We start from the raw sequence: 111,754 nt of genomic DNA, 5'->3' as shown, positions 1-111,754 counted from the left end.
GGCTGAAGTAGGTCCAAGGGTTGGGCTGTTCGCCCATTAAAGAGGTACGCGAGCTGGGTTCAGAACGTCGTGAGACAGTTCGGTCCCTATCCGCTGTGGGCGTCGGAAATTTGAGTGGAGCTGTCCTTAGTACGAGAGGACCGGGATGGACATACCTCTGGTGTACCAGTTGTTCTGCCAAGGGCACGGCTGGGTAGCTAAGTATGGACGGGATAAGCGCTGAAAGCATCTAAGTGCGAAGCCCCCCACAAGAATAGATTTCCTTCAGTTTACTGATAAGACCCGTGAGAGACTATCACGTTGATAGGTCGGAGGTGTAAGTATGGCAACATATTCAGCTGACCGATACTAATAGGTCGAACGCTTGACCAATGGTTTCAAGTAAGAAGTAAAAAGATTACATTGTTTGGTTTTGAGGGTACTAACCTTCAAAAAAATCTGGTGACTATAGCAAGGAGGTCACACCTGTTCCCATATCGAACACAGTAGTTAAGCTCCTTTGCGCTGATGGTACTTGGCGGGCAGCTGCCTGGGAGAGTAGGACGTCGCCAGTTTAAAAAAAGAAGTTATCTTTTGATAGCTTCTTTTTTTTATATATGAGAATTCTAATTTCATAGATAATTATCCGCCAAGTACCTACCATAATTTATTCGGCGGGAAGGTGCCCATTTTCCGCAGTCTTAAGCTGCAATGGAAAATGGGACAGCGAAGCGAAGCGGAGGAGTGAGCCATTGGCGAACGTTGCCTGGGAGAGTAGGACGTCGCCAGTTTAAAAAAAGAAGTTATCTTTTGATAGCTTCTTTTTTTTATATATGAGAATTCTAATTTCATAGATAATTATCCGCCAAGTACCTACCATAATTTATTCGGCGGGAAGGTGCCCATTTTCCGCAGTCTTAAGCTGCAATGGAAAATGGGACAGCGAAGCGAAGCGGAGGAGTGAGCCATTGGCGAACGTTGCCTGGGAGAGTAGGACGTCGCCAGTTTTAAGTAAGAGCAGTTCTTGAAAAAGAGCTGCTTTTTTCTTGTTTTTGAAAGAACGTGGCTCGAACTTATGCAACTGGTAATGGAGTTAGTGGAAAGTTATTAACCAGTTGTAAACCTTTGACATTTATCTTGCAACGCAAGATCTTACTATAATATAAGTGGGTTCGCTTTTTTCATATGGATATAAAGCAAAAGACGATGAAAATCTATGAATCAAGATTCATGATTTTCTAGCCTAAATTCTGTCAGCAGCATTAAAATGCTGGACAGAATGTTAAAATGGGACAGCGAAGCGAAGCGGAGGAGTGAGCCATTGGCGAACGTTGCCTGGGAGAGTAGGACGTTGCCAGTTTTAGCAGTAAAATTCTACAAAGTATAACTTTGTGAATTTCTTGCATAAGTCTGCTAGCAATTTGTTTTACAAATTAAGCAGGCTAGTAAGTAAGAGCAGTTCTTGAAAAAGAGCTACTTTTTTTTGTTTTTTTATAGTTTTTATTTATTGACTATTTGGTTTATTTAGAGTAAACTTGAATCATGGTCTATTATAGATAAACTAAAAAGGAGGCAAAGAATTTGACTGAATATAAATTAGCAGAGATAGAAAGTAAATTTGTTGAGATAATATGGGAAAATGAACCAATATATTCAGGTGATTTAGTAAAACTCTGTAATAAAGAGTTAAATTGGAAAAAGTCAACAACATATACGGTTTTAAGAAAATTATGTCAGCGAGGGATATTACAAAATAATGATGCGCTTGTGACATCTTTGATTAAAAGAGATGAATTTTACTCCTTACAAAGCAAACAGTTTGTAGATGAGACATTTAACGGGTCTTTACCTAAGTTTGTTGCAGCATTTACCAGAAGTACAAAATTAAATGAAAAGGAAATTAAGGATTTATTAAAGTTAATTAATGAACATAAAGAGGTATAAAAATGGAGCAATTATTTCTTCAAATTCTAAATATGAGTATTACATCTTCCTATGTTATATTGTTTGTATCATTGTACGTAGGCTGCTTAAAAAAGCGCCTAAAATCTTATCTTATGTGCTTTGGTCTGCAGTACTGTTTCGTCTTACCTGTCCATTTTCCTTTGAGAGCATTTTTAGTCTGACGTTTGTGAATACACAAACATTGTCCTCAGATATTATGTATTCACAAAAACCGCAAGTTCAAAGTGGCATTACAATGATTGATCAAGCAGTGAATCATTCCTTACCTGTACCTGTAGCAGATGCAAGTATAAATCCTATACAAATTTGGATCTTTGTTGGTGAGATGGTATGGATATTTGGCATAGTATGTTTATTGCTTTACAGTTTTTTTACTGTCTTTCGATTACATACTCAATTAGAGAAGGCAAGAATGATTTCAGATTCTATTTACGAAATAAATGGCATTCAAACACCATTTGTGTTTGGGTTAATAAATCCTAAAATATATTTGCCGATAGGTCTTACGGAAAATGAAAGAAAATATATTATAAAACATGAACAGACACATATCAAAAGATTTGATCCTATTATAAAGCTTATTGCGTTTTTATTACTTTGTATTCATTGGTTTAATCCATTTGTTTGGGTTGCATTTTTGCTTATGTCTGAAGATATGGAGCTTTCTTGTGATGAGAGTGTAATTCGACAGATGGGGAGTGAGATAAAAAAAGAATATTCCATTTCTCTTTTATCCCTGTCTGCAGGAAGACGGATGATTGGCGGTTTTCCTCTTTCCTTTGGAGGAAATAATATAAAAGGACGTGTTATGAATATTTTAAATTATAAAAAAACTGAATTTTGGGTTATGGTTGCTGCGTTAGTTGCAGTAGCAGGGGTTTGTATAGGACTTATGAGCGATCCACCGCAAAAAAAATTAACCATTGAGGATTATGCAGATCAATTTATACAAGAAGAAATTAAAGGTTACGAAAATGCGCAATGGACAGAATTTAAAATTATAGAAAGTAAGATTACAAAGCTTGAAAAAATAGCATCGTTGGATGAAATCTTTTCTGATCCTATTGAAATATGGAGTCTTGAATATCGTTTGAAACCGGATGATATAAATAAGGTAATGCTTGCTGGCGGTATGAATGAAATTGATGGATGGATTACTGAAGATAGCAGTGCAGGTAAACCGATGTTGGTATTTTCTTATAAAAATTCTCAACCGCAGTATTTGGGTTGTATTTGGAGTGGAGAAAATGATTTAACTAAACTTTCTGGTCAGGAAACAGCACTTCGAATTTTTCTTGAAGGTTTGGAACTTTTGCCTCATGAAACATATAGTGGAAATCATATTCTTGTTAAATTTCCGTTGTCTACCGGAGAGACTTGTCAATTATTTTTATCTCAGCCAATTGTTCAAGGAGATTTAGGAATATGGTGCGTTGAGAGATGGATGGACGGAAACGGAAACATATATTATGAGACCCCGATGACAGACGGTCTAATTGAAGATTATTATAAGACGCTGCAACAACAATGTGACGAGGGGCATAAGCCATATCTCTTAGATCCGTTGCAGGTTGCGCTGAATTATATAAATAAAGACCTTGGGCAATATGTTTTCCTTGATGAGCTTGTTCCTCAATATTCTGCAAAGGTAGAGGACTTTTTAGAAACTCCCGAAAGCCATTTTATAGGGTATATTTCAGACTTTGAAATTGAGAAATATAGCAAACCTTCTTTCCATTTAGATCAGATTGAATGGCTAACAGAGGATGACTCTAAAAGACTGAATGAGTTGAATATAAATCCGGATGCTCTGCCCAATGGATACTATATATATAATCCGAACAACTATCCAATGTTTTGTCAAGTAACAAATGAAACCCAATATTATATTATCAACTGGGGAGAAGAAATAACTCATAAATCTGTTTCTATGGAGGAGTTTTTCAAAAATTTGAAACATTATTCTGATTTTACACCTCCATTCCGAGTTGTTATGAGAGATGGTTATGTACAAAGTATTACGGAGCAATATATACCATAATTTTTTTTTAGCTCGTACTTTTATTTTATAACAATATGGTATTTAATCCATATGTTATGAATAAATTGTTGGTGGAGGTACGTGCAATGAGAAATGATGTGACAGTTAGAAAGAGTATTCAAAATGGATTAAAAAAACAACAGGAACCGAAAAGAGAAATTATTGTAAATGGATACGTCTATCCAAGTGTAGACCTGAACTTAATAAGAGAAATAAGTCCGGATCTTACAGCGATTAATTTATTCAGTTATGGAATTACTGAGGATGGGGATTTACTGCCACTGAATGACGATGAACTAGTCAGTGTCTTAAAAGAAAATCAAGTAGCACCTATTATGGTACTGACATCTTTAACCGAACAAGGGACGTTTCGTACTGATTTACTGCAGATAATCCTGGATGATGAAAATTTGCAAGAAAAATTGATCAATAGAATTTTAGAAGAGATCCGTAACAAAGGATTAAATGGAGTTGATTTTGACTTTGAATATGTGGAATCAGCCTATAAAGATAAATATGCGGCATTTATTGAGAAAACAAGGAATCGGTTAAATGCGGAAGGATATATGGTAACTGCTGCTGTAGCCCCAAAGATTTCTGCAGATCAAAAAGGACTTCTCTATGAAGGGCATGATTATGCAGCGATTGGAAAAGCTGCAAATTTAATATTAGCTATGACTTATGAATGGGGATATACCTTTGGACCTCCTATGGCAGTTGCACCCATTAATAAAGTTCGTGAGGTCTTAAACTATGCCGTTACGGAAATACCCCCTTCTAAACTCCTTATGGGCATTCCCAATTATGGATATGACTGGACATTGCCTTATGTAAAAGGGGAATCTAAGGCTAGAATCCTTTCGAATGTGGATGCACAAGAATTGGCAAGGCAAAAAGGTGCCGAAATAAAATTTGATCCGGTTGCTCAGTCTCCTTATTTTAACTATACAGATGAGCAGGGGCGTGAGCATGAAGTATGGTTTGAGGATGCAAGAAGCATTCAGGCAAAACTTAATTTAGTTAAGGAATATGACCTTGCAGGTGTTGCATATTGGAACCTTACGTGGCCGTTTCCTGCAAATTGGGATGTTTTAGAAAATACCTATACTGTTACAAAAGTGGTATAATTTGAAATTTAAATGATATTTTCTATGCAGTAAATATGATATAAAAAGATGGTATTATGAAAATACCACCTGAATTAAAAACATATATAAAATGGTTCCGCCTAAAATACTAATAAGATTATTATGTTTCCATAAATGAACAATTCCAACAAATGCGATGGATAGAAACTCAGGAAGTCCAAAAGGAAACGAAGTGAGCGAAACATTTTTTAAACAATAGATAATGAGCATTGCCATAACGGCTGGTGGGAGCGCTTGTCCAATATAATCAATGGCTTTCGGTGTGCCTTTTGTGAACAAGAAAAATGGTGTTGCACGTTGTCCCATTATGACTACAGACATGACTACGACCATAAGAAAAGCATATCCTGGTGAAATCGACATTAGGACACCTCCTGTTCCATTTGTATGGTTTCTTTTTCATCTTGCAATGGTTGGAATACCAATCTTTTTTGTATTGGTGTTCGACCGATAAAAAGTAATATTAAAATGAACAGCATTGCTGGTAAAGCTAAATTTTCTCCCCCAAAAATAAATAATGCGAGTAAAGTGGCTGCAATGCCTAAAAGTGCCGGAATGTGCGTTGGATAATCTCTCCATTGATCTAGAAAGATAACTAAGAATAGTGCGGTCATGGCAAAATCCATCCCTGCGGAATTAAAGGTAATCAAAGAACCAGCCAAAGCACCTATAATAGAACCGACAATCCAATAGCTATGGTTTAAGGCAGCGATGCATAGAATAAATTTATCTTCATCGACCCCTTTGGGTGCCTTTACAGAGCAAAGTAAGGAGTAGGTTTCATCCGTCAATGCAAAAATCATGTAATACTTTTTCCAACCCATTTTACTAAATCGTTCAATGAAGGATAGACCATAGAACATATAACGTACATTGACAAGAAATGACATCATAGCGACTTCAACGAGTCCAAGACCGGTTGCCATCATCCCGACAGCAAGATATTGCATGGATCCGGAGAAAATAACAAGGCTCATAAAAAATGCCCAAAGAGCATTGTAGCCTGCGTTTTCTAAAAGCAATCCAAAAGGAATGCCAATAGACAAATACCCTAATAAAATTGGAATGGTATGAGGGAATGCTGCTTTTATTGCTTTTTTCATTTTATTTAACCTTCTTTATAATTTTATGATTCCAGTGTCATTATAGCCTTAATAGATTTTAGAAACAAGTAGATAGAACATTTGCGTAATTTTCTGTAAATTTAAAAAAATTATATTTCGCATTTTTATACATAAAGAAAGAATAGATAGTTAATAAGCTATCTATTCTTTTGGTGAGCCCAAAGAGCCTTGAACTTCCAACCTTCACACTTCATTTCAGTTCGATAGTATTGTAACTTTGAATTTAAAATGATATGATTTGCTCATAAAAAGGTGTTTCAATAGGAGAGGTATTAAAATGACTGGTTTGGATACTAAATATCAACTTTGGTTATTTTCTTTTTTTGATTATAAAGGAGTAAAAGATCACTTAAATACAATGTATGCAAGGGGTTGGGAAATTCAAAGTATTGGTACATGGCTTTGGAAATATAAAAAGATAAAACCTGCAAATAAGAAATTTAGTGTGTGTTTTTACAACGATGGTTTAGAGTGGAGCAAACAAGGTTGGCAAAAGATCTTAGAATGGAAGAAAATGCAGATTTTTTCTACTGAAGAAGATAAAGCGATACCACTAGAAATTGACGAAATTGTTAGAATGGAAAGTATGTGTAGTGCTGTAGAAAAAACTTTTATTCCAGCTTGGAAAATGGCTCTTGTTGTCATGATAATACTTACTACAAATTATGGAATAAAGTATTTTACCAATTCTCCATACTCTGACGAAGGCACTATTTGGATTTTTATACTTTCTGTATGTGGAGTTATTTTAGCAGGATTTTCACTTTTCGGATATATGTTTTGGGTAAAAAAATCTAAAGAAAGAATAGATAATGAAGGGTGTTGTATGAGTTCCAGATGGTATCGCAATTTACAGAACATATTATTAGTTGGATTCTTTGCTTTAGCGATTGGATATTTAGTAAGTAGTTGATATTGTAAGTATTCTTGTAGTAATATTACTATCTGATATAAAAGAATTGTTCAACCTAGTACATAAAAAATGAAACGTTGAATTTTCAAGGGAAAATAAAAAGAGTGCCACAATAGTGACACTCTTTTGGTGCGCCCAAAGAGACTCGAACTCCCAACCTTCGCATTCGTAGTGCGCTACTCTATCCAATTGAGCTATGAGCGCATGCTTTAGCACTGCAAGAATTATTATACAACAAAAACATACAGTTTGTAAAGAGAAAAAGTAGTATAATGTAAAAAAGAATGAAAAAAATTTTAAAGTATGTTGAAAGTGCAATTAAACTAAAAGATATTATGTTTATTAATAGAGAGATAAAGAGAGAGGGGAAAAGCATGAATAAGATAAAGAAAGCGGGAATCATTACAGGGGCGACTGTTGGCGGTGTGATTGGCGGCACAATATCATTGATTGGAAAAATGAGCGGGAAAAAAATTGTGGATGAAATTGGGGAGAGTATTGTTGATTCAACCATTCTTACAGGAAAGATTGCAGGGGATGCGGCAAGTGGAACAACAAAAATCATTTCCGGTACCGTTCGAAAAAAACCTCAAAGGATTCAGTCAGGAAAAAAAGACTTAAAAGAAGCTGGAAAGACTGTCATAGGAAATATTGAAAATAATGTACGTAATGTTGTTGAACAAGGAAGTGAAATTGTAGATGGAGCATTAAAGCACGATAAACAACGGGTTAAAAAAGGTGTAAAAAAACTGGTAAAAATGGTGGCAGTTGGTGCAGTAACAGTTGGGGCAATTCAGATTAAGGAGGAAGAGGAAAAGGATAAAGAAGAGTATTAATTTGCTTAAAAAATTAAATAATATATAATAAAACGTAAAACAACGATGGACGATATGATTGGAATTTCAATGGATTATAATAAATAAATTTGTAGTTTGTTTTAATTGATTGAAAAAAATACCATAATAAATATACAATTTGTTATTGACATATGTCGCAAACGGGGTATAATAAAACTATAAATGACATATGTCAATAATTATAAAGGAGGTATATGACATGCCAAGAAGAGATGGAACTGGACCTTTGGGATATGGATTTAAAACTGGTTTGGGACGTGGTATTGGATTCGGCATTGGAAGAGGATTAGGATGTGGTATCGGACGTGGTTATGGAAGAGGATTTAGAGTCAATCAAAATTTTTTTAAACCAGAAAAACAATTGCTTCAAAATGAAAAAAATATTCTTCAAAATCGATTGAAATGCATTGAGAAGCAGTTAGAAAATTATTAACAGATTAAATTAGTGGATAGCAGAGAGGACATAAAATATGCCAAGACCAAGAAAATGGAGAAAGGTTTGTTGCTTACCCGAAAGTAACCGATTTGGACCGCTTGATTCACCAGCGAATGCGGAAAATTTTGTTCATATGACAGTGGATGAGTATGAGACGATCCGGTTGATTGATTTAGAAGGGATGAACCAAGAGGAGTGTGCGAAGCAAATGAACATTGCACGTACAACTGTTCAAGGGATTTATAATGAAGCAAGAAAGAAGCTTGCCGAATCCTTGGTAAATGGTAAAGTGCTTCGAATTGAGGGTGGTGAATACCAGCTCTGTGACCGCTATCAAACATCTTGTGGAAGAGGCGGTTGCCACAGACGCGGATGTGAAAAGATAATGGAGGAATGTAATGAAATTAGCAGTACCAGTAAATGAAAATAATATGAATACAACAGTATGTCCATCCTTTGGACGTACCCCATACTTTCTTATTTTTGAAACAGATACAAAGGAAAGCATCTTCTTAGATAATAGTGCCGCAGCAAGCCAAGGCGGTGCAGGAATCAAAGCAGCGCAGGCCTTAGTGGACAATCATGTAGGAGCAGTATTGACTCCAAGATGCGGAGAGAATGCAGCTACCGTTTTACAAGCTGCACAGATAAAATTGTATCGGACTATGAGTGATTCTATTGAAGATAATCTTTCTGCCTTCCAGGCAGGAACACTTTCTTTGTTAGAAGAAATTCATCCTGGATTTCATAATCATGGAGGCAAATAATATGAAGATAGCTGTGCTAAGCGGAAAGGGAGGAACTGGAAAAACCTTGGTATCGGTAAATCTAGCTTCCGTAGCAGGCGAATGCTTTTATATGGATTGCGATGTGGAAGAGCCAAATGGTCATCTGTTTTTTAAACCGAAAGAGGTTAAGGAACAAGAAATATCTGTTTCCGTTCCTGTTTTTAATCATACTAAATGTAATGGATGCCGTAAATGTGTAGATTTCTGTAAATTTAATGCTTTGGCATATATTAAGGATCGAGTTTTTGTTTTTGAGGAGATTTGTCATTCATGTGGAGGATGTACGTTACTTTGCCCGCAAAATGCAATTTCCGAAAAACAAAAAATAATTGGAAAGGTGCAAATTGGCCAATCTGAAAATGTAACTGTTCATACAGGAATGATGAATACCGGTGAAGTTTCTGGTGTTCCTATCATTAATAAAATGATTAAAGATAATATAGAGCAAAAAGAAGCAATGACTTTTATTGATTGCCCACCCGGCAGTGCGTGCGTTGTTATGGAAAGTATTAAGGATGCAGATTTCTGTATTCTAGTGGCAGAACCGACGGTATTTGGTGTTCATAACTTAAGTATGGTTTATGAATTGGTTAAATTGTTTGATAAGCCGTATGGAGTTGTTCTTAATAAATGTATGGATACCGAAAATCCGGCAGAGGTATTTTGTCTAGAAAAGAATATTCCAATTCTAGGACGCATTCCATTTGATAAAGAACTTGGCACATTGAATTCCAATGCAAAAATTGCGGCTAGAGAAAAGGACGATTATCGCAGCTTGTTTTCTTCGCTGCTTCAAAAAGTGATGGAGGAGGTAGCACATGAAACAACTGTTAATTCTAAGCGGTAAAGGTGGTACCGGAAAAACAACAATTGCAAGTGCATTTATCAAATTAACTAAGGCGAATGCTTATGCTGACTGTGATGTAGATGCACCGAATCTTCATCTAATTATGAATCAATCCGTCGTTCCGAAAACAACAGACTACTATGGAATGCCAAAAGCAGATATCAATACAATGCTTTGCATTAAATGTGATAAATGCAGACAAAATTGTAGATTTGATGCAATAAAAGTGGATAAGGATTATAAGGTTGATCCTTTTGCTTGCGAGGGCTGCGGTGTCTGTGAAGCAATCTGTCCGGTTAACGCAGTATCACTAAAGCCGCATGTTGCGGGTGAACTGAAATTGTATGAAGACGAGAAATCCGTTTTTTCAACAGCTCAGCTTAAAATGGGAAGTGGAACATCAGGAAAACTGGTTACTGAAGTAAAAAACCAGATGAAATCAGCAGCAGAGAATTCGGAGTTTGCCATTGTTGATGGTTCTCCCGGAATTGGTTGTCCTGTAATTGCATCCTTAAGCGGTGTGGATATGGTACTGATTGTAGCCGAACCATCCATTTCAGGCATCAGTGATATGGAACGTATATTAAAAACGACAGCAATCTTCCAGATAAAAGCGGCTGTATGTGTCAATAAATATGATACGAATTTAAGTAACTCAGAAAAGATTGAACAATACTGTAAAAAACAAGGGATACCGTTTATCGGGAAAGTACCTTTTGATATGGAAGCAGTGAAGGCGATAAACAATGGAAAAACAATTGTAGATTCAGAATGTGCATCAGGCCAAGCTGCTAAAGAAATTTATCAACGTGCTATCGATTTGCTTTTTGATAAAAACAGCAATGAGAATGCATAGGTATATATAAATAAAAAAGGATACTATATTTAAAAGTTAAAAGAAATAGTGAAAAAGAGAAAAATGGAGGAATGAAAAAATGAGAATTGCAGTTGCAAGTGAAAACGGTATGGTTACAGGTCACTTTGGACATTGTGAAGGGTTTCTTATCTTTGATGAAAAAAACAATGAAATCATTGCAGAGGAGATGGTTCCAAATCCTGGTCATAAACCTGGATTTTTACCGAACTTTTTAGCTGACCGAGGAGTTAATGTAATCATTTCAGGTGGAATGGGCGGCGGAGCTGTTGAGATATTCAATGAAAGAAATGTAGAAGTGATTGTTGGAGCAAGCGGAAATGCGAAAAAAGCTGCAGAAGCATACTTAGCTGGTGAATTAAAATCGACTGGATCTGTTTGCCATGAGCATGCTCACCATGATGAATGTGGTAATTAATAGAAAGATGAAATGAAATTACTAATCAAAAAAGAAATCCAAAGTTATAAATTTTGGATTTCTTTTTATATATGTAGTTAAAACTTCTTAGTATTTATTTTTTTAATTATAAATTAGTTCAATACTCTTCTTTTTAAGTTAATTGTAATTTGATTAAAAATATAATTTAGATGTTTTTAAAATGGAAGGCTTTCTTTCCTTGCGCATAATCATCTACGATTTGTCCATTACCAAATAGCTTATATTTGTAAGTAACAAGTCCATCCAATCCTACAGGGCCTCTGGCATGCAGCTTTCCTGTACTGATGCCTACCTCTGCGCCAAAACCATAACGGAATCCATCGGCAAAACGAGTGGAACAATTTTGATATACTCCTGCAGAATCCACAAGCAGCATAAAGTGATTTGCAGCATCTTGATCTTCTGTAAGAATGCAATCTGTATGATGGGAACCGAAGTGGTTGATATGTGCAATGGCTTCATCTAAGTCATGGATAATCTTGATTGAAACAATATAATCAGAGTATTCTCTTCTAAAATTTGGATTTTCTTGATTGTTTAGTGAAAGAATTTTTTTTGTATTCTCACAACCAATTAGAGTAACCTTATTTTTTCCAAAATTTCCTGAAGACGAGGCAGAAAATCTGCGGCAATGGCTTCATGTATCAATACGGTTTCAACGGTGTTGCAGGCAACAACATATTGTGTTTTTGCATCTAGAATAATTGGCAGTGCTTTTTCAAAATCTGCTGATTTATCAACAAAAATATGGCAAACACCATCTGCATGACCCATGACCGGAATTTTAGTATGATCCATAATATACTGCACAAATGAGTTCGAACCTCTTGGAATCAATAAATCAATGGATTCATTGCACTTTAATAAATCATTGATTTCAGCACGATTTTCAATGAGTGTTAAAAAGCCGTCTGGTACACCGGATTCCAAACCCGCTTCATGAATGAGTTCAAAAAGAATTCGGTTTGTATGAGCAGCTTCGCTTCCCCCTTTTAAAATAGCGCAATTTCCGCTTTTTAAACATAGTGTAGCAATTTGAACCAAGGCATCTGGACGAGATTCGAAAATAACTCCAATGACTCCGATTGGACAAGTTACTTTATGCAATGTCAAATTTTCATCCAGCTCTCTTTTTAATAGGGCCTGAAAGAGAGGATCTGGAAGTGAAATGAGACTATCTATCCCATTTAAAACATCTTGAAGTTTCTTTTCATCAAATTTTAATCGCTTAAGAATTGGATCAGGTGTACTATTTTTTTCAGCCTCTTCTAAGTCGAGTGCATTGGCAACTTGAATCTTCACCCGATTTTCTTGCAGCTTTTGTGAAATGGATTTTAATGCTTTGTTTCTTGCTTCATTCGTTAAAGCGGCCATTTTAAAACTATCTTTTTTTATCTGAGAAGTAATCTCTTCAATTGATTGTATTTTTATTGTCATCTTATTTCACCTGTCAGTCCTTCCTTATTTGGTTCAGTTTTATAAAAACAAGAGAGTGGCTTTGGTCCTTGGATGGTCGTTTTTCGGATGTACATTGTACCATCAGGCTTACTGTGTACACGCCATGAAACGTAACTGATTACACCATCAGTTAGTTCTAAGCAAGTTATACCGCGAGGATGCATACAGCAACCTGTATTAAAGTATGCCGGTTCACCCGGTTTTGGAAATTTAGGACGGTGTGTATGACCGCAAATCAGCATAATACCATGTCGTTCGTTCCATTTATTGTAGTTAATTTCTACCTTATGACGCTTGTACCTATTTTTTGCAGGACTGGCAGCATAATTGACACCAACTAAGTGAAGAAACCGCCAGATATATTGAACCATGAAACGTGATATCCACCAGAATTGGTCGTTGAGCATATCGCCTTGATTTCCATGGACTACAAATATTTCTTGGTTTGTAACCCTATGCTTAAGAATTAAAGCTTCATGTATACTGATTCCGGGAAATAAAGGTATCATTTCATCGGACTGCTCATCATAAGTATAATATAAATTTTTCTTAACATAGTTTGGATCTTTCAGTTGAATGTTATGGTTTCCGTAAAGTATGAGAAGACGGCCGTCGTCAAAATATTTTTTTAAAAGGTCAAAGGTACTTCGATGGGCTGTTAATATATGTTCATAATTAGGATGTTCCCATAATTCATCTCCATCACCTACTTCAATATAAGTGTAGCCGTGTCGGTAGTAATGATCTAAGGCATGTTCATAAATATGTCGATTGCGTCCAAATTCATCTGAAAGGCTGTCATCACCACGGTGAACGTCACTGAAAAATACAAAGCGTGAGGTGTCGTCAAATGGCACCGGAAAAGCGGATTTGAATATTTGATCCAGCCGTTTATTTGTTTGCAACGTTTTTCACCTCTCCTTCGATCTTTTTGTTTTTAGTATACCACAAAATTATTTCTAAGGTTAGTATGATTCAATTAGAACTGTTTTAATATTTCTTTTAATATAATTTTTAGAGCATGGTTTATTTCTAAATAGTTAGGAATGCTTCCGTCATGAAGTATTAAATAACCACTTTGATAACCATTGTACTTTTGAAGTGGTGAAAAATCCATATTAAAAGATTCCAGATCAATATATGTAAAATTATTTTCTGATATATAAGGAACTTTTAATTCAAACGTTTGCATTTTGGAATCTAATTTCATTTGATGTGTCATTTCGTAGCTTTGATAAGGAAGCAAAATATTATTGCTCTTACCGTTAATAAAAAGAAAGTTTTTATCAAAGTAAATGTGCTCAATTTTAACTTTTCTTTCTTTGTGAGTGCATAAGAAACCTCGCTGGAACATAATTTGGTGTAGATTTAGTTTATCTAAAATTTTAAGCAAAGCAGATAATTGTATTACGTCATCCTGATTGTGAAGTAAAATAGTATGTTTGATTTCTTCTAATGGCTCTTTTTGATAACGTTCGTATAATAGAGTGCTTTCCTTTCCTGAGATTTGATCCGTACGATTATTTTCAATGCCCAAAAATGATTCCACTGTTTTTTGTTTTAAATTAGGAAGTAATTCACCAATGGAAGAAAACTGCCGCAAAATACGATAAAGATCAAAGGAATAATGAAAAGGGAGTATTTCGCTAAGACCCAGTTGCTTCATTCTTTTTGCAAGAAAAGAAAGATCAAAGGAGTCACCATTATAGGAAATCCAAATATCTTGCTTTGAGAGATCTGCAAGGTATTGCTCCAGCTGGTTTGCTTCTTCAAATGGTGTTTCTGCAAAATATTGTGTGATTTTAAAAGGCATTGAATCATTATTTTGACTAAGTAATCCTCCTAAAATAAAAGAATCTTGTTTTGGTGAAAGTCCTGTTGTTTCAATATCAAAAAAGCCTAATGACAAATCCTGAGTGTATAGAGCCCAGGGTTTTGATATATATTTATTATTTTGATTTGTATTCGTTTTACAAGACATAGTATCACCGCCTATTTCTCAGTATAGCATTTAATCTTTTATAAAATAATAATTATTCAATCATTATTTTTCATATTAATTCGTATTAAAAAGTCACAAAAAACAAAACAAACTGCAGGGGAGCAGTTTGTTTTGTTCAAAAGGGGTATTGGGATTAGAGATTAATGAGGTTATCAGGGGGATAACCACGTCCATATTATAAACAATTACGATTAAAAATGCAAGTGTTCGACAAAAAATTATAAAAAAAATATTTTTTTGGAAGTTTTCTGTCGAAGAGTTTTTATTAAAATTTAAAGGAATCCAAGGATTGGAAGCGAATATATACAATGAAAGTATTAAATGAAATCCAATCAAAAGGGAATTCAAAAGAAGCATTTTAGGGAGGAAACAATAATGGAAGTATTAAAAGTATCAGCGAAGTCAAATCCTAACTCGGTAGCAGGGGCTCTGGCAGGGGTTTTGAGAGAAAAAGGAGGGGCTGAGATTCAAGCAATCGGAGCAGGTGCATTGAATCAAGCGGTAAAAGCAGTTGCCATTGCAAGAGGATTTGTAGCGCCAAGTGGAATTGATCTTGTATGCATTCCGGCGTTTACAGATATTCTTATTGATGGTGAAGAGCGAACCGCAATCAAATTGATTATTGAGCCTAGATAAAAAATTCAACGTAACCCATGGACAAGAATAGGGGTCTTGTCCATGGGTTTTTCATTATTTAGGAAACCATTCCCAATATCGACCAAATAAAAAAGTCTACTGTTAAAAAAATTAGCGGAATAGGCTTTTTGTTTTTTATAACGTTATTTTAATGAGGGTTGTTTTTGGATGATATTAAAAAATTTTGATAATAAAAAATATTTAAAAATAAAGCAAAGATATGGTATAATTATCCGCAATTGGTCTTACCACGGAAGTTGTTGTCTAAATGAATCTCAATTTTACTGGAGGTGAAAACACTTAATGGCTACATTGTCACTGAAATATGGTAAAGGATACAAAGAATTATCTTTGGATGTTTTTGAGGAATATAGAATATTAGAAAATAAAAAGACATCTAAAAGAAGTGCAAAGGAAATCATTCAAGATGCATTAGATCATCCGATTGGAAGTTCTCGGCTCTCTCAAATTGTAAAAAAAGGAGAACGCATTTGCATTATTATTTCGGATATTTCCAGATATTATCAACGTATGGATTTATTTTTGCCTGAAATTATAAAGGAACTAAATTCAGCCGGGATTTTGGATGAAGATATCACATTTTTATGTGCTACAGGCGCACATGCTGCTCAAACAGAAGAAGAGCATGCGTTGCTATTAGGTGAGGAATTAAAAAAACGATTTTGTGTGGTTGATCATGATTGCCATAATAAAGAGGATTTAATGACATTGGGAATCACTCGAAATGGAACGGAGGTTGCAGTCAATCGAAGAGCTGTAGAATGTGATCGTTTGATTTTAACCGGAGGGATTACCTATCATGATATGGCTGGCTATGGTGGAGGCAGAAAATCCATTTTACCCGGAATTGCAGGGTATGAGTCTGTAGCTGCAAATCATAGCCGTGTATTTGGAAAAAATGTGGGAAGCGGATTGAATCCGGAATGTCGTATGGGAAATTTAGAAAGAAATCCAATGCATGAAGATATGATAGATGCTTGTGCCATGATAAAACCGGATTTTCTTTTTAATGTAATTTTAGATAGTAATGGAAATTATTATAAGGCTGTCGCCGGAGATGCTCAAGAGGCGTTCTTAATGGGGACTAAATATTTGGACGAGGTTGGTGCAGTACTCATTGAGGAGAAATCAGATGTAGTAATCGCCGGTTGCGGTGGATTTCCAAAGGACCTAGATCTTTATCAGGCGTCGAAAGCGTTTTCTGCGTCCGTTGAAGCCGTAAAAGAAAACGGAACTGTCTTGGTGATTGCGCGGTGTGCAAATAACATGGGAACAGAGGAGTCTGTGTCTATTATTACAGATTTTCAAGAAAATTTACAACGAGAAACATTTCTAAGAAAGGATTTTTTACCTGAAGCATTTTCAGGATATTTGCTTTGTGAACTGGCAGAAAAATATAATCTTATTATGGTATCGGATTACGAGCCAAAATCCGAATTGAATCAATGTGGCATTCAGTTGTTTCGTGAAATTTCTGAAGCGATTTCTTATATAGAAAAAACGGTAAATAAGAAGGACAAGCGGATTTATATCCTACCGAGTGCCATGTCTGTTTTACCAAAGTTAAAATAATTTAACAATTCTGATAAAAGCTATTGTAAAAAAATAAAAAATGTGGTTAACTGTATGTGAGGTCTTACCACCTATCAGTTTAAGGAAGGACGGAGGTGAATGTTTTGAAACACAGATTTATTTCAAAACGGTACTGGAAAGACAAATCAACACCTATGGGAAAGGTGGATGAGCTCGCAAAGGGCTTTAATGATGTCATTAATCTTAGCTTAGGTGATCCGGATTTAATTACGGAAGAAATCATTATCAATAATGCATTTCAAGATGCTCTGAATGGGCATACGAAGTATACTGATTTCCGAGGGGATCCAGAGCTGCGTCAAGAAATCATTAAGTATTATAAAGAAGAATATAATATGGAGATTCTGGATGAAGAGGTCTTTGTTGCAACCAGCGGGTGTCTTGCAATGTATTTGGCATTGGAAGCAATTCTGGATGATGGGGATGAAGTTATTTTACAGGCACCATTTTTCACACCATACCCACAGCAAGTAGAGCTTGCACGAGGTATTCCAGTAGAGCTTGCAACTTATGAGGATGAAGATTTTCAAATTAATATCGATCGTTTGGAAGGATTAATTAATGAACGAACCAAGGCTTTAGTAATAAATACACCAAGTAATCCGACTGGAAGTTGTCTAACGTTAGAAACCATGAAGAAAATCGCTGAGATTGCAAAGAAGCATGATTTAATTGTGATAGCAGATGATATTTATACTTCATTTAGTTATCAACATCCGTTTATACCAATTGCTGCTTTAGAAGGCATGAAAGAGAGAACGATTATTATTAATAGTTTCTCAAAAAACTTCACAATGACAGGTTGGAGAATCGGAAACATTATTGCTCCGGAATACATCATTCAAACAATTCAAATGATTAATGAGAATGTAGTATTCACAGCACCATCAATTTCTCAAAGAGCTGCAATTCATGCACTGCAAAATCGGAAAAATATACAGCCGCCTATGATTGAAGAATATAGAAAACGCATGTTTTACGCAGCGGAACGAATCAATGCCATTCCTCATATGTCAGTGATTTATCCACCTAGAGGTACTTTCTACTTATTTGTAAATATTAAAGAAACAGGCTTAAATTCTATTGATGCAAGTGATTGTATTCTTCGGGAAGCACATGTTTTAACCATTCCGGGAATTGCATTTGGGGAGTGTGGAGAAGGTTATATTAGACTGGCTTGTACAGTTGGTATAGACACTCTCAAAGAAGCTTTTGACCGTTTGGAAAAAGTATCAATTTTTAAAAAGTAAAGGAGGACAATAATATGGAAGAGCAGACAAAAGTAGTCGGCGTTGAAACAGAACAAGATCAAACATTGAGTGGATTAATTCAAAATCCTACCGGAAAACAAAAAGCAAAATTTATTATTCCTTCTGTTATTGGTGTATTCTTATTTCTTTGCCCAATTTGGGTAAACGGAAATATGAACATCCCACTTGGCGTTATTTCCGAATGGGTAGCGGCTTTTATTAAACCATGGGCACCACAAGCGATTCTTGGAATCGTTGTTATTTCAGCAATTATGTCTTTAATTACTACTTTATTTAAACCAAAGGCAATCATAGATGGGAAAATGCTATCAAAACTATTTGTGACTTCGCCAATTTATCTTGTAATTCGTATCATTGGTGCTATCATTGCTACCTTAGTATTTTTCCAAGTAGGTCCGGAATGGATTTATTCCGGAGACACAGGTGGCACAATGATGAGTTTAATGTCAACCTTGATTGCTTGGTTCTTTGCAGCATCTTTCTTAATTCCGCTGCTTATGGATTACGGAATCATGGATTATACAGGTACTTTAATTCGTAATTTACTTTGGCCTTTGTTCCGTTTGCCTGGAAGAGCCGCTGTTGACCTTTGTGCATCTTGGGTTGGTAACTGTAATGTAGGTGTTGTTTTAACAAGTACACAATATGAACAAGGTTATTATACTGCAAGAGAATCCGTATTAATTGCAACTTGTTTTTCTGCTGTATCCTTACCATTCTGTTTAGTTATCGCAGCGATGATGGGAGTTGAACAATATTTTATTCCATTCTATCTAATTTTAACGTTTACAGGTATTATCAGTGTTGTCATTATGGCACGTATTTGGCCTTTGTCGAAAAAATATCCGGATGAGTATTATGCCCTAACCGGCAAGCAAATTAATGAAGTTGAGCCTAAGGGCATCAGTAAAACTCGTTGGGCTTATTTACAAGCGGTAACCAAAGCTGAAAAAGGTCCTAACTTCGGACAATTAATCTATAAGGGCATTGATATGTTCTTAGGGATTATATTCACTCTTGTACCGGTTACTATGTGTGTAGGTACATTGGCATTGGTACTTTCTACTTATACACCGGTATTTGACTGGATTTCTATGCCGTTTGGTTATTACTTACAATTACTAGGTGTAGAGGATGCTTTCGCAGCTGCACCGGGAACGGTTGTTGGATTTGCGGATATGTTTATTCCTGCCGTAATCTGCTCGAATATACCGTCTATTGAAACAAGGTTTATCATCGGTATTTTGTCATTAGTACAGATCATTTATATGAGTGAGGTTGGATCGATTATGCTCGCATCCAAAATGCCGGTTAAAATTACTGATTTAATTATTATTTTCTTAGAGAAGACAATCATTGCAATTCCGATTATCGTCTTACTCACAAAGGTTTTTTTACCATTTTAATGAAATAGAAGTTGGGAAAAAGATTTTACTAATATTTAGTTTCTCATAGAATAAACTGCTGCAAGTTACCTAAGACAGACCACCCTTTGTCTTTGGATTTGTAGCAGTTTGTTTTTTAAAGAAATGGAAATAGCGATATGTTATAAAAAAAAATCCCCTAAATGATGTAGGGGATAATAAAGAATTTTTAGTAATCTAAATTCCATGAAGGAGATCTGGGCGAATATTGTTTAGATGTATATTGATGAAAGAAGCTGCCAAATCTGCATCCTTCTTTTCAATGGCATCAATAATATCTTTGTGTTCTTCGTAAATGCGCTCGACAGAGTCTTCTTCTGCAAAATAGGATAAATGTACTGCTTGATCTATAAAATTTTCTAAAAGGTAAGATGCATTTTCAAAGGTTGCTAAAATCAGGCTATTATTGCAGATATGTGCAATTTTAAAATGTATATCCTTATCACATTGTGATTTTTCATCTGGTGTTTTTGCTTTCATCATTTCCTTTTGTTTTTTATTTAAATAAGCAATGTCATCGAAAGTAGCTAATTTTGCAGCTTCTCGAACAGTAAATGTTTCTATAAGATAACGCAACTGAAGAATTTCCTGTACATTTCCATTATTTAATTTAAAGGAAAGCGAAAGGGGTTTAAAGAAGTTCGACTCAACATTATTAACAATGTAGTTTCCTAAACCATGTCGGCGTTCAACAAGTCCCAACACTTCTAAGGCTTTTAGAGCTTCTCGCAATGCGGGACGGCCAATTTGAAATTGCTCCGTCATAATACGTTCCGGTGGAAGTTGATCTCCGTCTTTTAATTCGCCACGCATAATCATTTCTTGGATCTGCTCAATGACGATTTGAGAAATTTTTTTATTTTCAATTGCCATAAACATGGAATTCACTCCTTAAATACATAAAAATGCACATAGTATATTTGTATATTTTTATTTTGTCATTTGCTCTTTCTTTATTTTATAGGAAAAAAAGGAAAACTGCAAATTAAAAAAATATCAGAAAATTAAAATAGTAATTGCACCTTTTAGATAAATGGTGTATGATTTAAGTGGTAAGACCAGAGAATAAGTTGAAATCTAAGTATGCAAGAAAAACGAGGGGAGTATCATGAACATACTTGTTTTAGTAAAAGAAGTCCCTGATATGGAAAAGGTAAAGTTTGACCAGGAAAAGGGAGTTGTAGATCGTTCTTCTGCAGAAGCTGAAATCAATCCATTTGATGAAAATGCTTTACAAGCTGCGGTTGATCAAAAAGAAAAAGAACAAAAGAATGTGACCGTAACAGTAATGACAATGGGACCACAGAGAGCAGAAAAAACCCTGCGTGATGCTTATGCAAGAGGTGCCGACAAGGGCGTATTGTTGACAGATCGAAAATTTGGTGGTTCGGATACCTGTGCAACAGCAAAAACGTTAGCAGCTGCAATAAGAAAAATTGGAAATTTCGATTTGATTCTATGTGGAGAGAAATCCGTTGATGGTGATACGGCTCAGGTTGGTGCAGAAGTTGCAGAGTTTTTAGATATTCCACATGCTTACTATGTAGAGGAAATTCGTAATTTGGATCATGATTCGGTTCAAGTCACAATTGAAAATATTGGCGGTGATCGACAAGTTAGAACAATGAAGCTTCCTGCGCTGATTGGGGTAACCAAAAATATCAGTCGTCCAAAGCTTCCGACAGTGAATCGAAAATTAGAATCACTTACAATACAAGTGGAGACAATTACCCTGCAAGATTTGAATGGATTTATGTCCGAAGAGGAATGTGGTTTTAAAGGATCACCAACTAAAGTTTCGAAGATAGAAATTCCGAAAGAAGTAAAAAAGAATAATCAAGTCTTTCGTGAAGATTTTACTGCCTTCTTACAGTCGGTAACCGATGTTTTAACGGAGAAAGGGATTGTGTAAGGGTATGGATAATAAGAAACAGAGAGGCATTCTTGTCATTGCAGAGCAAAGTAACGGCGAGATTCATAAAGTCAGTTATGAGTTGTTAAACAAAGGCAGAGAGTTGGCGGAACAAAGAAACATGCCATTAGACTGTCTTCTTTTAGGAGGAGACGGAATCCCTGCAGAAGAGTTGAACTATAGAGGTGCACAGACCGTTTATTATATGAAGGATTCCATATTTTCTACTTTAGAAGAGTATACGTATAAAAAAAATATTGTCGCTTTCATTGAAGAAAAGGAGCCGGAAATTGTATTGATTGGGGCAACGAATTTTGGCCGTTCTTTGGCTCCCCGAATTGCAGCCGCATTATGTACCGGATTGACGGCAGATTGTACCGATTTGCAAATTAACGATGAAGGGCGTTTAATCCAAATTCGTCCTGCTTTCAGTGACCATTTGTTTGCACATATTAAAACGGTGAAAAATCCGCAGATGGCAACGGTTCGTTATAAAGAATTTGCAGAAGCAAAGAGAGACTTAAAAAATCTAGAAAATATTATCTTCGTGAAACCTTATTTCAAACAGACTTCAAAAAGTACAGTGGATGAAATGATTGCATTGGATGATTTTGATATTACCGAAGCAGAAGTCATTGTTGCCGGAGGTCGTGGCATTCGTAGAAAAGAAGATTTAGCAATGTTGGAGGAACTTGCAAAAGTTTTAGGCGGAAAAGTTGGAGTGTCAAGAGCGTTAGTCGATGCTGGAATGGCTGAAAGTTCTGCACAAGTGGGTTACAGTGGAAACCGAGTAAAACCGAAGGTATATATTGCTTGCGGTATTTCAGGAGCACCACAGCATTTAGCTGGTATGAAAGATTCACAAGTAATTATTGCAGTGAATAGCGACCCGTCGGCACCAATCTTCCAGATTGCAGATTATGGATATGTAGGAGATTTGTATGAAGTGATTCCGCAGTTCACTCGTCAATTAAGAAAGGAGGATGCGGTAAAATGAAAGAAAATATTATAAAAGCTTTAAAAACGATTGTCGGAAGTGATTATGTTTTAACAAATAAAGATCAAACCGCATCTTATCTTTATGATGAAGTTGAAGAAGCGTATCGACCAAAAGCAAATATAGATTCCATTGTAATTAAGCCAAAAAACACACAAGATGTATCCCAAATTATGAAACTGGCAAATGAAAACAAGATACCTGTGGTTATACGTGGTGGTGCAACCGGACTTTGCGGAGGATGCACACCAGTAGAAGAAAGCTTTGTTTTATCTATGGAACGAATGAATGGTATTTTGGAAATTGATCGAAAAAATATGGTTGCCGTGCTGGAGGCGGGCGTAACGTTGATGGATTTACTGGAAGAATTGGAAAAGTCAAATGATTTAAGTTTTCCGGTACATCCCGGAGATGAAGGTGCCCAAATGGGAGGTATGGCTGTAACAAACGCAGGTGGAGCCAGAGCCGTTCGTCATGGCGTGATGAGAAAACACATTATGGGTGTAGAAGCAGTACTTCCAAACGGTGAGATTTTAGAGCTTGGCGGAAAGCTTGTGAAAAACAATGCCGGATATAATTTAATGCAGCTTTTATTAGGAAGTGAAGGAACACTCGCTGTTATCACAAAGATTGTATTGAAAATCTATCCGAAAGATTTCTATTCCGCTACCATAGTGGCACCATTTGAAAACTTTGAAGATGCATGTCAGGCAGTTATGGATATTTTAAAGAATGGCAATCTTCCGCTTGCAGTGGAATATATGGATAAACATTTATTTGTTGGGACTGCGGAAATGCTTGGGCTTGAATGGCAGGCAAAAAAAGGAAATGCAGATTTATTAATCATTCTTTCTGAGAAGAATGAAAGACAACTATATGAAGCTTGTAAGGAAATCAATGAAATTTGTGAGAAGAATCATTCGTATGAGACTTTATATGCAGGAAAGGCAAAAGAGCAGCAGGAATTACTGCTGATTCGCAGCCAGCATTATGAATATATCAAAGAAACGATTTGTGATTCCTTTGATATGGCAGTACCGGTATCAGAAGTTCCGGCATTTATTAAAGATTTAAAAATGCTGGTTAGAGAATATGATACCAATACTAATGTCATAGCTCATATTGCAGATGGAAATGTGCACAATGATATTTTATATTTGGAAGACGGAACGGTTCCTTCGTATGCATCTGAGTTAAAGCAAAAGATGTATGACATTTGTTTTTCTTATGGGGGAACGATTACTGGTGAACACGGGATTGGAAAAATCAGAACAAAGGATCTTACCTTACAAAAATCTCCGGTAGAGTTGGAGTTGATGCAGGGCATAAAAAAGGTATTTGACCCTAATAATATTATGAATCCGAAAACTGTGCTCATGTAGATAATTTAAATTAGCGTACAAGTTTTAAGAGATAAGTAAAAATAAGTAAAAAAGAACCCATTTTATTTTGGTAATATCAAAATAATTAGGTTCTTTTTTACTTGTAGTAACAGATCGAATATTTAGAAATTTTTCTTGCAATCTAAATTTAAAACTGTTAAGATTGATTCAAAATATGAAATATGATGAAATTAAATATTATTCATGTCTGCCATCAATCGTTGGCAGCTAAGAGGGAAGCTGGTGAAAATCCAGCACGGACCCGCCGCTGTAAGTCAGGAGTTCTTGTTCGATAATTTGTTAAGTGCAAATTACCACTGAATGCAAAACAAGCATTTGGGAAGGCCGGAAAGGATGATGAGAGACAAGTCAGAAGACCTGCATGAATAAAGTAACAACCAGTCACGAGGTAAATGACGTAGGTAGTTTTAATTTAAAACGATTGGTTTTATTAAATTTATAATTTTGTAAAAACAGTAAAAACGGACTGTGGTTTTCGCCATAGTCTTTTTTGTTTTGTAGAAAGGGAGAAAAAATGAGTTTAGAAAGAAAGAGTAATTTTTTAAAAGCGCTAAATGAACTGCAGAAAAATACGAATGCAATGAATGAAGAAAATTTTTTTAAAATATTAAAACAATCTATGTTCTGGGTACCAGTTCATAAAGCAAATAATGAAAAAGATATAAAAGAAAAATATAATATACTTACATCGCCCAACGGCGATTATTATCTTCCCGCTTTTTTCGAAAAAAAGGATGTGTGCGAATTTTTTTCGACCTATGAAATTAAATATCTTTCTTATGATTATCTAAAACATATGATAATTGATGACGCAGAAATACTCAAAGGAATTGTGATAAATCCTTTTAAAGAAAATATTATTATTACCCAAGCGTTGATTTATGCAGTGGATGAGCAAATTGAAGGTATGACGGTCAATAAGGAGCATCATGAAGGAAATGTACAGCTGTGGCAGCCAACTGAGATACCAAAAGGATTATTGAGAGAATTAAAAAAATTTTTTGAAATGCATCTGGAGGTACATGCTGCTTGGTTGTTGAAGGCTCAAGGGCAATCACAATCTGAAAAACATTGGTTATTATTGATAGATTTTTATGGCGATAAGAAAGTATTGTTTCCGAAAATTGCTGAAACAATGCGTCCTTTTATGAAGCCGACAGAATGCTTTGAATTAATGCAGGCAGGAGGTTCTTTCAAAGAAAAGGTTCAAGAAGTATCAAATCCGATTTATGTAAGAAAAACTATGTATGTATCGTAAAATAATTTTATATAAGAAAAAAAGTACTTGAAAAGTAAAATGGAAATTGTTAATATAAAAACACAATATAATGAATGTTATGACAATATAATATTTTCGACAAATTATGACAAATTTTGACTTACAATTCAATAAGTATCTATGTCTACCGATGAAAATCGGTAGCTAAGAGGGAAGCCGGTGAGAATCCGGCACGGACCCGCCGCTGTAAGCGAGGAGTTCTTAACCAATATTTTTGCGAAAAGCAATTGCCACTGAAGTGATAAAAACCTTTGGGAAGGCGGTTAGGAATGTAGATTCGTAAGTCAGAAGACCTACATGGATATAAAGTACAAACGGTCACGAGGTAAATGACCTGTAAGATTCTTTTCTTGAAGGGATACATGAAAGAAGAGAGATATGTATAAGAACAGTGAAAACGGACTGTGGCTTTTAGCCACAGTTTTTTTTATCTAAATTTTGCAATTGATTTTTTTATATAGATCAATTGGAAAGGGGGTTAGTCCTGCGTAAGCAGGAAGTGATGAAGCATACTTGTAATTTTGCAAGTATATTTTAGCGCTATTGTCTGTTCATACAGACAAACAAAGGAGGAAAAATTATGAACAAGCAACTTATTGGGAGAAAAATTACAGTCGTTGTATTAGCAATGATTATGGTCTTTGCCATGACCAGTATGGCATTTGCAACACAAACAACGGTAACGTTGAACTTGGAGGCTATGGAACAAGATGAATTTGGTGATTGGAGTAGAACGAATCTTACCTCATCACCAATTACTATTTCAGGCGTTTCCAGTACAGCTACGCTTTATGACGCTTTGGTGCAGGAAGATACGAATAATACTAATCTTGCCATTACGTGGAAGGATGTTCAAATTTTAGATCCAAATACTTGGCAGCCGACGGGCGAAATTGGAAAAGCCATCACCTCCATTACTTACAATGGAGTAACTTACACAAACCGTGACAGCTATCCGACACCAAACTCTTATGATGGGGAATCTTGGATGTATTATCTTGGTGCACAATCTGGCAGACCATTGTCCACAAACAATTATCCAAGCGAATATCTCAGTCAGAAAATTGTGAGTGAAACTACCGTACAGAATGGAGCTACTGTAAATAATAATTTATTGAACTTGAGTTTTGAACATTTGGAATTTACCTGGTAAATAAAATCGAATTTTATAGTCTTGCAGGGGGATTTTCCCCCTGCTTAAAATTTTTTACATATTTTAAAAAGCAGAAAATCAAAAACAGTTAATAAATAAACAATTACTGCAAAAACCTGTAAAAATATGGGCAGGTGTGAGATGAGGATAAGCTATGAAAATAAGAAAACAATGTCTGGGACTGTTTATGGCAGTGATGATGACATGTACACTGCTTCCGTTCAATTCCTTCGGTGAAAGCATCGAAGACTTGAGCGAGCCGAAAATAGAGAATATAACAGAGGATGTAAAGGAGGTTGAAGCACCGGTTCCTTCGGAGGATGGGGTAGAGCCCGAAGAGATTACCACACAAGCAGCTTCTGGGGAGATAGAGAAAGAATTGAAAGAGGAGCTTTTGCCTGCTGCTTTAAATGAGCAATCGCAGGATTTACCTTTTGAAATCACTACATATGGGGCAATCAATACGAACGGTCAATTTGTTGACGCTACGAATGCACAAGGCTCCTATCCGAAAAAACTGGAAGGTTATGATAATATTATCGTAGCACAAAGACCAATCATACAAAAAAGGGGCAAAAAAAAAGAAAAAGAAGTGATGGAGGGATATTTGCTATCTCCTTCTGCAGAGATTGCAATTGAATCCAACGTATCGGATGTTAAGTATGATGTGACTCGCGGAGATCCCACAGAGAAGGGAAGATCGTTCAAAATTATAAGAGAATACGATGACGAGTTGGATCATACCTATGGAAATTGCTATGCGACGATAAAAATAAACGATAACGGAGCCATAAAAGACTATTATTTGATTTATGGAACTTTAAATCAAGGGCAAATGTTATCTGGATCTGAGATTGGATTTTACGATGGAAGCACAGAGGAACAGATGCTTCAGTTCAAAGCAAAAGAACTGGAGATATCGAAAGGTCATTCTCAAATCCGTGAAATCACGGTACCGTCTTCGGCAAAAACAATGGGGATACAGGTATACTCAACTACGCCATTTAAAGACAATCCGCTTGAACAATATGCGAGCTATGAAGATGCTCTAAGTGATAATCGTGTGTCTTTAAATGGCGAACTGATTGGTTATTTTGATACCAGCAGCAGCAAACGAAGCAGCAATCGAATGAGTCCTGAATTTTCTTTGAAAAAAGGCTTAAATGTGTTAGAAGTGCGGTGTAATGCTTCTTTGATGTCTGTATCTGCTAATAAAAATTTTCAAATAGGAGAAACGATTAATTCCGGAGTCTATGTAAACTGGAGAGATGGTCTTCAATTTAAATCTTATGTATTTTTATTCCATTGGGAGGGAGAAGAGGTACCACCTTTGCATGGAACGGATACCTCTTTGGATTATTTGGATGCAACTTTAGTGTCCATGGTGAAGGAGGCAACATTATACAAAACAAAGCTGAATATTGGGGAAAACACCCATCAGATTACTTTGCCGAAAGTGATGCCATCTTCAGAAACTTCGGCTAACAACTATAAAGAAGCTAAGGATGCACTGCTTTATGTGGGAATTCGTACAAAGGATCCTGGAGCAACGTATACCATTAAGATACCGGAAGGCTCTTACCTTATGGGAAATTTAGATTCCCAATATGATATAATTTTTAAAAAAAGAATCGGAATTTTTAATCCGATTTATATACTAGAGTTGGATGGGACGCCGATTGAATCCTTTCAGGTAGAGATTACCGCAGCAGACGGTAAAACAAAGACGATACATACCATAAAGCTGGTACATGCTGATGACAGCACTGCGATTTCTGATTTTATTATAGCCGGTGCCGATCTCGAACCTGGAGTAGCTTTTTCGGGCAAAAAAAATAATTATAAATTCATTCCTAAGAATGATGCAGAAGAAATCGCATTTTCTGGAAAGCTGCCAATCGGAAGTAGTATGGCAATTGGTGAAAAGAACGTAGAAGTAGCGGCGAATGGTAGTTTTCATGTGAGTATGGTGATGCCAAAATATTCAGTGCGACTTGAGGTAACTGCTCCGGACGGTGTGACAAAACAAGATTATTTCTTTCTTCGAATGGAAGAAGATAAAACGATACCGTATTTTGGAATCGAGCCATCAACAAAGGAGCTAGCAGAGCAGCTCTTACATGGCTATCGTAGAGTGAAAGAGGAAGAAAGAAAAGAAGGAATTAGTAATTTTGCTGCCTCTTATTGGGCGGTATTTATGGCATCAAGCACGGGTGAATCCATGGATGGCGGGCGTGTATTCGATGTCACAAAGCATACTTACAATCAGACGACCGATTATGCCGCAGTCATTTTACAGCTTGTTCTTCAAGGAGAAAATCCTTACAACTTCAAAGGACATAATTATGTACAGGAAATGATTGATAATGGGGGAGGACCATTCGCCTGCAACATTTGGTATGTGATGGCGGCTAAGGCGGTCGGTATTGACTGCAGCCAATTTGTTGAAGAATTGAAGACAAATGCGGTAAGTCCTACTTATGATCCAGATATGCGTTCTTGGTGCATTGCTGCACTCCATGGCATCGTGGAAGATGAGGATATGGCGTATTATGCGGATAAATTGCAAGAACGTCTAATTCGAAAGGGGCAGTTTGCAGGACAGTTCTATTATCAGAAAGGTGGAACGCCGAATGTGAATACTATGGGCTGTATTATTTCTGCACTTGCCACAGCCGGAGTGGATCCGGAAAAGCACTTTGCCGTAACGGATGCGGAGACTTTATATACACCGTTAACAACAACCCGCGATCGCCATATGAATGCGGATGGGTTATTCTCATATAGCGCTAATGAGGATAGAAGCGTGGGTCTATGGAAAGACATTATCATTGCTATGGGTGACCTCATCAATGGCGGAAGCGTATGGGATCGTTGTGCGCTAACCCGAGATAAATTTGATCAATTGGTAGTAAAAGCGGAAGGTATGAAAAACGGAACCGAACAGCAGATGCAAACGTTGCAAACCGCAATATCAAATGCGAAAGAAGAAGCAAAGACGGTTGAAACAGGAAAAATCATTGGTCTTGGAAAAGTCTATTACGATTTATACGAAGCGATGGCTGCTATTGATACTTCAATGACTGCTAAAGTGAAATATGGAATGCCATATGTAGAATTTCAAGAAATGATCAAAGCATTTCCAAATGATGAAACACTTACATTAGAAGACAAAATAAAAGTCAAAGAATGCATTGATTTTTATGAAAAATGGAAAAAACCATTTGGTGATTATTGGGAATCATTTGTTGGAGAACAAACACTAGAAAAATATGGAAATGTACGAAGGGTAATCCTTAGGTTAGAGGGTACGGAGAAGACTGCTGAAGTATTTTCTAAGATGCTTTCTTTGCCGGACGCAGATGTCATTACTTTACAGGATAAAGATAAGGTAGAAGCAGTTACAAAAGCGTACAATTTATTAAATGCGGAACAAAAAGCTTTACTTGATTGGGCAGGAAGCTCAGTTATGGACCGTTACAATGACGCAAAGGATATGATTGACAAACTATCATCAGGCGGAGGATCGAATCCGGGAGAGAAGCAGATTAAAGTATACTTTACCCTACTGGGTGTGCCAAAGCATGGAGAAAGCGGTAAAAAATATGTATATGAAAAAAATCCAAATGATTTTGAAGAGTGGATACCGAAAACAAAATATATATATAATGGGGATTCGGTAACCGTATATAAGGTCTTTATGCGAGGATTGCAGGAATATGGATTAGATCAAGAGGGAGCAAAAGGTGGTTACGTTAAAAAAATAAAAGGACCGGACGGTTGGCTGGGAGAATTTGATAACGGTAAAAACAGTGGTTGGATGTATACGATTAATGAAAAGCATCCTTCCGGCGGACTTCTCGAGGATAAGTTGACCAACGGAGATCGACTGGTATGGCATTATACGGATGACTATAAACAGGAAGAGGGTTCAGAGAAATGGCCAAACAAACCAGAGGAAACAAACAGTGAAGTTGAAGTTAGGATTGATGCCAAAGCAAAAACAGACAGCACCGGAAAAGCTACCGTAACGATTACTTCAAAAGATTTAAAAGCAGCATTAGATAAGGCTTTGGAAGCTGTTAAGAAAGCTGAAAAAGATGGAAAGAAAAACGTGAAGCCACAAATCCTGCTTAATGTTAAGAGTGACAGCAATGCATCGATCGTGGAAACGACCGTGCCGGTATCCTCGATGGAAGAATTGGCAAAGGAAGAGGTTGAAGTGCTTGTGATTACTTCGATTGGAACGATTCATGTAGAAAATAAGACATTAAAGGAAGTTCAGAAAGCGGCAGAAGGAAAAGAGATAAGCTTCCAAATCGCAAGAATCGATAAAAATAGTGCAAGTGCAAAAACCTTAACCGAGGCTCAGAAAAAAGCAGTTGGAGAGAATCTGGTTTATGATGTATCCATTCTTTCCGGTGAGAAAAAAATTAAAACCTTTGGCAGCCAAAAGTTAAGTATTTTGCTTCCATATACTTTAAAAAGCGGGGAAAACGCAAATCAAATAGCTGCATGGTATTTGGATGATCAAGGAAAATTGACAAAGCTGACAAGTAAATACGATGAAAAAACTAAGCTTGTGACGTTTGAGATCAATCACTTATCCTGCTTTGTGGTAGGAAAGGATATCGCAACGGATGGGGACAATGGATTCAATGATGTGAAAAAAGGTCAGTGGTATTATGATTCGATTACCTACTTAGTTGAAAAGGGAATTGTGAGCGGAACCACAAAGGATACCTTTAGTCCAAATGCAAACATTACAAGAGCAGAATTTACTCAGATTCTTTACGGGATGGCAAAGAGCCAGGCAGGAGCAAGCGGCAGCGCAATTACGGAAAAATCTGTAAAGGTAGATGCAAACGAAGCCTCAAAGATCTTCTCTGATGTAAAAAATACTGACTGGTATGCAAAGGCAGTTGCATGGGCTTATGCAAATGACATAGTAAAAGGAACAAAGATGGCAGACAACAGCATAAGCTTTATGCCGAATGCAAAAATTACTCGTCAAGATATGGCAGTGATGATTCAAAACTACATTCAAAAGGCAGAAAAGAAGACGATTGCAGAAAAGAATCAGAGCATAAGTTTTGCAGACGATGCAAAGATTGCTACTTATGCAAAAGATGCAGTTTCTATGATGCAGAAGGGCGGAATCATCAGTGGAATTAAGCAAGAGGACGGCAGTTACGAATTTGCACCAAAAGCAAATGCAACAAGAGCCGAAGCGGCAACGATGATATTCAAATATTTAAAGAAATAATTTCTTAACTGTATAATGAAAGAAGCCATGCAAATGATTGTTTGCATGGCTTTTACTTTATAAGTAATTATATTTTCATTGAATAAGCAAATCATGAATTAATATTTTGAATTTATTTCATTGCTTTCAGATCGATCATCCATATCAATGTTAGTGTTTTGTTCTGTTTGTTCAAGTTGATCAAAATCAGAAGAAGTACTAATATAATCCGTATCATGAGCAAGGTGGAACTGTGCTACAAGCTCTTTTAATAACTGTGATTGACCGGACAGTTCTTCACTTGCTGCAGCACTTTCTTCAGCGGTTGCAGAGTTCGTTTGAACGACGGAAGAAATTTGATCCATACCTAAGGTTACTTGATTCATAGAGGAAGATTGTTCGTTGGTAGCTTCAGAAATTTCGTTTATGAGTTGAGAGGTTTGTTGACCACCTTCAACAATCTTTTCAAGAGCATCTGCTGTTTGATCTACAATTTGTGTTCCTTTTTCTACGGAATGTATCGCACTTTCAATGAGTGTTGTTGTATTTTTGGCAGCTTCGGCGCTTTTTCCTGCAAGGTTACGAACTTCATCGGCTACGACAGCAAAGCCTTTCCCTGCGGCACCGGCTCTTGCAGCTTCAACGGCGGCATTTAAAGCAAGAATATTAGTCTGGAATGCAATGTCATCAATTGTTTTAATAATTTTTCCAATTTCATTTGAAGCACTGCGAATTTCATTCATAGCAGAGACCATATTTTTCATTTGGAGATTGGCATCTAGAACTTGTTCCGTATTTTCATTTGAGACAGTTCTTACATGATTTGCATTCTCTGCATTGTTTTTAATATGTTGAGAAATTTCATTGATAGTTGCAGACAGTTCTTCAATGGAGCTGGCTTGTTCAGTAGCACCTTGTGACAATGCTTGAGCACCGCTTGCAACCTGGTCAGAGCCGCTTGCAACCTGATCCGCCGATATGGAGATGTTTGTAAGTGTCTGCGTAAAGGTTTTTTGAATATTTAACAATGAAGTCTTAATTTTAGCGAACTCACCTACATAATCATGCTTTAAATCAAATACCATATTTCCCATAGCTATTTGATTTAAAACCTCAGAAACTTCATCAATGTATTTTACATAGTCCTTTAGTCTTACTACGGTTCGTTCAATTGATGAAGCAACTTGTCCAGTTTCATCATTTGAGGTGAATTTCATCTGAATGTCCAAATCACCGTCTGCAATTTGATTTGCAACGTTAGAGAGCTGTTTTAATGGCTTTACGATACTTCTGGAGATTAAAACAATGATTCCAATTAAAACAAGCATGATAATAGTACAAATCAAGATTAAAAGTTTCATTAAATTATTGTACGTGTGATAGTATTCTGCTTTTGAAATCGAAGAAAGTACACTCCATCCGGTATTTCCAATTTGACTGTAGTATCCGTAAACCTCTGCACCACTGCGAGAATAAGGAGTGTAGCCTTCTTCCTGATTGTTATAATAATTAATAATTTCTTTTGATAAGCCGATTCCCATTATATTTTTCATAATGTACTCTTCATTACGGTCAAAAATGACGGTTCCATCAGCAGATACGAATGTGAAAAAACCATCTTCTCCGAGTTTATAGTTTTCCATAATATGAATTAAGTTTTCTAATGTTAAATCCAAACCAACGGCACCAATCATTTGGTTTGTTGCATGATCATATACAGGAGCAATTGCACTGACAATAAGTTGCTGGGTAGCAGTGTCTACATATGGGCTCGTTAGAATTGCTTGCTTTTCATTTATTATTCTTATGTACCAATCTCTAGTCGTAATGATCCAGTCATCACCACTTGTATAACCATCCGAAACAATTAACTGACTAGAATCAAAATCAGCAATCCAGCTGGCAATGACATTTTCACTATCTAGTGCAGCAATTTGACTCAAGCTTTTCTCAACATTTTTTGCTCCATTAGCATCGTCAAAGTGCATGCCTGCTTTTACCTCTTTAAAATACATTTCCATATCGGGATCGGCTGCTAATGATTCAGTTATCTTTATATATTGTGTAAAGAATTCACTGACTTGATAAGCGGCTTGTTTTGAATTTGCTGTTATGGAATTAGTTGTAAGCACGGTTACTTCATTTTTTACTAAGGTTAGTACTAGAACAAGTAAAATGGAAAGTGATAAAACAACTGGGATAACGGTACTGACTAAGATTTTTATGAGGATACTCTTTTTTATTGTTTTCATAGGGAACCTTCCTTTCAACGTATTTTATTTTATCGGATGTTGCTTTTATTAGAATATTTTTTATATTCTAACACATTATTAGACATTTTTTTATAATTTTTGCCAAAATAATATTTTTTCTACTCAATAGTATATTTCTTTATTGATTCTTAAAATTCTTTTATCCATGGAAAGCAATTGAAAAACGAAGGAAAATGTAGTATATTATTTAGGTTATATAAATAAGTAATCACAAGTGTTTTATAGATAAGGAGTGTAAGTATGAGTACAGATCGTTATGAAAATCCGTTAATCGTTCGATATACGAGCAAAGAAATGTCCCATATTTTTTCTTCCGATGTGAAATTTTCTACATGGAGAAGCCTATGGATTGCTTTGGCAGAGGCTGAAATGGAATTAGGACTGCCAATCAATCAAGAACAAATTGATGAAATGAAAGCCTTTGAGCATGATATCAATTATGAAGATGCTATTAAGAGAGAAAAAGAGACACGTCATGACGTTATGTCTCATGTTTATGCGTTTGGTCTCCAATGTCCAAAAGCACGTCCAATCATCCATTTGGGCGCAACCAGTGCTTATGTTGGGGATAATACCGATATCATTGTAATGAAGGAAGGTTTAAAATTAATTCGCAAAAAGTTGATCAATTTGCTTTATAGACTGAGCCAGTTCGCATTGGAATATAAAGATATGCCTACTCTTGGCTTTACACATTTTCAGGCTGCCCAATTAACTACAGTTGGAAAGCGTGCAACTTTATGGATGCAGGATTTTTATTATGACTACCTAGAGGTAACTCGTTTAATTGATGAAATTCCATTGTTAGGTGTAAAGGGAACGACCGGAACCCAAGCTAGCTTTGTTGATTTGTTTGATGCTGATATGGACAAGGTAAAGAAGCTGGATTGTATGGTAGTAGAAAAAATGGGATTTTCAAAAGTGGTAGCCGTATCTGGTCAAACTTACACAAGAAAAATTGATTATCGTGTTCTTTCTGTCCTTTCCGGTGTTGCACAGAGTGTGCATAAGATGACAAATGATATTCGTCTACTTCAGCATTTAAAAGAAGTGGAGGAGCCGTTTGAAAAAAATCAAATCGGATCTTCTGCAATGGCATATAAACGAAACCCAATGCGAAGTGAACGTGCCGCTTCCTTAGCTCGTTATGTAATGAATATGGCACAGAATCCGGCAGATACAGCTAGTACTCAATGGTTTGAAAGAACCTTGGATGATTCTGCAAATCGCCGTATGGCTATTCCAGAAAGTTTTATGGCATGCGATGCTATTTTAGATATTTGCACAAACATCTCAACCGGACTGGTTGTACATGATAAGGTGATTCGTCAACGTATACTCAGCGAAATTCCATTTATGGCAACGGAAAATATTCTAATGGAAGCTGTAAAAAAGGGCGGAGATCGTCAGGAACTGCATGAAAGAATTCGAGAACATTCTATGGCAGCCGGGAGTCGTGTAAAAGATGAAGGTCTTGATAATGATTTGTTAAGACGAATTGCAGAGGACCCAGCATTTGGATTAACCTTAGAGGATGTAGAAACACTTTTAACACCGGAGGATTATATCGGAAGATCGCCACAGCAAACCGAAGAGTTTGTAAAGGAATATTTAGATCCTATTTTTAAAGAAGAAAAAGAGTGTTTGGGTGAAGCGGTAGAGCTTCGTGTATAAATAGTAAAAGCGATTGAAAATCAATAGAAAGGTAGCAGTAAGAAGCAATGAGTACCATAGGGGAGTTAATTGAAGACAGCCGAAAAATTGTAATAAAATTAGGTAGCAATACTCTATCGGATGAAAACGGTGAGGTCAATCGTAAGACTTTGCATAACATTGTAGAGCAAATTAATGAATTGATTCAAAAAGGGAAACAAGTAATTTTAGTATCATCGGGTGCTGGAATCTGTGGTGTCGGAGCCATCAATAAATGGAGCCGAAAGGGTGACATTAATTATAAACAAGCATTATGTGCAATTGGACAAGTAGAACTGATGATGGCATATAAGGAGTTTTTCAAAGAGTATGGGATTCATGTAGGGCAGCTTTTGCTTACTAGAGATGATTTTGCAGATCCAAAAAGAAATTTACACATTCGTAACACGCTCTTTACCTTAGTTGATGAGGGCGTTGTTCCGATTGTGAATGAAAATGACAGTGTGAGTGTAGATGAAATTAAGATTGGAGATAATGATACACTCAGCGCTTTAACAGCTAATTTATGGAATGCAGATCTTTTGATTTTATTTAGTGATATTGATGGTGTTTATGAAAAAAATCCAAAGGATCATCCAAAGGCAGAATTAATAGAAGAAATCTATGATATAGATGGGTTACTGCAAGAAATTGACACCAGAGGAACCAATCAATTTGGAACAGGCGGTATCTTAACTAAGATAGAGGCAGCAAGAAGAGTAAATGCCTATGGCATTCCAATGATTCTTGCAAATGGTAAGAAAATGGATATTTTAAGAAAAATTGCAGATGATGCTGAAAAAGGAACGGTTTTCTTTGGAAAAGCATAGAAGGCCAATAAGATAACGGAAAAATCTAGAGTGATATAGAGTTGATGGAGGTGGAATTATGAAAATCGGTTTTATTGGAACGGGAAATATGGGATGTGCAATTATAAAAGGGTATCTAACAGCGAATCCAAAAAAAGCAGATTTTATTTATGTCTACAATCATCATGTGGAAAAAGCACAAACGCTGCAAGAGGAATTAGGTATTCATAATACCAAAAGCATTAAAGAGTTGGTAGATAACTCGGATATTGTGGTATTAGCAGTAAAACCAAATACATTTGAACAAGTAATGCCTCAGGTGGCAGCAGCTATAACAACGCAAAAAACTTTAGTTTCGATTGCGGCAGGTGTCTCAATCTCCTATCTGGAAGGTTTTATGCTGCGTGGTGTTGGCGTCATCCGTGTTATGCCGAATACTCCATCTCTAGTTGGTGAGGGGATGGCCTCTGTTAGCCGTAATAAAGCGGTTTGCGAAGAAGCGTTTACAAAAGTTTTGGAATTGTTTTCTAGTATAGGTATGGTGCAAGAAATAAGTGAAAGCTTAATTGATGCTGTCGTTGGTGTGAGTGGAAGCAGCCCTGCTTACGCTTACATGTTTATAGAAGCCTTGGCAGATGGAGCAGTTGCAGAGGGTATGCAAAGAAAACAAGCTTATCAATTTGCGGCACAAGCCGTTTTGGGTGCAGCTAAGATGGTTCTGGAAACAGGACTTCATCCGGGAGAATTAAAGGATCAAGTTTGTTCTCCGGCTGGAACAACGATTGAAGCGGTTCGTTCGCTTGAAAAAAGTAGATTTCGATCTTCTGTCATGGAAGCGGTGCATATCTGTGCGGAAAAATCTAAAAATATGAGTAAGTAAATAAAACGGAAAGGAGATTGCATTATGACATTTGAAGAAAAAACCATTTCTTCCGAAATGATTTATAAGGGAGCTATTTTAAATCTACGAAAGGATAAGGTTACCGTAAAAGGCGAGGCAACCTCCTATCGTGAAATTGTTGAGCATAACGGTGGTGTTGGAATTGCAGCGCTTACTCCTGAAGGGAAAATGCTGATGATAAAGCAATTTCGTAAGCCTGCAGAACAAGTTGTACTGGAAGTTCCGGCAGGAAAAAGGGAAACAGGTGAAGACCCTATGATTACTGCCATTCGTGAACTAAAAGAAGAAACAGGGTATACAGCCGATCAAGTTACGTTTTTATCTGCTTTTTATTCCTCAATTGGATATTCCACCGAAATCATTTATTTGTATCTTGCCACAGGCTTAAAACCGGGAGAAACAAATTTCGATGAACATGAAGCCATTGACTTATTTGAATATGATGTGGCTGAGTTGAAAGAAATGGTTATAAATGGGCAAATTATTGATGGAAAAACCATCAATGCTATCCTATTAGTTGCAGCAAGATTGGGCATATAAAGGATTCAATCAAGCATCCGATTAATAGCAGTAATGAAAATAGGATATAATATAGGACATAAGAGCCAGCATTGTTTGTCAGGCTCTTTTTTATTCCAGACCTACGATCAGAAATCGTATTAAATGCAAAATTCGTTGCACAAATTGCAGTTAAAAGCAATATAGGTACCAAAATAATATTTTGCGGCACCATTGTTAACAAAATTAAGGCACTTCCTTTTAGAGATAAAGTATCTAAAAGAAGAGCCGAAGAAAAACCGAGAGTGATTCCTTTATACGCAACTGATAGCAGAGCAACAGGAAATCCAATAACGGTAACTCCGGAAAGCGCAATCAGGATTAATAACCCTAAATTGTTTGCAACTGAATTTACAAATATCTGAGGAAATGAGTCGGATGAAAGTTTTACAGTAAAAAGATTTTGATTCAAATATTGAAGAAGATCATTTTTATCCTGTGCAGAGAGCATTAGTTCCATGAAGGTACCCACAGAAATACCCAAAAGAAAGAAAAAAAGAATCGCAAAAATGGTTATATTTCTTTCAAGGGCAAGGGGAATTATTTTATGGTGTATGTTTTTTCTCATGAGAATCACTCCTTTACCATTTATATTTATGAATAGCAAGTCCGGGATATACTTAAAAAGTTGTTATTGTAAACATCATTTCGGTAGGCTATACTTTTTTTGAGAGAATAAGGCAGAAAAGAAGGGGTTGCGTTTTATGGATAAGAATTTATTAGATTTTATGAGCTATCTTGAGGGGAAGAAAAAGCTGAGTCAAAACTCCTTAACTGCATACCGTCGAGATGTAGAAGAGTTTTTCACTTTTTTAAAAGAAAAAGGAACTGGAGATATTTGTGAAGTAAGTAATACCGATGTCATTTCTTATTTACTGAAATTGAAAAATGAAGGGAAATCAGGATCAACTGTAAATCGTAAAATTGCATCCTTACGTTCCTTTTTCCGCTTTTTATTGGAAAAAGGTATTATAGAGGAAAATCCGACTCTTCATATTCGTTCACCGAAAATTGAGCGAAGAGTGGTAGAATATTTGACGATTGAGGAAGTGGAGAGGTTACTTAAACAACCGGACACATCAATAAAAGGACTTAGGGATCAGGCAATTTTAGAGTTGCTCTATGCAGCTGGGATACGAGTGAGCGAAATTACCGGTACGAATGTGGAAGATATTAATTTACGCATTGGTTTCATTACTTGTACTGGAGAGCATGGAAAAGCGAGGATTATTCCACTTGGAAGACCGGCAAGGCAGGCTTTGGAAACGTATATCTATGAAGTACGTCCAAAGTTTCTCAGAAATAAGTCACAGGAAGAAACTGCTTTGTTTTTAAATTATTATGGGGAACGAATGACTCGACAAGGACTTTGGAAGCTTATGAAGGAATATGCGAAAAGTGCTGATCTTGAACATAAGCTGACTCCGCAGATTCTAAGAAATTCCTTTGCAGTACATATGATACAAAATGGAGCTGATTTGAAATCGTTACAAGACTTATTGGGTCATGAAGATATTACTGCAACACAAATATATCTTTCGGTAGCGAAAAATCATATAAAGGATGTGTATGATCGTACGCATCCCAGAGCTTAGTTTTTATAATAAAATTATATATAAATAATTCTTGCAAATAATATAAGGACATGGTATATTATTTATTGATGTATTACGGGCGGTCCTCTGGATATAGCGCAAAATGCGCGCGTTTGGATACCAAGAACGTCTATGGAGAGAGGAGGATACAACAATGGATATCATGAATGTGATTGCACAAGATTATGCAAAGACAGATGTACCTGAATTTGGAGTTGGTGATACGGTAAAAGTTCACATCAAAATCAAGGAAGGAAATCGTGAAAGAATCCAGGTTTTTGAAGGCTTTGTCCTAAAAGAACAGAATGGTGGATTAGCTAAGACCTTTACTGTAAGAAGAATTGCTTCTGGTGTTGGTGTGGAAAAGACTTTCCCAATTCATTCGCCTTTGATTGCTAAGATTGAAGTCGTTCGTAAGGGCGATGTAAGAAGAGCAAAGCTGAACTATATGCGTCAAAGAACTGGTAAGGCAGCTAAAATCAAGAGCAAGGAAGTTAAATAAGAACGAAAAACATTTTGGGGAGCCTCATAGGTTCCCTTTGTTTTTTGTTTCTTTAGATAGAAAAAACTTAATCGATAGGAATAAAAATTTTAAAATAGAAGTACAAAGGGGCAAAACCCATTTTTTATAAATATAATTAGTTTCTATAATACATAATAGGATTGAGTTAAAGGGGAAGGAGAAGTGAGATGGAACACATTAATTGGTACCCCGGACATATGAAAAAAACCAGGGAATTGATACAAGAAAATTTAAAAGCAGTAGATACAGTGATTGAGGTGATAGATGCACGGATTCCGATTTCCAGTCGTAATCCGATTATTGATGAGCTTGTTAAAAGTAAGCGCCGTATTATTATTTTAAATAAAAGCGATTTGGCAGATCAGGGGGCTACAGAACGCTGGATTTTACATTTTAAAAGTCAAGGTTCGTATGTTCTTACAATGAATTGTATGAGCGGAGGCGGTGTATCACAGCTATTAAAATTGCTTACTACCTTACGTGATGAAAAAAATAAAGATGCAGTAAGAAAGAAACCGCTTCGAATGATGATTGTAGGAGTACCAAATGTAGGAAAATCCTCTTTAATCAATCGTTTGACCGGAAAGAAAAGCGCAAAAACCGGAAATAAACCAGGTGTTACAAGGGGAAAGCAGTGGTTGAATTTAGGAAATGAAATGCAGCTTTTGGATACACCCGGAATTTTATGGCCAAAATTTGAAGATCCCAAGGCAGGACTTAATTTGGCATTCTGCGGTTCTATAAAAGATGAGATTTTAGATATCGCTACACTTGCACTTGAATTAATTACGATATTATGTAAAGATTATCCTGAGCTTCTGATCGAACGGTATAAGTTAGAAGGTATTGAGGAAACCCCACTTGCTACAATGGAAGCCATTGCTAAGAAACGAGGTTTTATACAATCGGGGAAGCGCATAGATTATGAGCGAACAGGCAGAACGGTAATGGATGAATTTCGTAGTGCACAAATTGGAAGAATTACTTTGGAGCAATGCATATGACAAAGGAAGAACGTTTAGAAAAACAGAAAGAAAGATTAATTGAAATGAAGCGCATCGAATCCGAACTTTACGAAAAAGGGATTCAATGGATTGCAGGAGTGGATGAGGTGGGAAGAGGACCTTTGGCCGGCCCTGTGGTAGCGGCAGCGGTGATTCTGCCAGAAGATTTTAGTGTGCTTGGGATAGATGATTCAAAAAAACTATCTGAGAAAAAAAGAGAGCAGCTATTTGAAGAAATCAAAGAAAAGGCAGTCTGTTACAGCATTGGGATTGTTGATAATCAAAGAATTGATGAAATTAATATTTTGGAAGCGACAAAGGAAGCGATGACACAAGCAATTCAACAGCTGAAAGAAAAACCGGAACACATCTTAATCGATGCTTTGACTTTAAAAAATATTGATATTCCTCAAACCGGAATCATTAAAGGTGACAGTAACAGCGTTTCGATTGCAGCTGCATCCATCTTAGCAAAGGTGACAAGAGACCGAATGATGGTCGAGTATGAAACGGACTATCCTTATTATGCATTTGCAAATAATAAAGGGTATGGGACTAAGGCGCACTATGAAGGACTTGATATTCATGGTGAATGCCCTTTACATAGACAGTCATTTTTAAGAAAGTATTATGAAGCAAAAAAATCTTATAAAGAAGAAGCTAGTATATAGTATTACGCAATTTCAAATGTAGTTTTTGGAATTGTATTATTGATGTATCTATCAAGTGTAATCTTTCTTAAATTGCTTGACAAAAAGTGTCGATACGATAAAATAAAAGATAAGCTGTTTTGCAATGAAAAACAGCAAAATTAAATACAAGCGTTATGATGAAGAGGAGTACTTAGAGATGCTTTATTAGAGAACGAAATCCGTGGCTGAAAGATTTCGAAAGCCCCTGTCTGAGGAAGGTTGCTTCGGAGCGTAATTTAAAATGAGGGTCAAAGCAAGAATTTGATGTAAGAAGTACTATAATAATGTACTGCAATATCGTAACATCGAATGTGAATGCTTTGGAATAAAGGTGGTACCGCGGAATGATCCGTCCTTTAGGTTTTATACCATAAAGGGCGGTTTTTTTATACAGAGTTTTAAGTGAAGTTTAAATTTCTCACGAAGTAACGAGAATATTTATAACAAGTTTAATAAAAAGACCGCCATATAAAACAAAAATATGAGTAAAAATAAAATTAAAGAGAGAGGACGACAGATGGAAAAGAATTTAGCAAAAACTTATAGTCCCAAGGAATTTGAAGATCGTATTTATCAATCTTGGGAAAACAGCGGTGCATTTCACGCTGAAAGAGATGAAAATAAAAAACCGTTTACCATTGTAATGCCGCCGCCAAATATCACTGGACAGTTGCACATGGGACATGCATTGGATCAGACATTGCAGGATGTATTGACTCGATTTAAGAGAATGCAAGGGTACTGTGCGCTTTGGCTTCCGGGAACTGACCATGCCAGCATTGCGACCGAAGTAAAGGTCGTAGAAAAGCTTCGTGCAGAAGAGGGCAAAACAAAAGAGGAAATCGGAAGAGAAGAATTTTTAAAACGAGCTTGGGCATGGAAAAAGGAGTACGGTGGAAGAATTGAGAATCAGATTCGAAAACTTGGAAGCTCCTGCGACTGGGAAAGAGAACGTTTTACAATGGATGAAGGCTGCAATCAGGCAGTTTTAGAGCAGTTTGTACGTTTATACAATAAAGGATTAATTTATAAAGGAAGCCGTATTATCAATTGGTGTCCGGAATGCGGCACCTCATTGTCTGATGCAGAGGTAGAGCACGAGGATAAAAGCGGAAAGTATTGGTATTTCCGTTATCCGGGAGAAGACGGTGGTGAAGGCATTGTCGTAGCGACTTCGCGTCCGGAAACCATGTTCGGAGATGTAGCGATTGCAGTTCATCCAAGTGATGAAAGATATAAAGACATGGTAGGAAAGAATGTGATTCTTCCGCTTATGGGAAGAGCCATTCCGGTTATCGCTGACCAATATCCGGATCCGGAAAAGGGAACGGGTGCAGTAAAAATTACTCCGGCTCATGACCCAAATGACTTTGAAGTTGGTGAACGTCATAATTTAGAGAAATTGTGCTGCATTAATGAAGATGCAACGATGAATAGCATGGCAGGAAAATACGAGGGAATGAGTCGTTATGAATGTCGAAAAGCTTGGGTCGCTGATCTGGAAGCCGCAGGATTTTTAGTAGAAATTGAAGAAAAGGTAATTCCATCCGGTGAATGCTACCGTTGCCATACGGTTGTAGAACCAATGGTTAGCGATCAGTGGTTTGTAGCGATGGAAGAACTTGCGAAACCTGCGATTGAGGCTGCAAAGACAAAAGCGCTTATGCATGTTCCGGATCGATTCGAAAAAATCTATTTGCATTGGCTTGAAGAAATCCGTGATTGGTGTATTTCAAGACAGCTTTGGTGGGGACATCGCATTCCGGCTTATTACTGTGATGATTGCGGGGAACTTATGGTTTCTAAGGAAGCACCTGAAAAGTGCACTAAGTGCGGAAGCACACATCTTCATCAGGATGAAGATGTATTGGATACTTGGTTCAGCTCTGCATTATGGCCGTTTTCTACTTTAGGCTGGCCAAATGAGACCGAAGATCTGAACTATTTCTATCCGACTGATGTTCTTGTAACCGGATATGATATTATTTTCTTTTGGGTTGTTCGTATGGTATTCTCTGGATTGGATGTTATGGATGAAGTACCGTTTAAATACGTATATGTGCATGGATTGGTAAGAGATGCCGAAGGAAGAAAGATGAGTAAATCCTTAGGAAACGGTATTGATCCTCTTGAAATTATAGATCAGTTTGGTGCAGATGCACTTCGATTCATGCTGATGACTGGTATCACACCGGGCAATGATATGCGTTTCAAGACTGATAAGCTTGAGTCAAGTCGTAACTTTGCAAATAAGCTTTGGAATGCATCTCGTTTTGTAATTATGAACTTACAGGATGAGGCTGGAAACTTTAAGGCAATGGCAGATGGAAGCAACGGGCTTTCAAAAATGGCACTCAAGGAAGAAGACAAATGGATTCTTTCAAAAGTGAACAGTGCGGCAAAAGAAATCACTGCAAATATGGATAAATTTGAACTCTCTTTGGGTGCACAAAAAATCTATGAACTAATTTGGAACGAATATTGTGACTGGTACATTGAGCTTGTAAAAGCAAGACTTTACGGTGATGATGAAGAGGATAAAAAGGTAGCAAGATATGTATTGGTAAGAGCATTAAAGGATATGTTAAAATTACTTCATCCATTTATGCCGTTCATCACCGAAGAGATTTGGAGCTTCCTTCCAAAAGAAGAAGCTGCAGAGAGATTTTTAATGGAAGAAAGCTGGCCATCTTATTGTGATGAACTGGTATTTGAAGAAGAAGTGGAAAAGATGGAATTAGCAATGGAAGCAATTCGCAGCATCCGAAACATTCGTGCAGAAGCAGAAGCTGCTCCTTCAAAGAAGCTGCATGCTGTGATTCTTTCTTCCGGAAAAGAAATGGATTATATTAAGAGTGCCGAACGTCATATTAAGGGCATTGCAAATATTGTGGAAATTCACTATATCAGCGATCGTAAGGATGTACCGGATGAGGTTATGTCTGCAGTTATGAACCATGTAGAAATCTTTATTCCTTTAGATGATCTTTTGGATTATAAAGCTGAGTTTGAACGTTTGCAAAAAGAACAGAAACGTTTAACCGGAGAAGTGGCTCGTGTTAAGGGTAAACTTTCCAATGAAGGGTTTGTAAGCAAAGCTCCGAAAGCGGTTATCGATGCGGAGAGAGAAAAAATGGACAAGTATGAAGGCATGCTGGAAAAGGTTATTGCTCGTTTGGCTTTGGTAGAAAAGAAGTTGAGCTAATTGATTATGACATATGAAGAAACATTAGAGAAGATACACGAATTTGGAAAATTTGGCAGTAAGTTGGGCTTAGAACGAATGATTACACTGATGGAGTATTTGGGAAATCCACAGGATAAGCTCAAGGCCATTCATGTGGCAGGAACGAATGGGAAAGGTTCCGTTTGTCGTTATCTTTATTCGGTATTACTACAAAATGGATATGGGGTAGGATTATACACCTCCCCATATCTTGAAAAGTTCACGGAGCGGATGGAATGCAATGGTGAATTGATTTCTGAGCAGGACTTAGCATCCTGTACGGAAGAAGTATTGATTCAAGTTGATCGGTTAATCTCAGATGGATTTGAATCACCAACAGAATTTGAAGTCATTACTGCAATTGCTTTTCTATATTTTTGGAAAAAAAGAGTGGATTATGTGGTTTTGGAGGTTGGTTTAGGAGGCAGAGGTGATTCGACCAATATTATTCAAAATCCGCTGATTACTGTAATTACATCTATTTCTTTTGATCATATGGAATATTTAGGAGATACTTTGGAGAAAATTGCTTTTGAGAAAGCGGGTATTATAAAAGAGGATGCTCCTATTGTTTGTAATGTTAAAGATGCTGCTGCTACTGAGGTTATTGCTTCCATAGCAAAGAAAAAGAATGCTTTGTTCTACAATGCAGACCGTTTTTCTTCTAATAAGCAATTTAACAATAAGAATGGTGATGATGGTTATACAAAAGCAGTGCATAATGTAATCATCAAAAACACTTCCATGGATGCCTATCATTTTTCCGCGGAAATAATGGGAGAAAACTATGAAGATGTAATGCTTTCTATGATCGGGGAACATCAAGTTGAAAATGCGTTATGTGCATTGACAGTACTTGAAATTCTTAAAAAAGAAGATATAATGAGCTTATCCCAAAAAATGATTTTAAAGGGAATGTTACAAGCAAAACAAATCGGGCGGCTGGAGGTTTTACAAAAAAATCCATTTGTGATTATTGATGGTGCACATAATGATGCAGGAGCAAAAGCACTTTCCGATTCCTTGCAAAAGCATTTTAAAGGCAAAAAAATATTGCTTTTTATCGGTATGCTTGCTGATAAAGAAGTAGATAAAATGATAAATGATTTTGCCAAAACCGGAGCCGTTTTGGTTGCGACTGAGCCGGATAATCCAAGAAAATTACGAGCAGAAGATTTGTGTTTAAAGGTAAATAAGGCAGGATTTGATTGTAAAGTTGGTGGTTTACCAAAAAATGCAGTACAGTATGCAAAAGAAAAGCAAACTGATTTTGATGTAATTGTTTTCGCCGGTTCGTTATATTTAATTGGTAAGATTAGGGAGATTTGGAAACATGAAGAGTACGAAGGCAAATAAAGTATTATTGATATACAATCCAAAAGCTGGAAGCGGATTGTTTAAAAATAGTTTAGACCTCATTATTGAGCAATTTCAGAAAAAACATATGCAAATCATTCCAATTCGTGCGGATAAGCCAGCTTTTTTGAATGAAGTATTTCGTGATCTTGACAAAAAAAAATATCGAAAAGTCATTGCAGCCGGTGGTGATGGTACCATCAATGTAGTGGTTAATGCTATGCTGAATAACAAAGTTGACTTACCATTAGCAATTTTTCCGGCAGGAACAGCAAATGATTTCGCATATTATTTTGACATTCCTCATGAAATTGAACAAATGATTAATGTGGCACTGGAAGAAAGATATACCTTTACAGATGTCGGACGTGTTAATGATAAATATTTTATCAATGTTGCTGCAATGGGTTTTTTAGTTGACGTTAGTCAAAAAACCGACCCGAATATTAAAAATACTTTGGGCGTAATTTCGTATTATTTAAAAGGCGTTTCAGAGATTCCCAATCTTCGTCCAATTCAAGTGAAAATCAGCAGTGAGGAATACACTGCTCAGGAAAAAATTTATTTTATGCTTGTAATGAACGGGCGATCTGCAGGAGGTTTTAAGAGAATTGCACCAACTGCAGAAATTAATGATGGTTTACTGGATGTCATGTTATTTCGAGAAATGCCAATCATTGATCTTCCACCACTTTTAATTAATGTTTTAACAGGACAACATACTGAAAATAAAAATGTCGTTGCTTTTAAAACAAAAAAATTATATGTAGAATCCGAGCAACAGGTAGGGACAGACGTCGATGGTGAAAAGGGAGCGGAATTTCCTTTGGATATTGAAGTAATTCCTCAATGCCTTCGAATCAACACCATTCATGATAATATGGAGGGCGCAAAATGGTAAAAATTGAAGAAACAAAAGATTACCTTCCTGTTATGGAGCTATTTCTAAGAAATGACTTGGAAATGGATGAAGAAGAATTGGTTTCTCCCAATATTCTTCATTGCTGGAAAGCAGAAACAGAAGAAGGCCTTCTAATCGGCGGGTGCGTTTTAGCACTGTTTGAGGAAGAATACATTATTGATGGTATCGCTGTTGAAGAACCATTTCGTAAAAGCGGAGTCGCAAGCTTATTGTTAAATGAGGCCTTAAAAAAAGCCAAACAATTGAATGCAAAAACAATCTATTTGGTAGCGCGTGCGCCTGAATTTTTCAAAAAACATAGCTTTGAAGAGATTGATTGGGAGACATCACCACAATTTTTTGGTTGTTATTCTTGTCCGCAGCGTGGAAAAAAATGTTTCCCTGAGGTAATGAAGTTAGAACTTTAAAATTCTTTTAATACCTTTCTCCATTTACCTTTAAAGTAATATATAGTAAAACAGAGGGCGCATCCTATCCAGGAAAGAATGTAGGCATAAAAAATGACGGAAACCTCATTGTTTATGGAAGAGAGAAGCCATATAAGAAAAATACGAAGAATGCACATGTTGCCGGTCATAATGATCATAGAAGAAAGAGAATAGCCTGCTCCGCTGATGGTACCGCTAAAAACGTGAATTACAGCCAGAAGAAAGTAAAAAGGAACCATACTGTGTAAAATCGCTGCACAGAAATCCAATACTTCAGGTTCTCTTGTGAAAATTTTAAATACCATATTTCCAGTAACGTAAAAAAGTAAAGATAGAAAAATACATAGACCGCAATTCATCAGCATACAGACTCGTACGCCTTGATGGATGCGGTCTGCTTTTTTTGCACCAATATTTTGCCCTGTATATGTTGTCATAGCAAGTCCAAAACTTAATACGGGAAGAATTAAAAAACCATCCAGTTTGCCGTAGACACTCCAACCTGCCATTGCATCAGCACCGAATTTATTGATGTAAGCTTGGATAATCACATTGGAAAGACTAATAACCATTTGCTGAATTCCTGTAGGAATTCCTAGAAGAAGAATGTGTTTCAGTCTTACAGGATATATTTTTAAAATCTTAAGATTTAATTGATAGCTTTCGTTTGAGTGAACTAATTTTCTTATAACAAGTACCGCAGAAATTCCTTGCGCAATCAAAGTAGCAATTGCGACTCCTAACACTCCAAGATGAAAGACAACAACAAACAAAACATCTAAAATAATATTTACAATGCTAGCTGCTCCTAAGTAATATAGTGGAGTTTTTGAATCCCCTACGGCTCTGAGTATTGCGGCACCCATATTGTAGATCATTAAAAATAAAATACCGGAAAAAAAGATTTTCAAATAGATTGAGGATTGAGCAAACACAGAATTTGGAGTATGAATCCATTTTAAAATAGGATCAGCCATAATAACTCCTATTAAAGACATAAAAAATCCAAATAGTATCGTAAACACGGCCGCCGTTTGTACAGTTTCGCTCAATTTATCCGCTTTGTCTGCACCAAAAAATTGAGAGATCACCACTCCTGCACCGATGGTTAATCCCATAAAAAGAGCAATGAGAACATTGATGATGGAAGTACCTGCACCAACTGCAGCAAGGGCATGGCTTCCGATAAAGTTTCCCACGACTATGGAGTCTACCATATTATATAGCTGCTGAAATAGATTTCCTAAAATAAGAGGAAACGAAAAAAGAAGGAGCTGTTTCCAGATCACTCCTTTTGTCATAAGTGCGGTATTTGATTCTCGTTCAGGTTTCATATATGGTCAACTCCTACTTTACAGTATTTTTTAAAATTCCTATCTTCTCAATTTCACATTCTACGGTATCACCAGATTTTAACCATTTTGGAGGTTGGAATCCCATTCCTACCCCGGCAGGTGTTCCCATAGCAATCAAAGTACCGGCCTTTAAGGTCATACCCTGAGATAGTTCGTGAATGACATGTGCAATATCAAATATTAATAAGCTGGTAGAGCTGTTTTGACGTAATTCACCATTCACACGAGAACAAATTTTTAAATTTGGAGGTGAAGAAATTTCATCGGAAGTGGTGATACAAGGACCCATTGGCAGAAATCCATCAAGGCTTTTGCCAAAGTACCATTGCTTATGCTGTGTTTGAAGATTTCTAGCACTGACATCATTAATAATCGTATAGCCGAAGACGTAATCATAAGCGTCTTCTTTTTTTATTTGAAAGGCATCTTTTCCAATCACAACCGTCAATTCTGCTTCATAATCTAGACTATCAACGATGTCGCTGTGAGATGTAATTACTCCGCCCGTTCCAACGGCTTTATTCACTCTTTTAGAAAAATAAATCGGGTAGGGACGTTCACCACCAAAAGCCTCTGCTTTATAGCGCGCTGATTCTGCTGCATGAGCCATATAGTTGATGCCAAGACAAATGACATCCTGATTTGGTTTTGGGATCGGCGCACAAACAATCACATCTGAAAGCAATAAAAGATTTTTAGAGGTTTCTTCATTATTAAAAGAACCATTTAAAACTGCTTCTTTTAACAAAAATAACTCTTCTTGTGTGATTTCTGCAATCAACTGATTCATATCTTTATATGGAAGGCCTAATGCGGCAATGGGGATGAGTGTTTGTTCATCTTTATTTAAAAGAGCAACAAATTCTTTCTCTTCTTTTTTAACAGTAAATAGTTTCAATTTCTAATCTCCTTTTCAAGTGGAAGATATTTTTATAGATAGTGTATCACAAAAAATATATAGAAAAAAGTGCTTTGCTGTTTTCTTTGCATAAGCTTAACCAACTTAGAATAGAATGCAATAGAAGCTTTTTAGAAAGGAATGTATATTATGAGGGCATTTTCAAAGTTCCCTAAGCTGGCTTTCTTATTATGTGGGGTAATGCTAGTCATTGCAACCGTTTCAATTTATGTTTTTCATTTCCCGATTGCGATTGGAGTAGATCGGCAATTACCGATTTATTCCGTTGAAACCTCAGAAAAAAAGGTAGCAATTAGCTTTGATGCCTCTTGGGGGAATGAGCATACGAAGCCAATCTTAGACATATTAAATGAGCATCAAGTTAAAACAACGTTTTTTTTAGTGAGTCTTTGGATTGACAAATACCCGGAAGATGTTTTGGAGATTTCTAAAAATGGACATGAGATTGGCAACCATTCATCTACACATCCTGATATGGCAAAACTTTCTGAGGAGCAAATAAAGCAGGAGCTTTCTTCTATGGCGGATAAAGTGGAAAAAATTACGGGGAAAAGGCCGGTACTTTTCCGTCCTCCTTTTGGTTCCTATAATAATAAGGTGATAGAAATCTGTGAAGATGAGGGCTATTGCGTCATCCAATGGGATGTTGATAGTTTAGATTGGAAAAATATCAGCACGAATCAGATTGTAGAGCGAGTGACACGCAATGTGAAGCCGGGGTCTATTGTGCTATTTCACAACAACGCAGAGCATGTTGAGGAATATTTACCGATTATTTTAGATAAGTTGCAGGAAGATGGTTACAAGATCGTTCCTGTAGGAGAAATTATCTATGAAAAAGGATATCACATTAACCATGCTGGCAAACAGGTTTTAGATCAAAAGGGGAAGGTTAAGAGTGATGCAGAGGAAAGCAAACCGTTGGTTACGGAATAAAAAATGACAAGGGGGAAGAAAAGTGGAAAACGGCTTTGAGACAAATAGTGTGGAATTATTGGGTACAATTATAAGTGATGCGGTATTCAGCCATAAATCCTATGGAGAATTGTTCTACAGTTTTACATTGGGGGTAGAACGAAAAAGTGGCTATCAAGATGAGATACAAATTATTGTATCGGAACGTCTTATTTGGAAAACTCCATTTTCAGTAGGACAAAGGGCACATGTTTTTGGTCAAATACGTACTTATAATGAGGCAGCAGAAGGAAGAAATCGATTAAATGTTGTTGTTTTTGCAAGGGAATTTCATATCGATGAAGAAAATTTAGAGGATGAAAATCGAGTTTTTCTTGAAGGATTTGTATGTAAGGTACCAGTAGGCAGAGTATCTCCATTGGGGAGAGAAATTTGTGACATTATGCTTGCTGTAAATCGTATGTATAATAAGTCAGATTATATACCTTGCATTGCGTGGGGGAGAAATGCGGGATATACAAGCAAACTGGAAGTTGGTAGCAAGCTTAGTGTTACCGGACGAATTCAGAGCCGTGAATATCGTAAAAAGGATGAAGAGGGAAATATAACTATAAAAATTGCCTATGAAGTTTCCATACTTAAGATTGAGGCATAATACATAAATAAAGTTATTCTGCAGCTTCCGTAAAAACGGAAGCTGTTAGAGTAAAAAAACTAATGTTTTGTGTTATAAAAAAATACACAATTTAATAAGGTTATTTAATAAGGATTGCAAAAGAAAGGCAATCTTTTTTATTGCAAAATTAAAATATTACATTTTAAAGTTAGTAATATGTAAATATTTTCATTTAATACAAATTAAATGAATATTATAATGGAATTTCGGAAAATTATGGTATAATAATTTAAGAAGATTTTAAAGTAAATTATCAAAAAGAAAAAGGGGAAATCATTGAGATAGAGTAGATACTGTCACTGTTATACAAATTCTATCAGTTAGAGGAGGAATAAAAGTGAATAACAGAAAAAAGGTATTATTGGGAGTTTTAATTTTAGGTCTTTTTTTGTTTAGTAGTTGTTCAAACTCAAAAAATATAGTTACGGACTATAATACCAGTAATATACTTAGTAGTTCTCCGAACTTAAGCATAGCTGTGGATCATAACACTATTGATATACAAAGCATTTTAAGTAAAGCATTTACTGTTGGTGAGCACAGTGTTTCAATTATGGAAATAGTATTACCTTCTGATGAGGCTGTGATAGTAGAAATATAGAGTAATAAAATAGAATTTATCTCCTCCTAATATTTAAGCAGTAAAATATTTTTTCAATTTTGCTCAATCTTTTTCTGACAATTCCTTTCTTATGTTGGTATTATTTTTTGGATAGGGGTTATTGTAAATATGATAGATTTTATTGATAAATTTTATATAATTTAACTTTCTCATCTTGAAATAAATACGATTATACACATGATTTGAATTATTGATTGAGTTTCTGATCCTTCACGCTTGACATGAATTTTTTCTCCTAGAAAATTGCATTCAAAATGGCTTTGTGATATATTTTATAGTTGAGAGAGTAGTACAATTTCCTGAATGAAAAGGAGAAGAAGTAAATGAGAATTGCCATTGATGGAATGGGCGGCGATCATGCACCTTTTGAAATTGTAAAAGGTTGTGTAGAGGCCAGCAAAAAAATAGAACACGATATATATATTATTGGACGTGAAGATGAGATACAAAATGAATTAGATAAATATACCTACCGTAAAGAACAAATCAAAGTGGTACATGCATCGGATGTGATTACAATGGAGGATGCACCCGTAAAGGCGGTTCGAACCAAGACCGATTCATCACTTGTAAGAGGATTGAATATGGTAAAAAACGGGGAAGCGGATTTATTAATATCCGCAGGAAATTCCGGTGCGATTATGGCGGGAGGTCTTTTTATTTTGGGCAGAATTCCTGGGATTGACCGACCAGCCATTGCAACAACCTATCCAATATTGGGAAAAGGAATGTCATTAATGGTAGATTCCGGAGCCAATGCAGAATGTAAACCGACCAATTTGCTTGAATTTGCAACAATGGGAAGTATTTATATGGAACGTGTTTTTGGGATTCAAAAACCAAAAGTAGGTCTTGTCAATATTGGAACCGAAGAGTCAAAGGGAACAACGGTATTAAAAGGTGCGCATGAGCTTTTAGCAAAGAGCCGCTTAAACTTTATCGGTAATGTGGAAGCTAGACAGGTTCCAAATGGTGTCTGTGATGTTATTGTTTGTGATGGATTTGTAGGAAATGTAATTTTAAAGCTGACTGAAGGTTTGGCTTGGAGTATTTTGCAATTAATTAAGAAAAAGTTTACGCAGGGATTACGCTCAAAAATAGGAGCTTTGCTTCTGTCAAATAAGCTAAAAGAAATGAAACAGGAATTTGACTATTCCGAATATGGTGGAGCACCTATTCTAGGGGTAAAAGGTGTTTTGCTTAAAATTCATGGGTCATCCAATGCGAATGCGGTAAAAAATGCTATCATTAAAGGCATTCCTTATGTAGAGAATAGAGTTATAGAGGTCATTCAGGATTCAGTACTTGAGTTGGAGGAAATAACGCAAAGTGAGTGAGTTTGATTTTTCAAAAATAATTGGATATACCTTTAAAGACCTGAACATCTTAAAAAATGCATTGACTCATAGTTCTTACATCAATGAAAGTAAACAGGCTTATAATGCCAACAATGAGCGCCTTGAATTTTTAGGTGATGCTATTTTGGATGCAGTCATCAGTGATTATTTATATCATCGTTTAAGTGATGTGGAAGAAGGGCAATTAACGAAGTTACGTTCATTGGTTGTTTGTGAGCGATCATTGATGGAATGTGCAACTCGGCTAGAGATTGGTACACATTTATATTTAGGAAAAGGTGAGGAAAATAGTGGAGGCAGGAATCGGACATCCATTTTAGCAGATGCAATGGAAGCCGTAATTGGTGCTGTTTATCTTGATGGAGGATGGGATGTTTCTGTCGATTTTATTTTACGAGTTCTTAAAGATACGATAGAAGATGCTTTAGCTGGGAAGCTGTATTCTGATTATAAAACAGAACTTCAAGAAAGATTGCAGATAAATGGGGAAGTTGCCATTCATTATGAAGTAGAGAAAGAAGAAGGCCCGGATCATGATAAGACGTTTTATGTTCGATTAACTGCGAATAAAAAAATCATCGGAAATGGTCAAGGGCGAAGCAAAAAAGAGGCAGAACAGCATGCTGCAAAGGCGGCTATAGAAAAAATGGGGTGGTAATTTTTGTACTTTAAACGAATTGATCTACACGGTTTTAAATCCTTTGCTGACCCAGTAAGCATCGAGTTCCATGAAGGAATTACATGTATTGTAGGACCAAATGGAAGCGGAAAAAGTAATATTTCAGATGCCATTCGATGGGTACTGGGTGAACAAAGTCCTAAAATGCTTCGTGGCGGTAAAATGGAGGAAGTTATATTTGCGGGAACTGCAAATCGTAAATCTAGAGGTATGGCAGAGGCGACTCTTGTAATTGATAACAGTACAGGAGTTTTACCTATTGATTATGCAGAAATTGCGATAACAAGAAGGATGTATCGCTCTGGCGAAAGTGCATACTCCATTAACAATAATCCATGTCGTTTACGTGACATTCGAGAGCTCATTATGGATACCGGAATCGGAGTGGACGGATATTCACTCATTGGACAAGGTAAAATTTCAGAAATTGTGAGCAATAAACCGGAAAGCCGTAGAGAAATTTTTGAAGAAGCTGCAGGTATTGTTAAGTATCGCAGTAAAAAAGCAGAAGCAGAGCGTAAGCTGGAGTCTTCTCAAAACAATTTAGATCGCGTTAATGACATTGTAGGAGAAATTGAAAGCCGTATCGGCGGACTAAAAGAGGACAGTGAAAAAGCATCTGAATATTTAGTTCTTCGTGACAAATATAAAGAGGTAGAGATTAATATTACATTAAAGAACATAGAATCTATTGAATTAAAAAATGAATATCTGAAAGACGATTTAACAGAGTTAAACAGTCAGATAGAAGAAAATAAAGAACAAAAAAAGGTGATTGAAACAGATCTTACAGAAAATCGAACTCGAAATGAACAGTTAGATTCTCAAGGATTAGAAACAAGAGATTTGCTTTTGAAAAAAATCGAAGAAATCAATTCTTTAGTCAATCAGAGCCAATTAAGTGAAGAAAAATTATCGGTAATGGAAAAAGATGCCGAGCGTTTAAAAGAAGAAATTGATGCACTTGATATGAAGGCTGAAAAAGAAAAGAACAATTGGAAGGGATTCGATGAAAAGCATAAGGAATTGACGGAAGAATGGTTACAACAGAAAGAAACGTTACATAGAAAAACGCAGTCTTTTGAAACCCTTTCTTCAGAGATACTTGCTTATCAATCATCCGTAGAAGCTCGAAAAAATCGCATTTATGAATTACATTCTATAATGAGCAGTAAGAAGGCGGAATCCAATAGTTTATTGAGCTTACTTGGTACATTGCAAAGCCGTAAAGAACAATTAAATATAGAAAAAGAAGCCTCGCTTGCTACAAATCGTGGTATGAAGCAGGCGTTTGAGAAGGTACAGGAAGAAAATAATTCAGCAACAGCTCGGATGAAGCAGTTAAAAGAAGAAATGCGAGAAACAAAACATCAATACGAGCAAGATTTGGAACAAGAAAAGTCGGTTAGAAAGCAAATGGAGGATTTGAGAATTTCCATTGGTCAAACAGCGACTCGTCAGAAAATGATGGAAGAAATGGAACAATCGTATGATGGTTATAATCATGGGGTACGTTTTGTTATGCGTTCCAAAGAGCTTTCGGGGATACATGGTGTCATTGCTGAATTAATAAAGGTACCGCTTGGATTTGAAACAGCAATTGAAACCGCTCTAGGTGCAGCAATGCAGAATATTGTCTGTGAAGATGATAAAAGTGCACAGGCAGCAGTATCAGCTTTAAAGAAAAATCGTGCCGGTCGATTAACCTTTTTACCGCTTTCCAGTATAAGTACAGGAAAAGTTGTAAGAGACGATCGCTTGATGGGAGAATTGGGATTTAAAGGATTTGCAGTTGATTGTATTGAATTTGATCCAAAGTATAAAGTAATTATGGAATACCTTCTTGGAAGAGTTATTATAGTAGATGAATTAAATCATGCAGTTGCGTTATCAAAAAGTGTTTCAAGGGGATTTCGGTTTGTTACATTGGAAGGTGAAGTAATTAATGCCAGTGGTGCCATTACCGGTGGTACTCATCGAAATAATACTGCAAACCTTTTAGAACGAAAAGCAGAGATTACAAAGTTGAAAGATGCTTTGTTCAAAATGGAACAAAACAGATTGCAGGGTGATGCATTACTATCTGAATTACATGAGCGCATTAAAAAATTAAAGAAGAATCTGGAAGAACAAGAAACAGCTTATAGAGAGACTGAAATGGTATGCATGCGCTCTGAAAATGAATTGAAGCATGTCTCTTTGCAGATTTGTGAAGTTGAAAATAATGAAAATCGATGGCAGAAAGAATTGGAACACATTTCAAAAGAAGAGAAATCTGCGCAATCAATGATAGAAGAGCTAAGTGAAACCGTACAAACTGCAGAACAAGAAAAAGAGACATTGGAACGACTTGTTGAAGAACAAATGGAAGATTTAAAAAATAAACAACAAGTGCTTCAAGAATCACAGGAAGAAATAACGAAACTTCGTTTACAAGTAGGTTCTTTACAAAATGAATGTAATAGTTTTATACAAATGAATCAAAGAATTGAAGAATATCTAGATGATTTAATGCAAGAAAGAAGAGCAAAAGAAGAAAATATACGAACTATCGAAGAACAGAAGATGCTTTTACTACAAGGAGGAACTGATTTAAAATCTGCTGTTTCAGAGAAAGAAGAAGAAAAATATAAATTAGAGGAGCTTCTAAAAAAAATTCAAGAAGAAAAGTCGTTGCTTGTTCGTTACTTGGCAGAAGTAGAAAAGAAAAAAGAATCCATTGAAGACTTACTGCTTCATGGACAAACTGCTAAGCATGATTTGGAATTAAAGTTAACAAAAAATGAGACACAGGTAGATTCTTTTAAAAATAAGCTTTGGGAAGATTTTGAGATATCCTATATTCAAGCGATGGAATTTTCAAAAAAAGAATTTGTTATGAATGCGGCATTAAAGGAAAGTCGTGAGATTAAAAGTCGCATGAAGGCACTTGGAGAAGTGAATATTGGTTCCATTAAAGAATACGAATCTGTAAAAGAAAGATATGAATTTTTAACAGAGCAACGTTCTGATTTGTTGGAGGCAATGAATGCATTAAAACAAATAATAATGGATATGGATAAAACCATTCGAAGTAATTTTAAGGAGAGCTTTGATAAGATTGTTGTTAATTTTGAAAAAGCGTTCCAAGAACTTTTTGGTGGAGGTACAGCGGAACTTCGTTTAGAGGATGAGACAAAGCCTTTAGAATGTGGCATTGAGATTGTTGCGCAGCCACCGGGGAAAAAATTGCAAAATATCAACTTAATGTCGGGTGGTGAAAAAACCATGACAGCAATTGCTTTGATGTTTGCCGTATTAAAAGCAAAACCAACCCCTTTTTGTATTTTAGATGAGGTTGAAGCGGCATTAGATGAAGCAAACATTGATCGTTTTGCTAATTATTTAAGAAATTTCCATGAAATTCAATTTGCATTGGTAACACATCAAAAAGCAACGATGGAATTTGCAGATGTACTGTATGGAGTAACTATGCCGGAACAAGGAGTATCGAAGGTGATATCTTTACGGCTTGGAGACCGTTTTGAGTTGTAGTTAGGATATATTTAAAGGAGAATAAGTAATGGCATTTGGAATTAAAAAATCATTTTTTGGACGATTGCAGGAAAAAATTGAAGATGTTATTTTCATGCGTCCAGAAATTGACGAAGAAATGCTTGATGATTTGGAAGAAGTTTTGATTACTTCCGATATTGGAATGGAGACGACAAATAAAATTATTGAGCAGCTTCGCAGCGATATTAAAAGCTTAAGAATTAGCAATGCTGATGGTGTAAAGGCACAGATAAAAAAGATTGTAGAAGATTTGATTGATAAAAAAGAAGCACATCAAATTTCTAATAAAACACCTTTGGTATTATTAATGATTGGAGTGAATGGTGTAGGAAAAACGACATCCATTGCGAAAATGACATACAAATTTCAAAAGCAGGGGAAATCTGTATTAATCGCTGCTGCCGATACATTTCGTGCGGCGGCAAGTGAGCAGCTTGAGGTTTGGGGAGACCGTCTTGGAGTTAATATCATTAAACATCAAGAAGGTGCTGATCCATCTGCAGTCATTTTTGATGCCATTCAATCGGCAAAGGCGAAAAACATTGATGTCTTGATTTGCGACACGGCAGGTAGACTTCAAACGAAAAAAAACTTGATGACAGAATTAGAGAAGATGTATAAAGTAATTGAAAGAGAATATCCACAAGCAAAAAGAGAAACCTTGCTTGTCTTAGATGCTGCAACAGGGAAAAATGCAGTATCGCAAGCAAAAGAATTCGGACAAATTGCAGATATCACAGGGATTGTATTAACGAAACTTGATGGTACGGCAAAGGGTGGTATCGTGATTACCATTTCGGATGAGTATAATATGCCGGTTAAATATATCGGAGTTGGTGAAGGGATGGAGGATTTAAAAGAATTTGATCCTAAGGAATTTGCCGAAAGCTTGTTTGAATCATAAATCTGAAAGGATTTGTTGATAAATAAAAGATACTAACATATAGTATTTCAGAAAAATTACTGTAAAATAGGAGGAAAAAAATGAAAGAAGTAAAAGTAGACGGAAATTTTTATGTAAAAATTTACGAAAAGAAAGATGAAGCTGAATACCTGGAAATGCGTAAGAGCTCAATGATTAAGCGCGCCAGTGGATTTGATACATTGCGTTATCAGCCTTTAACGGATGCCATTGCCGTAGTGCTAGTGGTAGAAAAAGATGATGATGCGGAAATTCCGGTTGGTTATGCAGTCCTTCATAATTTGGATGATAAAGAGTACCAGAAGAGCGTTTCCAGAGTTTATGGAATTGAGATTAACGCTAAATATTTTGTTGGTGATTTTGTCATTGCTCAGAGTTACCGAAGAGGCGGCATTGGTAAGCATTTTATGGAATTTATAATTAACGATTATTGTAAGGAAGAAAGCTTAATGATGAATCCAAATGAAGAAGATGCATTGTTCTGGCATTCCGTTGGCTTCGCTTTTGTAGGTACCGATAAGAAAAATGGTATGCGTGTAAACTAATATGAATGATTAGTACACTATTTTTCATGCTTGGTAATAGGAGTTTAAGTTATGAGCAAAATTATAGATAAGAAAATTTGTATTTCTGCCTGTCCCGGAGATTCCAATGTTTCATTATTAGCATCTGAGTTGGCTGAAAAGATAGGGAAAAAAGATGGAGTTCGTTTTGTTAAATTAACAGATGAAATAGAACAGGATGCCAAGATGGTAAAAGAAGAAGATGAAAATGCAAAAGAATGGATTCTGATTGATGGCTGTCAGAGGGCTTGCGGAATGGATGCATTTAAAGAAGCGGGAATTGTTCCGGAACACTATTTTGTAATTACGGATTTAGGAATTGAACGCAAGAATAATACAAATTATACCAAGGAAGAATTTGAAACAGTTCAAAGTATAGTCAATAAGGTAATTTAATAATAAACTAAAATTTGAGATGGTAAAAAAGTTTATAAAACTAGTTTTCTAATTAAATTTCTAATAGGGCAGTTCGAAAGGGCTGCCCTTTATTTATCAATTAAGAGTATAATAAATTTCTAAAAACAGGGTTAGGGAGAGTCTTCTTAACCTTTTTTGATTTTATATAGACATAGACGCAAATTGTTTTTGGCAGATTCTGTTGGGTAGTTGTTTTTCTATTCATTATGTATAATTAATGTAAATATAAAAGAATGAAATTTTATGTTTAAGGTGTTTTTTATACCGATAGAAAAGAGGGACTGTCATGAATGTATTTAATAATATAAATATAATAACAATGATAATGATTGGTATTTTTCTAATGCCTTTACTGACTGGTGCACTGTATCCTGTTTCAACGAACCGGATACATCATTCATTGCTGTCGATAATGAATAATCTTAAATTTATTTTAGGAATTCTATTATCAATTAATCTCTTCAGAGTAATATTTTCTCAGAAGGGGGAGGGACAGTTTCAAGTTTTGTGTAAACTCAAAAATCTGATATAAGATATGTGAATAGTTACTTAAGGGCAGAGTCAATTTTGGGATTCTACCCTTGTTTGCATTATACAATGATTTTTTTGCATGTCAATAAAACTTGCCGAACAAGTTGTTTTTTAGAAGTTGAGATTTTTTAGTCTTTCCTCAAAATAAATCTCTAACTGGGAATATATCCGTCCCCAGTCCCTACGATATCCTGTCCACTTTTTTGTGATATCTATCGTTGCCAGATATAGCATTTTTAAAAGGCTATCGTCAGAAGGAAAAATTGTCTTGCTTTTTGTTACTTTACGAAGTTGACGATTAAATCCCTCAATGGCATTTGTGGTATAAATAAGCCGCCTAACAGCTTCAGGATATTTAAAATAGGTTGCTAAAGTTGACCAATTATCATGCCAAGATTTATAGATTTTCGGATATTTTACATCCCATTTTTCTTGAAACAACTCCAATTCATTTAGGGCTAATTCTTCTGTTGGGGCAGTATAGACTCGCTTCAAATCAGCCATCAGAGCTTTCAAATCTTTGTAGGATACAAATTTAGTGGAGTTACGGATTTGATGAATAATGCACTGCTGTATCTCTGTTTCAGGATAGACTGCTTCAATTGCTTGTGGAAATCCACTTAGTCCATCAATACATGTTATTAAGATATCTTTTACACCACGATTTTTTAGCCCATTCAGTATAGAAAGCCAGAATTTAGCATTTTCATTTTCACCAACATACATACCTAAAACGTCCTTTCTACCATTCATATCAATTCCCAAAGCAATATACACAGCCTTTTTTCGTATTCTTCCTTCACTACGAACGTGGAAATGAATTGCATCCATAAAAACAACCGCATATACTTCTTCCAAAGGACGTTCCTGCCATTCCTTTACAATCGGTATAATTTTATCAGTAACTCGGCTAATCGTACTGTCAGAAATATCAATGTCATATAACTCACGCATATGGGATTCAATATCATTTGTAGTCATACCTTTTGCATACATGGAAAGTATCCTTTCTTCCATATCTTGCGTAACGGTATTTTGATATTTCTTGATAAGCTGGGGTTCATATTCTCCATTACGGTCACGAGGAATAGCAACATTCATATCTCCATAGTTTGTATGCATGATTTTAGAAGAATATCCATTCCGACTATTGTCGGTTTCCTTATTCCGATAGTCATATTTTGAGTATCCCAGTTCGTCTTCTAATTCTCCTTCCAGAGAACCCTCCAGTAATACAGACATCATATCACGCATAACAGAATTGACATCTGTACCATTTTTGATAGGAATATCATTCTCTTTTAAGTATTCCTGCATCATTTTTCTGATTGCTTGTTTTTGGGGTGATTCTTTTCTTCTTTTGGGCATAAATAAAACCTCCAAACTGATATATTTATCTTACATCAGTTTAGAGGTTTACACAAACTTTAGGATACTCCCGAAGGGGGAAGGTTTTTTTGCATATTTTTATAAATTAATTCCTTCTTTGAAAGATTTTATAGTACGTTATGACAATGATATTATAGCGTATATTATTGTATTTTTCGTATTATTATATGTAACTCTTTGGATTTTGGGGATTTTAAGCATTCCAATCTATAAATATTTGATTCTTCCTATTACAGATAAAATTTCACATGCATATCATTCCATGAGCAGTAATACAAAACGGATACTTAGTATAGTGTGGCAACTTCCAAAATCTATATTTATTATTATACTTTTTTCTTTATTATTAAGTTTTTATACGAATTATGTAAATAGCCCATCCGCTGAAAGCTATATCAATCATTCTTTGGCATATCGAATCGTAAATAATCATATTCTAAATCCTATATTAAGTACAGATACAGTGAAAAGTATGCCCGTATTTATTAATAATTCGATAAAAAAAGCAACTGAGGATTTTACACCTGCAAACAAAGATGATAGTGAATATTCTAATTATTGGAAGATAACGGCAATCAAATATTTTAATGGTATGACACTTGATGAAGCCGTGAAATCCAATTCTGATATAGATAATATGGCGAAAAATATAGTCAGTACTGGAAAAGATGAAAAGGAAAAGGCTTATTTGTTGTATGAATGGATTAGTAGAAATATACAATATGACAAGGATAAAGTAGAAATGATTGAAAAGAACTCCTCCCATGTTAATTCTGGATCCATCGTAACTTATTCGGAAGGCAAAGGTGTTTGTTTTGATTATTCATGTTTATATGTCTCTATGTGCCGTGCAGTTGGATTAAAAGTCAGATTTGTTACAGGGATGGGGTATAATGGTACTGAATGGGGCGATCATGCTTGGAACCAAGTCTATAATCCTGATGAGGATAGATGGATTAATGTAGATACAACATTCGGAAATTCAGGAGTCAATTACTTCGATAACTCAAATTTTTCTATAAATCATAAGTATGAAGTTGTTCAGGGTGAATGGTAAAAAGATATTGTGATATAAAATATTGCTTCTAATATGAAAAAGTCAACTCGCTATAATTAATCATAGAGAGTTGACTTTTATTATATTTTTGCTAATTTAACCAATCTGGTTTTTTCGAATTATTATCTGGCTTTTTCGAATTATTATCTGGCTTTCCGGTTGTAACAACTGGCGGTATTGACGGTGGATTTGTTACATTTTCATTTTCGTTATCGGTACCTTCATCAGGATTTGTTTCATCTTCATCAGATGGCAATGATGGTACAAAATTAGGGTCTACCGTAGAGCCTTCACTTACAGGATATTTAGCAGGATCTAAGTTATGGAGATGACAGTAAGTGGTTGGTGCATCATAAATTGCATCTTCTACTCCAGATACACTGCCGCCAGGTCTTTTTATCGCTACTTTGTGTACGGGATTTGGACACCAAGGTGTCGCTAATAAGCCAGAGCTTTCACAAACCGTAACTGCAACATGAACATCATCGACTTCTTTTGGTTCAGTTCCAGAAACAAAGTATTCATTTTTTACCGTTACTCTTGGATCCATTGAGCTATATTCACTAGGGAGTTTACCGGATTTTATATCAATTGCTTTGCTGATAATGTTATCTGCAGTCGGGAAACTACCAGTTGGAATGTTCTTGTGAATCTGCTTCATGATTTTACTCCAAACTCTTGCAGCAGAAGCACTTCCCTGACTCAATTCAATGTTGAAATCGTTTCCAATCCAAACAGCTGCAGAATATTGAGGGGTAAATCCTACAAACCAAGCATCATAGTTATCGGAGGTCGTACCGGTTTTTCCTGCAACAGGCTGATTTCCGATTGCAGCACGGCCTGCAATACCATTGGATACAGTAGTACGTAAAATATCAGTCATAATAAAGGCAACGCCTCGATCCATTACTTGCGTAGTAGAGACTTCATTCTCTAATATGACTTCTCCTTTTTTATTCGTAACCTTAGTATAGCAAGTTGGTTCATTGTAAACGCCTTGATTTGCAAAAGTACTGTATCCTGCACACATCTGTAATGGAGAAATACCGTTTGACATACCGCCTAAAGCGAGAGCGGCTGCATTCATATCATTGACAGATCCGGATTCTTTAACAGAAGTAACTCCTAATTTCTTTAAAAAGTTTACCGAACGATCTGCACCGATATCCATCCATACCTTTACTGCATTGACGTTTATGGATTGTTCTACCGATTGACGAAGTGTGTTAAGTCCACGGTAACTATTGTACCAGTTCTTCGGCCATTTTTTTCCCTGTACATATAAAGGTGCATCATCAATTACACTGGAAGCAGTCCAATTGGTTTCACCGTCTACGGCACTTTGCAGTGCCGGTCCGTATACTGCCATCGGCTTAATTGCAGAACCAGGTTGGCGAGTTGCAGTGGCACGGTTGAAAATCCGTCTGCCCTCAATACTGCGTCCTCCTACCATGGCTTTAATACTGCCTGATTTATGATCCATAATAATCATAGCTGATTGAGGCTGCAATATTTTTTGCTTTAAAGAAAAATGTTCACTGCTGATAATTAAATCACCGTTTGCATTTGACTGGAAAAACTTAGGGCGATCTTTTAGGAAAGCCGCATCAATGATAAGATTTCCGTCATCATCTTTCTTTTTATATTCCGCAGGTATTTGAATAACACCGCCCTCGATGCGATAGAAAATGCCATCTTCAATTACATATAAATCTTTAAATTCTATATTGTAATCAATGTTTTCTTTCACTTCTACCTTATAAAAATTCAAACGATTACCTTTTAACAAGGTAAGGCTTCCGTCTGTGTTTTTGCGATATTCATCTGACTTTATCGTAAAGCTGTCATCATTATTAAAATAAGAGTTCTTGTTGTATAAAAGAATGCGATTGCTTTTATCACGTACATTACCGGATTTATCCTTATTTAATGAAACAACCTTTGGGAAGTTTGCGCTATTTGCAAACTCTGTTTCAGCAATTTTTTGCATATTAACATTCATTGTTGTATAAATACGCAGACCACCGTTGTATAACATATTTCTTGCATCGGATTCCTTCATACCGTTTTTTTCAATCAAATCCTTGAGTACTTGCTTAATCGTATAATCTGCAAAGTAGGAGGAGATATCATGTGTATTATCTTGGCTTGGATTGATGGAAGAACGAATATCATAATCCATTGCCTCTTTGTATTCACTTTGGTTTATTTTACCCTGTTCTTTCATAAATTTAAGTACTAATTGCTGCCTTGGAACAAAAGAATCATTATACCATACGGTGTATTCATCGCCGCGGCGAAGAATATCAAGACCTTCTGTATCCAATAATTCATTTTTTTCTTGTTTTACTGGTGAATAGGAATTCGGGCTTTGCGGAAGTGTTGCCAAAAGAGCGCACTCCGGAAGCGTTAAATCTTCAACATCCTTTGAAAAATAAGCTTGAGAAGCGGCTTGCACACCATTGGCGTGACTACCTAAAAATATGGTATTCAAGTATGCTTCAATGATTTGTTCCTTGGTTAATTTACGTTCCAGACAAACCGTATAATAGGCTTCTTTGATTTTACGCGTCATAGAACGTTGTGATTTGCTTTCTGCCAAATATAAATTACGGGCTAATTGCTGTGTGATCGTACTGGTACCACTGATTCTCTCACCTTGCGTAATGCTTTCAAAGATTGCACCAAAAATACGAACAAAGTTAAAACCGTGATGGTCCCAAAAAGTTTTATCCTCTATAGAGACAAAGGCATCTATAAGATCAGGAGGCAGTTGCTTATATGACACATTGGTACGTAGACCTTTTCCCTGATTTAAGCTATCTACGATTTGTCCTTCATCATCGTACAGAACAGAGTTCTCGGATAAAAGGGCATAAATATTATCTGGATCAATTGGCGGTGCTGTTACTATAATCGAAATAACGATGGCCGCGATAATGATACAGAATGCCAATCCTGCAGAAATTATAAATTTAAATAGCTGTTTTGTATTTAATCGATATTTTTTCTTTTTCTTTTTAGAGTCACTCATTGTTGTCCTCATATCACTTTCTGAACTTTGCGTTTCTTCGTTTCGCTCCAGAATCTTTGTCTTCATTAATAAAGCTATAAAATAGCTTTTTGCACGCGTTAAAAATCCTCTTTTTTCTTGTGCAGAGGACTGTGACAAAGATGTAGATGATTGCAAGTTCCCTTTTTCTTGAGTGGATTTTGCAGGTATGTTCTTTTTATCGCCAATGCTTACACCTCGTTCTCCGTGAAAACGTTGCATTCGGCTTGGTCTAGTTGTTTCTGCCTCGAGTTTTGCCATGTTTTTCCGAAATAATTCATCGGAGTCGCTGGATTTTTTAAAATTTCGGTCAAAATCATGGCTGATTTTATCAAATTGATCATCAATTTTAATATGTGATTCACCATTATTTATGTGGCTATTCTTAAAATTTTTATCATCAGATGATTCTTCATCAAATTGACTGAGAAAGTCATCAATTTCTCGTTCGACATCGCTTTTGTTTTTAGAGTCATCACCCAAAAAAATCACCAACCTTTCTTATCAAATTTATATTTTATTGTCATTGCTGTTTTTCGTTATTTTTATCAATCAGCAGTGAATGTGCGTGCATATTACACAAGTAATTCTAATTTACCAGCATATAGTATAGCATACTATCTACTTTTTTGACAGTAAAAGGGATGAAAATGTTCCAAATCAAAAGAAGAATTCACATTGCAAAGAATTTGCTTGGCGTAGTATAATCATTTCAGTGATGTAGTAGTATCGGGAAGGAAAGGTATTGGATATGTATGACAGCATAGATGTAGCCAGAGCAGCAATTAAACTGGCGATTACGCCAACGAGAACGGCAGAGGAACAGCTGTTGCAGCGATTGCGTGAAAGAGAAATTTATGGAGCAGCAGTCGATGTTGGTGGAGATGTAGTGAATTCCATTCATATTATTATTGAACGGGCAATTTTGGCTTCCAGAAAAAACAGTGTTACCAAGGAGTGCCATGTAGAAGATGGAGCAATTGCAGGAGCTGCAAGAGAGGCCTTAACTCAAGTCATTGCTAAGGCAACGGGATTAAATGGAGGCGGTAAAGTTGCAATTTGCCGTCATAAAGAGCATTTGAGTGTCTGCATCTTTATGAGTATTGGGCTTTTGCATTTAAATGAAGTTGTCATAGGTTTGGGGCATCGATCTTTGCCTGGAAATTAAGTTGACAAAATTTTACAGAAAAAGTAAACTAAAAATGGGGAATGCAAATATGGTTGCTTTCAAAAAAGGAGTGTATATTGAGAAGACCGTTTGCTTTTCTGTTTTTTTGTTTTCTATCTGGAATAATAGAACAAGCGTTAATTGCGAATTTTTGGATGGCGTTTTGTGTTCAAGGTGTTAGCTGTCTTATTATTGTCTGTTTTTGTTTTTTAGAGAAGGGAAAATGGAGGAAGTCTGTTGTATGGGCAGGCTTTTTTTTATTTGTATTTTTTATAGGTATACAGTATTTTTCTTTCTTTGAGATGAAATCAACTGTTTTAGATACTCATATTGGAGAAATGGTTTCTTTGAAAGGTACGGTACAGTCGGTTAGTCAAAAGGAAGAAAGCAGCCATGTATTATTGAAAATACAGTCATATCGTTACCGTGACGGTGAAAATGAGACAGATTGGCAACCGATTCGAGAGCGGATTTTATTAACAGTATGGGAACCAGAAACAATAAAAGAAAAATGTCTTTCAGGGAAAATGGTTGATGTAAGAGGAATTTTAGAAATACCGCAAAGAGGAAAAAATCCAGGTTGCTTTGATTATTTAAAGTATCTCCGCAGTAAAAAAATTCGATGGGTTATGTCAGTAAATTATGGACAATTTAAGGTGCAAGGGATTGGAGAAAACAAATTTAAGATGGGTCTGGCTCAATTTAAACAAAAAGGAATTCAAGCTTTGCAGGATAATTTATCGAAAGAGAAATGTGGCTTATTAATCGGAATGCTTTTTGGGGATAAAAATTTTATGGACGAAGATTTGTATGAGAGTTTTCAAAGAAATGGGATTGCACATATCTTAGCGGTTTCTGGTATTCACGTCAATCTGCTTTACTTATATATTAATCGCTGTCTTAAGAAAAAATCGAAAACAAAAAGAAGCTTTTTCATTTTGCTTTTTTTGTTTTTATATGCGGCTTTGGCAGATTTTTCTCCATCTGTGGTACGAGCTTCTCTTATGATTAGTATTCATATTTTAGGGTCTCTCTGCTTACAGCGGTATGATTTTTTTAATGCAATTTGTTTTAGCTGTTTCCTGCAAATTATCTATAATCCTTATACGATATATAATGTAGGGTTTCAGTTAACTTATTTGGCGGTTTATTCTTTGGCAGTTATTTTACCATGGCTTGACAGTCAAATTGACCGAATGGTACTGTTTACGGCAAAAGAATGGATTGGAAGTGTTGGGAAGTTTCTTTCTCCTTTATTTGTTTTGCAATTTTCTATGGCTCCTCTAATCATCTTTCATTTTAATTCTTTTTCTTTTGCAGGATTTTTATTAAATCCACCGATTCTTTTTTTAGCAGGTATGCTTATTCCTATTGGAATGAGTTTAGTGTTTCTTTGCTGGTTGCCTTATATGGGCGGAATTTTCTTTGGTGTCGCAGCAAAGTCAGCTGATTTATTACTGGAAGTCATTTTAAAAATTAATGGTATTTTTACGATGTGGGGACGAGGGTGTTTTTGGTTGGTAAGCCCGCCTCTTGGAGTTTTGATCCTTTTTTACGGCGGGCTCTTTTTCTTCTGCACAGAATCACATTACATTCTGTGCAGAAAGGGCAAGACACGGCGGATTTACGCCGTATTTGCCCTAATAGTGGCGTGCGCCTGTGTTTTCCCATGGGGCTGCGGCGCCGCTGATGCCCCTCATCCTTTTTCAAGAAAGCTGCATCAATTAACATTTGTGGATGTGGGGCAGGGGGACTGCCTCCACATAAGAACTCCTTCCGGAAAAAACATTCTGATTGATGGTGGAGGCAGCGCCCGTTTCAATGTAGGGAAGAAGGTACTTCTTCCCTACTTATTGAAAAATGGCGTGGATTACATTGATTTGGCAATTGTGACACATTTACATACCGATCACTTTAAGGGAATACAGGAGCTTTCTGTTTATATGCCGATTAAGTATCTTGGCATTTATGAAGGCAATGAAATTCGAACGGAGGCTTTTCCATTGGGCATAACCTATGCTGCACAAAATAAAAGGATGAAAAATGATCTTATGAGAGTTCAAAATAGACAGACTGAAACGAGAATTCTCTATTTAAAAAAAGGAGATCGTGTTAAATTAGAAAAAGATATTTGGCTTGATATTCTGGCACCTAAGAGAATGAGCCGAGAACAGTATCTTGCTATGTTTCAAGAAGAGGATGAAAATGCAACCAGTTTAATTATTAGGGTGAACTATTTGGGCTTTTCTGTTTTAATGACAGGAGATATGGGTTTTGAAGGAGAAAAGACTTTAATGGAGACTCGGAAAAACTTAAATTGTAATGTTTTAAAGGTCGGGCATCATGGTAGTGCGTATTCAACTTCCGAAGATTTTTTAAATGCAGTAAATCCTAAAATTGCAGTGATTCAAGTTGGAAAAAATAATTTTGGACATCCTGCCTTCCGTGTAATTGAATTATTTCAAAAGTACGATATAATGATAGTTAGAAATGATTTGGAAGGTGCTGTTTTTTTTAATGAAATTTCTTCTGAAAATGTAAATATAGAATCTTTTTGTAATGGTAAAAAAGAGATTGTAAAAGAGTGATAAAGGAGATTTATGGCTTATCAACGAAAACAAGCAACGATTCATGCTTATCAAAAAATACAGAATGAAATGAAAGATGGCAAACTGAAACAGGTGCTGTTTTTTTATGGCAGAGAAAGTTATCTTGTTAATTGGGCCTTGGAAGTGCTAATAGACAAATACATTAATCCTGCTTGTAAAGAATTGGATATTTCTCAATTTGACGGTACGTTAGTTAGCGTGAAAGACATCATTAACACTTGTGAAACCCTACCCCTCTTTTCCGAGAAGAAACTTGTTATTATCAAGGACTTTGCACCTCTTTCCGGTATAAAGAGAAAAGGGTTTGGTGATGAGGAAGAAAAGAAACTCATTGAATATATAAAAGATTTACCGGAAACGACAATGTTGATTTTTTCAGCTGATTCAGCGGACAAGAGAAGAAAGCTTTATAAAAGTGTAGCTCAGACTGGAGAAGCCTATGAGTTTAGTCAGCTGGATGAAAAACAGCTGACTGCGTTTATTAATAAGCGTCTGAAAAGTGCAGAACGCATTGCAAAGCCAGGAGTGATTTCTCAATTTATTGCTTACACCGGCTATTATGATAAAGAAAGTGATTATACCTTATATTGTTTAGAAAACGATATTAAAAAAGCACTATTTCATAGTCAAAATCCGGAATTGACTTTGGAGGATTTTAAAGGGACGGCTTCTGCTAATATTGATACCAATGTTTTTGCTATGATGGATGCTTTAAGTAAAGGGGATAAACAACAAGGCTTTCTTTTATTGCATAATATTTTACAGTCCGGTGAGAACACATATAAAATTCTTGCTTTGATCTGTTCTCAATTTGAGTTAATGTTTTGTGTGAAGGAAATGCAAAAAGATGGTTTGATGTTGTCTGCAATGGTAAAGGAGCTTGGGGCTCATGAATTTCGAGTGAAAAAAGCGTTGCAGTTCGCAGATCGTTATACAATTGATCATTTACGAACTATGCTGAAACGAGCTTATGAAGTAGATAATAATATAAAATCCGGAATTTTAGATCAAACCTTAGCATTAGAGTTGCTGATTGCAGAAACTTAAATTATAAAATTAAAATATAAAAAAGAGAAGAAATTATTGTTGTAGGCTCTGTTCAATTGTGAATGAAAGATTCTAAGGTAAGAGCTATAGGGAGGAGTAAAATGGGAGAAAAGATGAGTATTTTTATGGGGCTAGCAACACCGATATGTGCGTTTATCGCTCCGGCAGTCTTAACAGGATTACTTAAGGCGGTTCGTGATAAAGAGAAAACAGATAACTGGGCATTTGCACTTATGGTTTGTAGTGCAATTATTGTTACAACATTATTATTTTCCTAGAGTAATTAGTAATGAATAAATAGTAGTAATTTATTATAAAAAAATACTTTGAATGCATTTGATGCATTATAATTTAATTAAAGTATTACATAGGAGGGAAAAAATGACACAACAATTAAAAGCAGATGGTATGCTAGTTTTAGTTACCCTTTTCTGGGGGATTTCTTATTTGCTTATAGATATTAGCTTGGTTGCTATGGAACCGTTTACATTAAATGCATATCGCTTTTTATTTGCTTTTTTTATAGTTGTAATATTTGCGTTTAAGAAAATTAAAAATGTGAATAAAACCACTTTAAAATATAGTGCGATATTGGGATTTATTTTGGTATTTGTTTATATTGGTGCAACTTTTGCCGTTGTGTATACAAGCCTTTCCAATGCCGGATTTATATGTGCATTGACGGTTGTGCTTACACCATTATTTGGTTTTTTATTTTTACATCAAAAAGCAAGTAAAAAATTAATATTGGTAGTTTTTATGGCAGTTGTAGGAATTGCACTTCTTACTTTGACAGAAACGTTGAAGCCTAAGTTGGGTGACATTTTTGCTCTTCTTTCTGCTGTAGCCTATGCCATAGATCTTTTAATTACGGAACAAGCAGTAAAGAAAGAAGAAGTTGATGCATTTCATCTAGGAGTTTATCAATTGGCATTTACAGGAATTTTTATGCTGATCTTAAGCCTTGCACTGGAACAACCAGTGATTCCAAGCAGTCCCAAAATAATTCTTTCGGTATTTATCCTTTCCATTTTTTGTACGGGAATGGCATTTATTGTGCAAGCTATGGCGCAACAGTATACAAGTGCATCCCATGTTGGTGTTATCTTTTCTTTGGAACCTGTTTTTGCCGGAGTGGTTGCTTATTTCTTTGCGGGAGAAGTATTAATGCCGCAAGCTTATTTTGGCGCAGTTTTAATGGTTTGCAGCTTATTTGTTATGGAGATTGATTTTAACAAACTATTTGGTAAAAAACAAGAACTAGAAGAAGTGTGAACAGATAGTTCGACAATTTATCTAAATATTTGCTCTTTATTAGCAAAATATCGAAAAAAAGGAAGGCAAAAACGATTTGCCTTCCTTGTATTCCAATATTCTTTTTGGTATACTAGCATCGTATGCCTTATAAAAAAGTGAAACTACCTGACCACAGGTTAAGTTAAACAATTCTCTATATTGTGAGTAACGGACAGTAATTAGAGAAAAATGAAAGCGATTTTTTAGAATTTAGGAGGAGAGACTATGACTTGTAAAAAAAATGGATGTCAATGCGGCGGTAATGTAGCTGCGGACTTCTCTGAATTAGCTCCTGTACTAGAAAAGTATGCGAAGGTACCGGGGAGCTTGATTACCATTTTACAAAAAGCACAGGACATTTATGGATATCTTTCCATGGATGCTATTAATTACATTTCCGAATGCACAGGAATCAAGCCTGCAAAGATTTACGGCGTTGCCACTTTCTATGCACAATTTCGTTTGAAACCAATCGGAAAGTATTTAATCATGTTGTGCAAAGGAACAGCTTGCCACGTAAATGGTGCTGATTTGATCGAAGAAGCGATTAATGAGCACTTAAACATCAACGACGGCGAAACAACAGAAGATGGGCTATTTACATTAAATAATGTAGCTTGCTTAGGATGCTGCAGTTTGGCACCGGTAATGATGATTAAGACAGTGGACGGCGAAGAGACTTTTGGCGAACTAACCAAGGATAAGGTTAAGGCAATCTTAGACGATTACAAAAGCAAGGAAGCGTAGGAGGTAACAAAATGAAAGTGATAATCGGACAGGGCAGCTGCGGTATCGCAACTGGCGCAAAAAAGACCTCTAACGAGTTCGAAAAGCTTGTTGCTGAAAAGGGGCTTACAAATGTGACCATTGATAAGACCGGATGCATCGGAACTTGTTATTTGGAACCAATTGTTGATATTTATGATGATAATGGAAATTTACAGACTCGATATGTAAAGGTGCAGCCGGATAAGGTTGCAGAGATTGTAGAAAAACACTTAATCGGAGGAGAGCCGGTAAAAGAATTTGCTATTGTTGATATGGATGAGACTTTCCTTTCTCAACAAAAAAGAGTTGTATTAAGAAATGCAGGTGTTATCAATCCGGAGCATATTGAAGAATACATCGCAGTAGGCGGTTATGAAGCGGTTAAAAAAGTAGTAACTTCAATGACTCAGGATGAAGTTATTGAGGAAATTAAGGTTTCCGGACTGCGAGGCCGTGGTGGTGCAGGATTCCCGACTTGGTTTAAGTGGAATGCTGCAAAGCAAAACATGGCAAGCGATAAATACATGGTATGTAACGCTGACGAAGGAGATCCTGGTGCATTTATGGATCGAAGCGTTTTAGAGGGTGACCCTCATTCTTTGATTGAAGGTATGACCATTGGCGGTTTTGCTATGGGTGCAACGGAAGGTATCATCTACGTTCGTGCAGAATATCCTTTGGCAATTGCGAGACTTGAACTTGCAATGAAGCAGGCCAGAGAAAAAGGATTCTTAGGAAAGAATTTATTTGGCACAAACTATAATTTTGACCTTCGTATTAAAGCCGGTGCTGGAGCATTCGTATGCGGTGAAGAAACTGCATTGATTGCATCCTTAGAAGGCGAAAGAGGCATGCCTCGTCTTAAGCCACCGTTCCCGGCAGTAAAGGGATATTGGCAGAAACCAACAAACATTAACAACGTAGAAACCTTTGCGAATGTGCCTTGGATTTTAGCAAATGGCGGAGAAGCTTTTGCTGCAATGGGTACACAGCAAAGTAAAGGTACAAAAGTATTTGCTTTAGCAGGAAAGATTAAAAAGGGCGGATTGGTTGAAGTTCCAATGGGCCTTCCTCTAAAGGATGTAATATACGGCATTGGTGGCGGTATCAAGCAGGATAAAGCATTTAAAGCAGTTCAGATGGGTGGACCTTCCGGTGGATGTATTCCTGCGGAATTGATTGACACTCCGGTAACCTATGAAGACATCAATAAGACCGGTGCGATTGTTGGTTCCGGTGGTATGATTGTAATGGACGAGAACACTTGTATGGTAGACATGGCAAGATATTTCTTAGACTTTACAAGAAAAGAATCTTGTGGTAAGTGTAATTATTGTCGTGTTGGTACAAAGAGAATGTTGGAAATCCTTGAAAGAATCACTCAGGGTAAAGGCAAAGATGGTGACATTGAGCTTTTACAAGAACTTGCAGCAAAAATTAAGGATGGTTCTATGTGTGGCTTGGGTCAGACGGCTCCAAATCCGGTATTAACAACGATTAAATATTTTAGAAATGAATATGAAGATCATATTTATAACCATAAATGTACTGCAAAATCCTGTAAGCCATTACTTCATTTTGAAATTACAGATGCATGTAAGGGCTGTACGCTTTGTGCCAAGAAATGTCCAGTTGGTGCAATTACAGGAACCGTTAAAAATAAGCACGTAATTGATCAGGAAAAATGTATCAAGTGCGGTAAGTGTGAAGAAAGCTGTAACTTCGGTGCAGTCGTTAAAGAATAAAAAGAGAGGTGAGACTTTTGAATAAATTTAGATTAAACATCGATGGAAAAGAGGTTTTGGGCGTTACAGGTCAAACCATCTTGGATGTCGCTAAAGAAAACGATATCTTCATTCCTACTCTTTGCTTTGACGAAAGAACTGAAATATACGGATCTTGCGGTCTTTGCATGGTAGAAGTGGAAGGAAACCCTAAATTATGTAAGGCTTGTGCTACAACCATTGCACCAAACATGGTAGTAAAAACAGGTACAGATAGAGTCATTGAATCCAGAAAAACAAACTTAGAATTGTTATTATCCAATCATATTGGTGATTGCAGACCACCTTGTGTATTGGCTTGTCCGGCTCAGACAGATTGTCAGGGATATGTAGGATTAATTGCAAACGGACAGTTTGAAGAAGCAATTGAATTAATTAAAGATAAAATTCCTCTACCTGGCGCAATTGGCAGAGTATGTCCTCATCCTTGTGAGGATCATTGCCGTAGAAAACTAATCGATGAACCGATTTCCATTGCATGGTTAAAGCGTTTTGCAGCAGATACGGATATGTTTGGTGAAGATCCATTCTTACCGGAAATTCCTGCTCCGACAGGAAAGAGTGTTGCCGTTATCGGTGGTGGACCTTATGGACTTTCCATTGCTTATTTCTTAAGAAGAATGGGACATGAGGTTACTATTTTCGAAGCAATGCCTAAGCTTGGCGGTATGTTGCGTTATGGTATTCCAGAATATCGTCTTCCAAAGGAAATTTTAGATGAAGAAATTTACCTAATTGAAAGAATGGGTGTTGAATTAAGACCAAATACAAAGATTGGTGTAGATATTCCATTTGAAACCATTCGTCAGGATTTTGATGCAGTATGTATTGGTATCGGTGCTTGGATATCCACTGGTGTTGGATGCAAGGGCGAAGATGCAGAAGGCGTCATCGGAGGTATTGATTTCTTAAGAAAAGTTGTTCGTAATGAAGAAATTAAGCTTGGTGAAAATGTAGCCATTGTCGGCGGTGGAAATACTGCTATGGACGCTTGCAGAACAGCTGTAAGATTGGGAGCAAAGAAGGTTTATAATATTTATAGAAGAACAAAGGATGAAATGCCTGCTGACCAAATTGAAATTGAAGAGGGTGAAGAAGAAGGCGTTATCTTTAAAAATCTTACTAACCCAATTGAAGTAATCAAAGATGAAAATGGTCATGCAAAACAGATTGTTCTTCAAGTTATGGAACTTGGTGAACCGGATGCCAGCGGCAGAAGAGCACCAAAGCCGGTTGAAGGAAAGACAGAGACATTGGATATTGATACTGTAATTCTTGCAATTGGTCAAGCTGTAAATCCTGAAGGATTTGATGGTATTGATTTAACTAGAAAGAAAGGTATTGTATACGATAAAGATACCTTTATGACTAGTATTCCAGGTGTATTTGCAGGTGGAGACTGTGGTAATGACAAAATTTCCATTGCGATTGAGTCCATTGCAGATGCAAAAAAATCCAGTTATGTGATTGATGCTTATTTAGCTGGCGAAGATGTAAAATACGAAAAGCTATATACTGTAGAAAGAGATGACATTACAGAAAAGACATTTGAAGACAGAGAAAGACAGTGTCGTCCAAAGATGGAACAGCTTGAGCCGGAAGAAAGAAAGGATAACTTTACTGAGGTTGTCTTTGGCTATGATATGGAGCAGGCTATTGAAGATGCTTCTCGTTGCTTGGAATGTGGATGTCATGACTATTTCGAATGTAAGCTGATTGATTTTGCAAACCAATATGATGTAAAACCGGATCGTTTTGCAGGAGACGTGAATCGTGTAGAATATGAAGATGATCATCCGTTCATTTTAAGAGATCCAAATAAATGTATTCTTTGTGGACTTTGTGTACGTGTTTGTGACCAGGTGATGGGTATCGGTGCGTTAGGTCTGGTTCACAGAGGATTTGATACGGTTGTAAAACCTTCCTTAGAATTGCCGCTTACCGAATCCGGATGTATTTCCTGCGGACAATGTGTCAGCGTATGTCCGACTGGTGCATTGCAAGAAAGGCTTTCCATTGCAAAATCCGTACCTCTTGCAACGGAAGAAACAGAAACGACCTGCTCCTTCTGTTCGGTTGGATGCAGCATGAAACTCGAAACTTATGGAGATATGTTGATCAAGGCTGTACCGGATAAAGAAGGCGCTGTAAATAAAGGACTTCTTTGCGGTAAGGGTAAATTCGGTTTCGATTGTGTAGAGCTTGAAGGTAAGCTTCTTGATCCTATGATTAAGAAAAACGGTACTTTTGAAGAAGCGGATTACCATGAAGCATTGGTGTTGACTGCAAAGAAAGCACAATCTATAGGTGCAAAGTATGGCAAGCAGGCTGTAGCTGTATCCATTTCCGATCGTTATACAAACGAAGAAGCATATGTTATTAAGAAATTTGCACAGGCAATCGGTGCAAAAACTTTATGCTTTAACCATAGAGAAAGTGGTATTGCTAAGGTTCTTGGCTATGATGCTTCTCCTAATACGATTGATGAATTGTTGTCAACAGACGTTATTTTAGTTACCGGTTTCGACACGATGAAAAACCCGGTTATTGAGTTGAAGATTAAGCAAGCTGCAGAAAATGGAGCAAAAGTTATTCTTGTAAACCCAGCTGACTACAATCAAGATAAGTTCTTTAACTATGCAACAAAAGTTGTATATACCGACAATGATTTAGCATTCCTGAAAGGCGTTACAAATGCTTTGATTGGAATGGGTAAAGGTAACGGAATTGATGGCTTCGAAGCATTAAAAGCTTCCGTAGAAAAAGCAGAGATTACTGAAGACGTGAAAGCTGTAGCGGATTTATATGCGAATGCAAAGAAAGCAATGATTGTATTCCAGCAGAATCTTGTAACAGTAGAAGCTGCTACATTGCTTGCTGATATTGCAGTTGTTTCCGGGCACATTGGATCGCCGAGAGATGGTATCTTACAGGTGAAATCTAAGAATAACAGCCAAGGACTCATTGATTTGGGTGTTCGTGCTGGAAAAGAAGCTATGGATGGAGTAAAAGCACTTCTTGTATTTGGTGAAGATCCGGATGCAGATTTGTCTGGATTGGAATTCTTAATGGTTTCTGATACACATATGACAGAAACTGGTAAGAAGGCAGATGTAATTCTTCCTGGAACCGGATTTGCATCTGCAGATGGTACTTTTACAAATACAGAGAGAAGACTTCAGGCAGTAAATCAAACTGTAAATGAAGATATTTCATTTAACAATTGGGAACTAGCTGCAGAGCTTGCACATGTATTTGAAGTAGAAATGCCATTTGATGATGAAGTGGATATTTCCAGAGAAATGGATGATGTACTTCTAAGCTATCGCTATGCGGAAATCGGTGAGATTTTGGGCGGAGTACTTTCTTGTGAAGAGCCGACCTTAGTAGCTGTAGAAAAAGCAGCATTTGTAGAAGAAATGAAGAATAGTGACAATCTAATGAATATGATGGATGAAAGATTACCAAAACCAGTAAAATAAGGTTGTCGATATAAAAATCCATTAGGGCTGCCTTAATTTTTTTAAGGCAGCCCATTTTTTATCTATAAAGTATACCGTTAGATTTTCTTACTAGATAAAAATAGATTTTAATTTATAGGAGGAATTCATGTCGTTAATCGTTACCGTTCATGTAAATGAGGGCATTGTTATGGCCAGTGACAGTCGTACAACTCATAATCGCATTGAAAAGATTCCATCGGAACAAGAGGGATTTGTGGAGACCACTGTAGAGCAATATGGTGTTTATTTTACGGACACAGCATACAAGACATTTTTATTTGATAATGGGATTGGTTTGTCAACTTGCGGCAATGCCATAATAAAAAATGCACCGATTACCGGTTATATAGAAGATTTTATACGAAAGAATCCATATATGGATATTGATGAGCTGCCACAAAAGCTGCAACAGCATTTTCAAGACCTTGAGCCAGCCAAGGATACAACATTTTTTGTTGCAGGATATAAAAAAGATGCAAACAGTTGTATTGCAAAAATTTATCGTATTAATACGTTACAAAAAAAAATAGAACCCATTGATACTTCGGCACAAGGTGCTTTATGGGATGGAGAAAGAGATATTTTAAGCCGTATGACTACAGAGCTTTATATGCGTGAAGAAGATGTGAGGGGGCAGTATGTATATAAAAAGCATACAGAACACCCCATACCATGGCAGTATTTTACGTTACAGGATGCCATTGATTTTGCTCAATATGCAATAAAATCTACCATGGATGCTATGCGTTTTCAACGTCGGTTAAAAACCGTTGGAGGGGATGTAGATATCTTAGTTATAAAACCGGATGGTGCAACTTGGATTGCAAGAAAGGGACTACATGTTTAATCAACTATGTATTTTTTAGCAAATTCAACCGCACCAGCAATTTCATCCTTATTTGGATGGGATAATCCCATAAATAAAAAACCACCTTGACAAAGATATTCTTCTTCTTTGACTTCGATACCATTAGAAGTAAGTACTTCACGTATCGCTTTTTGTGTTACTTTTTTCATGGATGATGTTATAAGTGCAGCGGATTTCACTTGAGTACCATTTAAGTGTTTTACAAATTCCAATAGTTCTTGTTTACATTGTCCACCGTAAATACCACTAACAATTAAAAGTAAATCGCAAGAATCTATCTGAGGATTCTCTTTAATGTTGTAAGCAGAAATGTTTAACTCTCTTGCAATTTCGAGGGCGATTTTTTTACTATGACCGGTCATAGTTGCATATAGAATGCTTGTTTTCATTTTAAAGTTACCTCCATTTTTTCAAAATCATACATTAAAATCACCTAAACTAAAAATAGGTAACACATTACATTTGCGTGTAATATACTACCTATTTATGATTCTGTCAAGGTTATTTCAAAAAGAATACCTTATCGTTTTTAATGTCCTCTTCAATATCATTGCATAGAATAATGGTTCCATTTATGTCATCAATTTTTTCTATTTTTTCAGCATAGGAAACGCCGGTATATGCGCCGTCTTTATAGGTTAAAGAAACGTAGGAAGGTTCCACGCCGCCGCCACTGTATTCTACAAGCAAGTCATGATATCCGTTTGTAGTATTTTCACTGACGATAATTGGTGTACGGATCAAAGAGAGTATTTGCTGAACGGTTAGATTTCCGTTATTTTGAGAAATAATCATTCCTGTACTGCCTCCCGTTCCACTGGTATAAGGACCCATAACAACTGCAAATATTTCATCGTTACCATCATCGTTTAAATCTACGTAATTATAATAATAAAAGGTTTTTTCTAGATATTCTTCCGGAATTTTATTGGCTTCAATGATTAATTTTTCTAATGCTTCATTTCTTTGATTTTCTGCAAAAATTCCGGTCATACCATTTGGTAGTCCTGTTATTGTTCCGTTTTCTGCATCAACTCGGCAGCCAGCTAAAATACTCATACTTATACATAGGATTACTGCCAATAGAAATGCAGGAAGTCCTTTCTTTTTTTTATGTGTTGTTGTAATAATGGTAAATCTTTTTTTCATCATTTTAATTCCTCCGCTATAATTGGTTGTAAATTGTGGAACGTTACATTTCGAACTAGTCGTTATGGACTTTAACAGCGTTTCTAAATATCTCTTTTTTTCGTTGTCATTCAACATATGTATCACATCTTCATCACAGCAAAGCTCAATGGTTTCGTTCATCATATGAGAAAACATATGGGCGAATGGATTGAACCAGTGAAAAGCAACAGAGATGAACATTAAGCTTTTTATAAAGAGATGGTGTTTTTCATAATGTGTAAGTTCATGCTTAAAAATAAGAAGTAATTCTTTTTCACTATAATCTATGCAAGGAATTATTATCCTAGGCTTAATAATGCCATACATTAATGGACTTTTAATTTTTGCACATCTCATTACGGAAATGTACTTATGAATGTTTCTTTCAATTTGAAGCTTATAAAGTATTTGATTTTGCTGGGAAGTAGCTTCTTGAAACCAAGGCTTTATTTTCCACAAGGTATATTGATATCGTAAAATGTGGAATACAGCAAAAACAATTACCGAAAGTATCCATAGTATCGGAATGTTATGGATAAATGATACGGTTGGATCAACGGATGCTACAGTACTTTTACTTAGAATTTCATTGGCGCTTTCTATCTTGTGCAAAACGGCACTTTGAAAAGGATTCGTCCCTGCTGCCATTTGTATCGAATGAATAGGGAACGAAGAGTTTGAAATAAAAAAAGTAAAAGGAACCAAGAGCTGTATAATAATCAATACCCCAAGATAATACTTCCATTTCGCATAATATCTTTTGTCCAGCAATGGTGAAAGCAAGTAAATCATAATTATGATTGGAGACATAAATAGTGAAATGCTCATAAAATTAGAAAATACAGTATGCAGCATAAAATATCTCCCTTCTAGAATCGGTCCAGGAATTTTTTTAATTCCTGTAGCTCTGATTCTTCTACCATATCAGAATCACTTAGCTGAACTACAAAATTTTTAATTGAATTTCCAAAAAATCGTTCCAGCATGGTTTTACTTTCATTTTTCACATAATCCTCTTGGCGAATTAAAGGGAAATAGTAGTTACTTTTTCCTCTCTTCTCAACCTTTAAAAACCCTTTCGCTTCCAAACGTGATAGAAAGGAAAGTATTGTAGTGGGTGCAATCTCACGGGAGCGCTGCAGACGCTCTTGAATATAGGTCCGTGATACTGGATTAGCAGCATCCCATATAATTAACATAATTTCCAGTTCTGAATCCGGTAACCGTTTCATTTTGTATCCTCCTTCGGCAAATGTAGAATATATTCTATTAATGTTCTGCACTTGTAGAAGATAAAAGTCAAGTTATTTTTTTTGAGCGCATAATTGGAATAATTACGGTTAAAATTGTAAATATGGAAAATTAATATGAAATAAAATAGTTATTTTATGAATAAATAATACAATTTGCGACAAAAGAAAAATATTTGAAGTTATTGTTAAAAAAAGACAAAAATGGGTTGAATTTATGAACCTATAAAGCTATACTATTGTACATACAAGTGAATTCGGAAAGAGGATATCTAATTTTTTTATTAAAAAAATAATATCTGATTGTTGCTATGTTAATAGGAGGATTTCATGTTGAACTGGAGAGAAGATTACAAAAAGAAGCTGACAACAGCAGAAAAAGCTGTTAAATTGATAAAATCAGGGGATAAAGTAGTATTGTCTCATGCAGTATCCGAACCCCTTGCATTGATCGATGCAATGGTTGCAAATGCAGATGCTTACCGCGATGTAGAGGTAAGCACCATGGTTACTCTTGGTAAAGGTGAATATACCAAACCCGAATACAAAGATTGTTTTAAATTTAACGGTTGGTTCCTTAGTGCATGCACAAGAGGCTGTGTAGCAGAAAAAAGAGGTGACTTTACACCCGTTTTTTTCCATGAAGTACCACATTATATCCGTAAAGATATTTTTCATGTGGATGTTTGTTTAGCTATGGTGTCTCCTCCGGATGAACATGGTTATTGCAATTTAGGTGTATCGGCAGACTATTCGGTACAAGCCATTCGTTCTGCAAAAACGGCAATTGCTCAAATTAATGATCAAGTGCCGGTAACTTATGGAGATACATTTGTACACATTAGCGAATTTGATGCTTTTGTAGAACATTCACAACCGCTTCCAGACTTAAAGCTTCCACATATTGGAGATGTTGAACTAACAATTGGTAAATATTGTGCTTCATTGGTTCCTGATGGAGCAACCCTACAGTTAGGTATTGGTGCAATTCCAGATGCTGTATTACAATCTTTAAAAGATAAGAAAAATCTTGGGATTCACTCTGAAATGATTTCGGATGGTGTGGTTGACTTGTATGAAGCTGGGGTCATTGATAATTCTCAAAAATCAATAAATAAAGGAAAAATGATAGTAACATTCTTAATGGGAACAAAACGCCTTTATGATTTTGCACATAAGAATCCGGTTTTGGAAATGCATACGGTAGACTATGTTAATAGCCCGATTGTCATTGCACAAAACTCAAACATGGTTTGTATTAATTCTGCATTATCAGTAGATTTTATGGGTCAGATAGTTTCTGATACAATTGGTGATATGCAGTTTAGCGGTGTTGGTGGTCAGGTTGATTTTATGCGTGGTGCAGCAATGTCACTCGATCAGAAAGGGAAAGGAATTATTGCAATGCCATCTGTTACAGTAAAGAAAGATGGTACTATGATTTCTAAAATTACAGGATGCATCCAGCAGGGTGCTGCTGTAACGACATCCCGACAGGATGCAGATTATGTTGTTACAGAATATGGTATTGCAGAATTGAAAGGAAAAACCCTTAGACAGAGAGCAAAAAATTTAATTGCAATTGCTCATCCACAATTCCGTGATGAATTGAAAGCATTATATACGAAAAAATTCGGTGATACAATCTAAAGAAGACTTACATTTAAGCTTTTGGAAAGAAACGTAGTAACCGATTTTAAATGACGCTCCTCTTTGTTGAAAAGGCACTGGCAGTCGAATTCGAAAAGGAAAGTATCCATCTTTAATGAAATGGCAAGCCTGGTACTGATTTAACAATAAAAAGCATTGGAAAGGGGAGTTGCTAGATACCCATATCTAGTCTATAAAAAGCATTCTATTTCTTTTTAGAATGCTTTTTTATTTTTTAAAAAAAATATAGCAGGTTTTCAGATTAAATGAACGGGGCTAATCTTCTTTTTTTGTGGTATAATAACATTCATACCATTTATTTTAAGAAGGGATAAAAATGTCATACATTTATATGATATAAGGAATAAAATGAAATCAAACATTAAAGAAATGAATATAAAAGAGCTGAAAGTATTTTTTCAAAATATGGGTGAACCGAGTTTTCGTGCAAAACAGGTGTTTTCATGGATGCATCGAGGAATTTTTTCTTTTGAAGAAATGACGAATCTTCCTAAAAATTTAAGAGAAAAGCTTGATGAAGTTGCAGAAATCAGTCATCTTGAAATATTAAAAAGACAAATTTCCAAAAAAGATGGCACGCGTAAATATTTATTTGGATTACACGATGGAAATGCCATTGAATCCGTTTATATGCAGTATAAACATGGAAATTCCATTTGTATTTCATCTCAGGCAGGATGTCGTATGGGATGCCGCTTTTGTGCATCAACTATAAATGGATTACAGCGTAACTTGACTGCCAGTGAAATGGTGGATCAAATTTTAATGGTTGAAAAGGATACGGCTTCAAGAATTAGTAATGTAGTAGTAATGGGCACAGGAGAACCGTTTGATAATTATGAGAATCTATGTCGCTTTTTAGAATTGATTCATGACAAAGATGGTTTAAATATGGGACTTCGCAATATTACAGTATCTACTTGTGGTATTATTCCCAAAATTAAAGAATTTGCTAAGGACTATCCGCAGGTTAACCTTGCCATTTCCTTGCATGCAGTAGAGGATAATGCACGTAGTAAGCTTATGCCAATTAATCAACGATATCCGATGGATGATTTACTTCAAGTTTGCAGAGAATATATACAACAAACAGGTAGACGTATTACATTTGAATATACTTTGGTGGCAGGAGTGAACGACACTCCAAAACATGCACAGCAGTTAATGAGCAAACTAGCAGGAATTTTATGTCATATTAATTTAATTCCTTTGAATGCGGTAAAGGAAAATCAGTGGACAGGAACAAGAAGAGAAGCCGCCGAACAATTTGCGGAGATATTAGATAAAAAAGGCTTTCCTGTCACGATTCGAAGGGAATTGGGTAGTGATATTTCGGCTGCATGCGGTCAATTACGATTAAATCAAAAATACTAACCATTTCACTTTTCTTTCTTGCCCCATTTGAATGCTTAGTGTATAATTAAATTATCTCAAAATTATGAAAAAGAGGAGGCGGTTCAAATGGTTAAATTATTAGTTGGACACAAGGGTAGTGGAAAAACCAAACAGATGATATCTCTTGCTAACCAAAGTGTAGACGCCAAGGATGGCAGCATCGTATTCATTAACAAGAATCACAGACTTATGTTGGATTTAAACCATAGGATACGGGTGGTATGCATGGAAGATTATGAGCATATTACAAATACAGATGAGTATATCGGCTTTGTATATGGCGTAATTAGTTCGGATCATGATATTGAGGAAGTTTACATCGAGAGCATATTGAAATATGCGGATGTTCAACTAAAAGATTTAGAAGAATTTTTAACACGTTTGGATCGAATCTCACAGAAATATGGCCCCGATTTTATTGTAAGCATTAGTGCAGAGATGCAAGAACTCGGTGATTATATAAATAGATATGAAATCATAAATTGAGAAATTTGGGTATATTATTAGGCGGTAAACGGTTTACCGCCTTTTTATTGAAAAAAATTAGGAGAAGAATCAATATTTTATGGATATTAATCATATTAAACATACCTTAGAAAATAGAAATCCAAATCTTATGGAGATAAAAAAAGAAAATGCAGTTTTTCTTCCTCTTGTAAATTGGGAAGGGGAATTATCTTTGCTGTTTGAAGTTCGTTCAGATAATTTAAAACATCAGCCGGGAGAAGTTTGTTTTCCCGGTGGAAGACGAGAATTAGATGAAACATTGAAGGAATGTGTGTGCCGAGAAACCGCAGAGGAACTTGGTATTGAAGAAGCAGAGATTGAAATTTATGGACAATTTGATACGCTTCATAACTACACTAATGTAACAATACACACATTTATTGGTACAATATCCAAAAAAGCTATGAATCTTCTACAATTTAAAAATAATGGAAAAGCGGAATATATTGCTAATTCTAATGAAGTAAAAGAGCTGTTCCTTGTACCTGTTTCATTCTTTTTAAACATGAAACCTTATATATATTCATTCTCCGTAAAGCCTCAAATTGGAGACGATTTCCCTTATCATATGATTGATTCGGTTGAAAAGTATCAATGGCTTGAGGGGCAATATACGGTACCTATTTTTCATTATAAAGATAACGCTATTTGGGGGATTACAGCGAGAATTTTATGCCGTTTTTTGGAAGAATTTAAAACTGGATAATTTTGAGGGTTGGAATGAGGCTTTTTGTTACATTATAATTACAATTGAGCGGAAAATAGACACAAAACACTCAGAAAATTAAAGGAGGACAAATTCTATGAATCGTTTTGTTAAAAAGCTGTTACCTCTATGCATGTTAATGGTCATGGCGGTACCGGTACAAGCCTCAGCAGCAGAAAAAAATCAAATTAATTTAGATGCACTACAAATTAACAACAATTGCTCCAGCAATATCTATAAGTTAGAATCGTTTGATTTTAATTGTGATCAAAATCAAACATTAGACACTCTAGAAAAGTTTTTAGAAAAATTCCCATGTGAGATTGAAAAATTACCACAAGATTTGATTAAAACAATTAAACCAGTGAAGGTACCGGCAAACCAGGCAAAGGCAACTGCACCAGCTGCACAACCAAAGGTAACTGCACCGGCAGAACAACCAAAGGCAACTGCACCAACAGAGCAGCCAAAGGCAACCAAGCCAGTGGAACAGCCAAAAACAACTGCACCGGCAGAACAACCAAAGGCCACTACATCAACAGAACAGCCAAAGGTAACTGCACCAACAGAGAACGCATCCGTCGGTACATATGAACAGCAGGTAGTAACTCTTGTTAATCAAGAAAGAGCAAAACAGGGACTTTCACCGCTTACCCTAAATACAAAACTATCTTCTGTTGCAGAAACAAAAGCTGCCGACATGCGAGATAAGAATTATTTCTCTCATACGTCACCAACTTATGGTTCACCATTTGATATGATGAAGCAGTTTGGAATCAGTTATAAATCAGCAGGTGAAAACATTGCAATGGGCCAGAAAACTCCAGAATCCGTTATGAATGGATGGATGAATTCCGAAGGCCATAGAGCAAATATTTTAAATGCAAACTACACAGAAATCGGTGTTGGATATGTAACGGATAGTAACGGTAAGACATACTGGGTACAGATGTTTATTCGTCCGTAATTTAACTTAAGAAAAAGGCAATCTCTTTCATTAAATGATGAAAAGAGGTTGCTCTTTTTTATTTTGTAGAAAATATTGTTATAAGATGTATAGAGTGTTTTTCAAAAAACTCTTTGATAAATAAGAGAATAGTGCAATAATAAAAGAAAGTCTTGTTATTTAGTCTTTTGTATTATAAATGAAAAATCAGCAATGAAAGGATGTGATTTTTTGAATTTTAAATTAGCTCTTTGTCAAATGCTTGTGACTGACAGTCCGGAAGAAAATCGTGAACGTGCTTCAAAAATGGTACGGGAAGCTGCTCAAAATGGAGCCGCAATGGTTGCATTGCCTGAGATGTTTCATACTCCTTATTCTCATAAAAATATTGTTGCAAATCGAGAAAAAGCAGATGGGAAGACAGTTTCGATGTTATCATCACTTGCAAAGGAATGTAATATTTACTTGATAGGTGGATCCATAGCAGAAGAGGAGGAGGATAAAATTTATAATACATGCTTTGCATTTAATCCGGATGGGGTTTTAATTGGGAAACATCGAAAAGCGCATTTGTTTGATGTTAATGTAAAGGGTGGAATTCGTTTTATAGAGTCAGATACTTTTACACCAGGCAATCAAGTTACAGTCATCGAGACTGAATTTTGCAAAGTGGGCATCGGTATTTGTTATGACGTTCGTTTTCCTGAATTATTCCGTAGTATGGCATTGAAAGGTGCACAGCTGATGGTATTGCCTGCATCTTTTAATATGACGACAGGGCCTGCACATTGGGATATTACTATGAGAGCCAGAGCATTGGATAATCAAGTATATTTTGCAGGAGTTTCACCGGCACGTAATTTAGATAGTTCCTATCATTCTTATGGGAGCTCTTGCATTGCAACACCTTGGGGAGAGTTTTGCGCAAAGCTTGATTCCAATCCTTCCATCGCTTATGGAAACATAGATTTAGACTATTTAGAGCGCATTCGTAATGAACTTCCTTTATTAAAACAAAGGAAATCGGAATTATACCATCAATGAAAAACATCTTTGCATGATGGAAAAAATGAGATATAATGGTAACGGTGATTAACACACAAATTTTTAGGAGGAAGAATGAAATGAAAAAAGTATTGGCATTATTGTTAGTAATGGTAATGGCTTTCGGAATGGTTGCTTGCGGCGGAAATACAGAGCCTGCTGAAACCTTCGAAATTGCTATGATTACTGACATCGGATCGATCGATGACAAATCATTTAACCAAGGAACTTGGGAGGGCATTGATGCTTATGCGACGGAAAACAACATTTCTCATAAGTACTATAAGCCAACCGAGCAAAGTAATGATGCTTACCTTGCTGCAATTGAGTTAGCAGTACAGGGTGGCGCAAAAATTGTGGTTACTCCTGGATTCTTATTTGAAGAGCCAATTTATGTGGCACAAGATCAGTATCCAGAGGTTACATTTATTTTAATCGATGGAAATCCACATGATGCAGACTATAATTACAGAACAAATGACAATGCCGTTGGTATCGTTTATGCCGAAGAGCAGTCTGGTTATTTAGCTGGATATGCTGCGGTAAAAGATGGCTATACTAAGCTTGGATTTATGGGCGGTATGGCAGTTCCTGCAGTTATCCGTTACGGATACGGTTTTGCACAGGGTGCAGAAGCTGCTGCTAAGGAGATGGGTATTGACTCGATTGATTTAAAATATCACTATACCGGTGGTTTTGATGCAACTCCTGAAGTACAAACTAAGGCTGCGTCCTGGTATTCTGAAGGAACCGAATGTATCTTCGCTTGCGGCGGTGGTGTTGGTAATTCCGTTATGTCTGCAGCAGAAGCGGCAGATAAGGTAGTTATCGGTGTTGACGTAGACCAAAGCAGTGAATCTGATACGGTTATTACTTCTGCTATGAAGGGATTAGCTGCTTCCGTAGAATCTGCTTTAAATGCTTACTACGCAGAAGAATTTCCTGGTGGCCAAAGTTTAGTAGAAGGTGCGGATAAAGATGGCGTTATGCTTCCTATGGAAACATCTAAGTTTAAGACATTTACACAGGAAGATTACGATGCTGTATTTGCAAAACTTGTTGCAAATGAAATTACTTTACAAAAAGATACCAAGGCAGATGGTTCTGAATTGAAGCCTTCTGATTTGGCTTTAAACATTGTAAAACTTACGGTGGTAGAATAATATATGAAAGAAAAAGTCCCGTTCATCGAACGGGACTTTTTCTTTTTTTTATTCGACAAAGGTATATTGACTAATTGGGTATTGATAGCAAAGATTTCCCTTTCTCGGTGATACGGTTACCGCATCTTCCGTTGGAGATCTCAATTAATCCTTTTTTCGCTAAATCACTTAATATTTTTCTTCCTTTATTATCGCTTATCTTTATACCATGATTTTTCAGTTCAAAAATGATAGATGATCTTCCGATACCATGAGTGGTATTTGTATTTTTGTCGATAATGTTTAATATATAATACACTGGATCATCGGAATGGGAGATAGTAGGTTTAGTGCATTGTTTCGAATAGAAGTGTTCCGGTAATTCCTCCATGATTTTAAAATAATTTGCTGTATTTTCGAGTTCTCGTACATTTCCAGGCCATGAATACTTTTGTATTAAAGAAGTCTGTTCATCATTCAGTGAGAGAGCACTGTTTGATAAAAAATGATTAAAAATAAGTAGAATATCACTTTCCCTCTGCTGTAAAGGGGGAACCGAAATTGGCAATATATTTAATCGGTAATATAAATCCTTGCGAAAGGTACCCTGTACAATTGCTTCGTGTAAATTTTTATTAGTGGCAGCGATTACTCGTACATCAATATCAATGACACGATCACTTCCAATACGCATAATTTGTCTTTCTTGTAGAACTCTTAAAAGACGTGTTTGCAGAGTAATCGGCATATCACCGATTTCATCTAGGAAAACGGTGCCGGTATTTGCTTGTTCAAACAATCCTAACTTTCCAGTAGTTCGAGCTCCTGTAAAGGCGCCTTTTTCATAACCGAATAATTCACTTTCTAATAATGTTTCCGGTAATGCGGCACAATTGATGGCGACAAAAGGTCCTGCATGCCTGTCGGAAAAGTTATGGATGGATTGTGCAATCAGTTCTTTACCCGTTCCGCTTTCTCCATGAATTAAAACGGTAAAATCGGCAGTAGCTGCTTTTTTTGCTAGGGAAATGCATTTGTTCATTGCTTTTGATTGATGTATAATATCATTAAACTTGTATTTCGCAGTCAATCCGTTTTTAATGTATTGCGCTTTTAAATTCAACTCCATATTTTTAATTTCTTGTTCGGTCTTAAAGATGAAGGAATAACCGGCTACTTGATCAAGTATACGAATTTTTGATTTCTCCATAAGATAGTTTGTACCACAATGATTAAAAAAACTATCTCCGCAAGATTGTTTCTCTAACGATTCTTTTAAAAGATTTTCATCCATATCGCTTAAGATTGTTGAGGCTCGCTTATTTGTGTATACGATATAGTAATTAAAGTCCGTTATCATTACTGCTTCATTGGAATTATGAATACTTCTGTTTAACATCTCTTCTTTTAAATGATTCGTCAAATACGCTTTTGATTCACCTAACTCAGTTGTAACAATTGTATCCATATATTTGATTAAATTTCTTGTAATATGTTCATTGTTTATCTTTAATTTATTTATGATATTAATAAAAGTAGAAGCATCGATAAAACGGTCTTGAATATTTATTATTTTTTTTATATGTTTTGGTACATAACATTCTTCGTCTGGTGTAATGGCTATTTTTATTTCATTATAAAAGCCTTTTTCTGCTTCAGATTGTTCGTATGGAATCAGATTAATATGATTTATACCAAGCTGGAATAGAGTATTCGCTGTTTGTAATGTACTTTTTTCTTCATCATTTACAATCAGTACATTATTCCCTTCAGGTATTTCTAGAATGGAATTTAGATATTTCTTTTGTATAGTTCGGTTCATAACGATGACTTTATCTAAAGATGTTACGTAATTCCTAAGTGAGTAAATTCTGTTTTGATATAATACAAGATAGATATCTCCATCCATTATGGATAAAGATGGATTTGTAATTAAATGTTCCATAAAACATATTTCAATACTCACATAGTCACTGAAAACAGAAATCAAATTATTATATAATTTTCTACATACAGAGGCTTGTTTTGTATCGTTAAACATTAAATATATTTTTTTCATTAAGTCCCTTTCTACTAAAATAACCTATTAATAACCTATTAATATTATGTTTTATCCTATTATTATGTCGGATTTTAATAAGAAAAGCAAGAAAAATGTTAGATTATTGTCAAAATCTTTAATGGCATGATATTTGCTTTATATAATTTTGTAGTTATTTTTTATCATTTTAAGGAGGGACTAATATGTATGAGATGTTTGCAAAGCTAACAGGCTTTCTATGGGGTACCCCATTGCTTTTAGCAATTCTTGTAACGGGAATTTTCTTTACGATTCGAACAAAGGGATTTCAATTTGTTCATTTTGGACATATTGTTACAAACATGTTTAAAAAAGACAGCAGACTTGGTGCAGGAGATGACAAAAACAAATTAACACCGTTTCAAGCCATTTCAATTGCGGTCGGAGGAAGTGTCGGAGTAAGTAATATGAGTGGTGTGGCTACGGCTATTTCTACTGGAGGACCGGGAGCGTTGTTTTGGCTGTGGATTGCTGCACTATTCGGCATGATTATCAAAATGGCTGAGGTAACATTAGCTGTTTATTACAGAGAAACAAATGAAGATGGAAGTTATAGAGGTGGACCGACCTATTATATGCAAAACGGTCTTGGAAAAGAAAAGGGATTTAAAGGTTGGAAATTATTCTCAGTTATCTTCGGCGGTGGAATTTTTATGACATGGTTTATAACAATCCAGAACTACACCATTTCTGAAGCTGTAGGTGGAACTTTTAATATTCCGTATATTTGGGTATCACTTGCCATTTGTGTTTGTGTCTATGTCATTATTATTGGAGGCATTAAAAAAATCGGTCAGATTACACAGTACTTAGTACCGATTATGTGTTGTTTTTATATTATATGCGCACTTATTATTATTTTTGTGAATATTGAAAAATTGCCTACAACAATTTCCATGATTTTCAAAGGTGCATTTACTACACAGGCTGCTTCTGGAGGGTTCCTTGGAGCGACTGTAGCGCAAGTAATTCGATTAGGACTTGCGCGTTCTGTTTACAGTAATGAAGCCGGTTGGGGAACTTCGCCAATGGTTCATGCGACTGCCAATACAGATCATCCGATAAAACAAGGTTTGATGGGGGCATTTGAAGTATTTGCAGATACGATTGTGGTATGTTCTATGACAGGTTTTGTAATTATTATTACCGGTTATTGGAATTCTGGATTATCCGGTGCTACATTAACTGCTTTTGAGTCGGTAATTGGTTCTGCAGCAAGAATTGCAATTGCAATCAGTATTTTCTTGTTTGGATTGACCACTTCTACCGGTTGGTTTACGTATTACAGAGTAATCCTTGACCATGCTCTAAAAGAAAAAGATAAGCTTAAGAAAGCGTTGGTTAACATCTTAATTTTAGGTACACCACTTTGGGGATTATTGGTTGTCGTACTTACTGTGTACGGAAATGGTACACCTGCTCAAGTATGGACATTTGCTGATTTCTCATCGGTTATTCCTACTTTTGTTAATGTTATTACATTATTCTTGCTTGGCGAAAAATTTATTGAGTTATTAAAGGATTATAAAGCTAGATACTTGGGGATTGGAAAAGTGGATCCGAACTTTAAACTCTTTTATGAAGAAAAATTAAAAAAATAAAATGAAAAAGTAAGTTGAGAGTGAAAAATGAGAATGGATAAAATATTTTATAACGGTATTATTAAAACTTTTGATAAAGAGAATCGAATAGAAGAGGCAGTCGGTATTAAAGATGGGAAAATTGCATTTGTGGGCAATAAAAAAGAAGCATTAACTTTACAATATAAAGAGGCTGTTGATTTACAAGGTAAATTAATGTTGCCTGGATTTGTAGATGGTCACCTGCATTTAATTCATTATGCTTTTGTGGAAAGTACGGTAAAACTCTTTGATTGTAAAAGTGTAGAAGAAATCGTTTCTTTAGCGAAAAATAAGCTGAAGGAACAAGAAAACGAAAATCCGAAATGGTTATTTTCCAGAGGATGGGATGAAAAAAGATTTGATGTTAAGAGATATCCGACAAAAGCAGATGCGGATGCTGTTTCTACAACGATACCTGTGGTTTTTGTAAGAGTTTGCGGCCATGCTGCGGTTATAAACAGTGTTGGTTTAGAACGTTTGAAAAAAATTTCTGAATTCGAAACAGTTAAAAATGAGATTGACTTTGAAACAGGGCTTATCAAAGAAAATGCGGTACAGTTTTTTTATTCAGTATTAGAGAAGCCTTCGCAAGAGCATGTTGAATTACTCATCCGATCGGGAATAAAAAAATTAAATGAGAAGGGCATCACTGGTGTACAAACGGAAGACTTATCTTCCTTGCCTGGAAAAGATTGGCAGTTAATTTTAAATTCCTATAATAATTTGCAATTAAAGAATCAGTTATCTGTAAGAATCTATGAACAATGTTTATTTGAACAAATGTTAGATTTTGAAAAATTTATTAACCGAGGCTATCGTGGCGGGCAAAGTGGAGAATTTTTTACCGTAGGACCGTTAAAGATTCTTATGGATGGATCAATCGGTGCGAAAACCGCTGCAATGACAGATGGTTATGTAGGAGATTCTGAGAACCTTGGAATTGTAAATTATTCTATAGAGCAATTAGTTGAAATGATGGATCTTGCTATGGAAAATGCCATGCATGTTGTTGTTCATTGTATCGGTGACAGAGCTATGGAAATGGTAATTGAAGCAATGAGGATTTCGCAGAAAAAATCAGATAGAGTAGATGTTCGCAATGGAATCGTTCATGCACAAATTACCAATTCATCTATTTTAGAAAAAATGAAGCAATATGGAATAGCGGCATATATTCAACCGGTATTTGTAAATTCAGATATGGATATTGTTGAAAGTAGAATCGGCAAGGAGCGCATGCATAAAATTTATGCTTGGAAATCCATGATTGATATGGGAATTTTAACAGTAGGAGGCTCTGATGCGCCTGTTGAAAGTTTTGATATCATGGAAAACATCTATTATGCGGTAACTAGAGAAAAATTAGAAGGTGGACCGAAAAATGGTTGGTTGCCCGAAGAAAAGCTTGATGTAGAAGAAGCTGTCAAACTGTTTACCGTTTATCCTTCGTATATGTCATTTACCGAAAATGTAAATGGAACAATAGAAGTTGGAAAAAGAGCTGACTTGGTTGTTCTAGAGGAAAATATCTTTGAGGTTGAAGTAGATAAAATAAAGGATATTAAAATTAGCAAGACGATTGTAGATGGGAAAATGGTATATCAAGCATAAAAGACTTTTATTATAGGATAGAATAAAACTATAAAAAAACTTAAGTACAATAAAAATCTGTACCTTCATGCGATATTTGTCATGGATGTACAGATTTTTATTTATAGATTGCTATTCACAGGTGCTGATAGATGAATAAATTCTTTCATGGCATACGAAATATATTTATTTTTTTTATATTGAAAAAAAATATTACGCTGTAAATCAGTTTCGCTTAATTTATAAAAACATAGATTTTTCGTATCAAGATGGGTATGGCGTATTAATGTATCACTGACAAGTGATATACCTGTTCCTATAGATATAATGTGAAATACAGTAGAAAGTTGTTCGAGTTCCAGAACTATATTTGGCTTTATACCATGTTTCTTGAAGATTCTATCGGTTCTCTCTCTTGTATCGCTGCCGTTTTTCATTAGAATAAAAGGCTCGTTTTTGAATATGTCAAAAGGAACAGGCATTGCTTGGGAATTTATATGTTTATTCATGATGATATCTTCTGTAGATAGTTGATATTGCATTACACGATGATTGCATTCAAATTTTCGTGGAACTGCAAGAACTAAGTGCTCTACTCCAAAGTAGTATTTATCAAATAAATCAGAGCTAAATTCTTTCGTATCAATAACCAGATCGATATCTCCGTTAAAAAGTTTCCTTTCCAACTCATAGGTACTGCCTTCAATGAGATTAAGCCTTATATTGGGATGAGTATCTATAAAAGAAGAAACAATGGGTGGGAGTATATAGGCAGAGTAAAGATGATTCGTGCCGACTGTAAGGGTTCCAGTTCTAAGTAAAGTTAAATCATTTATGTAGTTTAAAAATGAATTTTCCGTATCATAAATTTGCTCGGCACACTTTATATATTCTCGGCCACATTCCGTCAATTGAATTGGATTGGTACTTCTATCAAATAGAGGCATTCCTATTTCTTCTTCGATCTTTTTGATGGATGCACTCAAGGATGGTTGAGAGATTATTAATTTTTCCGCTGCTTTTGAAAAACTTTTTTCATTATTTACTGTACAGATCAGCTCTTTTTTCTTAAACATAATACTCCTTATATTATAATCACAATAACTGTTATAATCTTTTTTAAATATAACTTCATTATATTTAAGAAAAATATTGATGTCAATGCGATAAACAGAGAAAAATCCATGATGGTTATATAATTTTGACTATATGATATATACAGATATAAGTATTAGATTAATGCGTAAAAAATAATATAATGAACTTAAAGAAAACATTAAAACTTGATTCAATATCATTTAATTGGAGGACATAAAAATGGAGTATCGTTTAGAAAGTGATTCAGTTGGAGAAAAGCAAGTTCCGAAAGAGGCATATTTTGGTGTGCAATCTATGAGGGCTGGAGAAAATTTTAACATAACAAAAAAAATGATACCTGATGTACAAATTACATCTTTGGCAGAAATAAAGAAGGCATGTGCATTGACAAATAAAGAGGCGGGTACTTTGACGCCTGATATTGCAGATGCAATCGTAGCGGCATGTAATAAAATTATTGATGGAAAATTCCATGATCAATTTATTGTTGATCAGATTCAAGGAGGGGCAGGAACAAGTACAAATATGAATGCCAATGAAGTAATTGCGAATGTTGCTCTTGAAATTATCGGAAAAGAAAAAGGGGATTATAGTTTTTGTCATCCGAATGACCATGTAAACTTAGCGCAGTCCACAAACGATGTTTATCCCACATCTGTAAAGATGAGTCTTTATAGAACCGCACTCATTTTAATTGATAAATTAGATCAGCTTTATGACGCACTTATGAAAAAAAGTGTAGAATTTTATGATGTTCTTAAAATAGGGAGAACACAGATGATGGATGCAGTTCCCATTACCCTCGGACAAGAGTTTCATGCATATGCGACTGCTGTTAAAAGAGATAGAAATAGAATTGAAAAAGCATTAAGTGAAATATTGACTGTGAATATGGCTGCAACCGCGGTAGGTACAGGGATTAATTCCAGTGAATACTATGTGACACATATTGTGACTAAGCTTGCAGAGGTTTCCGGTATTCCTTTAAAAAATGCGGAGGATAAAATTGATGCAACTCAGAATATAGATTGCTTTTCCGTAATATCATCCGCTTTAAAAACTTGTTCGATTAGCCTTTCTAAGATGTCTAATGACATTCGATTAATGAACAGTGGTCCGAAAGCCGGACTTGGAGAAATTACAATACCGGCAAAACAAAATGGTTCTTCCATTATGCCGGGAAAAATTAATCCGGTTATTCCTGAAGTAATGACGCAATGCGCTTATGCCGTAATGGGTAATGATTTTGCAGTTACAATGGCATGTGAAGCGGGACAGCTAGAGTTGAATGCTTTTGAGCCTGTTGTATTTAATCGAATTTATGAATCACTTAACTTATTAACGAATGGTATAGATACAATGATTGTTAACTGTATAGAAGGAATCATTGCCAATGAGGAACGCTGTAAGGAGCTACTGGATCATTCGACAGGATATGTAACGGCCTTATGCCCTATTCTTGGTTATAAGAGAACGGCTACAATAGCGAAAAAGTTTCTAAAAGATGGAACATCAATTGTAGATGGAGCGAAAAAATATGGATTGGAAGAAAACGAAATAAAAGATATCTTTAGTCCAGAAAAGCTTACAAGACAGTTTGCAAGATTATAGGAAAAAGAATCTGAATCGAAGAAGAATGTGTAAAGTAGGAAAAGAAGGAAGGGGTTCTGTGTATGGAAGACAGAAAGGACAGTCGATCAGAGATGGACAGGAAAGAGTTGGCACTAAAAAAGCATGAAGAGTGGAAAGGAAAACTTGAAATTCAAGTTAAATCACCAATCAAAGATAAAACAGATCTATCGATTGCTTATACACCAGGAGTGGCAGAACCCTGTCTTGCAATAGAAAAAGATGAAAGTTTAGCATACAAGTATACTGGTAAAGGAAATACCGTAGCTGTAATTACAGATGGAACTGCGGTACTCGGCCTCGGAGATATAGGTCCATCAGCAGGGATGCCGGTAATGGAGGGAAAGTGTGCTTTATTTAAAACTTTTGCAAACATTGATGCGATACCTATTTGTATTGATTCGAAAGATCCTAAAGTTATAATTGATACGATATACACTATTTCAAAGAGTTTTGGTGGAATTAATTTAGAAGATATAAGTGCTCCAAGATGTTTTGAAATTGAAAAAGCGTTGATAGAAAAATGTGATATTCCGGTATTTCATGATGATCAGCACGGAACCGCTATCATTACATGTGCAGGGCTATTAAATGCAGTAAAATTTACTAAAAAAGAAATGGGAAAGCTTAAAATTGCAATAAGTGGAGCCGGTTCAGCAGGAATATCCATAGCAAAAATGATTCTTCGTCTTGGATTTGGAGAAGTCATATTATGTGGAAGTAAAGGGACTATTTATGAAGGTGCACCTTATATCAATCCGGAGCAGGAGAAGATGGCAAAGGTTACAAATAGAAAAAAACTTGTAGGAACACTTGCGGATGCTATGAAAGGTGCAGATATTTTAGTAGGTGTATCAAAACCTGCAGTTATATCAGAAGATATGATTAAAACAATGGCAGAAGACCCTATTTTATTTGTTATGGCAAATCCAATACCGGAAATTATGCCTGATTTAGCCAAGAAAGCAGGAGCGGCAGTCGTTGGAACAGGGAGATCAGACTTTCCAAATCAAGTAAATAATGTATCCGTATTCCCGGGGATTTTTAGAGGAGCGCTTGATGCAAGAGCAAAAAAAATAACAGAAGAAATGAAAGAAGCAGCAGCGAGGGCAATTGCAGATGTAATTCCTGAAGAAGAGCTTACAGCGGACTATGTTCTGCCTGAAGTATTTAATCCCTTGGTCGCTAAAAAAGTTGCAGAAGCAGTAATAAAGGAAGCATTGAGAAGACAAAAATAAGCTATCTTACAGAATAGAGCATGATACAGAAGTTCAGGCTGCCAATTTTTATTGGCAGTCTTTTATTATAATGAAGGAAATATTAATCTTAATTTTGATAATTCTTTTTTTAAATTCTTCAAATTAAGAAAGTCTGCTATTAGCTTTTTTATTGAAATTAAGGAAACTAATTTCTTTTTTGTATAAAATCAATTATAATGTATACTGTAATTTTATATAATCAAAAATAAAACAACGCAATATGGTTGCAAAAAAATAGGAATGGAGCAAACGTATGGAATATGTAATCGAAATGCTACATATCACAAAGGAGTTTCCCGGAATTATTGCTAATGATGACATTACACTTCAATTAAAAAAAGGTGAAATTCACGCATTATTAGGAGAAAATGGAGCCGGTAAATCAACTCTTATGAGTGTTCTTTTTGGATTGTATCAACCAGAGAAAGGTACCATTCGAAAAGATGGGGTCGAAGTAAAAATTAAAGATCCAAATGATGCGAATGGACTGGGAATTGGCATGGTACATCAACATTTCAAGTTGGTGCATAATTTTACGGTATTACAAAATATTATATTAGGCGTAGAAACGACTAAAAATGGTTTTTTGAAAATGGATGAAGCACGAAAAAAAGTGATGGAGCTTTCTAATCGTTACGGTCTCATGGTTGATCCCGATGCTTATATTTCTGATATTACTGTAGGAATGCAGCAACGTGTTGAAATTTTAAAGATGTTATACAGAAATAATGAAATTTTAATTTTTGATGAACCAACGGCTGTTTTAACACCGCAGGAAATTGAAGAATTGATGAAAATAATGAAGGAACTTGCTTCAGAAGGAAAATCTATTTTATTTATTACACATAAATTAAATGAAATTAAAGAAGTCGCTGATCGCTGTACGGTACTTAGAAAAGGAAAATACATTGATACGATTGACGTCTCAGAAACTTCAAAAGAAGCAATGTCTGAAATGATGGTTGGGCGTAAAGTAGATCTTCAAATTGAAAAGGCAGAAATATCTGTGGGAGCGCCTGTGTTAGAAGTTAAAGACTTAGTAGTAGCTAGTAAACAGGGTTCTAAAAAGGCAGTCAATCATGTATCTTTTAAAGTTAGTAAAGGTGAGATTGTATGTGTCGCAGGAATTGATGGAAATGGACAGTCCGAATTGGTCTATGCGTTAACGGGTCTTTCGTCTATTGAAGGTGGACAAATATTATTAAACGGTGAAGACATTACACGAGTATCTGTGCGGCATCGTAATAAAGCCGGAATGAGCCATATCCCAGAGGATCGTCATAAAGATGGACTCGTATTGGATTATAGTTTACAAGACAACTTGATTTTAAAAAAATATTTTACTCCTGGTTTTCAGAAAAATGGATTTTTACGTTTTCGGGAAGCAGAAGCTTATGCAGATAAATTAATTGAAAAATTTGATATTCGAAGTGGAAAAGGAAGAGAAACAGAAACACGCAGTATGTCTGGAGGAAATCAGCAAAAGGCAATTGTAGCTCGAGAAATTGATTTGAATCCGGAAATTTTAATTGCCGTGCAGCCGACAAGAGGTCTTGATGTAGGCGCGATTGAATACATTCATAAACAGCTTGTTACTCAACGTGATGAGGGGAAAGCCGTGTTGCTTATTTCATTGGAACTTGATGAAGTAATGAATATCAGTGATCGTATTTTAGTTATGTATGAAGGTGAAATTGTAGCAGACTTAGATCCGAAAGAAGTATCGGTGCAAGAATTGGGTCTATATATGGCTGGTTCAAAGAGAGGTGAAGCAAGATGAAGCAATTACAATCTATTTTAGAAAAAGATAGCTTCAGCAGAACAATTTCTTCTATTTTTTCAATTCTTATCGGGCTTCTGTTTGGATTTATCATTTTATTAGTTAGTAATCCAACACAGGCTGTGGACGGATTTTTGATTATTTTAAAAGGTGGCTTTAGTACGCATGCAAAGGGAATAGGGCAAGTTTTATATTTTGCAACTCCTTTAATTTTAACAGGACTTTCGGTTGGTTTTGCTTTTAAAACCGGTTTATTTAATATTGGAGCTCCGGGGCAATTTATTATGGGAGCATTTACTGCTGTCTATATCGGAGTAAAGTGGACCTTTTTACCGGCGCCTTGGCATTGGATTGTAGCATTACTAGGTGCAACCATTGTGGGAGGATTATGGGCACTCATACCGGGAATTTTAAAAGCATATTTGAATGTTCACGAAGTAATTGCTACCATCATGATGAATTATATTGGAATGTATTTGGCAAATTTTTTGGTTAAATCGTATATTTACGATTCAAAAAAAGCTCTTTCTATGAATGTTGCAGACACCGCAGTATTACCCAAAGCCGGACTTGATAAAATTTTTTATAATACCATGGGAACAACGAAAGATTTATCGACCGTAAATTGTGGGATATTTATTGCTATTATTATTGCTATTATTATTTATATTATTTTAAATAAGACTACATTTGGCTATGAATTAAAAGCATGTGGATTCAGTCAAGATGCAAGTAAATATGCAGGGATTAATGATAAGAGAAATCTTGTGACCTCTATGGTTATTTCCGGAATGCTTGCTGGATTAGGTGGAGGGCTTTTATATTTGTCTGGTGGAAACGGAAGGCGTATTAAAGTCGTGGATGTTTTAGCAATAGAAGGATTTAATGGAATTCCTGTAGCGTTATTAGCATTGTCGAATCCAATCGGTACTATTTTTTCAGCTATTTTCATTTCCTATATTACCCAGGGAGGTCATTATCTTCAAACTTTAAATTTTGTACCGGAAGTTATTGACATTATTATAGCTTGTATTATTTATTTCAGTGCATTTTCATTATTCTTCAAAGATTATATTTTTAGATTTATAAAAAATAGGGTTCAATCGATGGAAGAAAAAAAGCAGGAACGCTTGGAAGACGGAGGTGAAGAATAATGGGTGTTTTAAGTCTCATTGTACAACAGACGATGTTGTTTTCCATTCCGCTGTTAGTCGTTGCCTTAGGAGCTGTTTTTACAGAACGAGGTGGTGTTACAAATATTGCATTAGAAGGTATGATGATTATGGGTGCTTTTACTAGTATCTTTTTCATTAATCAAATGCAAGATAAAATGAGTGGACAATTATTGTTATTGATTGCAATGTTGATTGCGATTGTGACTGGAACAGTTTTTTCTTTGTTTCATGCATATGCATCCATTAATTTAAAGTCAGACCAAGTAATTAGTGGAACGGCATTAAATATGTTTGCACCGGCTTTTGCTATCTATGTTGCTCGTATGATTCAAGATAATGGAGTACAACAGATTGGTTTTACCAATACGTTTCGAATCAAATCCGTTCCGGTACTGGGTGATATCCCAATTATAGGAGACTTGTTTTTTAAGAACGCCTACATTACTACTTATATTGGACTTGGAATCTTAGTACTATCAGTAATTATTATCTATAAGACTAGATTTGGATTACGCCTTCGTGCATGTGGGGAACATCCGCATGCAGCTGATTCCGTAGGGATTAATGTTTATAAAATGCGTTATGCCGGAGTTATGATTTCCGGTGCATTGGCAGGACTTGGAGGATTGATCTTTGTAGTACCCACTTCCACAAATTTTAATGCAACCGTTTCAGGCTATGGTTTCTTAGCATTGGCAGTAATGATTTTCGGACAGTGGAAACCGATTCGCGTTTTCTTTGCTGCACTCTTTTTTGGATTGATGAAGACTATAGCATCGGCATACTCTGTTATTCCACTGCTTGCTGCTTCGAACATTCCAAGTGATGTATATAAAATGATACCTTTTATTGCTACGTTAATCGTACTTGCTTTTAGCTCAAAATCTTCTGAAGCTCCAAAAGCAGTAGCTGTTCCATACGATAAGGGAAGCAGATAAAAGAAGAGGCCTGTTTCAAAGAAGAATTTATTTTATTTTGAGACGGCCTCTGTTTCGTTAGAAAGGATTATTATGTTTTTACCCATTAGTCAAGAAGATATGAGACAGCGTGGTTGGGATTATCCGGATTTTGTATTGATTACAGGTGATGCTTATGTAGATCATCCGTCTTTTGGTCATGCAATCATAAGTCGGCTATTAGAACGTTATGGATATAAAGTAGCCATTTTATCGCAGCCGGACTGGAGAAACAAAAAGGATTTTATGCGCTTTGGAAAGCCACGTCTTGGATTTTTAATAAATTCCGGCAATGTAGATTCTATGGTCAATCATTATTCCGTTTTTAAGCATCGCAGAAAAACAGACAGCTATTCACCGGGTGGGATTGCTGGAAAACGACCTGATCGTGCTGTTATTGTATATAGCAATCGAGCAAGAGAGGCTTATAAGGATGTTCCTATTATCATTGGGGGTTTAGAAGCAAGTCTCCGTCGCTTTTCTCATTATGATTATTGGGATGAAGACATTCGTCGTTCCATATTATTGGATGCAAAAGCAGATTTATTGATTTATGGCATGGGAGAACGAGCTGTTTTAGAGATTGCAGAAGCCTTAGATTCTGGAATTGAAGCAAAGGATATCGGGTGGATTCGAGGAACCGTTTGCAAGGCAATTGGAGATACAAAAGATGAAGAATGGAAACAAGATGCGGATACCATTCTGCTCCCGAATTTTGAATCCGTAAAAAATATAAAGAAAAACTATGCTGAAAGTTTTTTTCTGCAATATCAAAATAATGATTGGATTACAGGAAAGCGTTTAATCGAGCGTTATGATAATGGACTTTGTATAGTACAGAATCCTCCTATGGAACCATTGACAACTCTAGAGTTGGATGATGTTTATGAGTTGCCGTATGAGGGTACTTATCATCCGATTTATGAAAAGGATGGAGGAGTGCCGGCTATTAATGAGGTTAAGTTTAGTATTGTCGCGAATCGAGGTTGTTTTGGTGGATGTGCCTTTTGTGCATTAACTTATCATCAAGGAAGAGAAGTTCGTGGCAGGAGCAAAGCTTCTATTGTAGAGGAAGCACGAAGATTAAGCAAACACAAAGATTTTAAGGGTTATATTCATGATGTCGGGGGACCTACAGCAAACTTTCGTGGACCGGCGTGTGAAAAACAGTTAAAAGCAGGGGTCTGTAAAAATCGTGATTGTTTATATCCGAAACCATGCAATCAAATGAAGGTGGATCATAAAGAATATTTGGACATTCTTCGGGAGATCAGAAACATTGAAGGAATCAAGAAGGTTTTCATTCGTTCTGGTATTCGTTTTGATTATGTAATGGCAGATTCTGATGATACTTTTATGAAGGAACTTTGTGAGCACCATGTGAGCGGAACATTAAAGGTGGCACCAGAGCATGTTTCAAAAAAGGTGTTAGGTAATATGAGAAAGCCGGAAAACGAAGTTTTCGAGCGTTTTTGTAGTAAATATAAACATACAAATGAAAAATTAGGGAAAAAACAATATCTGATACCATATTTTATTTCTTCTCATCCAGGTTCCACATTAAAGGATGCTGTAGAATTAGCTTTGTACCTTAAAAAGACTGGATTTGTACCGGATCAGGTACAAGATTTCTATCCGACGCCCGGGACTTTAGCAACGTGTATGTATTACACTGAGTTAGATCCATTTACAATGAAATCAGTTTATGTTGCAAAGGATATAAAAGAAAAAAAGATGCAAAGAGCGTTGATGCATTTTCATAAGAAAGAGAATCGTAGCCTAGTAGAAAAGGCATTGCGACAGGTTGGAAGAGAAGATTTAATTTCAATTCTTCGCTAAAACAGCACGATTCATAACGGAGGACACGAATGAGTTTGTTGACAAAGCTCCCGATTATATTAGAAGAGTGCCAAAAAGAATATGCAAGATGCAGCACGTGCGATGCACCGGATTTTGCTTTAAAGGAACAGGTAGGAGTACTGAAAGCAGAGTTGGAGAACGAGAATATTTTTGCAAAGAGTGATAATGCTGCGTTTATGGATTATTTGCTGAAAAAAAAGAGTATGGCGGGCAAAATTAAGCTTATTTATATAGATCCTCCTTTTTACTCAAAAGCAGATTATGGAACAGAAATTCGTTTAGAATCAAAAAAAATAAATAAAATTCCGATTATAAAGCAAACTGCCTATCAAGACACTTGGGAAAATGGCATGGAAGACTATCTAAAAATGCTTACTTATCGATTACTGTTTATGAAGGATTTGTTGGCGGATGATGGTGGCATTTGGATTCATTTAGATTGGCATGTGGTTCATTATGTTAAAATAATTATGGATGAAATTTTCGGGGAAGATAATTTTATAAATGAAGTAATTTGGAATTATAAATCTGGAGGCGTCAGTAAACGCTATTTTGCCAGAAAACATGATACACTGCTCTATTATGCCAAAACATCGAATTACTATTTTAAGGCTCAAAAAGAGAAATCTTATAATCGAGGATTAAAGCCGTATCGCTTTAAAGGTGTGCAGGAATACCAGGATGATATTGGTTGGTATACTATGGTAAATAAAAAAGATGTTTGGCAAATTGATATGGTAGGTAGGACGTCAAATGAGCGCACCGGATACGCAACGCAAAAACCAGAGCTTCTTATTTCGCATATTCTCGAGAGTTGTACAAAGGAAGGCGATCTTTGTGCGGATTTTTTTGGGGGTTCGGGAACTCTGGCATCTACTGCATTTAAAATGGGCAGAAGATTTATTTCTTGTGATGTCGGGAATTTATCGGTTACATATACATATAAACGTTTGGCTTTTAATAATATACCATTTAGCTATTATGAACAGAGAAATGATTCTAATCAGAGAAAAGAAGAAAGCCAAATACAAAAAACAGAAAATAAGATAAAAGCGAATGTCATTTTTCGAAAAGAATCGTCAGATAACAAAACCGTGCTTTCAATTGATTTAATGGCTTATCAACCTCATTTTTCAAAAAGCGATCCAATTGACGAGAAGTATAAAGAAGTCTTAAATCGCGTTATCAAAGAAGAACCGTTACTTTTGGTTGATTATTGGATGATAGATTTTCATTATAATGGAAAGATTTTCAGACCAAGCACATATTATAAGAGGTTAAAATCAGATTTGCAGACACATGTACAAATGGAGGTAGAATTGGTTTCTTGTGTCATGCTTTGCGTTGTGGATGTATTTGGAAATCGTACATTTTTTAAATGGGAGAACGAGAATGAAATTGAAGGATAAAATATTAAAATTTGATTGGAAAAGGTTTATTTTGGATGTGCTGTTTCTTTGCATCGGTTGTGCGTTTGGTGCCTTTGCATCCATTGGTGTCATGATACCGAACGGATTATCAAGCGGTGGGATTACAGGCATTGTGCGTATATTACAGCAATATATGGACATTAATTTTTCTTTGCTGTATTATGTTGGCGCAATGATTATTTTAATTATTTGTTGGATATTACTTGGCAGGAAGGAAGCAAAGAAAATTATATTAATGAGTATATTATACCCGGCTTTTCTTATGATTTTTGAACAGTTGGATTTGCTTCTTTTGGAACAAAAGGACATGACGCTTGCTTCCATCTTTTGTGGAATCATTGGAGGGATTGGCAGTGGTTTGGTATTTGTAAGAGGCTACTCATCCGGTGGAACAGATACCATTGCAAAAATCATTAAAATTAAAGTGTTTCCCCATATTGCTATGAGCCAAATACTTCTTTGTATTGATGCAATCATTATCATTTGTTCCGGTTTTGTATATGGAAAAAATGTTGCTCTTTATGCTTTGATCTCTTCGGTGATTTTTTCGAAAACTACCGAAATGCTGATGTATGGTTTTGATCCTAAAGTGGTACAACTTGAAATTATCAGTAAAGAAAATAAGCTCATTGCAGATTATATTTTGCATGAAATTCAGCGTGGAGTGACGGCCGTCACAATAACAGGAGAATATACAAAAGAAACTAAGTATAAGCTGGTAACGGTATGTTCTCCGAGAGAAAGTATGTTAATAAAGCGTTTTATAGCAAATACGGATCGATATGCTTTTGTTACTGTTTTACATGTGGAAACTGTATGGGGAGCCGGAAAGGGATTCAATAATATCGCTGAGGTAAAATAGTGATTTCGAAAATCAATTTTTTTGAATCAAAAAAACTCCAATTATCATAAAAGCAATTCCTAGGATACGGAAAAGAGAAATAGGCTGAATGGGATTTCCAAACCAACCAAAGTGATCTGCGATAACGGATGTTATCAGTTGTCCGGCAAGAAGAAGAGAAAAGAAGTTAGAAAATCCAATTTTGCCAGGAATGACAACACCCGCTAAAACGTAAAGTGCACCAATAACGCCTCCAGTCCACATCCAATAGCGTGTTTGTTTCAGAACTTCCCATGTAGGAGCTGATAAAAGATTTAATTTAATACCGATGATAAATGCAAGAAAGAGAGCTATTGTACCGACTGTAAAACTCGCGAGGGCAGAAAAGATTGGATTGCTTGTAACATTTTTTAACTTTCCGTTGATACCGGTTTGCACAATGAGGGAAATGCCCGTTAAAAAACTCCAAAAGGTGTATAAAAGATTCATATTAAGTACTCCTTCTTTGTTCAAATTTATAGATTGCTCTATTATATCATAGCTTATATTTCAGCGGTTAAAGGAATTAATGTTTGTTCATGAATTGTTAAGAATTCGGACATATTATATTAAGTGTTACTGTTTAGAATATAAGAATAGAAAGAGTGCAGAGACATTTTATAACAACAAATGATTTAAGACACTCTCGTAACAGTATAATTGAAAATTAAGGAGGCAATGGGATTATGAAACACAGAAAACATTTTATTACACTGGTTTGTTTGGTAGTAGGGATGCTTGTACTGACAACAGCGGTGTACGCGAATTATGATGATGCGCAAGGCTACACAAATTACAAGAATGCATTAAAGCATTTAGCATTTAAAGCTGATAACTTTACTGCTGATTATGATGCAAAAATTATGATTGATAATGATGCTGTTAACATTCTTAGTGGAAATTTCAAATGTGCAGATGGAGACCGCAGTCATTTCGAAAAGAGCAAGGATACGTTCGATGGTGAAGAGTACATTAGTGAGTATTATACCTATACCTATGGTGACACATACTATTCATATCATCCGAAAACGAATAAATATTATAAGGGTGAAATATACAATGAAGGAAATGCAACCTTAATGGGAACAGATGATGCAACAACTAAAAAAGCGGTGCGTTTTGCTGAATTGTTAACTGATACATTAGTTGGAGATTTAAAAAACAATGTAATTTTAGAGTCGTCTAAGGATGGTATTAAAGAATACTCCATCCAAGTTTCAGGAAATCAAATTCCAGAAATCGTAAATGCTGGATTGTCGTTAGCATTTACAGCAAGCAATAGTGAAGATTATGAAAATGAAGTAACTTCTAAATTTGGAAACGATCCTTACATTGATAAAGTAAATTTTAGAGTAACTTTAGATGAAGAAGGAAGATTATTAGAAAATTCAATGGAAGCTACTATGGCAGGTGTTGATAAAAAAGGAAACAAGCACACTGCAACGATGGAAGTAAATGCAAAGATTTCTGATTATAACAATACAAAGGTAGATGTGTTCAATCCGGAAGGAAAGATACTGGAAGATTAAAATATGAAGATACAATGTTCCGATGGGATTCCTATCGGAACATTGCAATGGGAAAAGAGGATGAAGCTATGGAGAATGTACTGGAAGTAGAACGTCTAACAAAAGTATATAAAAATGGAAGAGGAGTGAAAAATATAACCTTTTCTATTGAACAGGGAGATGTGGTAGGCTTGCTGGGTCCAAATGGTTCCGGAAAAACTACCATTATGAAGACTATAATGGGTTTGTGTCATGCAAATGAAGGTTGTATAACCGTTTTTGGAAATGATGTAGAACAAGACGTAGAAAAGACTTTGGAAAATGTTGGAGGACTCATTGAAAGACCTGCAATTTATGAGTATTTATCTGCAAGAGATAATCTTAGAATGATGGCGCGTTTTTATCCAAATGTAGATGAAGCAAGAATCGATCATGTGCTTGATGTAGTAAGAATGCGTAAATATCAGAAAGATAAAACTGGGAAATTTTCTTTAGGAATGAAACAACGTATGGGACTTGCAATGGCAATTTTATCTGATCCCGGATTGATTATTTTGGATGAGCCGACAAATGGTTTGGATATTGAAGGAACCGTTGAGATTCGTGAAATGATAAGGAAGATGGCGGAAGAAAAAGGAACCTCTTTTTTAATTGCAAGTCATTTGGCTTTTGAAATTGAAAAAACCTGCAATAAAGTTGCAGTGGTACATGAAGGTGATTTGTTAGCCTTTGAAACCATGGAAGAAGCTCTGAGACTGAATCCGTCATTGGAAGATTATTTTCTTTCCATCGTAAAGGAAAAAAGAGGATCGGCTCTTATTTAGCGCTGTTTTATGCTGCGTATATTCTTTATACAAAGTAATGAATTAGGAGGATTTTTCGTGAAAACTTTTACAGCAAGTTTGCAGAATGAACTAAAAAAAATAACAACTAGAAAGAAATTTTTTGTCTTTTTAATTATAGAGATTGTAATATGCTTATTAAGTAGTTTAATTAATTTAGCGATTAGTAAAGCTTCTTCAGGTACAATTCCTACCTCGCTTGTGTTTTCAAATATGCCAATGAGCATGTTATCTTTTTTCATACAAATTTATATTCCTCTCATAATCTTCATGGCAACCTGTGATTTGTTTGCTGGAGAAGTGCATGATGGGACCATTCGTGCTACTTTTATGCGGCCGGTAAGCCGATTAAAACAATATTTTTCAAAAATATTGGCAATTTTAATTTTAGCCGCAGTTTATCTAATAACTCTTTTTGCACTGACAACAATTATTAAAGCAATTACAGCACATTCCGTAATTGGTTTAGGACAAAATTTTCTGGCTTATTCATTGGACTTATTTCCATTGATTGTATTGATATTATTTGCGGCAATGCTGAATCAATTTACAAACAGTCCATCGCTATCAATCGTAATTTGTGTAATTGCATATTTGGCGCTCTGGATAATTGGAATACTTATCCCGATTATGAGCGGCTTATTTTTCACGGGTTATTTGCAATGGCATAATTTATGGCTTGGTATTACACTCCCGTTTATGGCAATGATTACAAAGATGGGAATTTTAATTGGTTATGGAATGATTTTTGGGTGTATTGGCTATTACTTATTTGAAAGAAGAGAAGTGTAATGATGCAATCAATCAAAGGACGTTTTATCAGAACAAATATCATGATGGTAATTATATCAGCAGTGTTGATACTTTTAGTATCATTGCTGCTGTTATTTGTTTTTTCTATAAGTGAAAGAGATGGATTTCTGCGTATTCTCCAAGGCTTCAAAGAAATATTTCATGGTGACTTCCGCAAAGAAAATGGATTAACAATATATTTGTTTGCTTGGTCTGTTTTAGTAGGGGGTACAGTATTAATTACTTGCATTATATTAAGTGTAAATCTTTCCAGAAGTGTATTGGCTCCTATTAAAGAATTGCAAACTGCAGCAATGAATATTGCAGACGGACATCTGGACTTTGAAGTAATGGCTTGTGAAGATCGTGAACTAAATGAGCTTTGTCAATCTTTTGATCAAATAAGAAAAAAATTAAAAATATCGGCCGAACAGCAGCATCAAAATAAAGAAGAACGAAATATACTGATGGCAAATCTTTCTCATGATATGCGAACTCCGGTTACCACAATAAAGGGTTATTTAGAGGGGATTAAGGATGGTGTTGCTGATACACCTGAGAAGCAATCAAGATATTTAGATACTATTTATAGTAAAACATTAATTCTTGAACGTTTATTGGATAATATGACGGAGTATTCTGAACTGGAACTGGGACGAATGCAGTATGCGTTTGAATTTGTTGATTTAACTTCCTATTTAAAGGATTTAACAGAGGACTATAAACGTGATATTGGCTTGGCGGGTTTACAGTTTGAGTATTCTCTGTTGGAGGAACCTTTGACGATTGTTGCAGATCGAAGTAAATTAAAAAGGGTATTAGACAATTTAATATCAAATGCGGTAAAATATAATAAGCAAAATGGAACAATTTCTATTAGTACGGAAACGGATCATAAGGGAGCTTTGATTCGAATTTCGGATACTGGCACTGGAATAAACAATACTGATTTAAATAAGGTTTTTGATGGATTTTATAGGGGAGATGCTTCTCGAAGTAATATAAAAGGTAATGGACTGGGATTAGCCATTGCAAAGCAAATTATTGGGAGCCACAGAGGGAAAATATGGATGAAAAGTGAGAAAAATGTGGGTACAGAGGTATATATTTATTTGCCATTGAGAAGAAGGGAGAATCTATGAGAATATTAGTAATTGAGGACGATAAAAGTATTGCTGAACTGGAACGGGATTATTTAGAGATTAATGGATATCAATGCGATGTAGCGTATGATGGGGCCACTGGTTTGGAAATGGCAATTCAAAATGATTATGCTTTGATTATCCTTGATATTATGCTGCCTGGAATGGATGGCTTTGAGCTTTGTGTGAAGTTTCGTGAAAAGAAAAATACTCCGATTATTTTTCTCTCGGCGAAAAAGGACGATATTGACAAGGTACGAGGTTTAGGTCTAGGAGCAGATGATTATATGACAAAGCCTTTTAGTCCAAATGAACTTATGGCCCGTGTCAAAAGTCATATTTCCAGATATGAAAGATTGACTGGAAATGGATTCAACCAAAATCGTGTATTAAAAGTTCGTGGTCTCGAAATCGATAAGGACGGAAGACGTGTATTTGTAAACGGTGAAGAAAAAATAATGCCTGCAAAGGAATATGATTTGCTGTTGTTTTTGGCAGAAAATCCAAATCGTGTTTTTTCCAAGGAACATATTTTTGATCGGATCTGGGGTATGGATGCATTAGGAGATGTTTCAACAGTTACTGTTCATATTCGACGAATTCGTGAAAAGATTGAACTGGAGATGGATGATGTTCAATACATTGAAACCGTTTGGGGCGTTGGTTATCGTTTTAAGGGATAGAAAAGATTTGGGATTGTGTTTATTGGACTTCTATTTGTATAATTTACTTTATCATACACATACTATTTCTTGATAGGAGGGATACGTATGGATTTAGGTAATTTAACATCAAAAGAACTTGGACAAATTATGTCAAAAGGTCTGTTAAGAGCAGTTCAAAATGGAGAGATCACTTCAATTTCTGAAGAAGAAAAACAAAAAATTATTGATTCAAACATTCAAATATGGAATAAGAAACGATAAAAAATCAAACAGAGAAAAATAAATGACGAAAATAAATCAGGGGGCCAATTAAGGTAAATCGTAAATTGACTTTCCCTGATTTAAACAATTACATTTGACTTGCATAGATCTCTTCAATGGGTTTTATTTGATTATTCTCAATTGGTTTTAAACTAAAAGATTGGACTGTTGTTATATCTGGAAAAATGGGGATATCATACAAAATAACCTCATAATATCCATTGGCTTCCGCTGTTAAATTCCAAGTTGTATAAGGGACTGGATATGTTGGTGTTTGCGATAGTTCAGCGCTTCGTGTAGGTAAGGAAATTAGTGGTATTTCACCGTTTTGATCGGTAAATTCGATTTGTGAAATAAAATAATTATTTCCAAGTGGCTGACTGATTGTTATTTTTGCATTCGGTATCGGTTCGGAATCAGTTGCAGAAATAACATTAACCTTAAGATATCCAATATTTGTTTCATCCTTTAAATATTTTTGATAAACACCGCTTAAATATTGGAAAATAGGGATAAG

The 111,754-nt window shown here is 35.8% G+C and carries 95 protein-coding genes, 1 tRNA gene, 2 rRNA genes and 2 riboswitches (1 of these 100 running past the window's edge); of the genes, 77 read left to right on the top strand and 21 right to left on the bottom strand.

Features of this window, described 5'->3' with window-relative positions; all coding sequences use genetic code 11:
• The 5 genes from I2490_RS16490 to I2490_RS16470 form a co-directional block, all read left to right on the top strand.
• A 23S ribosomal RNA gene (locus I2490_RS16490) occupies nucleotides 1-372 on the top strand; the annotation flags it as partial.
• 65 nt (nucleotides 373-437) lie between these two features.
• A 5S ribosomal RNA gene (rrf, locus tag I2490_RS16485) occupies nucleotides 438-554 on the top strand.
• 1,006 nt (nucleotides 555-1,560) lie between these two features.
• On the top strand, nucleotides 1,561-1,923 hold the full coding sequence (locus I2490_RS16480; protein WP_206460840.1) for a BlaI/MecI/CopY family transcriptional regulator: 363 nt from the start codon (nucleotides 1,561-1,563) through the stop codon (nucleotides 1,921-1,923).
• The gene (locus I2490_RS16475) at nucleotides 1,904-3,985 is read left to right on the top strand and encodes a M56 family metallopeptidase (RefSeq protein WP_206460839.1); all 2,082 of its coding nucleotides are present in this window, start codon (nucleotides 1,904-1,906) and stop codon (nucleotides 3,983-3,985) included. Before I2490_RS16480 ends, I2490_RS16475 begins: the two co-directional genes overlap by 20 nt.
• An 86-nt stretch (nucleotides 3,986-4,071) precedes the next feature.
• Nucleotides 4,072-5,112, top strand: a complete 1,041-nt coding sequence (locus I2490_RS16470) for a glycosyl hydrolase family 18 protein (protein WP_206460838.1) — start codon at nucleotides 4,072-4,074, stop codon at nucleotides 5,110-5,112.
• A 54-nt stretch (nucleotides 5,113-5,166) separates the two neighbouring features.
• Here the strand turns inward: I2490_RS16470 and I2490_RS16465 are convergent, their stop codons facing one another.
• Together I2490_RS16465 and I2490_RS16460 are read right to left on the bottom strand one after the other, a co-directional pair.
• Nucleotides 5,167-5,496 (bottom strand): branched-chain amino acid transporter permease, encoded by a 330-nt coding sequence (locus I2490_RS16465; RefSeq protein ID WP_206460837.1) that lies wholly within the window; start codon nucleotides 5,494-5,496, stop codon nucleotides 5,167-5,169.
• On the bottom strand, nucleotides 5,496-6,236 hold the full coding sequence (locus I2490_RS16460; protein ID WP_206460836.1) for an AzlC family ABC transporter permease: 741 nt from the start codon (nucleotides 6,234-6,236) through the stop codon (nucleotides 5,496-5,498). Before I2490_RS16460 ends, I2490_RS16465 begins: the two co-directional genes overlap by 1 nt.
• Nucleotides 6,237-6,534: 298 nt before the next feature.
• Between I2490_RS16460 and I2490_RS16455 the strand changes: the two genes are divergently transcribed.
• A complete protein-coding gene (locus tag I2490_RS16455; protein WP_206460835.1) occupies nucleotides 6,535-7,170 on the top strand; it encodes a DUF2812 domain-containing protein in 636 nt (211 codons plus the stop codon).
• Between the two features lie 127 nt (nucleotides 7,171-7,297).
• Here I2490_RS16455 and I2490_RS16450 read toward each other — a convergent pair.
• Nucleotides 7,298-7,374, bottom strand: a tRNA-Arg gene (locus I2490_RS16450).
• Between the two features lie 170 nt (nucleotides 7,375-7,544).
• Here I2490_RS16450 and I2490_RS16445 point away from each other — a divergent pair.
• From I2490_RS16445 to I2490_RS16415, 7 genes are all read left to right on the top strand, one after another.
• A complete protein-coding gene (locus I2490_RS16445; protein ID WP_206460834.1) occupies nucleotides 7,545-8,006 on the top strand; it encodes a hypothetical protein in 462 nt (153 codons plus the stop codon).
• Nucleotides 8,007-8,226: 220 nt separating this feature from the next.
• Nucleotides 8,227-8,460 carry a DUF5320 domain-containing protein gene (locus I2490_RS16440; RefSeq protein ID WP_206460833.1) on the top strand — a complete coding sequence of 78 codons (234 nt, stop codon included), beginning with the start codon at nucleotides 8,227-8,229 and terminating at the stop codon, nucleotides 8,458-8,460.
• 37 nt (nucleotides 8,461-8,497) lie between these two features.
• Nucleotides 8,498-8,887 carry a DUF134 domain-containing protein gene (locus tag I2490_RS16435; RefSeq protein WP_206460832.1) on the top strand — a complete coding sequence of 130 codons (390 nt, stop codon included), beginning with the start codon at nucleotides 8,498-8,500 and terminating at the stop codon, nucleotides 8,885-8,887.
• On the top strand, nucleotides 8,862-9,230 hold the full coding sequence (locus I2490_RS16430; RefSeq protein WP_206460831.1) for a NifB/NifX family molybdenum-iron cluster-binding protein: 369 nt from the start codon (nucleotides 8,862-8,864) through the stop codon (nucleotides 9,228-9,230). The genes I2490_RS16435 and I2490_RS16430 overlap by 26 nt, the downstream gene beginning before the upstream one ends.
• 1 nt (nucleotide 9,231) lies before the next feature.
• Entirely contained in the window at nucleotides 9,232-10,098 is an 867-nt protein-coding gene (locus I2490_RS16425) for a nucleotide-binding protein (protein ID WP_206460830.1), read from the top strand.
• Nucleotides 10,070-10,954: an ATP-binding protein gene (locus I2490_RS16420; protein ID WP_206460829.1), complete on the top strand. Its 885-nt coding sequence runs from the start codon at nucleotides 10,070-10,072 to the stop codon at nucleotides 10,952-10,954. Before I2490_RS16425 ends, I2490_RS16420 begins: the two co-directional genes overlap by 29 nt.
• Nucleotides 10,955-11,033: 79 nt before the next feature.
• Nucleotides 11,034-11,390 carry a NifB/NifX family molybdenum-iron cluster-binding protein gene (locus I2490_RS16415; RefSeq protein WP_206460828.1) on the top strand — a complete coding sequence of 119 codons (357 nt, stop codon included), beginning with the start codon at nucleotides 11,034-11,036 and terminating at the stop codon, nucleotides 11,388-11,390.
• A 166-nt stretch (nucleotides 11,391-11,556) separates the two neighbouring features.
• On the opposite strand, the gene I2490_RS17065 is transcribed toward I2490_RS16415, so the two are convergent.
• From I2490_RS17065 to I2490_RS16400, 4 genes are all read right to left on the bottom strand, one after another.
• On the bottom strand, nucleotides 11,557-11,787 hold the full coding sequence (locus I2490_RS17065) for a hypothetical protein (protein ID WP_330634713.1): 231 nt from the start codon (nucleotides 11,785-11,787) through the stop codon (nucleotides 11,557-11,559).
• Nucleotides 11,788-11,984: 197 nt separating this feature from the next.
• Nucleotides 11,985-12,848, bottom strand: coding sequence for a glutamate-5-semialdehyde dehydrogenase (locus tag I2490_RS16410; protein WP_330634712.1), 864 nt, complete (start codon nucleotides 12,846-12,848; stop codon nucleotides 11,985-11,987).
• Complete coding sequence (locus tag I2490_RS16405) at nucleotides 12,845-13,774, bottom strand: metallophosphoesterase family protein (RefSeq protein ID WP_206460827.1); 930 nt, start codon at nucleotides 13,772-13,774, stop codon at nucleotides 12,845-12,847. The genes I2490_RS16410 and I2490_RS16405 overlap by 4 nt, the downstream gene beginning before the upstream one ends.
• Before the next feature lie 74 nt (nucleotides 13,775-13,848).
• Nucleotides 13,849-14,850, bottom strand: a complete 1,002-nt coding sequence (locus tag I2490_RS16400) for a ribonuclease H-like domain-containing protein (RefSeq protein WP_206460826.1) — start codon at nucleotides 14,848-14,850, stop codon at nucleotides 13,849-13,851.
• A 396-nt stretch (nucleotides 14,851-15,246) separates the two neighbouring features.
• On the opposite strand from I2490_RS16400, the gene I2490_RS16395 reads away from it, so the two are divergent.
• From I2490_RS16395 to I2490_RS16380, 4 genes are all read left to right on the top strand, one after another.
• The gene (locus I2490_RS16395) at nucleotides 15,247-15,507 is read left to right on the top strand and encodes a stage V sporulation protein S (protein ID WP_206460825.1); all 261 of its coding nucleotides are present in this window, start codon (nucleotides 15,247-15,249) and stop codon (nucleotides 15,505-15,507) included.
• Between the two features lie 303 nt (nucleotides 15,508-15,810).
• Nucleotides 15,811-17,100: a nickel-dependent lactate racemase gene (gene larA / locus I2490_RS16390; RefSeq protein ID WP_206460824.1), complete on the top strand. Its 1,290-nt coding sequence runs from the start codon at nucleotides 15,811-15,813 to the stop codon at nucleotides 17,098-17,100.
• A gap of 104 nt (nucleotides 17,101-17,204) precedes the next feature.
• Nucleotides 17,205-18,371 (top strand): pyridoxal phosphate-dependent aminotransferase, encoded by a 1,167-nt coding sequence (locus I2490_RS16385; protein ID WP_206460823.1) that lies wholly within the window; start codon nucleotides 17,205-17,207, stop codon nucleotides 18,369-18,371.
• 14 nt (nucleotides 18,372-18,385) lie between these two features.
• Nucleotides 18,386-19,798 (top strand): YjiH family protein, encoded by a 1,413-nt coding sequence (locus I2490_RS16380; RefSeq protein WP_206460822.1) that lies wholly within the window; start codon nucleotides 18,386-18,388, stop codon nucleotides 19,796-19,798.
• 195 nt (nucleotides 19,799-19,993) lie between these two features.
• Here the strand turns inward: I2490_RS16380 and I2490_RS16375 are convergent, their stop codons facing one another.
• Nucleotides 19,994-20,695, bottom strand: a complete 702-nt coding sequence (locus I2490_RS16375; protein WP_206460821.1) for a FadR/GntR family transcriptional regulator — start codon at nucleotides 20,693-20,695, stop codon at nucleotides 19,994-19,996.
• Nucleotides 20,696-20,924: 229 nt separating this feature from the next.
• On the opposite strand from I2490_RS16375, the gene I2490_RS16370 reads away from it, so the two are divergent.
• The 6 genes from I2490_RS16370 (at nucleotide 20,925) to I2490_RS16345 (ending at nucleotide 31,826) form a co-directional block, all read left to right on the top strand.
• Nucleotides 20,925-21,728, top strand: coding sequence for an electron transfer flavoprotein subunit beta/FixA family protein (locus I2490_RS16370; protein ID WP_206460820.1), 804 nt, complete (start codon nucleotides 20,925-20,927; stop codon nucleotides 21,726-21,728).
• A gap of 4 nt (nucleotides 21,729-21,732) precedes the next feature.
• Nucleotides 21,733-22,725, top strand: coding sequence for an electron transfer flavoprotein subunit alpha/FixB family protein (locus I2490_RS16365; protein WP_206460819.1), 993 nt, complete (start codon nucleotides 21,733-21,735; stop codon nucleotides 22,723-22,725).
• Nucleotides 22,722-24,107 (top strand): FAD-binding oxidoreductase, encoded by a 1,386-nt coding sequence (locus tag I2490_RS16360; protein WP_206460818.1) that lies wholly within the window; start codon nucleotides 22,722-22,724, stop codon nucleotides 24,105-24,107. Before I2490_RS16365 ends, I2490_RS16360 begins: the two co-directional genes overlap by 4 nt.
• 187 nt (nucleotides 24,108-24,294) lie before the next feature.
• Nucleotides 24,295-24,507, top strand: a riboswitch (cobalamin riboswitch).
• A 135-nt stretch (nucleotides 24,508-24,642) separates the two neighbouring features.
• Complete coding sequence (locus I2490_RS16355; protein WP_206460817.1) at nucleotides 24,643-25,386, top strand: enhanced serine sensitivity protein SseB C-terminal domain-containing protein; 744 nt, start codon at nucleotides 24,643-24,645, stop codon at nucleotides 25,384-25,386.
• A gap of 124 nt (nucleotides 25,387-25,510) precedes the next feature.
• Nucleotides 25,511-25,722, top strand: a riboswitch (cobalamin riboswitch).
• Between the two features lie 265 nt (nucleotides 25,723-25,987).
• Nucleotides 25,988-26,560, top strand: a complete 573-nt coding sequence (locus I2490_RS16350; protein ID WP_206460816.1) for a hypothetical protein — start codon at nucleotides 25,988-25,990, stop codon at nucleotides 26,558-26,560.
• Between the two features lie 154 nt (nucleotides 26,561-26,714).
• Nucleotides 26,715-31,826 (top strand): S-layer homology domain-containing protein, encoded by a 5,112-nt coding sequence (locus I2490_RS16345; RefSeq protein WP_206460815.1) that lies wholly within the window; start codon nucleotides 26,715-26,717, stop codon nucleotides 31,824-31,826.
• A 98-nt stretch (nucleotides 31,827-31,924) separates the two neighbouring features.
• Here the strand turns inward: I2490_RS16345 and I2490_RS16340 are convergent, their stop codons facing one another.
• A complete protein-coding gene (locus tag I2490_RS16340; protein WP_206460814.1) occupies nucleotides 31,925-34,057 on the bottom strand; it encodes a methyl-accepting chemotaxis protein in 2,133 nt (710 codons plus the stop codon).
• A gap of 261 nt (nucleotides 34,058-34,318) precedes the next feature.
• Between I2490_RS16340 and purB the strand changes: the two genes are divergently transcribed.
• The 4 genes from purB to I2490_RS16320 are packed head-to-tail and all read left to right on the top strand — an operon-like array spanning nucleotide 34,319 to nucleotide 38,020.
• A complete protein-coding gene (gene purB, locus I2490_RS16335; RefSeq protein WP_206460813.1) occupies nucleotides 34,319-35,752 on the top strand; it encodes an adenylosuccinate lyase in 1,434 nt (477 codons plus the stop codon).
• Between the two features lie 47 nt (nucleotides 35,753-35,799).
• Nucleotides 35,800-36,600 (top strand): glutamate 5-kinase, encoded by an 801-nt coding sequence (gene proB, locus I2490_RS16330; protein ID WP_206460812.1) that lies wholly within the window; start codon nucleotides 35,800-35,802, stop codon nucleotides 36,598-36,600.
• Between the two features lie 58 nt (nucleotides 36,601-36,658).
• Nucleotides 36,659-37,459 (top strand): pyrroline-5-carboxylate reductase, encoded by an 801-nt coding sequence (gene proC / locus I2490_RS16325; RefSeq protein WP_206460811.1) that lies wholly within the window; start codon nucleotides 36,659-36,661, stop codon nucleotides 37,457-37,459.
• 24 nt (nucleotides 37,460-37,483) lie between these two features.
• Complete coding sequence (locus tag I2490_RS16320; protein WP_206460810.1) at nucleotides 37,484-38,020, top strand: NUDIX hydrolase; 537 nt, start codon at nucleotides 37,484-37,486, stop codon at nucleotides 38,018-38,020.
• On the opposite strand, the gene spoIIM is transcribed toward I2490_RS16320, so the two are convergent.
• Nucleotides 37,986-38,606: a stage II sporulation protein M gene (gene spoIIM, locus I2490_RS16315; protein ID WP_206460809.1), complete on the bottom strand. Its 621-nt coding sequence runs from the start codon at nucleotides 38,604-38,606 to the stop codon at nucleotides 37,986-37,988. The genes I2490_RS16320 and spoIIM overlap by 35 nt on opposite strands.
• Nucleotides 38,607-38,742: 136 nt before the next feature.
• Between spoIIM and xerD the strand changes: the two genes are divergently transcribed.
• The 8 genes from xerD (at nucleotide 38,743) to I2490_RS16275 (ending at nucleotide 47,763) form a co-directional block, all read left to right on the top strand.
• A complete protein-coding gene (gene xerD, locus I2490_RS16310) occupies nucleotides 38,743-39,633 on the top strand; it encodes a site-specific tyrosine recombinase XerD (protein ID WP_206460808.1) in 891 nt (296 codons plus the stop codon).
• A 154-nt stretch (nucleotides 39,634-39,787) separates the two neighbouring features.
• Nucleotides 39,788-40,135 carry a 50S ribosomal protein L19 gene (rplS, locus tag I2490_RS16305; RefSeq protein WP_206460807.1) on the top strand — a complete coding sequence of 116 codons (348 nt, stop codon included), beginning with the start codon at nucleotides 39,788-39,790 and terminating at the stop codon, nucleotides 40,133-40,135.
• A gap of 188 nt (nucleotides 40,136-40,323) precedes the next feature.
• On the top strand, nucleotides 40,324-41,160 hold the full coding sequence (ylqF, locus tag I2490_RS16300) for a ribosome biogenesis GTPase YlqF (protein WP_206460806.1): 837 nt from the start codon (nucleotides 40,324-40,326) through the stop codon (nucleotides 41,158-41,160).
• A complete protein-coding gene (locus I2490_RS16295; RefSeq protein WP_206460805.1) occupies nucleotides 41,157-41,831 on the top strand; it encodes a ribonuclease HII in 675 nt (224 codons plus the stop codon). Before ylqF ends, I2490_RS16295 begins: the two co-directional genes overlap by 4 nt.
• A 538-nt stretch (nucleotides 41,832-42,369) precedes the next feature.
• Nucleotides 42,370-45,057: a valine--tRNA ligase gene (locus tag I2490_RS16290; RefSeq protein ID WP_206460804.1), complete on the top strand. Its 2,688-nt coding sequence runs from the start codon at nucleotides 42,370-42,372 to the stop codon at nucleotides 45,055-45,057.
• A 6-nt stretch (nucleotides 45,058-45,063) separates the two neighbouring features.
• Nucleotides 45,064-46,434: a bifunctional folylpolyglutamate synthase/dihydrofolate synthase gene (locus I2490_RS16285; protein ID WP_245157243.1), complete on the top strand. Its 1,371-nt coding sequence runs from the start codon at nucleotides 45,064-45,066 to the stop codon at nucleotides 46,432-46,434.
• On the top strand, nucleotides 46,412-47,335 hold the full coding sequence (locus I2490_RS16280) for a YegS/Rv2252/BmrU family lipid kinase (RefSeq protein WP_206460802.1): 924 nt from the start codon (nucleotides 46,412-46,414) through the stop codon (nucleotides 47,333-47,335). Before I2490_RS16285 ends, I2490_RS16280 begins: the two co-directional genes overlap by 23 nt.
• Nucleotides 47,329-47,763 (top strand): GNAT family N-acetyltransferase, encoded by a 435-nt coding sequence (locus tag I2490_RS16275; RefSeq protein ID WP_206460801.1) that lies wholly within the window; start codon nucleotides 47,329-47,331, stop codon nucleotides 47,761-47,763. Before I2490_RS16280 ends, I2490_RS16275 begins: the two co-directional genes overlap by 7 nt.
• On the opposite strand, the gene I2490_RS16270 is transcribed toward I2490_RS16275, so the two are convergent.
• Together I2490_RS16270 and I2490_RS16265 are read right to left on the bottom strand one after the other, a co-directional pair.
• Nucleotides 47,760-49,118: an MATE family efflux transporter gene (locus tag I2490_RS16270; RefSeq protein ID WP_206460800.1), complete on the bottom strand. Its 1,359-nt coding sequence runs from the start codon at nucleotides 49,116-49,118 to the stop codon at nucleotides 47,760-47,762. The two genes, I2490_RS16275 and I2490_RS16270, sit on opposite strands and share 4 nt — an antisense overlap.
• Nucleotides 49,119-49,131: 13 nt before the next feature.
• On the bottom strand, nucleotides 49,132-50,037 hold the full coding sequence (locus I2490_RS16265; protein WP_206460799.1) for a fumarylacetoacetate hydrolase family protein: 906 nt from the start codon (nucleotides 50,035-50,037) through the stop codon (nucleotides 49,132-49,134).
• Between the two features lie 150 nt (nucleotides 50,038-50,187).
• Between I2490_RS16265 and I2490_RS16260 the strand changes: the two genes are divergently transcribed.
• The 9 genes from I2490_RS16260 to I2490_RS16220 all read left to right on the top strand — a co-directional run bounded on the left by I2490_RS16260 (nucleotide 50,188) and on the right by I2490_RS16220 (nucleotide 59,744).
• Entirely contained in the window at nucleotides 50,188-50,994 is an 807-nt protein-coding gene (locus I2490_RS16260) for a polysaccharide deacetylase family protein (RefSeq protein WP_245157236.1), read from the top strand.
• Nucleotides 50,995-51,016: 22 nt separating this feature from the next.
• Nucleotides 51,017-51,628, top strand: a complete 612-nt coding sequence (locus I2490_RS16255) for a single-stranded DNA-binding protein (protein ID WP_206460797.1) — start codon at nucleotides 51,017-51,019, stop codon at nucleotides 51,626-51,628.
• Nucleotides 51,629-51,986: 358 nt separating this feature from the next.
• Complete coding sequence (locus I2490_RS16250; RefSeq protein WP_206460796.1) at nucleotides 51,987-52,250, top strand: hypothetical protein; 264 nt, start codon at nucleotides 51,987-51,989, stop codon at nucleotides 52,248-52,250.
• A gap of 344 nt (nucleotides 52,251-52,594) precedes the next feature.
• On the top strand, nucleotides 52,595-53,608 hold the full coding sequence (gene plsX / locus I2490_RS16245; protein WP_206460795.1) for a phosphate acyltransferase PlsX: 1,014 nt from the start codon (nucleotides 52,595-52,597) through the stop codon (nucleotides 53,606-53,608).
• Nucleotides 53,601-54,287 carry a ribonuclease III gene (gene rnc, locus I2490_RS16240; RefSeq protein WP_206460794.1) on the top strand — a complete coding sequence of 229 codons (687 nt, stop codon included), beginning with the start codon at nucleotides 53,601-53,603 and terminating at the stop codon, nucleotides 54,285-54,287. Before plsX ends, rnc begins: the two co-directional genes overlap by 8 nt.
• A 3-nt stretch (nucleotides 54,288-54,290) precedes the next feature.
• Nucleotides 54,291-57,842, top strand: coding sequence for a chromosome segregation protein SMC (smc, locus tag I2490_RS16235; RefSeq protein ID WP_206460793.1), 3,552 nt, complete (start codon nucleotides 54,291-54,293; stop codon nucleotides 57,840-57,842).
• A 28-nt stretch (nucleotides 57,843-57,870) separates the two neighbouring features.
• Entirely contained in the window at nucleotides 57,871-58,767 is an 897-nt protein-coding gene (ftsY, locus tag I2490_RS16230) for a signal recognition particle-docking protein FtsY (protein WP_206460792.1), read from the top strand.
• Between the two features lie 80 nt (nucleotides 58,768-58,847).
• Nucleotides 58,848-59,330, top strand: coding sequence for a GNAT family N-acetyltransferase (locus I2490_RS16225; RefSeq protein ID WP_206460791.1), 483 nt, complete (start codon nucleotides 58,848-58,850; stop codon nucleotides 59,328-59,330).
• Between the two features lie 51 nt (nucleotides 59,331-59,381).
• Entirely contained in the window at nucleotides 59,382-59,744 is a 363-nt protein-coding gene (locus I2490_RS16220) for a putative zinc-binding protein (protein ID WP_206460790.1), read from the top strand.
• Between the two features lie 663 nt (nucleotides 59,745-60,407).
• Here I2490_RS16220 and I2490_RS16215 read toward each other — a convergent pair.
• Nucleotides 60,408-61,664, bottom strand: coding sequence for an IS256 family transposase (locus I2490_RS16215; RefSeq protein ID WP_442859719.1), 1,257 nt, complete (start codon nucleotides 61,662-61,664; stop codon nucleotides 60,408-60,410).
• A gap of 118 nt (nucleotides 61,665-61,782) precedes the next feature.
• Between I2490_RS16215 and I2490_RS16210 the strand changes: the two genes are divergently transcribed.
• Nucleotides 61,783-62,742: a transglutaminase-like domain-containing protein gene (locus I2490_RS16210; RefSeq protein ID WP_206460789.1), complete on the top strand. Its 960-nt coding sequence runs from the start codon at nucleotides 61,783-61,785 to the stop codon at nucleotides 62,740-62,742.
• Nucleotides 62,743-62,833: 91 nt separating this feature from the next.
• Here I2490_RS16210 and I2490_RS16205 read toward each other — a convergent pair whose 3' ends face one another.
• Nucleotides 62,834-66,277, bottom strand: a complete 3,444-nt coding sequence (locus I2490_RS16205; protein WP_206460788.1) for a transglycosylase domain-containing protein — start codon at nucleotides 66,275-66,277, stop codon at nucleotides 62,834-62,836.
• Nucleotides 66,278-66,545: 268 nt separating this feature from the next.
• Between I2490_RS16205 and I2490_RS16200 the strand changes: the two genes are divergently transcribed.
• The 9 genes from I2490_RS16200 to I2490_RS16160 all read left to right on the top strand — a co-directional run bounded on the left by I2490_RS16200 (nucleotide 66,546) and on the right by I2490_RS16160 (nucleotide 78,816).
• Entirely contained in the window at nucleotides 66,546-66,962 is a 417-nt protein-coding gene (locus I2490_RS16200; RefSeq protein WP_206460851.1) for a HutP family protein, read from the top strand.
• A gap of 77 nt (nucleotides 66,963-67,039) precedes the next feature.
• Nucleotides 67,040-69,550: a DNA internalization-related competence protein ComEC/Rec2 gene (locus tag I2490_RS16195; RefSeq protein ID WP_206460787.1), complete on the top strand. Its 2,511-nt coding sequence runs from the start codon at nucleotides 67,040-67,042 to the stop codon at nucleotides 69,548-69,550.
• Nucleotides 69,551-69,562: 12 nt separating this feature from the next.
• A complete protein-coding gene (gene holA / locus I2490_RS16190) occupies nucleotides 69,563-70,618 on the top strand; it encodes a DNA polymerase III subunit delta (protein ID WP_206460786.1) in 1,056 nt (351 codons plus the stop codon).
• A gap of 101 nt (nucleotides 70,619-70,719) precedes the next feature.
• Entirely contained in the window at nucleotides 70,720-70,896 is a 177-nt protein-coding gene (locus I2490_RS16185) for a hypothetical protein (protein ID WP_206460785.1), read from the top strand.
• Between the two features lie 103 nt (nucleotides 70,897-70,999).
• The gene (locus I2490_RS16180) at nucleotides 71,000-71,893 is read left to right on the top strand and encodes a DMT family transporter (protein ID WP_206460784.1); all 894 of its coding nucleotides are present in this window, start codon (nucleotides 71,000-71,002) and stop codon (nucleotides 71,891-71,893) included.
• Nucleotides 71,894-72,139: 246 nt separating this feature from the next.
• Entirely contained in the window at nucleotides 72,140-72,661 is a 522-nt protein-coding gene (gene nuoE / locus I2490_RS16175; protein ID WP_206460783.1) for an NADH-quinone oxidoreductase subunit NuoE, read from the top strand.
• A gap of 11 nt (nucleotides 72,662-72,672) precedes the next feature.
• Nucleotides 72,673-74,427 (top strand): NADH-quinone oxidoreductase subunit NuoF, encoded by a 1,755-nt coding sequence (locus tag I2490_RS16170; RefSeq protein ID WP_206460782.1) that lies wholly within the window; start codon nucleotides 72,673-72,675, stop codon nucleotides 74,425-74,427.
• A gap of 17 nt (nucleotides 74,428-74,444) precedes the next feature.
• Nucleotides 74,445-77,948, top strand: a complete 3,504-nt coding sequence (locus I2490_RS16165) for an FAD-dependent oxidoreductase (protein ID WP_206460781.1) — start codon at nucleotides 74,445-74,447, stop codon at nucleotides 77,946-77,948.
• Between the two features lie 127 nt (nucleotides 77,949-78,075).
• Nucleotides 78,076-78,816, top strand: coding sequence for a hypothetical protein (locus tag I2490_RS16160; RefSeq protein WP_206460780.1), 741 nt, complete (start codon nucleotides 78,076-78,078; stop codon nucleotides 78,814-78,816).
• Here the strand turns inward: I2490_RS16160 and I2490_RS16155 are convergent.
• The 3 genes from I2490_RS16155 to I2490_RS16145 all read right to left on the bottom strand — a co-directional run bounded on the left by I2490_RS16155 (nucleotide 78,813) and on the right by I2490_RS16145 (nucleotide 81,239).
• Nucleotides 78,813-79,226 (bottom strand): flavodoxin domain-containing protein, encoded by a 414-nt coding sequence (locus tag I2490_RS16155; protein WP_206460779.1) that lies wholly within the window; start codon nucleotides 79,224-79,226, stop codon nucleotides 78,813-78,815. The genes I2490_RS16160 and I2490_RS16155 overlap by 4 nt on opposite strands.
• Before the next feature lie 112 nt (nucleotides 79,227-79,338).
• Entirely contained in the window at nucleotides 79,339-80,862 is a 1,524-nt protein-coding gene (locus I2490_RS16150) for a M56 family metallopeptidase (RefSeq protein WP_206460778.1), read from the bottom strand.
• 14 nt (nucleotides 80,863-80,876) lie between these two features.
• Nucleotides 80,877-81,239, bottom strand: a complete 363-nt coding sequence (locus tag I2490_RS16145; protein WP_206460777.1) for a BlaI/MecI/CopY family transcriptional regulator — start codon at nucleotides 81,237-81,239, stop codon at nucleotides 80,877-80,879.
• Nucleotides 81,240-81,587: 348 nt separating this feature from the next.
• Here I2490_RS16145 and I2490_RS16140 point away from each other — a divergent pair, with 348 nt between their 5' ends.
• The 7 genes from I2490_RS16140 to I2490_RS16110 all read left to right on the top strand — a co-directional run bounded on the left by I2490_RS16140 (nucleotide 81,588) and on the right by I2490_RS16110 (nucleotide 88,689).
• On the top strand, nucleotides 81,588-82,907 hold the full coding sequence (locus tag I2490_RS16140) for an acetyl-CoA hydrolase/transferase family protein (protein ID WP_330634709.1): 1,320 nt from the start codon (nucleotides 81,588-81,590) through the stop codon (nucleotides 82,905-82,907).
• A 369-nt stretch (nucleotides 82,908-83,276) separates the two neighbouring features.
• A complete protein-coding gene (gene rlmN, locus I2490_RS16135; RefSeq protein WP_206460776.1) occupies nucleotides 83,277-84,302 on the top strand; it encodes a 23S rRNA (adenine(2503)-C(2))-methyltransferase RlmN in 1,026 nt (341 codons plus the stop codon).
• Between the two features lie 87 nt (nucleotides 84,303-84,389).
• The gene (locus tag I2490_RS16130) at nucleotides 84,390-84,809 is read left to right on the top strand and encodes a hypothetical protein (RefSeq protein WP_206460775.1); all 420 of its coding nucleotides are present in this window, start codon (nucleotides 84,390-84,392) and stop codon (nucleotides 84,807-84,809) included.
• A 79-nt stretch (nucleotides 84,810-84,888) separates the two neighbouring features.
• The gene (locus I2490_RS16125; protein ID WP_206460774.1) at nucleotides 84,889-85,536 is read left to right on the top strand and encodes an NUDIX hydrolase; all 648 of its coding nucleotides are present in this window, start codon (nucleotides 84,889-84,891) and stop codon (nucleotides 85,534-85,536) included.
• 97 nt (nucleotides 85,537-85,633) lie between these two features.
• Nucleotides 85,634-86,503: a CAP domain-containing protein gene (locus I2490_RS16120; RefSeq protein ID WP_245157235.1), complete on the top strand. Its 870-nt coding sequence runs from the start codon at nucleotides 85,634-85,636 to the stop codon at nucleotides 86,501-86,503.
• Nucleotides 86,504-86,713: 210 nt separating this feature from the next.
• Nucleotides 86,714-87,526 (top strand): carbon-nitrogen hydrolase family protein, encoded by an 813-nt coding sequence (locus tag I2490_RS16115; RefSeq protein WP_245157234.1) that lies wholly within the window; start codon nucleotides 86,714-86,716, stop codon nucleotides 87,524-87,526.
• 80 nt (nucleotides 87,527-87,606) lie between these two features.
• Nucleotides 87,607-88,689, top strand: a complete 1,083-nt coding sequence (locus I2490_RS16110; protein ID WP_206460772.1) for a BMP family lipoprotein — start codon at nucleotides 87,607-87,609, stop codon at nucleotides 88,687-88,689.
• 70 nt (nucleotides 88,690-88,759) lie between these two features.
• Here the strand turns inward: I2490_RS16110 and I2490_RS16105 are convergent, their stop codons facing one another.
• Nucleotides 88,760-90,727 carry a sigma 54-interacting transcriptional regulator gene (locus I2490_RS16105; RefSeq protein ID WP_206460771.1) on the bottom strand — a complete coding sequence of 656 codons (1,968 nt, stop codon included), beginning with the start codon at nucleotides 90,725-90,727 and terminating at the stop codon, nucleotides 88,760-88,762.
• A gap of 185 nt (nucleotides 90,728-90,912) precedes the next feature.
• Here I2490_RS16105 and I2490_RS16100 point away from each other — a divergent pair, with 185 nt between their 5' ends.
• Together I2490_RS16100 and I2490_RS16095 are read left to right on the top strand one after the other, a co-directional pair.
• On the top strand, nucleotides 90,913-92,349 hold the full coding sequence (locus I2490_RS16100; RefSeq protein ID WP_206460770.1) for an alanine/glycine:cation symporter family protein: 1,437 nt from the start codon (nucleotides 90,913-90,915) through the stop codon (nucleotides 92,347-92,349).
• 33 nt (nucleotides 92,350-92,382) lie between these two features.
• Nucleotides 92,383-93,981, top strand: coding sequence for an amidohydrolase (locus I2490_RS16095; protein ID WP_206460769.1), 1,599 nt, complete (start codon nucleotides 92,383-92,385; stop codon nucleotides 93,979-93,981).
• Between the two features lie 101 nt (nucleotides 93,982-94,082).
• Here I2490_RS16095 and I2490_RS16090 read toward each other — a convergent pair whose 3' ends face one another.
• A complete protein-coding gene (locus tag I2490_RS16090; protein WP_206460768.1) occupies nucleotides 94,083-95,036 on the bottom strand; it encodes a LysR family transcriptional regulator in 954 nt (317 codons plus the stop codon).
• Between the two features lie 241 nt (nucleotides 95,037-95,277).
• Here I2490_RS16090 and I2490_RS16085 point away from each other — a divergent pair, with 241 nt between their 5' ends.
• The 8 genes from I2490_RS16085 to I2490_RS16050 all read left to right on the top strand — a co-directional run bounded on the left by I2490_RS16085 (nucleotide 95,278) and on the right by I2490_RS16050 (nucleotide 106,009).
• Nucleotides 95,278-96,669 carry an aspartate ammonia-lyase gene (locus I2490_RS16085; protein WP_206460767.1) on the top strand — a complete coding sequence of 464 codons (1,392 nt, stop codon included), beginning with the start codon at nucleotides 95,278-95,280 and terminating at the stop codon, nucleotides 96,667-96,669.
• A gap of 62 nt (nucleotides 96,670-96,731) precedes the next feature.
• Nucleotides 96,732-97,925: an NADP-dependent malic enzyme gene (locus I2490_RS16080; protein WP_330634708.1), complete on the top strand. Its 1,194-nt coding sequence runs from the start codon at nucleotides 96,732-96,734 to the stop codon at nucleotides 97,923-97,925.
• A gap of 274 nt (nucleotides 97,926-98,199) precedes the next feature.
• Nucleotides 98,200-99,726 (top strand): ABC transporter ATP-binding protein, encoded by a 1,527-nt coding sequence (locus tag I2490_RS16075; protein WP_206460766.1) that lies wholly within the window; start codon nucleotides 98,200-98,202, stop codon nucleotides 99,724-99,726.
• A complete protein-coding gene (locus tag I2490_RS16070) occupies nucleotides 99,723-100,880 on the top strand; it encodes an ABC transporter permease (protein ID WP_206460765.1) in 1,158 nt (385 codons plus the stop codon). The genes I2490_RS16075 and I2490_RS16070 overlap by 4 nt, the downstream gene beginning before the upstream one ends.
• Nucleotides 100,880-101,839, top strand: a complete 960-nt coding sequence (locus I2490_RS16065; protein ID WP_206460764.1) for an ABC transporter permease — start codon at nucleotides 100,880-100,882, stop codon at nucleotides 101,837-101,839. The genes I2490_RS16070 and I2490_RS16065 overlap by 1 nt, the downstream gene beginning before the upstream one ends.
• 72 nt (nucleotides 101,840-101,911) lie before the next feature.
• Nucleotides 101,912-103,696 (top strand): YgiQ family radical SAM protein, encoded by a 1,785-nt coding sequence (locus I2490_RS16060; RefSeq protein WP_206460763.1) that lies wholly within the window; start codon nucleotides 101,912-101,914, stop codon nucleotides 103,694-103,696.
• Between the two features lie 29 nt (nucleotides 103,697-103,725).
• Nucleotides 103,726-105,126 carry a DNA methyltransferase gene (locus I2490_RS16055; protein ID WP_206460762.1) on the top strand — a complete coding sequence of 467 codons (1,401 nt, stop codon included), beginning with the start codon at nucleotides 103,726-103,728 and terminating at the stop codon, nucleotides 105,124-105,126.
• Nucleotides 105,110-106,009 carry a YitT family protein gene (locus tag I2490_RS16050; protein ID WP_206460761.1) on the top strand — a complete coding sequence of 300 codons (900 nt, stop codon included), beginning with the start codon at nucleotides 105,110-105,112 and terminating at the stop codon, nucleotides 106,007-106,009. The genes I2490_RS16055 and I2490_RS16050 overlap by 17 nt, the downstream gene beginning before the upstream one ends.
• A gap of 12 nt (nucleotides 106,010-106,021) precedes the next feature.
• On the opposite strand, the gene I2490_RS16045 is transcribed toward I2490_RS16050, so the two are convergent.
• Nucleotides 106,022-106,477, bottom strand: a complete 456-nt coding sequence (locus I2490_RS16045) for a DMT family transporter (RefSeq protein ID WP_206460760.1) — start codon at nucleotides 106,475-106,477, stop codon at nucleotides 106,022-106,024.
• A gap of 236 nt (nucleotides 106,478-106,713) precedes the next feature.
• Between I2490_RS16045 and I2490_RS16040 the strand changes: the two genes are divergently transcribed.
• The 6 genes from I2490_RS16040 (at nucleotide 106,714) to I2490_RS16015 (ending at nucleotide 111,237) form a co-directional block, all read left to right on the top strand.
• Nucleotides 106,714-107,556, top strand: a complete 843-nt coding sequence (locus I2490_RS16040) for a hypothetical protein (protein ID WP_206460759.1) — start codon at nucleotides 106,714-106,716, stop codon at nucleotides 107,554-107,556.
• Between the two features lie 14 nt (nucleotides 107,557-107,570).
• The gene (locus tag I2490_RS16035; RefSeq protein WP_330634706.1) at nucleotides 107,571-108,359 is read left to right on the top strand and encodes an ABC transporter ATP-binding protein; all 789 of its coding nucleotides are present in this window, start codon (nucleotides 107,571-107,573) and stop codon (nucleotides 108,357-108,359) included.
• A 57-nt stretch (nucleotides 108,360-108,416) separates the two neighbouring features.
• The gene (locus tag I2490_RS16030) at nucleotides 108,417-109,169 is read left to right on the top strand and encodes an ABC transporter permease (RefSeq protein WP_206460758.1); all 753 of its coding nucleotides are present in this window, start codon (nucleotides 108,417-108,419) and stop codon (nucleotides 109,167-109,169) included.
• Nucleotides 109,169-110,311, top strand: coding sequence for a sensor histidine kinase (locus tag I2490_RS16025; RefSeq protein ID WP_206460757.1), 1,143 nt, complete (start codon nucleotides 109,169-109,171; stop codon nucleotides 110,309-110,311). The genes I2490_RS16030 and I2490_RS16025 overlap by 1 nt, the downstream gene beginning before the upstream one ends.
• Complete coding sequence (locus I2490_RS16020; protein ID WP_206460756.1) at nucleotides 110,308-110,994, top strand: response regulator transcription factor; 687 nt, start codon at nucleotides 110,308-110,310, stop codon at nucleotides 110,992-110,994. The genes I2490_RS16025 and I2490_RS16020 overlap by 4 nt, the downstream gene beginning before the upstream one ends.
• 87 nt (nucleotides 110,995-111,081) lie before the next feature.
• Nucleotides 111,082-111,237 (top strand): hypothetical protein, encoded by a 156-nt coding sequence (locus I2490_RS16015; RefSeq protein ID WP_206460755.1) that lies wholly within the window; start codon nucleotides 111,082-111,084, stop codon nucleotides 111,235-111,237.
• 88 nt (nucleotides 111,238-111,325) lie between these two features.
• On the opposite strand, the gene I2490_RS16010 is transcribed toward I2490_RS16015, so the two are convergent.
• Nucleotides 111,326-111,754 carry the 3' portion of a hypothetical protein gene (locus tag I2490_RS16010; protein WP_206460754.1) on the bottom strand. The gene runs 129 nt beyond the window's last position, so 429 of the gene's 558 nt are visible here — the last part of the coding sequence; its start codon lies beyond the right edge, outside the window; the stop codon is at nucleotides 111,326-111,328.

Origin of the sequence: Anaerovorax sp. IOR16 (assembly GCF_017168145.1) — a bacterium.
Taxonomy (GTDB): Bacteria; Bacillota; Clostridia; order Peptostreptococcales; family Anaerovoracaceae; genus IOR16.
This window is presented reverse-complemented; position numbering and strand designations above follow the sequence as displayed.

Bases quoted from the DNA above. Each gene is read 5' to 3' on its own strand.
- I2490_RS16475 (WP_206460839.1), top strand. From the start codon at position 1,904: ATGAACATAAAGAGGTATAAAAATGGAGCAATTATTTCTTCAAATTCT.
- I2490_RS16470 (WP_206460838.1), top strand. From the start codon at position 4,072: ATGAGAAATGATGTGACAGTTAGAAAGAGTATTCAAAATGGATTAAAA.
- I2490_RS16465 (WP_206460837.1), bottom strand. From the start codon at position 5,496: ATGTCGATTTCACCAGGATATGCTTTTCTTATGGTCGTAGTCATGTCT.
- I2490_RS16460 (WP_206460836.1), bottom strand. From the start codon at position 6,236: ATGAAAAAAGCAATAAAAGCAGCATTCCCTCATACCATTCCAATTTTA.
- I2490_RS16455 (WP_206460835.1), top strand. From the start codon at position 6,535: ATGACTGGTTTGGATACTAAATATCAACTTTGGTTATTTTCTTTTTTT.
- I2490_RS16445 (WP_206460834.1), top strand. From the start codon at position 7,545: ATGAATAAGATAAAGAAAGCGGGAATCATTACAGGGGCGACTGTTGGC.
- I2490_RS16440 (WP_206460833.1), top strand. From the start codon at position 8,227: ATGCCAAGAAGAGATGGAACTGGACCTTTGGGATATGGATTTAAAACT.
- I2490_RS16435 (WP_206460832.1), top strand. From the start codon at position 8,498: ATGCCAAGACCAAGAAAATGGAGAAAGGTTTGTTGCTTACCCGAAAGT.
- I2490_RS16430 (WP_206460831.1), top strand. From the start codon at position 8,862: ATGAAATTAGCAGTACCAGTAAATGAAAATAATATGAATACAACAGTA.
- I2490_RS16425 (WP_206460830.1), top strand. From the start codon at position 9,232: ATGAAGATAGCTGTGCTAAGCGGAAAGGGAGGAACTGGAAAAACCTTG.
- I2490_RS16420 (WP_206460829.1), top strand. From the start codon at position 10,070: ATGAAACAACTGTTAATTCTAAGCGGTAAAGGTGGTACCGGAAAAACA.
- I2490_RS16415 (WP_206460828.1), top strand. From the start codon at position 11,034: ATGAGAATTGCAGTTGCAAGTGAAAACGGTATGGTTACAGGTCACTTT.
- I2490_RS17065 (WP_330634713.1), bottom strand. From the start codon at position 11,787: ATGCTGCTTGTGGATTCTGCAGGAGTATATCAAAATTGTTCCACTCGT.
- I2490_RS16410 (WP_330634712.1), bottom strand. From the start codon at position 12,848: ATGACAATAAAAATACAATCAATTGAAGAGATTACTTCTCAGATAAAA.
- I2490_RS16400 (WP_206460826.1), bottom strand. From the start codon at position 14,850: ATGTCTTGTAAAACGAATACAAATCAAAATAATAAATATATATCAAAA.
- I2490_RS16395 (WP_206460825.1), top strand. From the start codon at position 15,247: ATGGAAGTATTAAAAGTATCAGCGAAGTCAAATCCTAACTCGGTAGCA.
- larA (WP_206460824.1), top strand. From the start codon at position 15,811: ATGGCTACATTGTCACTGAAATATGGTAAAGGATACAAAGAATTATCT.
- I2490_RS16380 (WP_206460822.1), top strand. From the start codon at position 18,386: ATGGAAGAGCAGACAAAAGTAGTCGGCGTTGAAACAGAACAAGATCAA.
- I2490_RS16375 (WP_206460821.1), bottom strand. From the start codon at position 20,695: ATGTTTATGGCAATTGAAAATAAAAAAATTTCTCAAATCGTCATTGAG.
- I2490_RS16370 (WP_206460820.1), top strand. From the start codon at position 20,925: ATGAACATACTTGTTTTAGTAAAAGAAGTCCCTGATATGGAAAAGGTA.
- I2490_RS16365 (WP_206460819.1), top strand. From the start codon at position 21,733: ATGGATAATAAGAAACAGAGAGGCATTCTTGTCATTGCAGAGCAAAGT.
- I2490_RS16360 (WP_206460818.1), top strand. From the start codon at position 22,722: ATGAAAGAAAATATTATAAAAGCTTTAAAAACGATTGTCGGAAGTGAT.
- I2490_RS16355 (WP_206460817.1), top strand. From the start codon at position 24,643: ATGAGTTTAGAAAGAAAGAGTAATTTTTTAAAAGCGCTAAATGAACTG.
- I2490_RS16350 (WP_206460816.1), top strand. From the start codon at position 25,988: ATGAACAAGCAACTTATTGGGAGAAAAATTACAGTCGTTGTATTAGCA.
- I2490_RS16345 (WP_206460815.1), top strand. From the start codon at position 26,715: ATGAAAATAAGAAAACAATGTCTGGGACTGTTTATGGCAGTGATGATG.
- I2490_RS16340 (WP_206460814.1), bottom strand. From the start codon at position 34,057: ATGAAAACAATAAAAAAGAGTATCCTCATAAAAATCTTAGTCAGTACC.
- purB (WP_206460813.1), top strand. From the start codon at position 34,319: ATGAGTACAGATCGTTATGAAAATCCGTTAATCGTTCGATATACGAGC.
- proB (WP_206460812.1), top strand. From the start codon at position 35,800: ATGAGTACCATAGGGGAGTTAATTGAAGACAGCCGAAAAATTGTAATA.
- proC (WP_206460811.1), top strand. From the start codon at position 36,659: ATGAAAATCGGTTTTATTGGAACGGGAAATATGGGATGTGCAATTATA.
- I2490_RS16320 (WP_206460810.1), top strand. From the start codon at position 37,484: ATGACATTTGAAGAAAAAACCATTTCTTCCGAAATGATTTATAAGGGA.
- spoIIM (WP_206460809.1), bottom strand. From the start codon at position 38,606: ATGAGAAAAAACATACACCATAAAATAATTCCCCTTGCCCTTGAAAGA.
- xerD (WP_206460808.1), top strand. From the start codon at position 38,743: ATGGATAAGAATTTATTAGATTTTATGAGCTATCTTGAGGGGAAGAAA.
- rplS (WP_206460807.1), top strand. From the start codon at position 39,788: ATGGATATCATGAATGTGATTGCACAAGATTATGCAAAGACAGATGTA.
- ylqF (WP_206460806.1), top strand. From the start codon at position 40,324: ATGGAACACATTAATTGGTACCCCGGACATATGAAAAAAACCAGGGAA.
- I2490_RS16295 (WP_206460805.1), top strand. From the start codon at position 41,157: ATGACAAAGGAAGAACGTTTAGAAAAACAGAAAGAAAGATTAATTGAA.
- I2490_RS16290 (WP_206460804.1), top strand. From the start codon at position 42,370: ATGGAAAAGAATTTAGCAAAAACTTATAGTCCCAAGGAATTTGAAGAT.
- I2490_RS16285 (WP_245157243.1), top strand. From the start codon at position 45,064: ATGACATATGAAGAAACATTAGAGAAGATACACGAATTTGGAAAATTT.
- I2490_RS16280 (WP_206460802.1), top strand. From the start codon at position 46,412: ATGAAGAGTACGAAGGCAAATAAAGTATTATTGATATACAATCCAAAA.
- I2490_RS16275 (WP_206460801.1), top strand. From the start codon at position 47,329: ATGGTAAAAATTGAAGAAACAAAAGATTACCTTCCTGTTATGGAGCTA.
- I2490_RS16270 (WP_206460800.1), bottom strand. From the start codon at position 49,118: ATGAAACCTGAACGAGAATCAAATACCGCACTTATGACAAAAGGAGTG.
- I2490_RS16260 (WP_245157236.1), top strand. From the start codon at position 50,188: ATGAGGGCATTTTCAAAGTTCCCTAAGCTGGCTTTCTTATTATGTGGG.
- plsX (WP_206460795.1), top strand. From the start codon at position 52,595: ATGAGAATTGCCATTGATGGAATGGGCGGCGATCATGCACCTTTTGAA.
- ftsY (WP_206460792.1), top strand. From the start codon at position 57,871: ATGGCATTTGGAATTAAAAAATCATTTTTTGGACGATTGCAGGAAAAA.
- I2490_RS16225 (WP_206460791.1), top strand. From the start codon at position 58,848: ATGAAAGAAGTAAAAGTAGACGGAAATTTTTATGTAAAAATTTACGAA.
- I2490_RS16220 (WP_206460790.1), top strand. From the start codon at position 59,382: ATGAGCAAAATTATAGATAAGAAAATTTGTATTTCTGCCTGTCCCGGA.
- I2490_RS16215 (WP_442859719.1), bottom strand. From the start codon at position 61,664: ATGCCCAAAAGAAGAAAAGAATCACCCCAAAAACAAGCAATCAGAAAA.
- I2490_RS16200 (WP_206460851.1), top strand. From the start codon at position 66,546: ATGTATGACAGCATAGATGTAGCCAGAGCAGCAATTAAACTGGCGATT.
- holA (WP_206460786.1), top strand. From the start codon at position 69,563: ATGGCTTATCAACGAAAACAAGCAACGATTCATGCTTATCAAAAAATA.
- I2490_RS16185 (WP_206460785.1), top strand. From the start codon at position 70,720: ATGGGAGAAAAGATGAGTATTTTTATGGGGCTAGCAACACCGATATGT.
- I2490_RS16180 (WP_206460784.1), top strand. From the start codon at position 71,000: ATGACACAACAATTAAAAGCAGATGGTATGCTAGTTTTAGTTACCCTT.
- nuoE (WP_206460783.1), top strand. From the start codon at position 72,140: ATGACTTGTAAAAAAAATGGATGTCAATGCGGCGGTAATGTAGCTGCG.
- I2490_RS16170 (WP_206460782.1), top strand. From the start codon at position 72,673: ATGAAAGTGATAATCGGACAGGGCAGCTGCGGTATCGCAACTGGCGCA.
- I2490_RS16160 (WP_206460780.1), top strand. From the start codon at position 78,076: ATGTCGTTAATCGTTACCGTTCATGTAAATGAGGGCATTGTTATGGCC.
- I2490_RS16155 (WP_206460779.1), bottom strand. From the start codon at position 79,226: ATGAAAACAAGCATTCTATATGCAACTATGACCGGTCATAGTAAAAAA.
- I2490_RS16150 (WP_206460778.1), bottom strand. From the start codon at position 80,862: ATGCTGCATACTGTATTTTCTAATTTTATGAGCATTTCACTATTTATG.
- I2490_RS16145 (WP_206460777.1), bottom strand. From the start codon at position 81,239: ATGAAACGGTTACCGGATTCAGAACTGGAAATTATGTTAATTATATGG.
- I2490_RS16140 (WP_330634709.1), top strand. From the start codon at position 81,588: ATGTTGAACTGGAGAGAAGATTACAAAAAGAAGCTGACAACAGCAGAA.
- rlmN (WP_206460776.1), top strand. From the start codon at position 83,277: ATGAAATCAAACATTAAAGAAATGAATATAAAAGAGCTGAAAGTATTT.
- I2490_RS16130 (WP_206460775.1), top strand. From the start codon at position 84,390: ATGGTTAAATTATTAGTTGGACACAAGGGTAGTGGAAAAACCAAACAG.
- I2490_RS16125 (WP_206460774.1), top strand. From the start codon at position 84,889: ATGGATATTAATCATATTAAACATACCTTAGAAAATAGAAATCCAAAT.
- I2490_RS16120 (WP_245157235.1), top strand. From the start codon at position 85,634: ATGAATCGTTTTGTTAAAAAGCTGTTACCTCTATGCATGTTAATGGTC.
- I2490_RS16110 (WP_206460772.1), top strand. From the start codon at position 87,607: ATGAAAAAAGTATTGGCATTATTGTTAGTAATGGTAATGGCTTTCGGA.
- I2490_RS16105 (WP_206460771.1), bottom strand. From the start codon at position 90,727: ATGAAAAAAATATATTTAATGTTTAACGATACAAAACAAGCCTCTGTA.
- I2490_RS16100 (WP_206460770.1), top strand. From the start codon at position 90,913: ATGTATGAGATGTTTGCAAAGCTAACAGGCTTTCTATGGGGTACCCCA.
- I2490_RS16095 (WP_206460769.1), top strand. From the start codon at position 92,383: ATGGATAAAATATTTTATAACGGTATTATTAAAACTTTTGATAAAGAG.
- I2490_RS16090 (WP_206460768.1), bottom strand. From the start codon at position 95,036: ATGTTTAAGAAAAAAGAGCTGATCTGTACAGTAAATAATGAAAAAAGT.
- I2490_RS16085 (WP_206460767.1), top strand. From the start codon at position 95,278: ATGGAGTATCGTTTAGAAAGTGATTCAGTTGGAGAAAAGCAAGTTCCG.
- I2490_RS16080 (WP_330634708.1), top strand. From the start codon at position 96,732: ATGGAAGACAGAAAGGACAGTCGATCAGAGATGGACAGGAAAGAGTTG.
- I2490_RS16075 (WP_206460766.1), top strand. From the start codon at position 98,200: ATGGAATATGTAATCGAAATGCTACATATCACAAAGGAGTTTCCCGGA.
- I2490_RS16070 (WP_206460765.1), top strand. From the start codon at position 99,723: ATGAAGCAATTACAATCTATTTTAGAAAAAGATAGCTTCAGCAGAACA.
- I2490_RS16065 (WP_206460764.1), top strand. From the start codon at position 100,880: ATGGGTGTTTTAAGTCTCATTGTACAACAGACGATGTTGTTTTCCATT.
- I2490_RS16060 (WP_206460763.1), top strand. From the start codon at position 101,912: ATGTTTTTACCCATTAGTCAAGAAGATATGAGACAGCGTGGTTGGGAT.
- I2490_RS16055 (WP_206460762.1), top strand. From the start codon at position 103,726: ATGAGTTTGTTGACAAAGCTCCCGATTATATTAGAAGAGTGCCAAAAA.
- I2490_RS16050 (WP_206460761.1), top strand. From the start codon at position 105,110: ATGAAATTGAAGGATAAAATATTAAAATTTGATTGGAAAAGGTTTATT.
- I2490_RS16045 (WP_206460760.1), bottom strand. From the start codon at position 106,477: ATGAATCTTTTATACACCTTTTGGAGTTTTTTAACGGGCATTTCCCTC.
- I2490_RS16040 (WP_206460759.1), top strand. From the start codon at position 106,714: ATGAAACACAGAAAACATTTTATTACACTGGTTTGTTTGGTAGTAGGG.
- I2490_RS16035 (WP_330634706.1), top strand. From the start codon at position 107,571: ATGTTCCGATGGGATTCCTATCGGAACATTGCAATGGGAAAAGAGGAT.
- I2490_RS16025 (WP_206460757.1), top strand. From the start codon at position 109,169: ATGATGCAATCAATCAAAGGACGTTTTATCAGAACAAATATCATGATG.
- I2490_RS16020 (WP_206460756.1), top strand. From the start codon at position 110,308: ATGAGAATATTAGTAATTGAGGACGATAAAAGTATTGCTGAACTGGAA.
- I2490_RS16015 (WP_206460755.1), top strand. From the start codon at position 111,082: ATGGATTTAGGTAATTTAACATCAAAAGAACTTGGACAAATTATGTCA.